General features: G+C 42.1%; 83 protein-coding genes and 1 tRNA gene. 25 read left to right on the forward strand and 59 right to left on the reverse strand.

Annotated elements, in window-relative coordinates; translation table 11 throughout:
• From Q5076_RS01935 to Q5076_RS01960, 6 genes are all read right to left on the reverse strand, one after another.
• Positions 1–503 (reverse strand): hypothetical protein (locus tag Q5076_RS01935; RefSeq protein ID WP_303010545.1); only part of this gene is annotated, 503 nt, incomplete at its 3' end.
• Positions 504–526: 23 nt separating this feature from the next.
• Complete coding sequence (locus Q5076_RS01940) at positions 527–820, reverse strand: helix-turn-helix domain-containing protein (protein WP_303010546.1); 294 nt, start codon at positions 818–820, stop codon at positions 527–529.
• A 17-nt stretch (positions 821–837) separates the two neighbouring features.
• On the reverse strand, positions 838–1,008 hold the full coding sequence (locus Q5076_RS01945; protein ID WP_303010547.1) for a hypothetical protein: 171 nt from the start codon (positions 1,006–1,008) through the stop codon (positions 838–840).
• A 21-nt stretch (positions 1,009–1,029) separates the two neighbouring features.
• The gene (locus Q5076_RS01950) at positions 1,030–1,410 is read right to left on the reverse strand and encodes a helix-turn-helix transcriptional regulator (protein WP_303010548.1); all 381 of its coding nucleotides are present in this window, start codon (positions 1,408–1,410) and stop codon (positions 1,030–1,032) included.
• Entirely contained in the window at positions 1,410–1,625 is a 216-nt protein-coding gene (locus tag Q5076_RS01955; protein WP_303010549.1) for a hypothetical protein, read from the reverse strand. The genes Q5076_RS01950 and Q5076_RS01955 overlap by 1 nt, the downstream gene beginning before the upstream one ends.
• A gap of 608 nt (positions 1,626–2,233) precedes the next feature.
• Entirely contained in the window at positions 2,234–2,500 is a 267-nt protein-coding gene (locus tag Q5076_RS01960) for a hypothetical protein (RefSeq protein WP_303010550.1), read from the reverse strand.
• Positions 2,501–3,232: 732 nt separating this feature from the next.
• On the opposite strand from Q5076_RS01960, the gene Q5076_RS01965 reads away from it, so the two are divergent.
• Positions 3,233–3,733 (forward strand): hypothetical protein, encoded by a 501-nt coding sequence (locus Q5076_RS01965; RefSeq protein ID WP_303010551.1) that lies wholly within the window; start codon positions 3,233–3,235, stop codon positions 3,731–3,733.
• A 296-nt stretch (positions 3,734–4,029) separates the two neighbouring features.
• Here the strand turns inward: Q5076_RS01965 and Q5076_RS01970 are convergent, their stop codons facing one another.
• From Q5076_RS01970 to Q5076_RS02035, 14 genes are all read right to left on the reverse strand, one after another.
• Entirely contained in the window at positions 4,030–4,245 is a 216-nt protein-coding gene (locus tag Q5076_RS01970; protein WP_303010552.1) for a hypothetical protein, read from the reverse strand.
• A 3-nt stretch (positions 4,246–4,248) separates the two neighbouring features.
• Positions 4,249–6,477, reverse strand: a complete 2,229-nt coding sequence (locus tag Q5076_RS01975; RefSeq protein ID WP_303010646.1) for a peptidase domain-containing ABC transporter — start codon at positions 6,475–6,477, stop codon at positions 4,249–4,251.
• Positions 6,470–7,357 (reverse strand): thiopeptide-type bacteriocin biosynthesis protein, encoded by an 888-nt coding sequence (locus Q5076_RS01980; RefSeq protein WP_303010553.1) that lies wholly within the window; start codon positions 7,355–7,357, stop codon positions 6,470–6,472. The genes Q5076_RS01975 and Q5076_RS01980 overlap by 8 nt, the downstream gene beginning before the upstream one ends.
• 2 nt (positions 7,358–7,359) lie before the next feature.
• On the reverse strand, positions 7,360–9,543 hold the full coding sequence (locus Q5076_RS01985) for a lantibiotic dehydratase family protein (RefSeq protein ID WP_303010554.1): 2,184 nt from the start codon (positions 9,541–9,543) through the stop codon (positions 7,360–7,362).
• 11 nt (positions 9,544–9,554) lie between these two features.
• Positions 9,555–10,580, reverse strand: a complete 1,026-nt coding sequence (locus Q5076_RS01990) for a TraB/GumN family protein (protein WP_303010555.1) — start codon at positions 10,578–10,580, stop codon at positions 9,555–9,557.
• Between the two features lie 13 nt (positions 10,581–10,593).
• Positions 10,594–11,769, reverse strand: a complete 1,176-nt coding sequence (locus tag Q5076_RS01995; protein WP_303010556.1) for a zinc-binding alcohol dehydrogenase family protein — start codon at positions 11,767–11,769, stop codon at positions 10,594–10,596.
• Complete coding sequence (locus Q5076_RS02000; protein WP_303010557.1) at positions 11,729–12,871, reverse strand: lanthionine synthetase LanC family protein; 1,143 nt, start codon at positions 12,869–12,871, stop codon at positions 11,729–11,731. Before Q5076_RS02000 ends, Q5076_RS01995 begins: the two co-directional genes overlap by 41 nt.
• A 210-nt stretch (positions 12,872–13,081) precedes the next feature.
• Positions 13,082–13,330 (reverse strand): class I lanthipeptide, encoded by a 249-nt coding sequence (locus Q5076_RS02005; RefSeq protein ID WP_303010558.1) that lies wholly within the window; start codon positions 13,328–13,330, stop codon positions 13,082–13,084.
• Positions 13,331–13,377: 47 nt separating this feature from the next.
• Positions 13,378–14,637 carry a TIGR04157 family glycosyltransferase gene (locus Q5076_RS02010; protein ID WP_303010559.1) on the reverse strand — a complete coding sequence of 420 codons (1,260 nt, stop codon included), beginning with the start codon at positions 14,635–14,637 and terminating at the stop codon, positions 13,378–13,380.
• Positions 14,634–15,275 carry a hypothetical protein gene (locus Q5076_RS02015; RefSeq protein ID WP_303010560.1) on the reverse strand — a complete coding sequence of 214 codons (642 nt, stop codon included), beginning with the start codon at positions 15,273–15,275 and terminating at the stop codon, positions 14,634–14,636. Before Q5076_RS02015 ends, Q5076_RS02010 begins: the two co-directional genes overlap by 4 nt.
• A 79-nt stretch (positions 15,276–15,354) precedes the next feature.
• The gene (locus tag Q5076_RS02020) at positions 15,355–16,128 is read right to left on the reverse strand and encodes a galactosyltransferase-related protein (RefSeq protein WP_303010561.1); all 774 of its coding nucleotides are present in this window, start codon (positions 16,126–16,128) and stop codon (positions 15,355–15,357) included.
• The gene (locus tag Q5076_RS02025; RefSeq protein WP_303010562.1) at positions 16,125–17,423 is read right to left on the reverse strand and encodes a sulfotransferase family 2 domain-containing protein; all 1,299 of its coding nucleotides are present in this window, start codon (positions 17,421–17,423) and stop codon (positions 16,125–16,127) included. Before Q5076_RS02025 ends, Q5076_RS02020 begins: the two co-directional genes overlap by 4 nt.
• Positions 17,424–17,783: 360 nt before the next feature.
• On the reverse strand, positions 17,784–18,302 hold the full coding sequence (locus Q5076_RS02030; RefSeq protein WP_303010563.1) for a hypothetical protein: 519 nt from the start codon (positions 18,300–18,302) through the stop codon (positions 17,784–17,786).
• A gap of 459 nt (positions 18,303–18,761) precedes the next feature.
• Positions 18,762–18,846: transfer RNA gene (locus tag Q5076_RS02035), tRNA-Ser, on the reverse strand.
• Positions 18,847–18,979: 133 nt separating this feature from the next.
• On the opposite strand from Q5076_RS02035, the gene Q5076_RS02040 reads away from it, so the two are divergent.
• The 3 genes from Q5076_RS02040 (at position 18,980) to Q5076_RS02050 (ending at position 23,848) form a co-directional block, all read left to right on the forward strand.
• Positions 18,980–21,478 carry an endonuclease MutS2 gene (locus Q5076_RS02040; RefSeq protein WP_303010564.1) on the forward strand — a complete coding sequence of 833 codons (2,499 nt, stop codon included), beginning with the start codon at positions 18,980–18,982 and terminating at the stop codon, positions 21,476–21,478.
• 87 nt (positions 21,479–21,565) lie between these two features.
• The gene (gene corA, locus Q5076_RS02045) at positions 21,566–22,615 is read left to right on the forward strand and encodes a magnesium/cobalt transporter CorA (RefSeq protein WP_303010565.1); all 1,050 of its coding nucleotides are present in this window, start codon (positions 21,566–21,568) and stop codon (positions 22,613–22,615) included.
• A 24-nt stretch (positions 22,616–22,639) separates the two neighbouring features.
• Entirely contained in the window at positions 22,640–23,848 is a 1,209-nt protein-coding gene (locus Q5076_RS02050; RefSeq protein WP_303010566.1) for an L-serine ammonia-lyase, read from the forward strand.
• Positions 23,849–24,086: 238 nt separating this feature from the next.
• Here Q5076_RS02050 and Q5076_RS02055 read toward each other — a convergent pair whose 3' ends face one another.
• The 3 genes from Q5076_RS02055 to Q5076_RS02065 all read right to left on the reverse strand — a co-directional run bounded on the left by Q5076_RS02055 (position 24,087) and on the right by Q5076_RS02065 (position 26,701).
• Entirely contained in the window at positions 24,087–24,563 is a 477-nt protein-coding gene (locus tag Q5076_RS02055; protein ID WP_303010647.1) for a PepSY-like domain-containing protein, read from the reverse strand.
• 277 nt (positions 24,564–24,840) lie between these two features.
• Positions 24,841–26,022, reverse strand: coding sequence for a heparin lyase I family protein (locus tag Q5076_RS02060; RefSeq protein WP_303010567.1), 1,182 nt, complete (start codon positions 26,020–26,022; stop codon positions 24,841–24,843).
• 124 nt (positions 26,023–26,146) lie between these two features.
• Complete coding sequence (locus Q5076_RS02065) at positions 26,147–26,701, reverse strand: DUF4738 domain-containing protein (RefSeq protein WP_303010568.1); 555 nt, start codon at positions 26,699–26,701, stop codon at positions 26,147–26,149.
• 144 nt (positions 26,702–26,845) lie between these two features.
• Here Q5076_RS02065 and Q5076_RS02070 point away from each other — a divergent pair, with 144 nt between their 5' ends.
• The 7 genes from Q5076_RS02070 to galB all read left to right on the forward strand — a co-directional run bounded on the left by Q5076_RS02070 (position 26,846) and on the right by galB (position 43,216).
• Positions 26,846–30,376, forward strand: coding sequence for a two-component regulator propeller domain-containing protein (locus Q5076_RS02070; protein ID WP_303010569.1), 3,531 nt, complete (start codon positions 26,846–26,848; stop codon positions 30,374–30,376).
• 115 nt (positions 30,377–30,491) lie between these two features.
• Complete coding sequence (locus tag Q5076_RS02075; protein ID WP_303010570.1) at positions 30,492–33,092, forward strand: hypothetical protein; 2,601 nt, start codon at positions 30,492–30,494, stop codon at positions 33,090–33,092.
• Positions 33,093–33,174: 82 nt separating this feature from the next.
• Positions 33,175–36,150 carry a TonB-dependent receptor gene (locus Q5076_RS02080; RefSeq protein ID WP_303010571.1) on the forward strand — a complete coding sequence of 992 codons (2,976 nt, stop codon included), beginning with the start codon at positions 33,175–33,177 and terminating at the stop codon, positions 36,148–36,150.
• An 18-nt stretch (positions 36,151–36,168) separates the two neighbouring features.
• Entirely contained in the window at positions 36,169–37,767 is a 1,599-nt protein-coding gene (locus Q5076_RS02085; protein WP_303010572.1) for a RagB/SusD family nutrient uptake outer membrane protein, read from the forward strand.
• A gap of 25 nt (positions 37,768–37,792) precedes the next feature.
• Entirely contained in the window at positions 37,793–39,520 is a 1,728-nt protein-coding gene (locus Q5076_RS02090) for a DUF5114 domain-containing protein (RefSeq protein WP_303010573.1), read from the forward strand.
• Between the two features lie 12 nt (positions 39,521–39,532).
• Positions 39,533–40,645 (forward strand): glycosyl hydrolase 53 family protein, encoded by a 1,113-nt coding sequence (locus Q5076_RS02095; RefSeq protein WP_303010574.1) that lies wholly within the window; start codon positions 39,533–39,535, stop codon positions 40,643–40,645.
• A gap of 105 nt (positions 40,646–40,750) precedes the next feature.
• A complete protein-coding gene (gene galB / locus Q5076_RS02100) occupies positions 40,751–43,216 on the forward strand; it encodes a beta-galactosidase GalB (RefSeq protein WP_303010575.1) in 2,466 nt (821 codons plus the stop codon).
• A 575-nt stretch (positions 43,217–43,791) separates the two neighbouring features.
• Here the strand turns inward: galB and Q5076_RS02105 are convergent.
• From Q5076_RS02105 to Q5076_RS02115, 3 genes are read right to left on the reverse strand one after another with little or no spacing between them, the layout of a single operon-like run.
• A complete protein-coding gene (locus Q5076_RS02105; protein ID WP_303010576.1) occupies positions 43,792–44,817 on the reverse strand; it encodes an endonuclease/exonuclease/phosphatase family protein in 1,026 nt (341 codons plus the stop codon).
• Between the two features lie 37 nt (positions 44,818–44,854).
• Positions 44,855–45,541 (reverse strand): TrkA family potassium uptake protein, encoded by a 687-nt coding sequence (locus Q5076_RS02110; RefSeq protein ID WP_303010577.1) that lies wholly within the window; start codon positions 45,539–45,541, stop codon positions 44,855–44,857.
• Between the two features lie 4 nt (positions 45,542–45,545).
• On the reverse strand, positions 45,546–47,375 hold the full coding sequence (locus Q5076_RS02115; RefSeq protein ID WP_303010578.1) for a TrkH family potassium uptake protein: 1,830 nt from the start codon (positions 47,373–47,375) through the stop codon (positions 45,546–45,548).
• A gap of 135 nt (positions 47,376–47,510) precedes the next feature.
• On the opposite strand from Q5076_RS02115, the gene Q5076_RS02120 reads away from it, so the two are divergent.
• The 14 genes from Q5076_RS02120 (at position 47,511) to Q5076_RS02185 (ending at position 77,339) form a co-directional block, all read left to right on the forward strand.
• Positions 47,511–48,881 (forward strand): TrpB-like pyridoxal phosphate-dependent enzyme, encoded by a 1,371-nt coding sequence (locus Q5076_RS02120; protein ID WP_303010579.1) that lies wholly within the window; start codon positions 47,511–47,513, stop codon positions 48,879–48,881.
• Positions 48,882–49,178: 297 nt separating this feature from the next.
• Positions 49,179–53,240 carry a two-component regulator propeller domain-containing protein gene (locus tag Q5076_RS02125; RefSeq protein WP_303010580.1) on the forward strand — a complete coding sequence of 1,354 codons (4,062 nt, stop codon included), beginning with the start codon at positions 49,179–49,181 and terminating at the stop codon, positions 53,238–53,240.
• 326 nt (positions 53,241–53,566) lie between these two features.
• Positions 53,567–55,837, forward strand: coding sequence for a glycoside hydrolase family 95-like protein (locus tag Q5076_RS02130; protein WP_303010581.1), 2,271 nt, complete (start codon positions 53,567–53,569; stop codon positions 55,835–55,837).
• 241 nt (positions 55,838–56,078) lie between these two features.
• Positions 56,079–58,208 (forward strand): heparin-sulfate lyase HepC, encoded by a 2,130-nt coding sequence (gene hepC, locus Q5076_RS02135; protein WP_303010582.1) that lies wholly within the window; start codon positions 56,079–56,081, stop codon positions 58,206–58,208.
• A gap of 22 nt (positions 58,209–58,230) precedes the next feature.
• Positions 58,231–60,390: a surface glycan-binding family protein gene (locus Q5076_RS02140; RefSeq protein WP_303010583.1), complete on the forward strand. Its 2,160-nt coding sequence runs from the start codon at positions 58,231–58,233 to the stop codon at positions 60,388–60,390.
• A gap of 20 nt (positions 60,391–60,410) precedes the next feature.
• A complete protein-coding gene (locus tag Q5076_RS02145; RefSeq protein ID WP_303010584.1) occupies positions 60,411–63,563 on the forward strand; it encodes a TonB-dependent receptor in 3,153 nt (1,050 codons plus the stop codon).
• Between the two features lie 12 nt (positions 63,564–63,575).
• Positions 63,576–65,270, forward strand: a complete 1,695-nt coding sequence (locus Q5076_RS02150) for a RagB/SusD family nutrient uptake outer membrane protein (RefSeq protein ID WP_303010585.1) — start codon at positions 63,576–63,578, stop codon at positions 65,268–65,270.
• 306 nt (positions 65,271–65,576) lie between these two features.
• Positions 65,577–66,863, forward strand: coding sequence for a DUF4995 domain-containing protein (locus tag Q5076_RS02155; protein WP_303010586.1), 1,287 nt, complete (start codon positions 65,577–65,579; stop codon positions 66,861–66,863).
• A 30-nt stretch (positions 66,864–66,893) separates the two neighbouring features.
• Positions 66,894–68,894 carry a heparin-sulfate lyase HepC gene (gene hepC / locus Q5076_RS02160; RefSeq protein ID WP_303010587.1) on the forward strand — a complete coding sequence of 667 codons (2,001 nt, stop codon included), beginning with the start codon at positions 66,894–66,896 and terminating at the stop codon, positions 68,892–68,894.
• Between the two features lie 126 nt (positions 68,895–69,020).
• Positions 69,021–70,631: a sulfatase gene (locus Q5076_RS02165; RefSeq protein WP_303010588.1), complete on the forward strand. Its 1,611-nt coding sequence runs from the start codon at positions 69,021–69,023 to the stop codon at positions 70,629–70,631.
• 96 nt (positions 70,632–70,727) lie between these two features.
• Complete coding sequence (locus Q5076_RS02170; RefSeq protein ID WP_303010589.1) at positions 70,728–72,356, forward strand: Tat pathway signal sequence; 1,629 nt, start codon at positions 70,728–70,730, stop codon at positions 72,354–72,356.
• A gap of 49 nt (positions 72,357–72,405) precedes the next feature.
• The gene (locus tag Q5076_RS02175; protein WP_303010590.1) at positions 72,406–73,347 is read left to right on the forward strand and encodes an ROK family protein; all 942 of its coding nucleotides are present in this window, start codon (positions 72,406–72,408) and stop codon (positions 73,345–73,347) included.
• Positions 73,348–73,393: 46 nt separating this feature from the next.
• A complete protein-coding gene (locus tag Q5076_RS02180) occupies positions 73,394–74,659 on the forward strand; it encodes a sugar MFS transporter (protein WP_303010591.1) in 1,266 nt (421 codons plus the stop codon).
• 58 nt (positions 74,660–74,717) lie between these two features.
• Positions 74,718–77,339 (forward strand): DUF4962 domain-containing protein, encoded by a 2,622-nt coding sequence (locus Q5076_RS02185; protein WP_303010592.1) that lies wholly within the window; start codon positions 74,718–74,720, stop codon positions 77,337–77,339.
• On the opposite strand, the gene Q5076_RS02190 is transcribed toward Q5076_RS02185, so the two are convergent.
• From Q5076_RS02190 to Q5076_RS02350, 33 genes are all read right to left on the reverse strand, one after another.
• Positions 77,319–78,902: an ABC transporter ATP-binding protein gene (locus tag Q5076_RS02190; RefSeq protein ID WP_368389369.1), complete on the reverse strand. Its 1,584-nt coding sequence runs from the start codon at positions 78,900–78,902 to the stop codon at positions 77,319–77,321. The genes Q5076_RS02185 and Q5076_RS02190 overlap by 21 nt on opposite strands.
• Before the next feature lie 90 nt (positions 78,903–78,992).
• Positions 78,993–79,454, reverse strand: a complete 462-nt coding sequence (locus Q5076_RS02195) for a S24/S26 family peptidase (RefSeq protein WP_303010594.1) — start codon at positions 79,452–79,454, stop codon at positions 78,993–78,995.
• 454 nt (positions 79,455–79,908) lie between these two features.
• The gene (locus tag Q5076_RS02200; protein WP_303010595.1) at positions 79,909–81,099 is read right to left on the reverse strand and encodes an OmpA family protein; all 1,191 of its coding nucleotides are present in this window, start codon (positions 81,097–81,099) and stop codon (positions 79,909–79,911) included.
• 29 nt (positions 81,100–81,128) lie between these two features.
• Positions 81,129–83,192, reverse strand: coding sequence for a hypothetical protein (locus Q5076_RS02205; protein ID WP_303010596.1), 2,064 nt, complete (start codon positions 83,190–83,192; stop codon positions 81,129–81,131).
• Between the two features lie 73 nt (positions 83,193–83,265).
• The gene (locus tag Q5076_RS02210; protein ID WP_303010597.1) at positions 83,266–85,512 is read right to left on the reverse strand and encodes a hypothetical protein; all 2,247 of its coding nucleotides are present in this window, start codon (positions 85,510–85,512) and stop codon (positions 83,266–83,268) included.
• 29 nt (positions 85,513–85,541) lie between these two features.
• Positions 85,542–85,745, reverse strand: coding sequence for a hypothetical protein (locus tag Q5076_RS02215; protein ID WP_303010598.1), 204 nt, complete (start codon positions 85,743–85,745; stop codon positions 85,542–85,544).
• A gap of 141 nt (positions 85,746–85,886) precedes the next feature.
• Positions 85,887–88,247 (reverse strand): tyrosine-protein kinase, encoded by a 2,361-nt coding sequence (locus tag Q5076_RS02220; RefSeq protein WP_303010599.1) that lies wholly within the window; start codon positions 88,245–88,247, stop codon positions 85,887–85,889.
• Between the two features lie 25 nt (positions 88,248–88,272).
• Positions 88,273–89,064: a polysaccharide biosynthesis/export family protein gene (locus tag Q5076_RS02225; RefSeq protein ID WP_303010600.1), complete on the reverse strand. Its 792-nt coding sequence runs from the start codon at positions 89,062–89,064 to the stop codon at positions 88,273–88,275.
• On the reverse strand, positions 89,057–89,965 hold the full coding sequence (locus tag Q5076_RS02230) for a phosphoenolpyruvate carboxykinase (protein WP_303010601.1): 909 nt from the start codon (positions 89,963–89,965) through the stop codon (positions 89,057–89,059). Before Q5076_RS02230 ends, Q5076_RS02225 begins: the two co-directional genes overlap by 8 nt.
• Positions 89,922–91,061 (reverse strand): nucleotidyltransferase family protein, encoded by a 1,140-nt coding sequence (locus Q5076_RS02235; RefSeq protein ID WP_303010602.1) that lies wholly within the window; start codon positions 91,059–91,061, stop codon positions 89,922–89,924. Before Q5076_RS02235 ends, Q5076_RS02230 begins: the two co-directional genes overlap by 44 nt.
• Positions 91,062–91,080: 19 nt before the next feature.
• Positions 91,081–91,365 carry a PqqD family protein gene (locus Q5076_RS02240; protein WP_303010603.1) on the reverse strand — a complete coding sequence of 95 codons (285 nt, stop codon included), beginning with the start codon at positions 91,363–91,365 and terminating at the stop codon, positions 91,081–91,083.
• A 17-nt stretch (positions 91,366–91,382) separates the two neighbouring features.
• On the reverse strand, positions 91,383–91,976 hold the full coding sequence (locus tag Q5076_RS02245) for a sugar transferase (protein WP_303010648.1): 594 nt from the start codon (positions 91,974–91,976) through the stop codon (positions 91,383–91,385).
• Between the two features lie 53 nt (positions 91,977–92,029).
• Positions 92,030–93,151 (reverse strand): glycosyltransferase, encoded by a 1,122-nt coding sequence (locus Q5076_RS02250; RefSeq protein WP_303010604.1) that lies wholly within the window; start codon positions 93,149–93,151, stop codon positions 92,030–92,032.
• Between the two features lie 206 nt (positions 93,152–93,357).
• Positions 93,358–94,446, reverse strand: a complete 1,089-nt coding sequence (locus tag Q5076_RS02255) for a glycosyltransferase family 4 protein (protein WP_368389370.1) — start codon at positions 94,444–94,446, stop codon at positions 93,358–93,360.
• Positions 94,443–95,225 carry a glycosyltransferase family 32 protein gene (locus tag Q5076_RS02260; protein ID WP_303010606.1) on the reverse strand — a complete coding sequence of 261 codons (783 nt, stop codon included), beginning with the start codon at positions 95,223–95,225 and terminating at the stop codon, positions 94,443–94,445. The genes Q5076_RS02255 and Q5076_RS02260 overlap by 4 nt, the downstream gene beginning before the upstream one ends.
• A gap of 29 nt (positions 95,226–95,254) precedes the next feature.
• A complete protein-coding gene (locus Q5076_RS02265; RefSeq protein ID WP_303010607.1) occupies positions 95,255–96,442 on the reverse strand; it encodes a hypothetical protein in 1,188 nt (395 codons plus the stop codon).
• Positions 96,443–96,540: 98 nt separating this feature from the next.
• The gene (locus Q5076_RS02270; RefSeq protein ID WP_303010608.1) at positions 96,541–97,362 is read right to left on the reverse strand and encodes a glycosyltransferase; all 822 of its coding nucleotides are present in this window, start codon (positions 97,360–97,362) and stop codon (positions 96,541–96,543) included.
• A gap of 333 nt (positions 97,363–97,695) precedes the next feature.
• A complete protein-coding gene (locus tag Q5076_RS02275) occupies positions 97,696–98,673 on the reverse strand; it encodes a glycosyltransferase family 2 protein (RefSeq protein ID WP_303010609.1) in 978 nt (325 codons plus the stop codon).
• A gap of 35 nt (positions 98,674–98,708) precedes the next feature.
• Positions 98,709–99,797 (reverse strand): glycosyltransferase family 2 protein, encoded by a 1,089-nt coding sequence (locus Q5076_RS02280; RefSeq protein WP_303010610.1) that lies wholly within the window; start codon positions 99,795–99,797, stop codon positions 98,709–98,711.
• A gap of 254 nt (positions 99,798–100,051) precedes the next feature.
• The gene (locus Q5076_RS02285) at positions 100,052–101,086 is read right to left on the reverse strand and encodes a hypothetical protein (RefSeq protein ID WP_303010611.1); all 1,035 of its coding nucleotides are present in this window, start codon (positions 101,084–101,086) and stop codon (positions 100,052–100,054) included.
• Positions 101,065–102,207: a UDP-galactopyranose mutase gene (gene glf, locus Q5076_RS02290; protein WP_303010612.1), complete on the reverse strand. Its 1,143-nt coding sequence runs from the start codon at positions 102,205–102,207 to the stop codon at positions 101,065–101,067. The genes Q5076_RS02285 and glf overlap by 22 nt, the downstream gene beginning before the upstream one ends.
• 26 nt (positions 102,208–102,233) lie before the next feature.
• Positions 102,234–102,971: a glycosyltransferase family 25 protein gene (locus Q5076_RS02295; RefSeq protein WP_303010613.1), complete on the reverse strand. Its 738-nt coding sequence runs from the start codon at positions 102,969–102,971 to the stop codon at positions 102,234–102,236.
• Between the two features lie 13 nt (positions 102,972–102,984).
• Positions 102,985–103,914: a glycosyltransferase gene (locus tag Q5076_RS02300; RefSeq protein WP_303010614.1), complete on the reverse strand. Its 930-nt coding sequence runs from the start codon at positions 103,912–103,914 to the stop codon at positions 102,985–102,987.
• A gap of 403 nt (positions 103,915–104,317) precedes the next feature.
• Positions 104,318–105,442 carry a polysaccharide pyruvyl transferase family protein gene (locus Q5076_RS02305; RefSeq protein ID WP_303010615.1) on the reverse strand — a complete coding sequence of 375 codons (1,125 nt, stop codon included), beginning with the start codon at positions 105,440–105,442 and terminating at the stop codon, positions 104,318–104,320.
• 35 nt (positions 105,443–105,477) lie between these two features.
• Positions 105,478–107,010: a lipopolysaccharide biosynthesis protein gene (locus tag Q5076_RS02310; protein WP_303010616.1), complete on the reverse strand. Its 1,533-nt coding sequence runs from the start codon at positions 107,008–107,010 to the stop codon at positions 105,478–105,480.
• A 13-nt stretch (positions 107,011–107,023) separates the two neighbouring features.
• Positions 107,024–107,929, reverse strand: a complete 906-nt coding sequence (locus Q5076_RS02315; protein ID WP_303010617.1) for an aldo/keto reductase — start codon at positions 107,927–107,929, stop codon at positions 107,024–107,026.
• Positions 107,929–108,933 (reverse strand): ketoacyl-ACP synthase III, encoded by a 1,005-nt coding sequence (locus tag Q5076_RS02320; RefSeq protein ID WP_303010618.1) that lies wholly within the window; start codon positions 108,931–108,933, stop codon positions 107,929–107,931. Before Q5076_RS02320 ends, Q5076_RS02315 begins: the two co-directional genes overlap by 1 nt.
• Before the next feature lie 15 nt (positions 108,934–108,948).
• A complete protein-coding gene (locus Q5076_RS02325) occupies positions 108,949–109,695 on the reverse strand; it encodes an SDR family NAD(P)-dependent oxidoreductase (RefSeq protein ID WP_303010619.1) in 747 nt (248 codons plus the stop codon).
• A 3-nt stretch (positions 109,696–109,698) separates the two neighbouring features.
• A complete protein-coding gene (locus Q5076_RS02330; protein ID WP_303010620.1) occupies positions 109,699–109,926 on the reverse strand; it encodes an acyl carrier protein in 228 nt (75 codons plus the stop codon).
• A 15-nt stretch (positions 109,927–109,941) separates the two neighbouring features.
• On the reverse strand, positions 109,942–111,741 hold the full coding sequence (locus Q5076_RS02335) for a Coenzyme F420 hydrogenase/dehydrogenase, beta subunit C-terminal domain (protein ID WP_303010621.1): 1,800 nt from the start codon (positions 111,739–111,741) through the stop codon (positions 109,942–109,944).
• A gap of 57 nt (positions 111,742–111,798) precedes the next feature.
• Positions 111,799–112,230, reverse strand: a complete 432-nt coding sequence (locus Q5076_RS02340; protein WP_303010622.1) for a BT0820 family HAD-type phosphatase — start codon at positions 112,228–112,230, stop codon at positions 111,799–111,801.
• Between the two features lie 22 nt (positions 112,231–112,252).
• Positions 112,253–113,308, reverse strand: coding sequence for a transcriptional regulator (locus Q5076_RS02345; RefSeq protein ID WP_303010623.1), 1,056 nt, complete (start codon positions 113,306–113,308; stop codon positions 112,253–112,255).
• Between the two features lie 389 nt (positions 113,309–113,697).
• Complete coding sequence (locus Q5076_RS02350; protein WP_303010624.1) at positions 113,698–114,906, reverse strand: site-specific integrase; 1,209 nt, start codon at positions 114,904–114,906, stop codon at positions 113,698–113,700.
• Between the last annotated feature and the right edge of the window lie 437 nt (positions 114,907–115,343).

The raw sequence follows: 115,343 nt of genomic DNA on the forward strand, positions 1-115,343 counted from the left end.
TTCCCGGTGTTCGTAGCGGCTGAATAGTCCCCGGTGTTCGTAGCGGCTGATTGGTTCCCGGTGTTCGTAGCGGCTGAATAGTCCCCGGTGTTCGTAGCGGCTGATTGGTCCCCGGTGTTCGTAGCGGCTGAACGGTTCCCGGTGTTAGATTCTTTATTATCTTTCCAATTTACTTTATCAAGAATAAATTTTACTCCTGCTTCCACAAGTCCTTTCAAACCGATTTCGGCAGAGATATGCAATTTGGAGCAAGCAACTTTGGACTCATCTCCATCTTTATCTATATTTCCGCATCCTTCCACTATACAATATCTACTCGAACCTTTTTCGCTAGATGGCGGATAATACCCTAATACGTCTAAAGGATTCTCACAAAAATGAAAACCATTTAAACAGGCTTCAATTTTTCCTTTTTCTTCGAACTCTTTTCCTACCTCATATTGGTAGTTTCTACATTTAAGGTCTTTATCAAACCCCTTAAATCCTGTGATTGTTTCAGACATGATTATATATTATATTAAAGTGGTTATTTGCGATTTAGAATTGCTTCTATGTCACTTTCACGATATAATCTTTTCCCTCCAACCTCTATTTTACGGAGATAACCTCTTTTATCCCAACTCCATAAAGTTGATGGGTCAACATGAAGTTTTTTAGCAACTTCTTTTATTGTTAAATATTTCTCTTCCGGTCTAATAAATGATTCTTTGACCCCTTTTATTGATTTTTCAATCAAATGCTCCGCAAAATCTTTTAAGTCTTTACTTTTAATTTTCAAAGTAACATCTGCGCCACTATCTAATATTTCTGTAATTCTCATAATTCCTCCTATTCTTTTTATTGAACTTCTTTATAACTTCTTTCTAGTAACATTACTATAGTAAGAACTACCATTATAACGGCTGATATAGTCTCTTTAGTAGTTATTTCCAATTGCGTCGCTAAATGCATAGACATCCCCAAAGCAATGACCGCAATTACATTTTGTATTTTATGAATTGTTTTCATAGAATATATTTTATATTAAATTTAGGCAGCAAACACCAAACTCCTGCCTCTTTCAGGGTTAATCGTCCGTATTGATATTCGAATACCAGAACGCATCCTCAACCTTCTCATATCTGTTTGGATATCAGGAAACAATGCGATGATTAAAAACCAAAGAGAGAAAAATAAAGAAAGACCATGTTTACGTATCTCTTTCAAATCAAAATTTCTTTTTGCTCTATCACAAAGTAGATATAGAGTAAGTTCAACATTATTGTTTATACCTAACTTTTTATGAATGTCTCTAATTTGCGCCTTAATAGTCCAAATAGACTTTTTAAGTAAATCGGCTATTTCATCTGGGGTTTGCCCTTTAGCTACTTCGTTTGCTACTTGATATTCACATTGTGTCAAGGTTCCCATTATGAGACACGTTTTATATTAAAAAACTTAACTTTCCCTTTAAAATATTTATCTCCGTCAGTTTCTATTTCAATACCCTTTCTTCTCAATCGGTAACGAGCAGAACTCATTACACGGTCATAACAATCGTCCGGGATTCTAGCTTTTTTCCCTATTTCCATTTTAGATATAGAATTTACCCAGTCACTCGTTATTGTTTTTATTCTTTCTCCCATAAGATTAATTTATTAGATTATTATTAGTGGACGGTAGAGGAATCGAACCTCTCTAAAACGTCTTTATGTCGTTTAGTTCCATGCAACCGCCCGTTTCCTGCACCAATAAGATGCAGGACTTGTCATTACTACTAATACCAAAAAGATGTACTATCTTCACAGACCGTACCCCAAAATCACAAAAACACTATAGAAACGTGCCCTACCCGATTCTCACTACCGGATGCCAGTTTTAAACTGTCAGTAGGGCTATATTTTAATTTAGCGTACGGACGCCTAATCCCGTTTTCTTACTGATAAAGACGATTTTTCGGACTATATAATACTCGTAAAGCTTTCTACCCAATCGTAGCATGCCCACCATAAAAACAGTGTTCCCTATTTTTTGTGCTTCGTTGCACGTTCATAGATACAGGTTATATTTTTAGCTGTATCTACGCTTCACAAACTTGTCAAAGAGCTAACCAATTGTACTTGCGTAGAATATTCTCTACGTCTACGCAAGCTTTAGACCAAATCCGCCCGACTGGTTTCCCTTACTATCAGCGCTGAACATTGTAGGAGCCTTATGTCGGATTATGAAGACCACCTTTTAGCGGATTTATATCTTATTTCCAAGAGCTATCGTAGTTAGTATATTTATCAGCAAAGAACGCCTTCAATACATTACCTTCTCTTTTGGGGAACTCCGGCTTATGAGACTTCTTTTCCTCTTCAACCTCTCTATATTCTTTCTGTTGCCTCTTTGCCAAGAACCAAGCCTGTTTCAATGCTTCACTCAAAGAGATATGACGATACGCCTTCAAGATGTGAGCGTGTTTCATTATCTCACTGTTATTGAATTTACCATCTTTTAAAAAACTGAATGCGTTCATCGTCTTACCTATTTTTAGTTATGTAAAAAATTTGTTTTTATCGCTCAATCTTTGCATCTTTGTGGTGTCGATTGATTGATTGACGATGCAAATATACAGAATAATTCTTTTAATCAATACAGAATATAAAGAAATATTCTGTATAAAACATTATTTAACGATTAGAATAGTTTGTACCTTATTATAGTATGAAGAAGGAAAGTTGGGCTTTAGTCTTGAGTGGCATTGCAATTGCTATAAGTATTGCTACCGCATGTTTCTGTATATTCAGAATAAACCGGACACAAGGACAGTGGAGAATTAATAGAGATATTGAATTCAATGAAAGAATAATCATGTTTGCAACAAGTAGATGACAAATAAGAAAAACGTTATAAGATATATAAACAATATTCCGGCTATCACTGACATTGTTTGCTGATTGAGGTTAAACATACAATAGATTAGTGCCGGAGATGTTATTGTAGCCTCTACTATAACTAATTTCTTGAAAGCGTAATTTACATCTTCTAATTTCATAGTAATAAAGTAAAGCGACCAATTCCAAAGTTGCGGTTGGAAAGGCCTAATAAAACAAAATACCGCAATACATAATTATTTGAAACAAAATATCCGCAATAGGTTGCAGCTACTACGGATACCATATATTAAACCTCTTATGAGGAAGTTTAACCACTTTGTCTCTGTAACATCTGCAACTTGTTACGATACAAATATACAGAATTATTCTTTATGGAAAAAGAAAAAGTCATTAAAATAATGGAGGAAATAATATCTTATCTTGGATTAAATCCTAAACAATTTGCTGAATCTTTGGGATTCGATAGACCACAAGCAATATACGACGTATTGAATCCTTCCAAAAAGGTTGGGATTAGTAAAAATATGGCGGAAAAGATAAGCTCTAAATATCCTTATATAAGCAAGGCATATCTTCTCACTGGAGAAGGCAACATGATAATCAAAGAAAACAAGGGTAATGTAGCCCAAGAAAATTCTGGAGTAATGAATTATCTAACTATGCCCGAATCCGGTACACAAAAAATTATTAAGCCCACCGGAGAAATTGAAATACAGCGATTAGACCCAAGCGACAAATCAAACCCAGGAGAGCTCGATAGGCTACAACAGCGTATTCAAGATTTAGAAAGAATTATATCTGAAAAAGACGCTACAATAAAGTCTAAAGATGATTTAATATGTGTCCTGAAAGATATGCTCAATAGGCAATAAGGTATTAGATTCTAGGTTTGGGGGCATGTGTAAAATAATACAACAGGCAAGTTAAGAAAAAATCAATAGAATCTACAGAAAAAAACTATGAATATAAAAAGAAACTGCATACTCCTTTTGATAAAAAAAGTAAATCCACTCTCCAATGTTTACTCTAGAAGCAAAACAAAAGGATATATTAGAGCACCGCATTGCAGTTTATTATTTACGAACGAAGTACTGGAAGAGTTATAAATATCACAGATGTTGTGCAATCGTTGTGCAATATATATAAACTAAAAATCGCAAACCATTAATTAATAACGGATTGCGATTTTCTTATGCAACCCGGTCAGGGTCACTGTGGAACTGATGATATCCGGATACTTAAACATAGCACTGCCTATTAGCAAAATTAGAACGACACAGGCTATCACCGAGATTCCCCAACGGATAATCCATGCCGGAACAGCACTCAATACTTCATTGAATTCCTCGCTTCTTAACTCTATTTCCTGTTTCTTGTCTCCCATACGCTATACTCCGAGTTCCAGTTGATTCTTCACCAATGTGTAATATGCCTCTTTCTTTGCCGTCAGCTCCTTATGGGTACCCGACTCAATTACTCTCCCAGCTTCCATCACGACGATATTATCCGCATTCTGTACCGTACTGAGCCGGTGTGCCACCACCACAACCGTCTTACCTTTATAAAACTGAGTCAGATTATCTAGGATAATCCTTTCATTATTGGCGTCCAGAGCATTAGTGGCTTCGTCAAAGAATAGAAACGTCGGGTTCTTATAGATAGCACGGGCTATTAACAACCGTTGCTTCTGCCCCTGGCTCACACCGTTTCCTTCCATACCAATCTTGCTGTTGTACTTTTGCGGGAGTGATTCGATGAATTCTTTGATATTAGCCATCTCCACAGCCTTCAACAGTCTCTTTGTATCTACCGACTCCTCACTGATAGTAATGTTTTTCGCGATAGAGTCAGAGAAAAGAAAACCATCCTGCATTACAGCACCGGTATTTTGTCTCCACAGATGGGGGTTGATGTCTTTAAACGAATAATTGCCCACTTTTATGTCTCCCTTTACCGGCTCATAAAATCCTAACAGAAGCTTGATTATAGTTGTCTTGCCGCTACCGCTAGCGCCTACAATAGCAGTCACTTTGTCGTGAGGAATGGTAAGATTCAGATTATCCAGCACATAATCCCTTTCCGCACCATCGTAACTGAAACAGACATTCTCCATCCTAATATCCCTATTTTCCGGCAGCACATTTATCTTATCATTCACCGATACGATTTCTTCCTCTTTGTTATTAATCTCATTGAGCCGTTCAAGACTAATTTTCGCATCCTGCAATGATTGACTGAAATTTATCACCTGACCGATAGGACCGGATAATTGTCCGATGATGTAACTGATGGACATCATCATGCCCAAGGTTATATCCCCGTCCACCACTGCTTTTGCCGATAAGAAAGAGATAAGAAGCGATGTCGTCTGGCTGAAAAATATGGAACCGACCTGTTGAGTTTGCCCCAATGCGGTACCTTTGATACTTATCTTGAACAGTTTCACTTGTATGGATTCCCATTTCCAGCGCTGTTGTTTCTCGCAGTTGTTCAGCTTGATTTCCTGCATACCTGTAATGAGTTGCACCATGTTACTTTGGTTGGCGGAGGCCTGGGCGAAACGGGCATTGTCCAGTTTACGGCGATAACGCATGAAAGACAGGATCCACAGTACGTACAAAGTATTTCCTAACAGAAAGACGATTAATATGGTCAGATTATAGTACGCCATGATACCGGCGAAAATAAAGAAGTTGAAGAAGGAGAAGAGGGTGGACAATGCCGTTCCGGTCATAAATGATTGGATACGCCCATGGTCACCAATCCGTTGCAGGATATCCCCAATGTTTTTCGCATCAAAAAAGCGGATAGGCAGTCTCATCAGTTTGGCGATAAAGTCGGAAATCAAGGTAATGCTTATCCGGGTATTCATGTGCAGGCTAATCCAACTTTGAATAAAGCTGACTCCCGTCTGGGTGACTGACAGAACCAGCTGTGATATCAGTATCAACGTGATAAAGTTCAGGTTATTGTTTCCGATACCCTGGTCGACCATGGCTTGTGTCAGAAAAGGAAGGATGAGGGAGAAAACACTGCCCAATAGCATACCAATCATCAGTTGGAATAATTGGGATTTGTACGGGAACAGATATCGCAGATAAAAAGAAAGGTTTTTCTTTTGCTGCTCCTGATCGTCTATATGTTCGTAAAATTCAGGGGTGGGGGTCAATAATAGAGCAAATCCAGCTTCCTGTCCTTTATCTCTGGTACTAATCCAGCACTTTTCAAATCCTGTTTTGCCAATGGAATACTTCCCTTTGTCGGGATCAGAGATGCTGAATGAGTACTCTTCTGCTATTTTAGAAAAAAAACTCCTCTTCTTCCTGATATCATACAACACTACAAAATGATTCAGGTTCCAATGAAGAATACAAGGCAGTGGTACATCCTCAACCAGTTGCTGAAGGCTGATACGCACTCCCTGCGTTCTCATGCCAATACTTTCGGCAGCATCACTGATACCGAGCATGGACACCCCCTGGCGAGTAATGAAACTCCTTTCCCTCAGATTTTGAAGGGAGTAACTGCGACCGTAGTATTTAGCGACCATACGCAGACATGATGGACCACAGTCCATCGAGTCTAGTTGCTGGTAGTGAGGAAAAGATTTAATCATTGACATGGGGCAAATATTTTATTCGAGCTATCCAACTCGAATAGAATCTACTCATAAAATTGTATACGATTAGTTCATACTGCCTATTTTTTGAACGAAACAATCGAATTAACATCATATGTATATAGCTGCTTAGCAGTATTTGCATTTCTCTACTATCATTCGCTCCAATAAGTTGCTGTACAACAGATTTAAGAGCATTTGAACGGAATTTTAATATGTCATACAATGCCTTATACCCTTCATCTACTTTTTTATCCCAGAGCACTTCTTCCAATTCATGAGAGTATTCCCGATACATCACATTAAATTGCTTGGCATTAAACTCATTAAATCCGAACTCCATTTTATAAGATTTATCCATTGATTCAAGAAATACTTTTCTCTGTTGTAAATCATAGGTAAAGTCTACAAGCAAGCTATCAATCATCTTCGCAGCTATTAACCATCTGGCAGATTGAGGCATACCTTCCAATATTCTCAACAATTTCAATGTATGAGTGCTATCTATGCAAAACAGGGTTTCTGTCAATTCCATCAAATGTCCTTTATATCTTTCTAATTCCCGATTATAGGTATCCAGTTGAATCTTCCATACCCTATCATTTTCCACAACTTTGTTGAATTGCTTATAAAACAATCGAAGTATTTCTCCAATAAATTTACAATCTTTTACTAGAATTCTTATGCGTAAATGAAAATCCGGATCTGAATATCGGATAAAGAACCATTTTTCCATATATTTTTTTCTTTCCAAAACCAAAATTATCTTAGTTAACTCATTCACTAAAATTTTATCTGCCGTATTACTGCCAGTATATACTTTGATATATATCCATTCGCTTCCTGGTATAAATGACCTTTGAATCTTACTCATCATTTTTACTCCTTATAAAATGCAACAATACATTCATTTAGATACTTTCCATCCGTTCCTTTAACAACTAACTCATCTTGGGCGAAAATAAATTCCAATAGCTGAAATACCGGACACTTTTTAACCACAGATAAAAAGGCACGGATGCTACAAGTACTATGAAAATCAATAAATAGTTCATTATCACCTTCTGCCAATAAAGCTGTTACTGGGATATTTCTTTTCATACGCCACACTGCAACGTTATCAACCAAATCAGCATCTGGCGACTGAAAAAAAGCAATGATTTCGTCTTGCCTGACCCTCCATGAAGCAAGAGACAAAATAGAGTTACCATACCTGATTCTGGGCTTATAATCTAAATGTTTTGCCAGTTCTCCCCAACCAATTCCAAAAGTCGTTCGCTTTCCTTGATGTTGCATATCGCATAAAAAACGGTAAACAGGTAATGTATCATTGTAATAATTATGAGCAGTCGTTAGGCGAGGAAATATCTTTTTATTCAGTCTTTTAGAACGAAGCACCAGCTTACCCCCTTTGCATGAAAGCATCAAATCGTCAACATAGATTTTATTTGCTTCGGGTAAATCCGAACTGGTCAGATAAATAATCTCATGCTCCCGGATATGCGGCCGAGACAATATATTTCCAACTCTTGAACCAGGCAAATGAACTATCTCCGCCAATATACCATCTGTCACCAGTTCATTCTCTTTTTTAGAAATATTTTTTACTAATTCCTCCATTTCGGAATCTAAATGGGCAAAACGCGATAATAGATTGGCTGCAGAATCACCCCCAATACTTTTTATAAACAAAAAAGGAGTTCCATTTTCCTCTTTGGTTACTTGAAACATTGTAAATAAGGTATCAGGAAATCCGTTCCAATTTTCCGGAACTGATTTAAATTCTTCCGAATGAAATACAATTTCATTCGCTCCCTCCTTCAATGCTTTCAATAATCTTTCCAACAACAATGTTTGTACATTTGTCATGGCTTTGGCAGTTTGTTGTTTTCGCACAGGCAATATCAAATTATCAACAATAGGAGAAATATCCCCTATTCCATGCCCTATCGGATAACCAATTCCCAATTCAGAATCCAATACCATCGCCAAAGGAACTTCACGTTCTTCATATCGTTCATAAAAAGCTGTTCTGAAACTGTCCAACGGCGATGTTCTCGCTTCTCCCATTTTACTAAAAAATGAAAGTATCGACTGTAATTCTGCGATTATGTTTTTCCCCAAAGTGGCAACCGCACTTTTCCGCACTGCATCCACCTGAAAAAGATAGTTCTCCGTATATGGAACCGGAAGTTCACTAACGATATCCACAATCCTATGATAATCAGTCAATGAATAAGACTTCCCCATATCTATCTTTTTCAGTAAATCATTGATGTTGCACAAAGAACCCAGTAACTGACGAGTACTATCTGCCAAATTCATCTTACTTAAAATCGTAATTATTTTATTCAAATAAGCTTCACCTGTAATGCTTACATCCAATTCGCTCACCAACAACTGCGATTGAACAAGACTTTCTATAAAAAGCTGAGCTTCCGATTCTTCTATTCCCTGCTCTTTTAAATAACTCTCTATTTCTTTTATCATGATTCCGGATGCCGCCTTCTTCAATATAACATCTAAATATTTAGAACGCTCAACAGACGAAATTGTGTGCATACGCCTTTTGTTTAAATACTTATATTCAATATAGCGCATACACTTACCTACTTTATAAAGCGTATTATTTGAATAATAGCGTACTTCTCTTCTTATATCCGGCAGATATCCAAGAAACTGCGCCAATGCACACAAATAATACATATCAAGCCGCGTGCATCTGTCGATTTCATCAGTAATGTCGAATTGAGTAGTTTCATCAATTTTACCTACCGAGCAAGTGGCAAATAATCCGAATGGAGTACAACGAGTGGACATTCGACTTAGATACTTCACAAGCGAGGTTTCAATTTTACGTTTTTTATCCTCTTCTTTGATTTCACCGTTAATCAGTTTCTGAAGTTCTTTATATAAATCGGGAGAACCCACGTAAACAGTTTCTCTAATTCGTTCGCCTGCAAGCAACTCTAAGAATTCTCCTTCCATATCAAAAATCTCCATCAGTCGATCCACAGAAAAAGCCGGTAAACGATAAACAAATTTCTCAAAAGGTTGAAACATACTATTCTTTTTTATTCCACCGGTTTTACGGTATATCCCATTTTTCTTAACTGATTGATAAGCCCTGTTTCTCCACAAAGATGTAAAGCTCCTACAGCAATAAAAGAAGGTTCTTTTATTATTAAATCAGGAATTTGTTGTATCCATAGCTGATTCCTTTCATGAAGAGTTATTTTCATTTGATTTTTCAAATAATCTATAGCCAAACTATCTGATTTATAGTTCCGAAAATCTATTTCATCTAATTCTTTTGCACACTCCTCCACCAACCATAGATCTTGTTTATTAAAATAGGCCAGTTTCATTGTTTGAATGATTTTCTCTCGTTGTCTTTGATAATCTTCTTCTGAAAATTGATTACTATCTTTCTTAAATTCCTTCAAAAGTTCTATTAGACGAGTCGTACTTTCCATGAGTGTTTTAGGAAGAGAATCGGTATTCCAATAAGTTCGAAATAATAGTTTTTCTCTTATTTCGCGTGTATCCAACCCCCTGACTATATATCCGTTTTCTGTAGCTTTATCACAGAGATATGAATCCAAAAAACTTCCTTCACTTTTCGTTGAATCGGTATGGTGTTCCTCCCTTATATGCTCTCTTTTGGATGTTATCGCACAAAACAAGTATAAATAATTGGGACTTAGCTTTACTTCGTCAGCTTTACCATTGAAATACTTTAAAGTAATAGAGTCTAATAGGTATAAATCTTCTTTATTTAACATTTTGGAATAAGTGGAATCTATAGGTAGAAAACGATCTCCATATGAATGCTGAAAAACGTCTTTAACTATCGATATATCAACTTCTGTAACAAACTGAGAAGTTGCATCAAAAGAACGATAAAAACCAGGAATCTGTTTCAGAAAAGTTTCAAAATTACGTTCTTCGATCGGATGGAATGTGCCAAAAAGAAAAGAGGATTTATCTAAACCATTACCGGAAATTTCCCATAATAGTCCGTTGCTTTTTTGTTGACATAAAGTGAATTGACAAAGTATGTAGAAATATACGAAAATATATACACTTGTTTTTATCATAGCATTCCATATTTTAATTATTATCATACTTATAAACTACTTTTCCAAAACGAGGTATCCCATGAAATGATTTCCTTAAGAATTCATTTACACTATTATGATTATGTATAGAGTCAATTATAATAGCGAAATTTCCATTCGTATAATCCAAAATTGCTTTTTGTAAATCCATGGTAACTCCAATACAATTCCCTATAATCGACACGTTTCTTGATATAGCTTCGGACAAACTAAACATGTAGTTTTGAGACTTCACCCAATTATCTTCTTTATATAAAGAATGCTGAGAATATAGTCCACACGTTATATACTTTCCATTATAGTTTATCCTTGGTATTAAATAACTTAAATGAATATCGAAAAAAGGATCAAAAATAACATCGAATAATGTCTCCCCAATAAAATCTTTTAGTTGTTTCTTGGATAGATATTGTTTGGGAATAAGAATCAGTTTTTCTCCCATAGGATGCTTTGCCGTAAACTCAACATCAGATGAAACAACCCATATACAAACATCATATTGTTGTAATGCATTAATTATAGCCAAAGATGTGTTGGAACTTCCTGCTGTTACTAATACGTTCATTCCTTTCTGGAGATTTGCTTTACGTATCATGCTATAAGCGGTCTGCGCAGCAACAGAAAAAGACGCAGCAATTTCATCCGTCAAATTATTAGGTATACTAATTAATTGATCCTCATTAAAAATTTGAAATCGTTGAGAAGCATAATTTGTTATAATACCACCATAACTCCCATCATTTCTATATGGATATGCATTATTAGGAATAACACGATCACCTATTTTTAAACTCTTTACTTTCTTACCAATATTCAAAACTGTGGCTACAAAATCGGAGCCAAATAGAGAATAAAAATATCGGCTATTTTTACTCAACATATTACATCTATCATTAAATTCCAGCATTATAGCTTTATCTCTATAGTTGCATGAAAAAGCATTGACTTGTACACTTACTGCATATTCAGTTAATCGTTCTTCATTCTTCACCTCAATATCTAATAGACCAATATTGATGTTTTCTCCACAAAGTATGAAGTTATAATATAAATTATTGGGGTAAATATCCCGAATAATAGGATTACATATTGCTAATGTTTCCATTGATTGATTTTCTATTTCTTGTTTATAATAATAGGCAACTAGTCCATTCTCTATTACTCTCACCCTCCGTTAATTTATGAATTAGGAAACCCGAAAATCCTAAAAACAAAGAAGGATCATGGAAAAAATGTACATAAAGTTTTTTCTGAAGGTATAAAGAATATTTTTCAAAAAAAACAGATTCTGCGACATCTGACCAAAAGTCTGAAGCATCTTTAAATCTCGAGTCTGCGGTTAGTGAGTAAATTTGAGCATAAATAATACTGCGTGAAATATGTCCATGACAAAGTGTTAGCTCTCCATTGAGAGAACCGCTTCTTTGAATAGTCTTTTGTAGAATCGGTAGAGCTATTTGTATATAATCACTATTTTTAAGTATAATACCTGCTTTCAGAATTGCATAGGCAGCAGATAAGTCTCCATAACACCAAGCAACAGAACTTTCTTTTTTCCTTTGCATCTTATTAATATTACTTATATCTACATATGAAGGGAAAGTATACATCGAGTCATGTTCTTTAAAACTAAATAAAAGATCAATTATTTTTTTTATCACAGGGGTAATATCATCATTAATTATATCTTTTTCCTTGATAATAAGTAAAAATAAAAGTAATCCTGTTATGCCATGTGGAACGCCCAAATTTATTCTTTGGTATCTATTCTTTTCATTTTGCCACTTTTGGCACCAATTACTACTCATACATTTTCTTTCCAATATTTCCACAAAAACATAAATCTGTTTTTTGAGTTCTACATCCATAGGCTCCGTTTGAATAAAATAAAAAAGCAAGCCTAAAGCTCCATCAAAAAAATCTAAATTCTTTTTACTTAATTGCAACTTTAACTCTCGAAAAAGTATTTTATTGGCGTCTTTTATCCACCTGACTAATTCATCATCTTGTCTACTCTGTAATATTATTTTTATTATCCAAGATATACCGCATAATCCATACCCAAAAGAGTAATTATCTTTAATATTATCAATTATTTCTATTAATCTATTTTTTGTCTCATCCCAATATTTGTTTTCACCTGTAATTTGATAAAATCTAAAAGATGCCAAAACAATTCCCGTTCCTCCCACTATAATACCAGCGGAATGTTTCTCATATTGCTTCTGCTTATTAATTTCTATTAACAAATGGTCAAATATTGTATTCAAATTTCCTATACTATTTATGTCGGTAATACACATAATTTTCCTTTCTAATTTGAGAAAGAAAGTGTGTCTTAAGTTTGTAACTCATTATCGTCATTTCAAGATTAAAGCAAGAGCCACCTCTTTGTATAAATAGAAAAAGAGGGGGGATATTCTAAATAACAGAAAAAATAAGTCTTTCAATCTTCGACACACTCTCTTTATTAATGCATTTTAAGGAGTAACATAAACTTCAGGCAATAAACATCCACCAGCATATACTTCTTGTGAGATGCCATCATTATTATTGTTTGTATCAAAATAACCATCTATTATTTCATATACAAGCGCAGTGTATTTAATCGATTTCGAGATAATTTGCGACCAACTACCTCCGCGTATTGCTCCCATTTCATAATCATTCAGATTCACAATTTCTTCCTTTTTGAGGACTAATTTTTTAAGCTTTTTCTTTTCTTCCATAATGTTACATTTTAAAGATTAATAATTATTTAAAAACCGGAATTCTTTTACTTTAAATAGACTTCCAATATCTTATTTTTCATTTTAATATCTTTATAGCGATTGCGATAAACTACCCGACTATTCGCACTCAGCTTTTGCCGCAATTCATCGTCTTGTAGAATTTCTAATGTGCGCTTTCCCAATTGCTCTATCTGTAAGTTTTGTTCGGAGGTAGCTGATAAAGGTTCCTGTTCACCACATACTTTATAGCCATTATAACCTGATTCTATCATTTCTCCAATTCCTGCCGAATCAATACCTACTAAAGGTATTCCATGCATCATCATCTCAATAGCTACATAACTACATTGTTCATTGAGCGAAGGATGAACACCCACATCAGCTATTTGATACAATTTATATAAAAAACCTTTATCTACTCTCCCTGTAAAGGTAACCCTTCCGTAAAACGATATGCACTCCTTTAGAAATCTGTCATAATTGCCACTTCCGGCAATTATCAAATGTACATCGGAAGAATGAACTACTATTCTTTCAAAAGCTTTCAAGAGTAGCAGAAGCCCTTTTTCCTCATCCAATCTACCTACAAAAAGAACTATTTTCTCATTTTCGTTAAAAGACAGTTCTTTTTTTATTGCTCGCTTTTGTCTTTCATCTACTATTACAGCTTCATCCTTTAAACCATTGGAAATAAAAGTTAGTTGTTCTTGATGGATTTCGTACTCTGTTTGCAATATATCAAAGGTGTAAAACGATAAACATACTATATTATCTACCGACTGACACATAGCTTTCGTCCTATAATAATCATCATAAACAGACTTCTCTGTGACATCCGTCCGCTCCATTTCTTCTTTTTGAATAATCTTTTTGAAGCAGGCTTTATCACCTTTTATCAAAGTAAGCCATCCCATATAATGAATTGTAAAAACAATCTTACATGAAGGATATAATTTACGCAGATATGGCACTAATGAGTCGTGCTGTAAGTAATTCAGATGAAATACATTGTCTTCATCTTTATCTATTTGCGACTTTAATAAACAACTGACAGCCAAATTATATAGTTCCATTTTCCCCGGTTGTAACTGCCAATATGGAACCAAACGAGGAGAGGGAATTTTAATCGTTCGTATTCCTTCCGACTCTACAATTGAGAACTCTTTTTCTATGGATTGTAATTCTACCAAAGACAAGCGTACATCTCGTTCTCCTTTGATACATTCTGTCAATTCACGGATATAAGTACCAATACCGTAATCCCCAGCACGACTGTCACTACTAAAAAGATAAATATGTTTCATCTGTATAATGTTTTTAAAGCTAGTCCGGCACAACCGCCGTCCAGCCCTAACGGTAATTTCAGAATATCAATAGTTTCATTCAATTGAGGTGGAGTAATTACATCTAAAGGCGAAACAGACTTCAAAGGTAGTCCGGCTTTTTGGACACTCTTCTCTAATGCATATATATACATATTATCGAATGGACGTGTAGTTTGTCTTTTTTCCGCAAATGAGAGTCTGGCTTGTACATAACACCGGACTCCCTCAAGACCTGTACGAAATGAAAAGTCAATCATTCGCATAGGATCTCGTTCCATGATTTTATAGTCAATATCATTTAGTACCTCGTCGGCATCACCATCCAAAAAGTCTTGTTCCAACAACGTACATATTCCCCATGCAATACCACAAAGTCCTTTATCTATAGTAATAGGCATATTATCATGGAGATTGTCACAAATTTCGTCCATTAAGTTTCCCGCCAATACCTCGTACAGAGAGTCTTTTTTATATCGGGCATAATGATAGAAAAAAAAGGCAATACCCATTTTCCCATTTAGTAGGCCTATATCATGCACAGTAATATTCTGTATGGTCAAATGATTCACAATACGTTGAAGTAAATCACATTCTTTGGTTTTATCTTTAATGTTCATTTCATTTTTTGATTTTAACTTAATATCATTTAGTTTGATAATAAAAAATTACAATATAAGTAATGATAAAAAATAGGGCTTACGTCCAGCTCTTCATATAAGAAAATACTCCTATATGTTTTTTTATTAATGATGTCAGTTCTTCTTTCGTCTTATTACATGTGTCCAAAAGTACTTTTTGATTCTGCATAGTTCTTTCTCCATGATTCACTCCCGTTTCCGCTACTCTTGGATGATAAAGGTGATAACAAGGTCCTTTAACTCTACCAACAAAATGTCCCAGTATCTCCATCCTTTTTACTCTTTCTATATCTTCAGGTCCCCAGCCATAAAAACCTTCGTTTTCTCCACCTGCTAATAAATATTTCTCTTTGTTCACCAGAAAAGCTCCACCTACTGATGGACGTCTCATTAATAAAACACCTGATGATAACGACAACACTTTACTTCCATTCCTTATTAAAGTACTTTCGTCCTTGTTTAACAGACGAAATTCACCATTATAGGGAAAACTCATAACATTACCATTTTCTATCATTTCGATTGCTTCCACCAATTGTTTTTGTTGTACTATAATGTCTGTATCCCAGACACCTACAATTGGATATTCTGCATTGATTAACAACTGATTCAAAAAATGAGTCCGATAGAAAACAGTCTCTACATCCTGAATAAACCGATAGCGTACCCTATTATGCAGTGGACAATGAAAACGCTGTTCACTATCCGCTTCGATAATATCTATATGGACAAAAGGTGATTGCAACAAATACCATAATACATATCGCAAATTTTCTTTGCGTTCTACCGAATCTATTCTTACCGGTATGACTATACTGACAGAATCAATCATTTCGTTAATTTTAAAGTTAATATTCCCATTACGGTATCTTGTAACTTTTCTACTTTGGCATTGAGTATATTCAATCTATGTAATAGAGTGAGTATAAAGTATGTTTCATAGAAGTTGGATTTGCGAGAACCATCCCGTATAGCTTCTTCTATCCAATCAATGAGGTAAATCACATGTTCTTTAAGAGTCAATACAATCCTTTCTTCGGATTCCGTTCTGTAGTGTAGTCGACAATACAAATAGTAAACCAATCCCAATATACCATCGTCAATGTTTAATCCTTGCAATGTACGTCTGTTTATTTCATTCAAGACAAGAGTATCTATATCCGATAACACCTCATCCGCTTCCCCTTCAACGATATGATTCTGCAATAGATATTCCAATCCGTATCCCACACCGCACAATCCTTCTCCGTATGATAAGGACGAATTCCGGTTACATTTGCCTAAAACGGTATTTAATAAACTTTCCGCCAGTGACTTCCATTTGGGTTCTTGTGTCTTCTGGTATAATGAAAAAAATGACATAACTTTTCCCATATTGCCATTCATTCCAATTGTATTTGAAAATGAACCGTCGATAACATGAGCTTCCGATACGCATAAAGATTCAAACGTGACAGCATTTACATGCTCTAGCAAAGAATAATCATCTTTATATAATTCTTTAATTCTATTTATCTGCTCGGGCGTAACTTCAATTTTACTTTTACGAGTTTGATTGTTTTGTTTTTTTAATGTTGGTATTCCACTTTGAATAAGAAAATGATTCAGTTCACTCATCCGAACAATACAATCAACATCCAAGGCTTTGTAATAATCCGCTTGTTTTCTTATGTGTTCGTCCTGCATCGTCGGATCGGATTTGCCAAGCTCAAACTCTACAAATTCTAGAAATCTTTCAAATGAATTATCTTCATACAAACTGAGCCAATTGAAATAAACTCTCCAATTCTCTTCTTGCAGGAACCACTTATAGTTTGAAACCAAACGTTCCACAGGATCTCTCCACACGGCAAACTTTAATAATTTCCCATACTTTTCTTCATAGTCAAGCATTTTTAAAACAGGAATCAGATAGCCGTTTCGAGGCGAATACCCCACTCGTGTATGAATCTCATTTTCAGATAAATCCTTGTCTCCTTCTTTAGCATATATAGCAATATTCTTCAAATATGTAGAAGCATTCTTTGAAATACAAACGAAAGCAGCTTTGTGTTTTTCTATCAAGCAAAAATAGTTCTGAAAAAAAGGACTATGATATGCTTTTTGAAAGTCAGTTCGTTGAGTCATATTACAAATTATTAATAAGGTTCATATTCTTTATATGACAAATTTATTTATCAGACTGATAATTGGATGTATCGTAAGTACGTCACGAGAAAATAATGATACATAGTTTGTTACTTTTGAGAATTATGTCCTCGTATATGTTAATTATAAAGCTTTACACAGTACTATAGCAGTTTCTTCAAATTTTGAATTGAATAAAATTATTTATCAATGCATTTCATATATTTGCGTATTTTTCATTAAGGAATTATTTTCTATCAGACAAATATAAGGTTCTTTTTTATGTTTTACAATCTTTTCAGGGTGACAAAATAAAAGAAGAAAAACATATTACTATTTTATTCACAATCTTCATTTTAGCTATTTATTATTCTGTCTGGAAAAGCGAGAAAGGTAGACAGAAAGTTGAGTATTCTCTTCTATTTTTAGCTTATTTCTTATTCTGTTTTTATATTTTTTGATTGTATTTACTTCGAGACTCAATATTTCAGACTGTTCTAAATTACGTAGTCTGATGTAAGTAAGATAGCAAACTTTCATTTCCTGAGATGTTAAACCAATAGGACTAAGCAGGTCACTAATATCACCATAAAGTATATTAATGGCAGCATACAAAAGCAACCAATGTGCCTCATTTCTGAGTTGATTATATCTACGCTTTTTTAATAACAACAAAAGTTCCAAGCCTATTATTAAAAATAATTCATCTTCTTCAAACTCACTTATTATCGCAAAATGCGAATTGAGTTTAGCTTTTAATTCACGATTACGGTTTACTAAATCTTGATTTAACACATCTCTATTATCCAAAAGTTTTATAAATTCAGATATTCTTTCTTCTAATTTGATATTTTTCTCCTCTAAATTTTCCGATAGCATAATATAAGTTTTTACAGGTATTGATATTGGTGTCTTTTATATAAATACACTGCAGAAGAAGCGTTCCCTTACATCGAATAGTTATAAAAATTTAAATATAGTGGTAGAAAACGAATGCATTCCTTATCATACTCATGAAATTCCTAAATTACAAGTCTGAGTCTCACCGGTAATGTTCGTTAATCCATAGACATTGTTTAGACAAACAGGACGTAAGTCCCCATTAAAATTCCACTCAGATGCTTAATATGACTTAAATTCTGACTAAAATGAATTTGAATTGCATTTATATTTTTCATAAAAATATTTTTTTGATAACAAAGGGATGGATTATAAAATAGGAAAGCTTGAATATGTTTTTTGAGGTTATTTCTTCTTTAATTAAAACACCTGATTTTACATCCAATAATGTAAAATTAGGTGTCATTTTCCCAAATCATTGATAATCAATGTTTATCGCGGAGAGACAGGGATTCGAACCCCGGGTACCTCGCAGTACAACGGTTTTCAAGACCGCCGCAATCGACCACTCTGCCACCTCTCCAAAACCTCCTTGTCAGAAGTACTTTCCGTTGAAAGCGATGCAAAGGTACGAATCATTTTTAAATCTGCAAACAATCTGGTATTTTTTTCATGAATTAATCGTATTTTTGTACCCCATTATAAGCAATAAAAGTATGATATACCCTCAAAATTTTGAGCAAAAGATAGGATTCGACCAGATAAGACAGTTGCTAAAAGATAAATGCCTTAGCACTTTAGGAAAAGAGCGAGTATCAGAGATGAGCTTTTCCGGAGAATATGAAGAAGTGGAGGAGAAACTAAATCAAGTCACAGAATTCGTCCGTATCATTCAAGAAGAAGACAGTTTTCCCGATCAGTTTTTCTTTGATGTCCGCCCCTCGTTAAAACGAGTGCGGATAGAAGGCATGTATCTGGATGAACAGGAGCTGTTCGACCTACGCCGTTCACTGGAAACCATCCGGGATATCGTCCGTTTCCTCCATCAAGACAAAGACGAAGAAAGCGGCACTCCCTACCCCTGCCTGAAACGATTGGCAGGAGATATTGCCGTATTTCCCCAATTGATTGGCAAAATAGACAATATCCTGAACAAATACGGGAAGATAAAAGACAATGCCTCTGCAGAACTGGCCCGCATCCGCCGGGAGCTGGCCAACACAATGGGAAGCATTTCCCGATCATTGAACAACATCCTGCGCAATGCACAATCCGAAGGATACGTAGATAAAGACGTAGCTCCCACCATGCGGGACGGGCGCCTGGTAATTCCGGTCGCACCGGGACTCAAACGAAAAATAAAAGGAATCGTCCATGATGAATCCGCAAGTGGAAAAACCGTATTCATCGAACCGGCAGAAGTCGTAGAAGCCAACAACCGCGTCCGCGAACTGGAAGGAGACGAAAAACGGGAAATCATTCGCATCCTTACCGAATTCTCCAATATCCTACGTCCCTCGATACCCGAAATACTCCAATCGTATGAATTTCTGGCGGAAATCGATTTTATCCGTGCGAAAAGCCATTTCGCCATACAGACCGACAGCCTGAAACCCACCGTCGAAAACACACAGATGTTAGACTGGACAATGGCCGTACACCCCCTGCTACAACTTTCACTGGCAAAACATGGAAAGAAAGTAGTCCCTTTGGATATCGAGCTGAACCAGAAACAACGTATCCTCATCATCTCCGGCCCGAATGCCGGCGGCAAATCAGTTTGCCTGAAAACAGTAGGCCTGCTACAATACATGTTGCAATGCGGCATGCCCGTACCTCTGCATGAACGCAGCCATGCAGGCATCTTTCATAGCATTTTTATAGATATCGGCGACGAACAGTCCATCGAAGACGATTTAAGCACCTACTCCTCACATCTGACTAACATGAAGATAATGATGAAAAACTGTAACGGACAAAGCCTTATTCTAATCGATGAATTCGGAGGAGGGACAGAGCCGCAAATCGGAGGCGCCATTGCGGAAGCCGTTCTGAAACGCTTCAACCAGAAAGGCACGTTCGGGGTGATAACCACCCATTACCAAAACCTGAAACACTTTGCAGAAGACCATGAAGGCATAGTCAACGGAGCAATGCTCTACGACCGCCATTTGATGCAAGCGCTTTTCCAATTGCAAATCGGGAATCCGGGAAGCTCATTCGCCGTAGAAATCGCCCGAAAAATCGGACTCCCCGAAGACGTGATTGCAGATGCCTCGGAAATCGTCGGAAGCGAATACATCAATGCCGACAAATACCTCCAAGACATCGTACGAGACAAACGCTACTGGGAAGGAAAACGCCAGACCATCCGCCAACGGGAAAAACACATGGAAGAAACGATAGCCCGCTACCAGGCAGAAATGGAAGAACTGCAGAAATCGCGAAAAGAGATTATCAAACAAGCGAAAGAAGAAGCCGAACGAATATTGCAGGAATCAAACGCACGCATCGAAAACACCATCCGAACGATAAAAGAAGCACAAGCGGAAAAAGAAAAAACCCGTTCGGCGCGCCAAGAACTGGCAGACTTCCGCACATCCCTGGAAACATTGACTTCCAAAGAACAAGAAGAAAAAATAGCGCGGAAAATGGAAAAGCTGAAAGAGAAACAAGAACGGAGAAAAAACAGGAAAAACGAACAGAAAATTACCGCACCTCAAACGGCGGGCATTTCTAAAACGGCTCCTGTCACAATCGGTGACAACGTGAAAATCAAAGGACAAACCAGCATCGGACAAGTTGTGGAAATCAACGGCAAAAATGCGACAGTCGTTTTCGGAAGCATCAAAACAACCGTCAAGTCAGACCGGCTCGAACGTACGAATGCAACCCCCAAAACGGAAAACATCGCCAAAAGCACCTTTGTCAGCAGCCAGACCCACGACCGGATGTACGAGAAGAAACTCAATTTCAAACAAGACCTCGATGTGCGCGGAATGCGTGGAGATGAAGCCCTGCAAGCAGTCACCTATTTCATCGACGACGCCATACTAGTGGGAATGGACCGCGTACGCATCCTTCACGGGACCGGTACGGGAATCCTCCGCACACTCATCCGCCAATACCTGTCTACCGTACCGAACATCCGCCACTATGCCGACGAACACGTCCAGCTCGGAGGCGCAGGAATCACGGTAATCGATTTTGACTGAACAGACAAACAAAATGTTGAAAAACCTTGTTCCCATCCAGGAAACCGCTACCTTTGCGGCAGCGGTTTCCCAAAATGAAAATAAAGCATGAAAAATAACCTGCTCACCGAAAAATTAACCTACACAGGAGACAGCCTCACTCCTACCCATATTCACCTCTGCACCTACAATGCTACCGAGATGCAGGAAAGTTCCGGCGACACCTTCCAATCCGTAAAAAACACCCTGGACAATACACGAATCAACTGGTTGCAAGTGCACGGATTGGAAAACACCGAAACAATCCGCGATATTTGCAGTCACTTTGAAATCGACTTCCTCGTATTGCAGGATATACTGAATGCCAATCATCCCACCAAAATAGAAGAACACGACAAATACATCGTCCTAATCCTAAAACTATTCCGTCCCGACCGTCAAGAAGAAGACGGACCGGACGAACTGCTCCAGCAACAAATCTGCCTCATTCTCGGTGGCAACTACGTGCTCACCTTCCTTGAAAAAGAAACCGGTTTCTTCAATGATGTCAGCATAGCCTTGCGCAATGACGTATTGAAAATACGCAGCCGGCAGACAGACTACCTTTTAAGCGTGCTATTAAACAGCATAATGGCGAATTACACATCAACCATATCATCCATTGACGATGCACTCGAAGATTTGGAAGAAGAGCTGCTCACTATCACCGATGAAAACGATATCGGCATACAAATCCAGTCCCTCCGGCGTCAATACATGCTGATGAAAAAATCAGTCCTGCCGTTAAAAGAACAATACATAAAACTGTTACGGGCTGAAAACCTGCTCATCCATAAAGTAAACCGGGCATTTTTCAATGATGTGAACGACCACCTGCAATTCGTGTTACAGACCATTGAAATATGCCGGGAAACCCTGTCTTCCCTAGTCGACCTTTACATATCCAACAACGATTTGCGCATGAATGACATCATGAAACGCCTGACCGTCGTATCAGCCATATTCATTCCCCTGACTTTTCTAGTCGGGGTATGGGGCATGAATTATAAATGGATGCCCGAACTCGACTGGCAATACGGTTACTTATTTGCATGGATTGTAATGGCAATTATCGGTATTATCGTATATTTGTACTTTAAAAAAAAGAAATGGTATTAATTTAGTCAACATAAGCCAGCAGTTATGAAATCAATTAAAGAACTTTATAGAATCGGTACCGGCCCTTCCAGCAGCCACACAATGGGTCCCCGCAAAGCAGCCGAAATGTTTTTGGAACGTCACCCGGATGCGGCCTCCTTCAAAGTGACACTTTACGGGAGCCTTGCCGCTACCGGAAAAGGCCACATGACAGACGTAGCCATCATAGATACGCTCCAGGCAGCGGCTCCGGTAGAAATAGTCTGGCAGCCCAAAGTATTCCTCCCTTTCCATCCGAACGGAATGACATTCGCCGCCTTTGATGCCAACAATAAAATCCGGGAGAACTGGACAGTCTACAGCATCGGAGGAGGAGCATTGGCCGAAAACAACGACAACCAGACCATCGAAAGCCCGGAAGTGTATGATATGAACAAGATGACCGAAATACTGGGATGGTGTGAGCATACGGGAAAAAGTTATTGGGAATATGTAAAAGAGTGCGAAGAAGAAGACATCTGGGACTACCTGGCAGAAGTATGGGAAACCATGAAAGATGCCATCCACCGCGGGCTGGAAGCGGAAGGCGTACTGCCGGGCCCGTTAAACCTGCGGCGAAAAGCCTCCACCTATTATATACGCGCCACCGGATACAAGCAATCCCTGCAATCAAGAGGGCTCGTCTTTGCCTACGCTTTGGCCGTAAGCGAAGAAAACGCTTCCGGCGGAAAAATCGTAACAGCCCCCACCTGCGGCTCCTGCGGCGTAATGCCGTCTGTCCTTTATCACTTGCAAAAAAGCCGTGAGTTCAGCGATATACGTATTTTACGTGCATTAGCCACCGCCGGCCTAATCGGCAACATCGTCAAATTCAACGCATCCATCTCCGGTGCGGAAGTAGGTTGCCAGGGAGAAGTGGGAGTTGCCTGCGCAATGGCGTCGGCAGCCGCCAGCCAATTATTCGGAGGCAGCCCGGCACAGATTGAATATGCGGCAGAAATGGGGCTGGAACACCACTTGGGAATGACCTGCGACCCCGTATGCGGACTCGTGCAGATTCCATGCATTGAACGAAACGCCTATGCTGCCGCCCGTGCATTAGATGCCAACCTGTATTCCGCCTTTACGGACGGAATGCACCGGGTCTCTTTCGACAAAGTAGTGCAAGTCATGAAACAGACAGGCCATGACCTTCCTTCACTCTATAAAGAAACAAGCGAAGGCGGACTGGCCAAGGACTACCAGCAAATGTAATCTTTCCCATAATATATTTCAACAAAAAAAAGTCCTCTGACGGCATATAAGGCGAACGCCCTGTTCCTTTTAAAGGAACAGGGCGTTTCTCGGTGTGCAACGGGTCGTTCCTTTAAAAGGAACGACCCGTTGGTTTTAAAGGAAAAACACGCCTCATTATACACTGATTATCAATCATTTACAAACACCAAGCCATTTATTGCCCAAATTCCGGAATTTATACATTCCGTCATAGAAACTATTCCGTAGGAGGCCAATTCGTATCATCGCCGTTACTGATATTTTTCTCATGCAACAACCCGCCTTCCTGTGAAAAATACAATGCATAACGCACGCCCCCCTGTTTCACCTGAATCACAGATTCGGTGGGATTCAGCGGATAAACAAGCACATAAACATCCGTTACCACCCACGAGCCATACTCCGAATTATTAAAAGCGGTATAAACAGCCGGCACTAAATCATCCACGCTATCCAACTCGTTTTCCGTCATCACCCAGTTTGCATTCTCATCAAACCAGACTTCCAATTCATCACCGCTCACCCAGCAATCGGCGACATAATATCCGCCCTTTACCTCCCACTCCACATTCTGCGCTCCCGGATACACCTGTTTCAGAGCCTCCACAATATTAGTCGGCGGCACATAAGTATCATCATCATCGTTGTCGTCGCTACAAGCGCCCAATACAAAGGCGGCCCATATCAACGCCATTATCCAGACACTTACCCCCCAATTCCCCGGAACCGCTTTCCGGTCCGGGCTCACTGATAAAATATTCCTCATGATTGTTAGTTTTAATATGGCTGTTACACATTAATTTTCCTATTGCAAATAACGATACAGCCTCAATAAAGATTTGACAATCATCCAAGAAATAGCATTTTTCACATTCTTTAATTCCCGGCAGCCAATCCGCAAAAAAATCCGGATGCCCATAAAAAAGACATCCGGACGCCACATTCTTTCTACCTTACCTCTGAAAACTATCCTATTTCTCTGAATATCCCGCTAAATTATAACATACGGGCGTAGTGCTGTTACCTACACGGTAAATACCAAATTTAAAATAATAGCCATCATCGTCATTACGTCCAATCAAGATTTCCTCATTATTTACGATATGCCTGCCAATCTCCTTCCCCTTCTCCGTATAGTCCATCCGGACATCCAACTTGCCCGGTTTCACCACCGTCTCAGCCTCTTTGCCATACACCGTCCAATCAATGCGGACCCGGAAAGTAACCCAGCAATCTTTCGGAAAATCGGCGAAAGGCATCTTGTATGCAATAGTCGACGCCTTATATTCGGACGTTACCGGCTTCATAACCGGCGTTTTTTCCACATTCGCGTTGCAACGATCATCCTTATCCGTCAACCACCTGCGGTCGGAATTCGCCTTAACATAAAACCATCCCCCGGAAAATCCGAACGCCAACGGAGGATATCCTCCCTGTTCAACCAGCCATCCGTTCGGTTTTCCAGCCTTATAAACAGGATTTCCCTGTTTATCTTTTACCGGATTTCCCGATTTGTCCAGTCTGGCAATTTTTTCATGCCCCACATTCTTTTTGAATACAGTCTTTTTCTCCAATTCGACAAACTCGTCTATCGACAACTTCTTCACTTCGCCCTGCGGAGTCTGCACCAAAGTACGGTCCGGCATCCCATGCCATTGGGCAAAAATAGTGGACACATTACGATCTAAAGAAGAAGGAATATAAACCGAGAACTGATAATCACGGGAGGCCCCCTGAGGACAAGCCCCCTTTCCATGATGATACACGGTTTTCGTAATCTGCGCTTTCCGGTACGCCTCAGCAGGCAACCCTTTGAAATCATCGGAAGTCGCGTAACAATACGAGAATTCGGCACGCCCCTTTGTCTCCCCCTTGGCATATCCCGACAACGTATTATCATCCTCCTTCAACTCAAAACGGTAAGAAGGTTTCCCGTCCAACAGGCAAGTATAGTCCCTCTGAATCGCGTGAGGCTTTTTAGTCCCTACAGCCACCCAACAACCATCTATAATCTGGTCTGTACGGGCAGAATCAGCCTGCACATTTACCCGTTCGGTCAACGGAACCAACGTTTGCGTATTCTCCGTCTGTGCCGCCAGTGTCATACATCCTGCCGCCAGCACATAAATAATAACCCAAATATTTTTCTTCATTCCAGTCCGGTATTAAATTATCAACTGCGCAAAAATACAAAAGGCAACCCTTGCGGCTGCCTTTTATTTGTTTCAAATACTTTCACATTTGTGCAATTTTACCGGAAAAATCCCCTTCACAAGCCTAATCGGAAGCTTCTTCCCCATATTCGTCTTCGAGCATGTCAACTTTCCGGACAGTCATTTTCCCGTTAGCAGTAATCGTAATGGAAAGCGGAATATACAAATCCGTTTGGGGATAACAGACACTCGCCGCATACACAATTCCCTGCGGCGTCGTCTTATCATACACAATCCCTTCCAAAACAGACTTGGATAAAAAAACGGCATCTACCACGGAAGAAAAATCATTTTTGGTGAATGTCTTGTCAAACACGGACTTACCGCCGCACGACAGACGCAACACAATCTTATTATCCACATACGTATCCCCCATTTCATTAGTGACATGAGGCAGGCTTTCGTCGGGAACACGAGAGACAAAAGAGCGGTAATTCTTTCCTTTAAACTTAATATCCATTTCACTTTTAGACACCTGCATCCGCTGTATTCCATGAACATCCACGCTATCCATTTTCACCAATACCGATTCATCGCCTTTTTTTTCCTTACTACCGCTACAAGAAGCGGCGAGAGCGGCAACCATCGGTAACAAGAGCAGATAAATGAGCTTTTTCATCCTGATTTTTCTGTTTTATAATAGACAGCAAAGGAACAAAAAGACGGTGAGATTTACAAGTGTAACCGACATTTTTCCTACATTTGCAAGACAAAGGAATATTTTTCACAACAAATACTGACAAAAAAACGTAACCCCGACACTATGCGCCGACGAATGATAACAACCCTTTTCCTCATCTGCATATTCTGCATCAACTGCAACATATACGGATACGGGCGAAAAATAAACTATCAACAATTCGACAACATGTATCTTGGGGCCGAAGCATCAGTCATCAGTTGTTTCCTGCAAGACAGCGAAGGCCTGATATGGATCGGTTCCAACAAAGGGTTGTTCAGTTACGACGGTTATTCCATGCAACAGCATTTTACTTACGGCGAGTATAGCAACACACGTATCTATTGCGGAATCATCATAGACAACACCTATTTATACCTGGGCACGGACGACGAGATGCTGGTTTATAATTACCGGACGGACAAATACGAACAGCCGGAAATAGAATTGCCGACAGACGTCCGCACAATGGCACTTCAAGGAGACACGCTATGGATAGGCTCGCTCAACGGATTATACACCTACGAGCTGAAAAGCAAAAAACTGGTTGCTTATAACAGTACAAACAGCGGGCTTTCCCACAACACGATATATTCCATCATACGTACCCGGAACAACCAAATATACATAGGCACATACAACGGCCTGTGCCGCTATACAAAAGAAAACGGGGATTTTGAAAAAATTCCCCTACCCGTTAACCATGACGCCAGTAATTTGTTTGTCAATTCCCTGCTGGAAGACACCACCCGGCAATGTATCTGGATCGGAATGGAAGGACACCTTTTCCGATACACCCCTCAGACAGGAAACATGCAACCGATAGAAGCCTTCCACAACAATTCCGTCAAGTCCCTGGCTCTGGACGGAGAAGGGAATCTGCTGGCAGGCACAGACAACGGGCTTTACATTTACCGGAACGCCGACGGGAGCCTGCAGCACATCGTACATGACTCCCGCAATATCCAGTCACTGACCAACAACATCATCTGGAACATATTCGCCGACCAGGAACATAACATCTGGCTAGGCACCGATTACGGCATCTCACTCTCACGCTACAACAGCGCAATGCAATTCATTCCCATCTCACAAATAACAGGCACGGGAGACGGGAACCAGTTTTACTCCCTGTTCCGGGATTCAAAAGGATTCTACTGGTTCGGAGGCACTAACGGAATCATCCGGTTCAACAATCCCACAGGCAACAGCCATGATGCCGTCTGGTACAGAATGGGAGACAAAAAATATCCGTTATCCCACAACCGTATCCGGCACATCTACGAAGACAAGGAGCAACACCTCTGGATAGCCACAGACGGCAGCATCAACCGTTACGATTACAAGACCCGGCAATTCGTGCATTACAATATCGTGGACAGCACAGGCACGAACAACGCCAACTGGGCTTATTACCTGTTTGAGGACACCGGCGGAAAACTATGGATTGCAACCTGCCTCGGAGGAATCTTCGTCGTCGACAAACACAAACTGATGCAATCCGCCGGCAAGCCGTACGTAGCCGAACAGAATTACTCCACCCGTAACGGCCTGTCCGGAATGTTCATCAACCAAATCGTTCCCGACACGGAAGGCAACGTATGGGTGCTGCTTTACAACAGCAAAGGAATAGACAAAATCAATCCCCGCACGCGACAAGTAACCAAGCTGTTCGCCGACGAATTGAGCGGAGAAAAAAGCCCGAACTATCTCCTACGCGATGAAGACGGCATGCTTTGGGTCGGATTCCACGGAGGGCTGATGCGCATCAACCCGAAAGATTCCAGCCGGCAGAGCGTCAGTTTCGGCAGTTTCAACAACAATGAAATCCTATCCATGACTTCCGTAAAAGAACACATCTGGATTTCCACGACAAACGGGATTTGGATTATCAACCGCAAAAACATGGACGTTTGCCAACAAAACATGACAGATAAACGTTTCACCTGCCTACTGTTCGATTCGAAAGACGAAAACATTTATCTGGGAGGCGCAGACGGTTTCGGCATCTCCCGCCCGGAAATACAAGCGATGGTTCCGCCGGAACGGCCGATTCTGCTGACAGCCATATACATCAACAACCTGCTGATGTCTCCCCGCACGGGAGCAGCCATTCCCAATATCCGCTATACCAGCTCTATCGAACTGGAATACAACCAGAACAACTTAGCCTTCGAACTTTCCGACCTTCCTTACTCGCTGGAAGAAAAACATGAATTCGTCTATCGCCTGGAAGGGATGGACAAGGAATGGAATTTCCTGAAATCCAATACGAACCGCATCACATACAGCAACCTTAACTATGGAAATTACCGGTTGCTCATCAGCAGGATAGAAAAAAACGGCTACCCTTCCGAACACCCCTACATCCTGGATATAAAGATTCTGCCCCCGTGGTACTACACGCTTTGGGCAAAAATAACCTACGTCCTGTTATTCTTCTGCCTCATCGCCTGGACCGTAAATTTCTTCCGGGTAAAAAACAGGCTGAAAACAGAACGAATCGAAAAAGAGAAAATTCTGGAACAGTCGCACCAGAAAATAGCTTTCTTCACCCACTTGTCCAATAAGCTGAAAACACCGCTCAGCCGGATTATCGCTCCCGTAAGCCAGCTACTTCCCGGCACGGAAGAAACGGATGAAAGGCAGACCTTGGAAGAAGTGCAACGCAATGCCATGAAAATAAATTCGCTGATTCATCAGATTCTCAATTTCAACCGGATTGAGGATAATGAAGATTCACTGCTCATCTTATCCCGCATCGAACTCGTTTCATTCTGCCACAGCCTTTTCTCCGTATATGAAGAAGACAAACATCTAAACTTTCATTTCGAAACCAACAAAGCAAAAATCTATGCAGACATGGACGCCATAAAACTGGGAGTGATAATAGACAGCCTGCTTTCAAATGCCGTTAAATTCACCCCGGAAGGCGGAAGCATCCGGTTGTCCCTCTTCTATCGCGAAGAGACCGGATTGTTGGATATCTGCGTATCGGATACGGGCATAGGAATTCCGCAACAAGACATTCCATATATCTTCCAACGTTTTTTCCAATCCCCTCATTCCGGCAACAGGGAAGGGACAGGTATCGGCCTTTACCTGGTAAAGACATATACGGAACTGCATGGAGGACATATCAACGGGATAACTTCGGAAGAAGGGAAAGGAACCTCAGTCGGGCTTTGCATCCCCATCATAGCGGTAGAAGAAAAAGAAATGCCGGCAACACAAGCCAAAAAACAACCGGAAGCATTGCCCGTGCTCAAACCGATTGAAGCGGAATCACAGGACGAGAAATTCTTATCGAACATCACCCGCCTCATTGAAGACCATCTCTCAGACTCGGAATTAAACGTAAACGCACTCTGCGAACTGTCGGGTATCGGCAATAAACAAATCTACCGGAAAGTCAAACAGCTAACCGGAATGTCGCCGGTAGAATATATCAAATCCATCCGGATGAAAAAAGCGGCCATGCTATTGCAGCAAAAAAAATTCACCGTTGCCGAAGTAATGTATATGGTCGGTTTCTCCAACCACTCCTATTTCTCCAAATGTTTCCAGGCAGAATTCGGAAAAACGCCGCGCCAATACCTGAATGACAGCCTGTAGGGGTATTTCAGGGCTTTTCGTCCTATTTTTATCCTTATATGTCCAATCTGTGCTTTTATCAATTTGACGAGTAATTTATCTTTGCCGGCATAAATAACCCGTTAAATTTGATAGCATGAAAAAACAGTTTATTTTTACCTTTATCGGCTTATTGTTTACCTTCGTCGGCATACAGGGAAACCCAACCGCCACACCTATATATATAGATAAAAACGGAGTGATGCGCTGGAGCGGCACTCACGAAGAAGCCTCTTTTTTCGGAGCGAACTATACCCTCCCCTTCGCCCATGCCTACCGGGCGCTCGGCTATCTGGGAAAAGACCGCAAAGCTGCCATAGACAAAGATGTATATCACCTCGCCCGCCTGGGGCTGAATGCCTACCGCATCCACTTATGGGACGTGGAACTGACAGACGGGCAAGGCAACCTGATAAACAACGAACATCTCGACCTGATGGATTATCTGATTGCCAAACTCAAAGAACGGGACATTCACATCGTTATCACCGCACAGACTAATTTCGGAAACGGATATCCCGAACAGAATGAACCGACTGGAGGTTTTGCCTATAACTACGATAAATGCAGCATGCACTCCGCTCCGGAAGCAATCGCCGCGCAGGAAACTTACCTTTACAACTTGGTCAGACACACCAACCCCTACACAGGACTGGCCTATAAGGATGACCCTTCTGTCATCGGGTTTGAAATCAACAATGAGCCCTGTCATTCCGGCACGAAAAAAGAGGTGAAAAACTACATCGGCCGGATGCTGAAAGCAATGGAAAAAGCCGGGAACCGGAAACCCGTATTCTATAACGTAAGCCACAACGAATCCGTTGTAGAGGCATACTACGAGACTGCCGTCCGGGGAACCACTTACCAGTGGTATCCTATCGGGCTAGTATCCGGACATACGCAACAGGGTAACTTTCTGCCTTATGTAGACCGATATGACATTCCGTTCTCCGAAGTAAAAGGATTCGACAAAAAGGCGCGGTTAGTGTATGAATTCGACCCGGCGGACATCTTGTATTCCTATATGTATCCGGCAATGGTGCGCAGTTTCCGTACGGCAGGTTTCCAATGGATAACCCAGTTCTCCTATGACCCGCTGGACATCGCCTATGCAAATACGGAATACCAGACCCACTTTCTGAACCTCGCCTATACTCCCAATAAGGCAATCAGCATGAAAATAGCTTCCGAAGCGGCACAGAGTTTGAAAAGAGGAGAATCTTACGGCAGTTATCCGCAAGACACTCTGTTCGGCGACGGATTCCGTGTCAGCTATACGGAAGACCTGAGTGAATTGAACAACGGTAAAAAATTCTATTATTCCAATACGACGGGCAGCCGGCCGAAAGACATATCGCAACTGATATCCATCGCCGGGTGCGGAAGTTCACCGGCAGTAAGTTACGAAGGTACGGGAGCCTATTTCATCGATTGCCTCGAACCCGGAGTATGGCGCCTGGAAGTGATGCCGGACGCAGTGGTAGTCAATGACCCGTTTGCAAAACCGGCACTCGACAAAGAAGTAGTCAGCATCATTTACGGGAATTGGGACATGACCCTGCAAATTCCAGACTTAGGCCGGACATTCACCCTCACCGCCCTGAACAAAGGAAATCAGCGAAAAGAAGAAACCGTTGCAAACGGAACCATCCGCAATCTCCAACCGGGTGTCTATCTGCTGAAACGCAAAGGCTGTACCCCCAAACAAAGCTGGAAAGCAGACTCTTCCTGGAATCACATCCGTATCGGAGAATTCGCAGCTCCCTCCCCCAGACAAACCGACTATAAGGTGACCCATACCCCGGCAACAGTAGCCGTAGCCGGCAAAGAGCTGACTATCAGCGCGCAGGTAGCGGGAAACGTCCTCCCCGACTCAGTCATCGTCTATACGGACAAGATTTCCTTTTGGAATGAGCATAATCCATATATAAAGATGAAACGCACAAGCGGTTACACATACCAGGCAACCATACCCGCCGAAGAAATGAAAGAAGGCTATTTCAGATATAACATCGTTGTCTGCCGGGACAACGGCACACGCACTTACCCCGGCGAATCTTCCACGGCCGGACAATCTTCCGGGACGAAAGGAAACCCGTTGGACTGGGACTATACGTCCGGTTCATACTGGAGTACCAGAGTGGTTGCTCCCGGAAGCACGATACAGTTGTTGGCGACGGCGGACGCACTCAGCCGGATAGAAGCATATACACTTCCCGAATGGAATGATTTGCAACGTTCCTTCCTCGATTTCTCTCCGGTGGAGAAGCCGCTGGTGCGGTTCAGCTTTACTCCTAAAGGAGAAAACCCGCACCATTTTCTTCGCGTGTCCGTAAAAGCCCCGATTAAAGAAAGAAAAGACAAAATAAAAGATTGCACGGTCCTTTGCATCCGGGTAAACCGTCAGGAAGAACTTCCGCAAGGACTTAGCGCAGGGTTTGTAACTTCAGACGGCTACACCTATAAGAGCCTCTGCCCCGCCCCGTCAACGGAAGGAATCATACGGCTTCCCCTAAAAGATTTGCGCCAGACCGACACGGCGCTGTTGCCCATAGCCTACCCGACCTTCCTGAAACAATATTTCCATCCGGAAACGGAAATCGCCTTCCGGCCGGAAAAGATAGAAAAGCTGGAACTGTCAATGCCGGGCAAAGGAACAACGGTAAAAATCGAGCTTGGAGACATCTGGCTTGAATAAACCTGCAGAGCCCTTATCAACAATACCATTGCAAAAACAAATAATCAATACAATAAATCTATTATCAATAACACAATTAATTATGAATAGGAATATCTTAAATCTACGCCATCTTGCTGTACTTTTCTTATGGTGTACAGCCCTTTTGGGAGGCCTCATTCCTGCCTTCGCCCAACAAGGAGGCAAGAAAATCACCGGACAAGTGATTGATGAAAACAAAGAACCGATGATTGGAGTAAGCATCCTCATTGTGGGTACTTCCATCGGTACGATTACCGACTTTGACGGCAATTACACGCTGAACGTGCCACAAGGCAATAAAGAGCTCCAATTCTCTTACGTAGGATATGAAACCCAAACCATTCCCGTCCCTTCCAACGGCACGGTATTGAATGTGCAGATGAAAAGCGACTCCCAAGTGCTAAGCGACGTGGTAGTCATCGGATACGGTACGCAACGTAAAAGCGACCTGACCGGTTCGGTGACAAATGTCAGCAGTAAAGACTTCAACATGGGATTGGTAAGTTCTCCCGAACAACTGATTAACGGAAAAATATCCGGCGTGCAGATTATGTCCAACAGCGGTTCGCCGACTTCCGGCAGTACGATTCGCGTACGCGGCGGCGCGTCTCTGAACGCCAGCAACGACCCGTTGATTGTGTTGGACGGCGTCCCCCTGGAACAGGGAGGTATCAGCGGTAACGACGGTAACTTTCTCAGCCTCATCAATCCGAACGATATCGAAAGCATGACTATCCTGAAAGATGCATCCTCAACTGCCATTTACGGTTCGCGCGCATCCAACGGCGTTATTCTCATCACGACTAAAAAAGGGACTTCCGATAAACTCAAGTTCACGTTCAGCACTACGAACTCCGTCCAGACACGTACCAAACTGGCAGACATGCTGAGTTACAACGAATTCGTCAATACAATCCAAAGTCACGGCACGGACGCCCAACAAGCGTTGCTCGGAACCGCACGTACAGACTGGAATGATGAAATTTATCAAAATGCCTTCGGCACGGACAACAGCCTGAGCGTCTCCGGAAAAATCACTGAGAACCTGCCGTTCCGGGCTTCCGTCGGTTACTATAACCAGAACGGACTGTTGCGTACCGACAATGCGGAACGCTATACGGGAAGCATCACGGTAAACCCCTCTTTCTTTGACGACCACCTGAAATTAAACATCAATGCCAAAGGCTCCGTCAATAAGAACAGGTTTGCCAACACAAGCGCCATCTGGGCAGCATCGACAATGAATCCGACCGTTCCGGTATATTCCGAGCTCGACACATTCGGCGGATATACGGAAGCTATCGACAACACCGGTTTACCGGTCAACGGGGCCGTCATGAATCCGGTCGGCCTGCTCCGAATGAACGACTCGCACAGTACGGTCAAACGTTTCATCGGAAACATCGACGCCGACTACCGTTTCCATTTCCTGCCGGAATTAAAACTGCACGCCACGCTGGGATACGATTACGCGCAAGGTAAAGGCAGCGTATATGTTCCGGCGGAAGCGGCACAGAACTACACGACTTCCGGACTGGATTATACGTACGGGCCGCAGAAAAAGGTGAACCGCCTGTTGACTTTGTATGCCAACTACAACAAAACGGTAGAATCCATCAAGAGCAGTTTCGACGTGACAGCGGGATACGATTACCAATATTGGAAATCAACCTCGCCGCTCTACAACCAGATGAACGCTCTCGGAGAGATTCAAAGCACTTCCAAAGCGTCCGACGAACGCCACGTATTGCTTTCCTACTACGGACGTCTGAATTACTCGTTCGATTCACGGTATATGCTGACGACTACCATACGCCGCGACGCAACTTCCCGTTTTGCAAAGAACGTGCGTTGGGGTACTTTCCCGTCAATAGCCCTGGGCTGGAGAGTGACGGAAGAATCTTTCCTGAAAGAGAATAAAATACTGAGCACGTTAAAGCTCCGCGCGAGCTATGGCGTCACGGGCCAGCAGGACGGCATCGGGAACTACAACTACCTGCCGATCTACACCATCAGCCAGAACGGTGCTTACTCTCTTATCGGAGGGACTCCGACAGCGACTTACCGTCCTTCCGCCTATGTTCCCAACCTGAAATGGGAAACAACCACTTCATGGAACGTAGGTTTCGATTTTGGTTTTCTTGAAGACCGCATTACCGGAAGCTTCGACTATTACACCCGCCGGACCAAAGACCTAATCGCCACTGTCCCCGCCGCTGCCGGCACTACGTTTGACCGTAACATTACGACCAATGTAGGAAACGTAGACAGCCAGGGAGTGGAATTCAGCATCAACGCGACACCAATCCAGACCGAAAATTGGAACTGGGATTTAAGTTTCAACATGACATGGCAGAAAATGAAAGTGAAAAACCTGTCGCTGACTCCCGGCACTCCGGCAACCAACACAGCCGTGGGCCCGTACATCGACAGTTATCAGGTACAAACTCTGAGCGAAGGATATGCTCCTTACATGTTCTACGTTTATCATCAATTATATGACGAGAAAACCGGTAAACCGATAGAAGGCGCTTATGTGGATATCGACGGAGACGGGCAAATCAACTCAAATGACTTGTACCGCTATCATTCTCCCGCCCCGGATTATATTTTAGGTTTCAGCACTTCACTGCGTTATAAGAATTGGACCCTAAGCACCAGCCTGCGCGCCAACATAGGCAACTATGTATATAATGCCATGGCAATGAATACCGGCGCCTGGGAAACGGTCAGCTATAATTCCTACCAACTGAACAACCTTTCCAGAAGCTATCTGGAAACAGGATTCGAATCACGGCAATATCTGTCCGACTATTATGTGGAGAATGCCTCTTTCCTGAAAATGGACAACCTGTCATTGGGTTATAATTTCGGTGAAATCTATAAGGGATGTAACCTGAACGTCAGCGCAATGGTCCAGAATGTGTTCTGCATTACCAAATACAGCGGTGTAGACCCGGAAGTGCCTAACGGAGTGGACAACTCATTCTATCCCCGCCCGCGCACTTTCTCTCTCAACATCGGTCTTAATTTCTAATTATAAAAAACATCGGTTATGAAAAAGATATTTTATACGGTCTTCTATTTTTGCAGCGCACTGCTGCTGTCATCCTGCATAGGCGACTTAGACCAATACCCGCACGAAGACGAAACATCTTCCAGCATATATACGAATGTAACTAACTACAGAGCCGTTTTAGGAAAAATATACGCCGCTATGGTAACCACCGGACAGGAAAAAGGCGGCAATCCCGATTTAAGCAGCAACAGCGGACAGGACTACATACGCTGTTTCTTCAACTTACAGGAATGCGGGACGGACGAAGTAGCCTCCACCTGGCTGTCCGGCGACAACGTGGCTGACTTGACGTACCTGAGCTGGGATGCCAACGACCCCTGGGTATCAGACATGTACTACCGCATTTACTACAATATCGCATTATGCAACGAATTCTTGCGCAATGCCACGGACGACAAGCTCAATGAATTTTCGGAAGAAGACCGGAAAACAATCCGTACCTATCGCGCAGAGGCCCGATTCATGCGCGCCTTATTCTACTATCATGCGCTCGACTTATTCCGCAACATCCCGTTCGTAACGGAAAACGACCCGTTGGTGGGTTACCTGCCTCCACGCTATACGGCTAAACAGGCTTTCGAATATATTGAAAGCGAACTGAACGCCATCGTCAACACAAACGATGCCGACAACTGCCTGTCACCCCAAGGAAGCGACATGTACGGACGCGCTACACTAGGAGCCGCTTACACGCTGCAAGCCAAACTATACCTGAATGCGGAGGTCTATATAGACATCCCGAAATATACGGAATGCATCACTGCTTGCAAGAATGTCATCGCACAGGGATACTCATTGGAAAACGACTATTACAAACTGTTCAATGCCGACAACCATCTGCGCACTAATGAGATTATCTTCACATTACCGGTAGATGCCACGACAACCGTGTCATGGGGTTCTTCCACTTACATTGTCTGCGGGGCGGTCAGCAATACCTCCGAAAAACAGAAACCGGAAGATTACGGAGTAAAAAGCGGATGGGGAATGTTCCGTGTACGGGGCGAAATACCGGCTTTGTTCACGAATGTGGAAAGCCTGGACAAACGGTATATGTTCTTCACTGAGGGACAGACTCAATACCTGGACCAGATAGACGACCAGTCCAACGGTTATTTCGTTACTAAATGGACCAATCTGACAGATGCCGGCGAAACAGCCTCCAACACGGCAGACGGCGGAGTAAATACGGACTATCCTCTTTTCCGTCTGGCAGACGTTTATTTAATGCTGGCAGAAGCGGTTGTGCGCGGAGGAACGGGAGCGACAATGGCGGAAGTAACGCCCTATATCAACGAACTGCAACAAAGGGCATACGGAAACAATGAACATGAGCTAACCGAGTATGACATCACCGAAGACTTTATTTTGAAAGAACGCGCCCGCGAGCTTTACTGGGAAGGACACCGCCGCACAGACTTAATCCGTTTCGGGCTGTTTACCACCGACACCTACAAATGGCAATGGAAAGGCGGAGTAAAGGAAGGCGCGAAAGTAGACGACAAATATAACATCTACCCCATTCCGTCTACGGAACTGACTGCCAATCCGAATTTATACAACGAAAATTATTAATTACGCACATATACGGAATAACGATATGAAAAATATAAGCAACCTGTTAATCCTTTTCGCTGTCCTCCTTTTATCGGGGGCATGCGAAAAAGACGGAGATAAGTTCTTCCTTTCAACCCCGGAAGAAAATGAACTGATAGCTTCTACAGAAGCCGTCGTATTAAAAGAGGAAGCAGCCAAACTCTACGCCATGTCACTCGCATGGACGGAACAAACCTTGCAAATAAGCGATGCGCGCTATGAACCGACTACAGGCGTGGAGACCTCCATACAAGTGTCTCTTACAGAAGATTTTTCCGGAGCGACGGAAGAAAGCGTGGAAAGCGGGCTTTCCAAAAGTTATACGGTGTCCGAACTGAATATCATCGTACACCGGCTGGGGGTAACCGATGCCGAACCTGTTTCGCTCTACTTCCGGTTAGCTACAAGAAACGGAAGCAATACGGATGCGGTTTACAGCAATGTGGTAAAAGTGACGGTAACCCCCTATTCAATTGACATGCATTACGCCGATATCGTAGGCGCCGGCGAGAAACCCGTAGAAAACACCCAGGTTTATTCGGCCAATGCCGACGGAGTTTACCAAGGTTTCGTCGAAGCTCCTCTGGGATGGGATAATTTCTATTTGGAAGAAGCGGACGGCACAATCTGGTACACGGTAGAGAATTCCCCGTTCCTGATTACGACTGAAGGAAACTGGAATTCCTGGTTCCCCGGAAAGCCCGGATGCTATTTCGTGAATGCCGATACGCAGAAAAAACAATGGACGGCATTGCTCCTGCCGGAGTTGAGTATCAGCGGCATTGAGAATCTGACAATGACGTATGACAAGAAAGACCATCAATGGAAAGGGACATTCACGGCAGACGCCGAAGAGACAATAAACATCCTGATAAACGGAACCGGCAAATTGTATGACAACACTTGTGTCAGCGGTTCTGAAAATGCCATTGACGACACCAAGGCCAAAGACACTCCGTTCGCATTTAACGGCCCGGCCACGAACCTGACATTCGTTACCGGCACGAACGCCACCGGCGGCAGCATATCCGTAAAAATACCCAAAGCCGGAGAATGCACGCTAATCGTCGATTTGAATACGGTCAATGCCTGGAAAGTAGAAATCATAGAAGGCGCCGAAGAACCGGAACCTGAGCCGGAAGAAGGAGAATATATCTATTTGCCGGGAATTTCCGCCGCCGATTGGAACGCCCCGTACACAGATAAAATAAAAAGATACGATGAGAGCAAGAAACAGTATGCCGGTATCATAAACGTCGATTCCGAAGGGGGATATGCCATCACGACAGTCGACTATTGGGATGAAACCCGGCTCTACAGATGGAGCGGTGAAGGGGATGCCGCCTCCGGAAAACTGGTTGCTGAAAATAATGATAACAACATTCCCGCCCCGGCAGCCGGACTTTATTTAATCAAGGTCTCATTGTCCGGACTGACCTATGAAACGATGGCAGTAGAAAAAATATCCTGTTATCTAGGTATCGAAGGCGACAACAGCTTAGTCAGCCTGGAAGCGACAAACACGACCGGCGTTTATTCCGGAACCATAACCCTGGACAAAGACACTGACTGGGGAATAAAATTCGTAATCAATGACTGGGACGGTTCTTTCGGCGGATATGACGGAGAATTGTACTACAATGCCCAAGATGGCATCAAACCTGTAGCTGCCGGGACATACGAGATTACGGCAGACCTTATCGGCGGTACTTACACTCTTAATAATAAATAACTTATAATGATTATGAAACAGTTTAAACATATGCTGATGGCTTCCGCACTATTGTGCGGAGCTTTCTTCACTGCCTGCGACGATAATGACAATCCGGTTTTTCCGGAAAAGACACAAACGGCTTACGACATGTCCGGATTTGTCCGCGGGGCAGATGTCAGTTGGCTAACTGAAATGGAAAACAGCGGTTACAAATTTTACAATGCCAAAGGACAAGAACAGGAATGCATGACATTGCTGAGGGAACTAGGCATGAATGCCATCCGGCTGCGCGTATGGGTGAACCCGGAAAATCCGACGGAAAAAGACAATGTTTACGGCTGGTGCGATAAGGAAGATGTCGTACTCAAAGCATGGAGGGCACACAATTTAGGATATCGCATCATGATAGATTTCCATTACAGCGATGCCTGGGCAGACCCCGGTAAACAGTATAAACCCAAAGCATGGGAAAATCATACGGTAGAACAGTTGTTGGGCGACATCGAGAATCATACCAAAGACGTTCTCAGCGCGTTAAAAGAAAAAGATATTGACGTGGAATGGGTGCAAGTAGGCAATGAAACGCATCACGGAATGCTGTTCCCCGAAGGAGATACAAACCAGGAAGGCGGAATGGAAAACTTCGCGCAAATGGTTAATGCCGGATATGATGCGGTGAAAGAGGTTTATCCCGATGCCAAAGTCATTGTCCACCTGGACCAGGGAAATGAAGCCTGGCTATACAATAAAATCTTTAAAGGACTGAAAGAGAATAATGCCAAATGGGATATTATCGGCATGTCTCTCTATCCTAAAATGGAAGCCGACGAACAGGGCGATGAAACATTCGAACCGGACGACTGGCGGCAGATGAACACTGACTGCATCACAAACATGAAAGCTCTTTACGAGGAGTTCAAGACGCCTGTCATGATGTGTGAAATCGGTATGACATGGAACAACGAAAATGCGGAATCTTTTTATACAGATTTCATAACCAAAGCTAAGGAACTGGGAACGAACATATGTCCCGGCGTTTTCGCGTGGGAACCGCAAAGTTACGGAGGCTGGAAAAGTTATCATAAGGGAATGTTTGATGACAGCGGTAAGCCTACCGCCTCATTTAATGCCTTCAAAAGATGAGATTTTTAAATCCTTTTTTATACCTTTATCCCGGCGTTGGCCATATGTCCGGCGCCGGGAACTGACTTTATTAATCTCAACATTATTATATACCTGAAAACCAATATGAATATGAAACACCCCAAAAAGTTATTGGCTGTATTACTGATGAGCACAGCCTGTACCCTATTGCAGGCGCAACGCAGCGAAACAGTGCTCGAAAAGAACTGGAAATTCAGTAAAGGAGATTTCAATGAAGCCAGCCGGCCCGAATTTAATGACAGTGAATGGGAATCAGTCGTTATCCCTCATGACTGGGCTATCTTCGGTCCCTTTGACGTAAACAACGACCTTCAGAATGTGGCTGTCACACAGAATTTCGAGAACAAAGCGTCTTTAAAGACAGGACGTACCGGAGGGCTCCCTTACGTAGGGACAGGATGGTATCGTACCAGTTTTGACGTTCCTTCCGGCAAGGAAGCGACTCTTCTTTTTGACGGCGCCATGAGCGAAGCCCGTGTCTACGTAAATGGTAAAGAGGCTTGTTTCTGGCCTTTCGGATACAATTCTTTCCATTGCAATGTCACTTCTTTATTGAACAAAGACGGTAAAAACAACATTTTGGCCGTGCGTTTGGAAAACAGGCCGCAATCTTCACGCTGGTATCCGGGAGCAGGCTTATACCGCAACGTACATTTAATCGTTACCGATAAAATACACGTACCCGTATGGGGCACAAACCTCACGACTCCGCACGTAAGCGAGGAATTTGCCGCCGTACGTCTCCAGACGAAGATAAACAATGCGGGTGAAAAGACACAAATCCGTATGGAAACGGAAATTCTTTCTCCGGACGGAACAGTCGTTGCCCGTAAAGAAAATACCGGCCGCATCAACCACGGACAACCGTTCGAACAAAACTTTATCGTGAATGCCCCGAAGCTCTGGTCGCCGGAAAGCCCGTCGCTTTATAAGGCTATTTCCAAAATCTATGCAGACAACAAACTGGTAGATACCTATACAACCCGCTTCGGTATCCGCAGTATTGAATACATAGCGGATAAAGGTTTCTACCTGAACGGGAAACACCGCAAATTCCAAGGGGTATGCAACCATCATGACTTAGGGCCATTGGGAGCGGCTATCAATGTTGCCGCACTCCGCCATCAGCTCACCCTTCTGAAAGATATGGGATGCGACGCCATTCGTACCGCCCACAACATGCCGACGCCCGAACTTGTCGCTTTATGTGACGAAATGGGATTCATGATGATGATTGAGCCGTTTGACGAATGGGACATCGCCAAATGTGAAAACGGATATCACCGTTATTTCAAAGAATGGGCGGAACGCGACATGGTGAACATGCTCCACAACTACCGGAACAATCCTTGCGTAGTGATGTGGAGTATCGGCAATGAAGTGCCGACCCAATGCAACCCGGAAGGATACAAGGTTGCCAAGTTCCTGCAAGACATTTGCCACCGTGAAGACCCGACCCGACCTGTCACTTGCGGAATGGACCAGGTTAGCTGCGTACTCGCCAACGGATTTGCCGCCATGATTGACATACCGGGGCTCAACTACCGTACCCACCGCTACAAAGAAGCTTACGAACAGCTTCCTCAAAATCTGATTCTAGGCAGCGAAACGGCTTCTACCGTCAGCTCAAGAGGCGTATATAAATTCCCGGTTGAGGATAAAAAAGGCGCCACATACGAAGACCACCAATGTTCGTCTTATGATGTGGAAGCGTGCCCCTGGTCGAATATCCCCGATGAAGATTTCGCGCTGGCCGACGACAACCACTGGACTATCGGACAATTCGTATGGACAGGATTCGACTATCTGGGCGAACCTTCGCCATACGACACAAACTCATGGCCCAACCATAGTTCCATGTTCGGTATCATCGACCTTGCAAGTTTGCCCAAGGACCGTTATTACCTCTACCGCAGTATATGGAACAAGAATGAGGAAACCTTGCATATCCTTCCCCATTGGACATGGCCGGGACGCGAAGGCAAAATCACCCCGGTATTCGTATATACCAGTTATCCTGCCGCCGAACTGTTTATCAATGGAAAGAGTTACGGTAAACAAAGCAAAAACAACAGTTCCCTGAAAAGCAGGTATCGGCTGATGTGGATGGATGCCGTATATGAACCGGGCGAAGTGAAGGTCGTGGCTTACAACAAGGACGGAAAAGCCGTAGCGGAAAAAGTGGTCCGCACGGCGGGAAAGCCCCACCACATCGAGCTGTCCGCCAACCGTAACGAACTGGCTGCCGACGGAAAAGACCTGGCTTACGTCACGGTAAAGGTCGTTGATAAAGACGGCAACCTCTGCCCTACCGACAGCCGGCTTGTCAAATTCTCCGTTAAGGGAAGCGGAAAGTTCCGTGCAACCGCCAATGGCGACCCTACGAACCTCGAACTGTTCCATCTCCCCCGAATGCATGCCTTCAACGGAATGCTGACAGCCATCATACAGGCCGGGGAGACCGCCGGGGAAATCACGCTGACCGCTAAAGCCGGCGGAGTGAAAGCCGGCAATATCAGTCTCCAGGCCATTCAAAAACAGAACCATTAAGAAAAGAACGGAACATCCACAAGAATGGATGCAGACGGAAAGAGGCTCAACATGGGAATCGGATATATCACAGATTGAGACTTAAAAAACGGGGCTGTCCGACCTTTGAAACGAATCCTAAAAGTCAGATATACCACTTTTGGAGTGCAGTTCGGCCGGACAGCCCTTTATTGTTTTCCAACTTGCCTGTTCTATAGGGATATTCATAAACTAAAAATGAAGGGAGTGTCAAAACTAAGATGAACACTCGGAACAGTTACAGATTCTGACTGATAAATATAAAAATAGCCGTATCAACTCTATTTTTGAAGTGCACCCCAAAAGTTTTGTGTCTAACTTTTGAGGTGCACTTCATTTTGAGTAATGATACGGCTATTTTTATTGCCGGTGAAGAGTGTCGGATTTCAGATGAAGAGTGCCAGGTTTCAGATGAAAAGTTCATTTCCTCTAAAATTGAATTTCGACACACCTCTTTCACCAAATTAAAAAAATGCGGAATCTACCGAATATCCTTTGTTATATATCAAGGTTACTTTTTCCTGAAACCGGATAACCTTCATTTTTTTACCGAGAAATCAGTCACAGGCAAATGTCACCAACAATCCTTTATGGTCTGTCGGCCATACGTCAAGCGGCAGTATAAACTTGTCTTCCGATGTTTCTTTGACACGCCGGGAACGGACAATGGATTCTTGCGGACCGAACAAAACGGCATCTCTCGCATTCAGTCCCGGTCCTTTATAGAAGATAAAGTCTATCCGGTCCCGTTCGTCCGCTTTAGGGGCCCATGTGATTTTTTCCGGAACTTTTGCCGGATTGTCCGAAGGGTATGTAAATCCCGGATGTGTCAAAGGATTGGGATGGATTTTGCGGTAGCTGTCAACAAAACCCGCTTCTTCCAATAAGGTGGTTACAGTCCAAGGAACGACAAACCCGTTATGGTCGTAGAGGTCTTTGTTCTCTTCTATCCAGTCACGATGGGAGGGTTCATTAAAATCTCCCCCTACAATCACCTGATAACCGTTTTTCAAATCTTTCTCAGCCTGGGCAATCAATATACGGATTGCATCATCCCGCTGGGAAGCCACATTCCGTTTCAGAATCTCGTCTACAGAACCGGGCAATGGAATTTCTTTCCACGTCGAGCCGTCATACCCGCGGGCATCATAATATGCACAGTCCAGATAATCCAGATGTGCCGTATATACCGCCACCTTGCATCCGTTAACCGTACTTGTCAACCGGTAAACGCTTCCGTGGTCATTCTTTTCCGGAAACACCGTCAAAGAATCCGTGATAGGGTGTTTGGAAAGCAAACCGGTATCATAACTGTAAAAAGAATAGTATTTTAATCCTTTTTCCTGGAGAGAGGTGCAGACACGCGCCGTAAAATTCGTTTTATTGTAATTTCTCACTTCACTGAAAGTCACAAAATCAGGTTTCAAACGGACAATCTCATTGATGATGGCTTCGTATCCACCCGGTATCATCGTACCTTCCTGCCATACGTTCCATTGCAACACTGTAAATTCATTCCCTTTCTGCCCTTTGGCGAAAAGGGAGACGCACAATAGTAAAACCGGTAACAGTAATCTTTTCATAGCATTTTTCATACGTTCATATTTATTTGGTTGAAAATCAAATCGCTTTCCAGAAAGCCTGAAAATCACGATAGGTGCCATAGCACACCAGTTCATCTCCTTCCCGTACTTTCTCGTTCTCCGGAAGTTCATTCTTCACATGAGCTTCCATCAGGGAAATTCCCAAACAGTTGGTTACCTTATCCGCCCGTTTCAGTCCTATCAATTTCAGGTTGAACTCTTCATCCAGATTCAGTTCATTTACAAAATATCCTATAAACTTTTTCGGGACCGTAAACTTCACGACATAATATTCCGAATCGACGGAAAAAGCTTCCATGTTTGTCCCGAAATCAAGAAGTTGCACCAGATTACGGGCCGCATCTTCTTCCGGTGTCAATATTTTATCCAGGTTAAACGCTTCAAGCACTGCTTTATGTACCCTGTCTATCGCACGGGCATAAATATGGGAGACCTTTTTCTGTTTCAGCAGGGCTACTACACGCACGGACGCGCCAAAATTCTCCCCGATAGCCACAATCACCACATCCACGCTATTCAGCGGAAGCACGGACAAGGCCTGTCCGTCCGTCGCATCAATCACGAATGCCGTGGCGACTTTATCTTTGATGCTATCTACGCGGCTTTCGCAAATATCCGCGCCAATGACTTCGTGTCCCAACGCCGACAATTCTTCAGCCAACACACGGCCGTAATTTCCCAAACCGATAATAATGTATTTCATATCTTTAATTTATAATAATGTCATCACTCGGATAACGGTATTTGGTATTCTTTTTCTGCTTGACAATTCCCAACATCAATGTTATCAACCCCACACGTCCGATGAACATCAACAATGCCACCAGCAATTTGCTCGTATCGCACAAACTCGGTGTCAGGTTCAGGCTTGAACCTACCGTGCTGAGCGCCGACACGCATTCAAAGGTCAATGCCATCAAGGAGGCTTCCGGTTCCAATATGCTCAATAGGAAGACAAAGAGAAACAAGACACCCAAGGACATGACGACTGTCGCATTAGAACGCCGGATGGAATCATGGGACAGTTCCCTGCCGAGCACTTCCACCCGTTCCGAACCGCGCAGCACAGCTACCAGGTTCAGCACCACTACCGCAAAAGCGTTTACCTTGACACCGCCTGCCGTTGACTGGGCGCCGCCGCCAATCCACATCAGCATCAGGTAAACCAATAAAGTCTGTACGCTCAAAGAGGTCAGGTCAACACTGGTGAAACCTGCCGTCCGCGGACAGCTCGCATTGAAAAAGGCCTGTGTCAGCTTATCCGCGACGGGCATACCGGCAAATGAAGCGTTCCACTCAAAAACGGCAATCGACAGCGTGCCGATTAGCAGAAGCAGAAAAGTCATAATCAGCACAATCTTCGTATTCAGATTATAAAGATGCTGTTTCTTATGCCTCTCCAGTTTACGGGTACAGGCAAATTTCCAGAAACGGCTCAAATGATACAATACAATGTCTTTAAAATTAACCAGAATCGGAAAACCGATGCCTCCCAGAATTATGAGTAAAGAAACGGAAATAAACAGCCAGTTATGATTAGACATCACCAACGGGTTTCCCAAATTGCCGGGAAGCGTGGAAAAACCGGCATTACAGAAAGCGGAAATCGAATGAAACACGGAAAATGCCAATTCTTCTTCTAAAGTCATCCCCAGTGTGCCGTGAATGCTGAACCAGATAGAGACCATGCCGATACCTTCAATAACCAAGGTAAACCCCAGAATATACAACAAGGTAGACAATAAAGAGCCCAATGAATTGGAACTTACCATATCACGCACCACCAACTGGTTATAGAGGGAGGTATTTCCCATAAAGAACATGGCAAAGAAACTGGTCAATGTCATTACTCCCAGCCCTCCTACCTGAATCAGCAGGATAATGACGACAAGCCCCCCGGTGGTAAACGTCGAGGAAACATCCACAGGCACCAGTCCCGTCACACACACCGCACTGGTAGCCGTAAACACAGAATCTACCCAGGTGATGCCATCCACAGTACATCTCGGCAACATCAGCAATCCGGAACCGATTAGAATAATGGCAAGAAAACTCACAGCCAGTATTAACGACGGATTGGTACGGCGCCCTAACAGACGAACCAGTCCGTTTGAGAGATTCAGCAAAGAAAAAAACAATAACAATACAAGATGATAAAATTTTCCATTCAGGAATTCCCAAAATTGCAGGACGGCTCCTTCTTCTTCCGGGCGATAGAATATGACCGGTATCAAAGTGAGATACAACAAACCGCTCAATATCCAGGCCAAACGCCGGTATCTTTTCTTGGTACTCCTGTATTCCAATAAAATATGAAGAGTCACGTCTATCAGAAAAATCACCCATACGGCTTTATACAGAACTTGTATCTTTGCTGTCTCATCCGCCGATAAAGGAAAGCCGTGTTCATAAATTACTCCGATAATTAATGCAAAAGACGCCAAATAAGTCAATGCTTCCAACAGGCCTAATATGATGCGTATATAGGGTTTCAGCAATTTGTTCTGATACAATAAAAACTTATGATAAATCTTCATATCATCTTTTTTAACAGGGTCGTGCAAACTTAGTGAAAATAACAATCAAATACGATTCTTTGTTGACAAAATTATCTGAATATTAAAAATTTTATCTACTTTTGGCAACAGAAAACTAAAAACCACAATAATATTATGAGTGACAAAAGAAAACGGTATATTTTACCGGAAGAAGAGATTCCACATTACTGGTACAACATCCAGGCCGATATGGTCAACAAACCGATGCCTCCATTGCATCCGGGCACCAAACAAGCGTTGAAAGCGGAAGATTTGTATCCGATTTTCGCAAAAGAATTATGCCATCAGGAATTAAACCAAACCGACGCATGGATTGAAATCCCGGAAGAAGTCCGGGAAATGTACAAATATTATCGCAGTACTCCTCTCGTACGCGCTTACGGACTGGAAAAAGCATTGGGTACTCCGGCCCATATTTATTTCAAGAATGAGAGCGTAAGCCCTATCGGGTCTCACAAGCTCAACTCCGCCCTGGCGCAGGCTTATTACTGCAAAAAGGAGGGTGTTACCAATGTCACCACCGAAACCGGCGCCGGCCAATGGGGAGCCGCTCTCGCTTATGCGGCAAAAGTTTTCGGACTGGAGGCTGCCGTTTACCAGGTGAAAATCAGTTATGAACAGAAACCTTACCGCCGCAGCATCATGCAGACTTTCGGCGCACAGGTTACTCCTTCCCCGTCTATGTCTACCCGTGCGGGAAAAGATATCCTGACCGCCCATCCTACCTATCAAGGCTCACTAGGTACGGCTATCTCGGAAGCCATCGAATTGGCTAAAATGACTCCGAACTGCAAATATACGCTTGGCTCCGTACTTAGCCATGTCACTCTTCATCAGACAATTATCGGTCTGGAAGCTGAAAAACAGATGGATATGGCGGGAGAATACCCGGATATGGTAATCGGCTGTTTCGGAGGCGGTTCCAACTTCGGCGGCATCTCTTTCCCATTCATGCGCCACAACATACTTGAAGGTAAGAAAACCCGCTTCATAGCTGCCGAACCGGCTTCTTGCCCGAAACTGACGCGCGGCAAATTCCAGTATGACTTCGGTGACGAAGCGGGATATACTCCGCTGCTTCCGATGTTTACCTTAGGACACAATTTCGCTCCGGCCCATATCCATGCAGGAGGCCTCCGTTATCACGGTGCAGGCGTTATCGTTTCGCAACTGCTTAAAGACAAACTGATGGAAGCGGTGGATATCCAGCAACTGGAATCGTTCGAGGCCGGCTGCCTGTTTGCCCAGGCGGAAGGTATTATTCCGGCGCCGGAATCCAGCCATGCCATTGCCGCCACTATCCGGGAGGCTAATATCTGTAAAGAAACCGGGAAGGAAAAGGTTATCCTGTTCAATCTTTCCGGACACGGATTGATTGATATGGCTTCTTATGACAAGTATTTGGCAGGTGATTTGGTTAATTACACGTTGACGGATAAAGACATTCAAAAGAATCTGGACGAAATCGGAGATTTATCGAAATAAGCTTTGATTGCAAATCAACCCAATAACCAAAGAGATGTGTCAGAAATGCGGCTAGCGGCCTGTTCCGTCATTTCCGGACGGAGAAGAAGCAAGTCTTGTTTTTGACACATTTCTTTGTTTTACCCCCTCTTTTCATCAGTATGTTTCTGTCTTATCCCGTTATTCCACTTTCCTGAATAACAACGAAATACCCTAACATATCCCTCCTGAAACAGTATAGTTTTTAAGACATTTTATGGGGCATATAAAAGATTTTACTATCTTTGATGCCGTTATTACCAATCTTACAACCTAATAATGAGCAACCTTAAAAATATAGTTATTTGCCTGTTTCTCCTTTCGATAGGAACTAATTCCGCTTTTTCCGAGGTTCCGGAACAAATTAATTTCTCTTACATCTCCATCAATGAAGGATTATCACAAAGCACCGTGTTTTCCATCGACCAGGACAAACAGGGCAATATGTGGTTCGCCACGTATGACGGGGTAAATAAATATGACGGGTATTCATTTACGGTTTATCAACACAATGAGGATGACCCCAACAGCATCGCCAACGATATTTCACGGATTGTAAAAACCGACAGCCAGGGAAGGGTGTGGATTGGTACACGGGACGGTTTGTCTTGTTACAATGAAGAAAAGGATAAGTTCTATAATTTCATTTACGAGAAGAAAGGCAAGAGGTTACAGGTCAACGGCATCGCGGAGATTTCTCCGGAACAGTTGCTCGTCAGCACGCAGGAAGGGTTGACGATGTTCGATATCAAGGCCTCTAAATTTGTGGATGACTTTTTTAGTACGGCCATGCACAACATTGTGGCTTCCACTCTTTACAGGCACGGAGATATTATTTATATCGGTACGCCGACAGACGGGCTTTACAGCTATTCCATCTCCCGGAAAAATCTAGAGAAAGTTTTTCCGATATTGGATACCAAACAAATACAGGCTATCTTACAGCAATCTCCAACCCGTATTTGGGTGGCGACGGAAGGTTCGGGTTTATTCCTGATTAACCCTAAAACCAAAGAAATAAAAACTTATCTTCATTCTCCTTCCAATCCCAAAAGTATCAGTTCCAACTACATCCGCTCACTGGCGCTGGATTCGCAAAACCGTTTATGGATAGGAACATTCAACGATTTGAACATTTACCACGAAGGAAGCGACTCTTTCATATCATACAGCAGCAGCCCGGTAGAAAGCGGCAGCCTGTCGCAGCGTTCGGTCCGCAGCATATTCATGGATTCGCAAGGGGGCATGTGGCTCGGTACTTACTTCGGGGGATTGAATTATTATCACCCGATACGAAACCGGTTTAAAAACATCAGACGTATCCCATACAAGAATTCTTTAAGTGACAATGTGGTAAGTTGTATCGTGGAGGACAAGAATAAAAACTTATGGATAGGGACGAATGACGGCGGTCTGAATTTATATAATCCTAACACGCAATTATTCACGCATTATGCGCTACATGAAAAGGAACGGGAGAAAGGGATTGGTTCCAACAATATTAAAGCGGTATATGTAGACGAACAAAAATCATTGGTGTACATAGGAACGCACGCCGGAGGACTGACTGTCCTCCACCGCAATAGCGGACGGATGGAGAGTTTCAATCAAAGCAACAGCCAATTGGTCAACGAAAACGTATATGCCATCCTCCCTAACGGGGAAGGTAATTTCTTACTAGGGACTTTGAGCGCTTTAGTCAACTTTAATCCGGAAAAACGCACGTTTACCACAATAGAGAAAGAAAAAGACGGTACTCCATTTACCTCCCAACGAATCACCACTTTATTCCGGGATTCCCGCAAACGTCTTTGGATTGGCGGCGAAGAAGGTGTATCCGTATTTCTGCAACAGGGATTGGAAATAGAGAAAGCGGCTATTCTCCCCTTGTCATCCGTCACAAAAATGTTTACCAACTGCATTTACGAAGCTGCGAACGGCATCATCTGGGTAGGGACACGCGAAGGCTTTTATTGTTTCAATGAAAAGGAGAAGTTAATCAAACGTTATACCACAAGTAACGGTTTACCTAATAATGTCGTCTACGGAATACTGGAAGATGCTTTCGGACGTCTTTGGCTGAGCACCAACCGAGGCATATCTTGCTTTAATCCTGAGACAGAGAAATTCCGTAATTTTACGGAATCGGACGGATTGCAGAGTAACCAGTTCAATACGGCTTCTTATTGCCGTACCTCTTCCGGGCAAATGTATTTTGGCGGTATTAACGGTATCACGACTTTCCGCCCGGAATTGTTGCTGGACAATCCTTATACGCCTCCGGTAGTCATCACGAAATTGCAGTTATTCAATAAGAATGTCCGCCCGGACGATGAAACCGGGATTCTGACTAAAAATATCAGCAAAACGGAAAGTATCGTCCTAAAGTCCTGGCAAACCGCATTCAGCCTTGAGTTTGTGGTATCCAATTACATTTCAGGACAACATAATACTTTCGCCTACAAACTGGAAGGGTATGATAAAGAATGGTATTACCTGACTGATAAACGTACTGTCTCTTATTCCAACCTGCCCCAGGGAGACTACCATTTTCTGGTAAAGGCTGCCAACAGTGACGGGAAATGGAATACGACTCCCACGATGCTCAAGATTACCGTATTGCCTGTATGGTATAAGACGTGGTGGGCAATCACTCTTTTCCTGGCGGCTTTCATCGGTTTTATCACTTTCGTTTTCCGCTTTTTCTGGATGCGGAAAAGCATGGAAGCCAAACTGGAAATGGAACGCCGGGATAAAGAGCATCAAGAAGAAATCAACCAGATGAAAATGCGTTTCTTCATCAATATATCTCACGAACTACGCACTCCATTGACATTAATCCTAGCTCCGTTGCAGGAAATCATCAATAAAATCAGTGACCGCTGGACACGCAACCAATTGGAATATATCCAACGTAACGCCAATCGCCTTTTACATTTGGTTAATCAATTGATGGATTATCGCCGGGCTGAACTCGGAGTCTTCGAACTGAAAGCCAAAAAGGGAAACGCACACCAACTGATACAGGACAATTTCTTATTCTACGACAAGCTGGCACGCCATAAAAAAATAACTTATACTCTTCACTCCGAACTGGAAGATAAAGAGGTGGTTTTCGACCCGAATTATCTGGAGCTGATTGTCAACAATCTCCTTTCAAACGCTTTTAAATATACGGAAAGCGGACAGAGTATCACTGTCACCCTGAAAATAGAGAACGACTGGCTATTACTGCAAGTGAGTGACACCGGGGTAGGAATTCCTCTCAACAAACAAGGAAAAATATTCGAACGCTTTTACCAGATAGAAAACGAACACGTAGGAAGCGGTATCGGCCTTTCATTGGTACAACGTCTGGTAGAGCTGCACCACGGGCGTATTGAGCTGGATAGCGAAGAGGGCAAAGGCAGCACGTTCTCTGTTTTTCTCCCGCAAGATATAAACACTTACAAATCTTCCGAACTGGCCTCTGCAGACAATAAAGACGAAGAGGAACAAGTATATTCCACAAATGCCAAAGAGATGTATTTCATCGATACGGAAAAGGTGGAAAATGAGGTCACGGAATCCGGAGACAAGAAACGGGGAACGATTCTCATTGTAGAAGACAACAATGAAATACGCAACTATCTGAGCCACGGACTGGCGGAACTCTTCAATACATTAGAGGCGGGAAACGGCGAGGAGGCTTTGGAGAAACTAAAAAATAATGAAGTGGATATCATCGTAACCGATATCATGATGCCGGTAATGGACGGTATCAAACTTTGTAAGAATGTAAAGCAGAATATCCGCACTTGCCACATCCCCGTAATTATCCTGTCTGCCAAAGGGGAAACGAAAGACCAGATGGAGGGTTTGCAAATGGGTGCGGATGATTATATCCCCAAACCATTTTCCCTTACCATTTTAACCGCAAAGATACAGAACATGATGCGCACGCGCAGGCGCATGCTCGAACGATATTCCAAATCATTGGAAGTGGAACCTGAAAAGATTACATTCAATGCTATGGATGAAGCTTTACTCAAACGTGCCGTAGCCATTGTGGAAAAAAATATGGATAACATTGAATTTTCTACGGATGAATTCGCAAGGGAGATGAATATGAGCCGCTCCAACCTGCATTTAAAACTGAAGGCTATCACAGGAGAATCCACAATCGACTTTATACGCAAAATCCGTTTTAACGAGGCGTCCAAACTATTGAAAGACGGCCGGTACACGGTAGCGGAAGTCAGTACGATGGTAGGATTTAACACTCCCTCTTATTTTGCTACAAGCTTTAAAAAATATTTCGGCTGTCTGCCTACGGAATATATCAAAAAATCGAAAGGGTAAATTCTAATTTCTGACACTTGTTCTTATTTTGCCGCCTTCCTGTAATTTCTCATTAAAATTACAGGAAGGCGGCAAGATTTATATTCGCACACAAATTTTATTTATATCCTGCCAATGCCGGGAGTATTCAACCGGCAATGGCGTTTCTACATAAATTCCAAGGAAAAATCACGGTTTCCCATCCTTGACGGACATAATCATTACACAAATTTGATATACTATTCAATAAAACTATTAGCAGCAAGGCTGCCTTCCTCCATATATTTGCACAGAGATAGTTTTCAATCAGAATGTAAATCAAAATCCATCAAAACTAAAGTTATACTATGAACCTCAAAAACAAAATTTACATCTACGTAATTTTATCTTTTATCGGCATTATAACCGTCAATGCCCATCCCGCAATTATGAAAGAAGACATAAACTGGCATGAGTTTATGAGCCGGCAAGACATGATTTGGGAGAAATTACCTGAATACTGGCATGAATCCGCTTATTTGGGAAACGAAAAGCTGGGATTAATGCTCTACAAGGAACCTGGGAAAAACTATTTACGCCTGGAAACAGGTAACTGCGATGTACATGACCACCGTGCCAAAAGGGATGTATTCGGCATTCCCCGGCTACTGACCGGACATTTTGCGCTACATCCCAAAGGAGAGATTATCAGCGGTAAAATGCGTCTCGACTTATGGAATGCGGAAGCATCGACAGACATCGTCACGACAAAAGGCAAAATTCATTTAAAGAGTTTTGTTCATGCCGACGATATGATAATTATAGTAAAAGCGACTACTGAAGGCGACGAACAGGATTTTCAATGGGAATGGATAGCCGCAGAAGCCAACAGCCCGCGTTACTTGCTTTTCAAACGGTTGGGAAAAACTAAAAAGATGCCCAAGAACTATGCGCTTAATCCCGCACCGGCAATCAGCAGCGAAGGAGAAGTGAACTTGTCTGTCCAGAAACTATTGGCTGGCGGCGAAACAACCGTAGGCTGGCAAGAGACCCGGCAAAATCCCCAAGAACGCATCCTGTGGATAAATCTTACGCACACATATCCGCAAAACACTTCAAGCGAAATCTGTAAAGAAGAAATCCAGAATGCTATCCATAAGGGATACAAGGCGCTCCGGCAAACCCATAGGAAGTGGTGGAATGAGTATTACCCCGCCAGTTTCATAACATTGCCCGATGCCCAGAAAGAAAATTTTTACTGGATTCAAATGTATAAATTAGCTTCCGCTACCCGCGGCGACCGCGCTTTAATCGACAATACCGGTCCATGGCTCACAGAAACCCCGTGGCCGAATGCTTGGTGGAACCTTAACGTACAACTCACCTACTGGGCATTAAACGCATCAGACCACCTGGACCTGGCGGCTTCTTTAGAGAATGCTCTCTACAATCATACCAACCAGTTACGTCTGAACGTACCTGCCGCATACCGCCACAACTCGTTAGGAATCGGAGTAGCCTCTAACCTGGAATGCATGACAACTGAAATTGGAATTCCAGGGAAAGGCAAAGCCCAGGTAGGACTCCTTCCGTGGGCTTGCCATAACTTATGGCTCATTTACCGGCACAAAATGGACGATGACATTTTACGGAATAAATTATTCCCGTTATTGAAAGAGTCTATAAACTATTACCTGCACTTCTTGGAAAAGGGAGAAGACGGCAAACTTCATCTTCCCGCAACTTATTCCCCCGAATACGATTGTACGGAGGATTGTAATTTCGACCTCGCTCTCCTACGCTGGGGATGTCAGACCTTGTTAGAATCCGCCCGGCGTCTGGATATCCGGGATTCATTAACAGGTACCTGGAAAAACGTTCTCGAAAACCTCACTCCTTATCCGATGGACGAGAACGGGTTACTTATCGGAAAAAATATGCCTTATGCTTTTTCACACAGACATTATTCCCATTTACTTGCTATCTATCCTCTATACCTGATTAACAAAGAACAGCCCGGCAGCCGGGAAATCATTGAAAAATCATTAGCATTCTGGCAAAGCAAACCCAAAGCGCTCCTGGGCTATTCATGTACGGGCGCATCGTCCATATCTTCAGCCATCGGCAACGGTAACGACGCATTAACCTACTTAAACAAACTGTTCGGGAAATTCCTTAGCCCTACTACCATGTATAAAGAAAGCGGTCCTGTCATCGAAACGCCCCTGTCTGCCGCCCAATGTATCCATGACATGTTATTACAAAGCTGGGGCGGGAAGATTCGCATTTTTCCCGCAGTTCCCGATATATGGAAAGATGTCGCATATTCAGGTCTTCGCACCGAAGGAGCTTTCAAAGTATCCGCCAGCCGAAAAGACGGCAAGACTCAATTCATACATATAAAAAGTTTAGCGGGAGAACCCTGCATAATAACAACAGACATTCCCAATCCGGTCTTTAAAGGAAAAAGAGATTTTAAGATACAATCAAGTGCCGACAACAGTTATCGGATTGATTTAAAAAAAGGAGAAGAGATATTCATATATTCCAAAGGAAGTTCTCCCGAATTTGTCATTTCTCCCATTACCCAATCTTCCCAAAACCTTTTTGGACTCAAAATTATCCAGCCCAATAACTAAAAATGTACAATATATTTCCAGAATTAATATCCGGAAATATATTGTAATAAGCCCTCAACAGGCTACAAGACAGTAAGAAAACCTTATTTTTAAACAAATATAATATCTGGCTCAACAATATTAATATCAAAAAAAGCATTTTTGAACAAAGCTTAAACAACACGAATCAGGAATCATAAATAAAGAATCTACATTTGCAAACGGTAAAATAAATCTTTTAATAATTAAAACCTAATAAAGTATGAAGAACATCTTCTTTTTATTTGTATTTCTATTGACACCTGCACTTATAGGATGTACTGACGATGAAGATATCCTAACTACAGGAGAAGGTATAGACATTGAATTACTGCCTGACAATAAAACTAATGATGTACTTAATTCCAGAGTCTTCGAAGTAATCAATCTTGATTATCCGGGACTAGAAAAAGTAAAGTCGTATTATGAAGCAAACGAATATTATTATGCAGCTTATGAGTTATTAAAGTACTACCGTAACAGATCTGAGGTTAATAATCCGAACATTAATTTAATTAATCCGACAATAACGGCCTCAGAACAAAACATTGCCGACCAAGCATTGGAATATCGTTTTTATGTACGCAATTTCAAAGAATCAACAGACGATAACGGCAATGAAATTTATTATTTATTTAAGAAAGACGATAAAATAGACTGGAGTTATATACCTGACGATATTACAGACCAGGAATTCAAATCACAACTCCACCGCCATCAATGGATGCTTCCGCAAGCTAAAGCGTACAGGGTGAAGCAAGATGAAAAATATGTTGAATCGTGGATAAGCGTTTATAATGACTGGTTAAATACATATCCTTGTCCCGAAGGTACTGTAAGCAAAGACGCGGTGCAATGGTACGGACTACAGCCTGCTGAAAGGGTATTGGACCAAATCGATATCATGCCCTACTTTATACAATCAACCAATTTCACTCCTGAATGGCTTACTACTTTCCTAACCTCATTTGCAGATGAAGTAGAATGCATACGCAATAATTATTTCACTGACGGAAGCAATATCTACGTTACACAGGTGCAAGCGGTTGTTACGGCAGGAATGTTAATGCCTGAATTTAAAAATGCGACCGAATGGTTAAATGAAGGAGCACAGAAAATCGGCGAACAAGTGACAGCCCAATTTTTGTCAGACGGAGTACAAGTCGAATTAGATCCCAGCTACCACATAGGTGTTGTCGACGACCTTTATAATATCTATAAATTAGCCCAACTTAATAATAAACTTAACCTGTTCCCGTCCAACTATACAGAATTACTGCAAAAAGCCGCACGTTTTGTAATGGACATTATCTATCCCAATTATACGATTGATAATTTTAATGATACACGTTCCAGCTCGTACACCAAAAACGTCATTTTGAAAAACCTTAAGAAATATATGGAAATGTTTCCTGAGGACAAAGAAATACAATGGATGGCTACGGAAGGAAAACAAGGGAGCAAACCCACAGGATTAATTCAAATTTATGATGCGGCCGGTTATTATATGTTACGCAACGGTTGGGAAAGCGACGCTACAATGATGATTCTGAAAAATAACAAGAATGCGGATAACAAATGGCATTGCCAACCTGATAACGGAACCTTCGGATTATACCGTAAAGGACGCAACTTCTGTCCCGACGCAGGCGTCTACTCCTACGGAGGAGAAAGTTCCAGCAATAAAGACCGTGCAGCATTTGCAGCAACGGCAATGCATAATACAATGACAAGAAACAAAGTAGATATAGCGGAGGGCTATATGAACGGGCGACTATTGTTGCAAGAAAGCAAAGACAATATTGACATACTTGTCACAGAAAACCAATCATATAGCGATTTAACACATCGTCGTGCCGTCTTTTTCATAGATAAAACATTCTTTGTGCTTGTAGACGAAGGTTACGGGACAGGTTCCACTCCTACAGTCAACCTGAACTTCAAATTATGTCCCGGTAAAAATGACGTTGTCATTGACGACGAAAGCGAAAACTACCAATACGGCGCCCATACCGTATTCACAGACAACAATAATATGTTGTTCAGAACATTTGTCGAAACGACAACCGGTTACAATGCAATAAACAATACGGCATATATCTCCGAAAAATTAGGAGAGAAAACTTATCAACGCAGATTTTACCAGGTAGATATCACCAAGCCGGTAAATGGAGCTGCGCGTTTCATCACTGTCATCTATCCGTTCGAAACAGAATCCCAGTTAGAAAGTTTAAACATAAATGCCAAATTCACTGATAATACCGAAGAAGAAGCAGGTACTTTCCACAAAAACGGCGCTTCTGTAGAAGTAAACATCAACGGGCAAAAGTACGAATTATCCTATACATTATAATTAACAAACATATCTAAAAACAATGAAATCTAAATTACAAAACCTGACTGCAAGATTCCTTGTAATCTTAATGGCAATAGGATTATGTGTTACAGATATCTCTTGTACGGATTCTGAAACCACAGATTCTACAGAATTTGCAATCTACTATGCCGGAGTGACCGACATAGGCCCTTCTATGAACTTCACATTAGACGGCCCTACCTATATAGGAGGGGCTCCATCTGATTTTTCTATCGTTAGCGTAACTCTTGACGGAGAGGCATACGATACCAATAGCTTCACAATAGATTCAAGTACCGGAGCTATATCGATTTCCAATACAAGCGAACTGCCTGTCGGACTCTACGCTTTAACGATCTCATGCTATTCCAATGGGAATTACTATGAGTTCAAAGATATTGTCACTGTTAATATGATGAAAAAAGTTCCTGACGGAATTTCCGTAGAGCCCAACCAGATAAGTGTAGACTATGGCGACATCATCGACACGGAAAGTACCGTAGAACTACCTACAGCACAAGTAACAACGGATGGAGAACATATTTCCATCAGCAAATACCTAATTGCCAACGTTCGTAAAGACGGCGTATTAGTTGAAGACAATGATTTCTTCGAGATATCCAACTCAGGAGAAATAACGATTGTCAGAGGAGAATCGAATATACAACCGGGTAAATATGTACTCGATTTAAAACTCACGACAGCCATCGTAGACGAAGAATCAGAAGAAGGCATTTTTGAAAATGCAATAGAGATTGACGTAACGTCAAAACCGTTATCATTAACTTACACGCCTAATTCCGTCAGAGTAGAAGAAAACACGGAATATGTATCTGCGACTCCGGTAATCGTAGGTTCTACCGAAGGACTGACTTACACTATCAAATCCGTAAGTCCGGAAAACTCTCCCATCAGCATTGATTCTTCTACAGGAATTCTCACATTGGCGGCGGATAATAACATGGAAATCGGCACCCAATGTACAGTTTCCATCAATGTCAGCAATGAATATGGGAATAAAGATTTCGAAAACGTATATACAATAACCATCGTAGACTTTATTGAGCCCATTACAGCATTTGAATATGAAAATACAGAAGCGATTATCCAAGGAGTAGCATTTGAGCATCCTGTAGCCAATATACAAGGAGATGAGGTTGCCTACTCTTTTGTTAACCTAGACTCTCAATTAAGCGATTTGAATATAGACCCGACCACAGGAACAATTTCCGCAAAACAGGGGAATAGCATTCCTGTAGGAGAACATACCGTTACAGTATTGGCAAAAAATACGAAAAGTGAGAAAACCGCTAATTTCATACTGACAATCAAAGAAAACCCCTACTATTTCACTTATGTGCATTGGGGAAACAACTTGAACTTGTCACCGGCCCAAAATTATGCAAGCCAATATCGAGTGACATCTAAAGACGAATTAGCAGCCCTGTCTATCCCTGTCGCAGAATCCGACATACCAGAAGGAATAGAAGTCACATGGAAAATAGAAAGAGGAAGCTTCGCAGCGGAAACAATATCAATCGACCAAAAAGGAACAATCTCTTTCACAGCAGATGCATGGACAGATTATAAAGTTCACATGGCTATTGTCAAAGTAACGGCAGGAAAAGGAGAAGCCGGCGAAACTACGGTCAAGATACCCGTATTCATAGACTGTTCAAAAGCTCAAAACGGGGTAACCGTAAGCTACACTCCGTTTGTCTTCCAGGTAAATCCCCGGACAGGCGGTTCATCAGCAGTTCCGACAGTAACAGGAGCAGAATCAGGCATTCTCATGGATTACCGCCGTACTTTCAACTATTACAATATTAACGGTCCGGAAGAACATAAAAACGGCCAGCCGAAAGTGGAAGACAGTTTCATGAACAGCGTATGGACAGCCTATTACACGGCAATCGGTTCAGCAACAGTCAATACAGGTGCTCGTGGTCCATTATCATATTATGATAATTCTTCCAGAATCTCCGTGCCATTAGGCTATGTAGACCCGTCCAACCTGTCCGTAAAGATTAATCCCAATAAATGGCAAAACGATTATGGTTACGCCAATGGAGTTATGATCGGGCAAATGACATTCGTAACTGACGGGAACTCTGAAAATATAGCGGGCTCAAGCAACCAAATATTCCCCATTGCCATTTGGTTTGATACAAAATTCTAACCGTAATAATATATAATATAATGAATACATATAAGAATATAACGAATACATTGAGCAAAAGAGGGTATCTGACCCTCTTAGCTCTCTTGATCGCAATTACCACATTCGGTCAGGAAATTACAGTTAACGGCGTTGTAATCGACGAAACAGACACCCCTTTAATCGGGGCAACAGTCCAAGTAAAAAACACTCAAAGAGGTGTTGTGACAGATTTTGACGGAAAATTTTCCATTAAAGCAAATACCAATGCGACATTGATTATCAGCTACATCGGCTACAAAAACCAGGAAATCAAAATCAAAGGACAGAAAAACCTGAATATCAAACTCATACCAGACAATGAGATGCTTGACGAAGTGGTTGTAGTCGGCTACGGAAGCATGAAAAAAAGCGACCTGACGGGTTCCGTTTCATCCGTAGCTGCTAAATCCATTGAAGGGTTCAAAACCGCCTCCGTAGTAGAAGCCCTCGGAGGCCAAATTGCCGGTGTGCAAATCACTCAATCGGACGGTACTCCAGGTTCAGGATTCGATATAAAAATTCGCGGTATCGGTACTGTAAACGGAGATTCCTCCCCGCTACTCATTGTCGACGGATTTGAAGTAAGTAGTATAGACCATATTGCAAACTCAGATATAGAATCAGTGGAAGTACTGAAAGACGCTTCCGCCTCTGCCATCTATGGTGCACGTGCAGCCAACGGAGTGGTATTGGTAACAACAAAATCCGGTAAAGAAGGAAAACCGGTAATTACCTATAACGGCTCGGCAAGTTACCGAAACATTTCTAAACAAATGGATATGTTGAGCACTTACGAATTCGTGCAACTACAGACAGAACTCAACCCGACCAAATACGGTACAGCTTACTATCAAGAAGGGAACGATTCTGACGGAGTACCCTATCGTCATCAAACACTGGAAGATTATCTGACAGACCCAGGTATTAACTGGCAGGATGAAGCTTTTAGACCTACCTGGTCACAGAATCATGATTTCAGCATCAGCGGCGGTACAAAAGAAACTAAATATGCAGCTTCATTTTCCCATTTCGATGAAAATGGAATTTTTACAAACAGCGGCTATAAAAAGAATACAGGTAAATTACGTATCAATCAAAAAATCAATAAGTTCATCACATTCGACGCTACAATCAACTATGCAAATACCGTAAAAGAAGGTATTGGAACTTCCGGAACAGGAGGTACATTGAATATCCTCTCCAATCTATTACGTGCACGTCCCACCGGTGGTAACAGTACTACTAATGAGGAGCTGCTAAACTCTGTTTTCGACCCGTTGGAATTGAGTGAGAATACCACTTATTCGCAAATCAACCCAATCAAACAGGCGGAAGCCGTGACAGACCGGAAACAAGGAGAATTATGGGGAGCCAATGCATCTTTGACTGTCCAATTAATGAAAGACCTTACTTTTAAAGCTGCGGCAACTTATAATACGACCAATACAAGAAGAGACATCTTCTACGGAGAAGACTCAAGCCAGGCATACCGTAGCGGAGGTGTTTACGGCTCCAGCCAAATCCAAAAAGACTTGCGTTGGCAAAGCAGTAATACCTTAACCTATAAACATAAAATCAATAAGAAAAACTCATTTGATATTATGTTGGGGCATGAATATGCATACAGAAGCACAGAACTCCTATATGGACAAGCCAAAGACTTCCCATTCGAGAATCTAGGAAACAATAACCTGGGAGTAGGTGCCACCCCCAGTAGCGTATCCACTTCAAAGAGCGACAAAGGAATGTTATCATTCTTCGCACGAGGAAACTACAATCTTGCTAACCGTTACCTGTTCACGGCGACAATCCGTGCCGACGGCTCCACTGTATTCTCCGCTAAAAACAAATGGGGATACTTCCCTTCATTCTCCGCTGCGTGGCGCATATCGGAAGAAAGTTTTATGAAAAATATAAAACCGATATCAAACTTAAAGCTTCGTCTAAGTTGGGGTACGGTAGGAAATGACCGTATTACAAACTTTCTATCCATGGACCTATATACAGCAAGTAAATATGGATTAGGGCAACAATTAGTAACCGTATTAAGACCCAAACAGTTAGCCAATAAGGATTTAAAATGGGAAGGTTCCACTACGACCAACTTAGGTATTGATTTAGGACTTTTCGACAACCGTCTGAACATTACGGCAGACTTCTTCCTAAAAAATACCAAAGACCTGTTACTCGAACAGAAACTTGCTTATGTAACAGGATTCAGTTCCCAGTGGCAGAATATAGGTAAGATACAGAATAAAGGCCTTGAATTAAATATCAATTCAACCAATATCCAGACCCGTAACTTCTTATGGCAAACGGATTTCAATATTTCATTCATTAAAAACACATTGAAGGCCCTGCAAGACGGGACATCATACATACAGTCCGCTACCAGCTTTAACAGCAATTTTTCCGGAAACGATTATATCTCAATTGTGGGTTCATCTTTAGGAAACATGTACGGATACGTATTCGACGGTGTTTACCAGACTTCAGATTTCAATATGTTGCCGGACGGAACGAGGCAATTAAAACCCGGAATAGCAGATATTAGCGAACATGCGGGAAAAACAGTAGAACCGGGTATGGTAAAATACAAAGACATGGACGGCGACGGGGTCATCACGACCAATGACCGTACAAGCATTGGAAACGGCCAGCCGGATTGGTACGGAGGTATTACCAATACATTCAGCTATAAAGACATCGACTTTAGCTTTATGTTCCAATTCAGCTACGGAAATGACATCTATAACGCCACACGCATGTTTAATACGCAATCACAAGACGAACGCAGTAATCAATTGGCGGAAGTCGCCGACCGTTGGACCCCGACACATGCATCCAACCGCGTACCGTCAGCAAAAGGATATGTCAAATATGAGCTATACTCACGCTTCATCGAAGACGGTTCCTTCCTACGCTTAAAAAATATAACATTAGGATATACATTGCCCAGCAAATGGACAAGAAAAGCATATATCAACCGTTTGCGTATATACGGTACTGCCCAGAATCTATTCTGCCTGACTAAATATAGCGGTTACGACCCGGAAGTAAACATGAAAAGCAGCCCGCTTATGCCGGGATTCGACTGGGGAGCTTATCCTAAAAGCAGAGTATTTACATTCGGTGTAGAAGTTCAATTCTAAACAAAAATGAAAATGAAAAACTTAAAATACTATTTAGGCACATTGGTTTGTGCAATTGCAGTTTCATCATGTTCATTAGATGAAACCACCTATACGGAAATTGAGAAACAAAACTATATGAACAATGCGGAGGAAGCCGAAAATGTACTGTTAGGCGTATATCGCGACATGGTTCAAGACGGCATATACGGTTTTCACCTGTCATTGTATTTCACGATTCCCAATGACCTCGCCAAGGTAACGGGAAACAGCACCGACGGTCTTCGTCTTATTCCGTCCAATGCCTATACCAGTTCCCAGACTGAAATAGCAACAACATGGGCTAATTTGTACAGCGCCATCTATGACGCGAACGATTTCATAGAGACATTGCAACAAAAGATAGGCAATTACGATGAAAGCAACTATAAAAAAGCGGCCGTTTATATGGCAGAAGCACGCTGCCTCCGGGCCCTATACTATTTTGAGCTGGTACGTTGGTACGGCAATATAGCATTAATCACCAGCACAGCCGAATCCAGCCAGCATCCGTCGACTTTTACCCAGGCAAATCCTGCTGATGTTTATAAATATATTGAAGAAGATTTGCTATACGCTATCGACAATTTGCCCTATGCGGCGGATGACAACATACGTTCCGACAACAGCTTCCGCCTTTCTAAAGGTGCAGCCCTCGGTTTGTTGACAAAAGTATATGCTACTTGGGCCGGATATCCCGTCCATGACACGAGCAAATGGGAAGAAGCAGCCAAAACCGCGAAAATCCTGGTAGAATCCGGCAAACACCATCTGCTCAACGACTATGAACAATTATGGAAAAATACCTGCAACGGCGTTTGGGATGAAGATGAGAGTTTAATTGAAGTAAGTTTCTATGCCCCCACAGTAACCGGAGTATCTTCCAATGACCCTTGCGGACGTATCGGAAAATGGAACGGAGTCCAGGCAAGCGGTATCAGAAGCGTACGCAATGCTGGTAACTGGCGTGTCATCCCTACTTTCTTGCGTGACTGGAAAGACCGCGAAAAAGACAAAAGATGGGAATTATCTTTCGCAGACTACAAATACGGTAAAGATAAAGCTACTGGCGATGATGGTGTAAAACTCGTAATCAGCACCAGCGGAACAATTGAGGATGCGATTAAAGAAGATGCAAAAGACGCATTGAAGAAATCTTACGTTGATAACGTATGTCCAAGAAAATGGGACACAGAAGAATATGTAGAAGACGCAAACTATTTAATCGATGCGAACTTGTCCAATATCAACTGGTATGTGCTACGCTATGCCGATGTACTGTTATTGTATGCGGAAGCTCTGAACGAATGGAAACAAGGCCCGACAGATGAAGCTTACGAAGCCATCAACATGGTCCGCAGGCGTGGTTTCGGCCTTCCCGTGGAAACAGCCAGCAGTACATCCGATTTATCGTCCGGCATGTCTTATGAAGAATTCCAGCAAGCCGTACGCGACGAACGCGCTTACGAACTAGCATTTGAAGGACACCGTCGTCAAGACTTGGTACGTTGGGGCATTTACTACGAAAGCATCAGACAGACAGCACAAGATTTAGTCAATTGGTACAGTAGCGGCGCGCAATATTATGTATGTGTCGATTACACAAAGAAGAACAAAAACGAGTTGCTTCCGATACCGCAACGCGATATGGACTTAATGACCCAATTCAAACAGAATCCGGGATGGTAACAACAGCAGTGTAATACTGAAATGAAAGCGTTACTAAGGAAAAAGCTCTTTAGCAACGCTTTCTCTATTTCCATTTCAGCATCCCTTAACTATATGCCATAAACAAAGAGCCTCTTCAAATGAAGAAAAGGATAAAGGCAGGAAATACCTGTAAAAGGACAGACTTGACAAATTTAATAGTTTTTTCAACAAAACTAATAATATAAAACCTGTTTCAAGGTCCTTTTCAACATTCGTATCATAAAAAACAAAATAGATAATCTACTTTTGCAACAGTTACAAAACTTCTAAAAACAATCACTTAAAATGAATAACATGAAAAAGAAACTTGTTCTCTTTGCATCGGTTACCATCGCACTAGCATCGTGCCAGACAACCCCAAAAGAAGACTACAGTTGGATAAAAAAAGGATTGGACGTAGCTACCGCCCAGCTACAACTTTCAGCAGAAGAAATTGACGGCACAGGCCAGCTTCCGCGTTCTATCCGCACAGGTTACGACATGGACTTTCTCTGCCGCCAGTTGGAAAGAGACTCACTGACTTTCAAAGACTCACTTCGCGCACAGCCGACTGCCGAACAATTAGGGAAACGCCGTCTTTGCGGTGTTCGCGACTGGACAAGCGGTTTCTTCCCCGGTTCATTGTGGTATGCCTACGAACTGACAGGAAACGACGCGCTTAAAACACATGCAATCAAATATACCAATCTTTTAAATCCGGTACGCTATTACAAAGGTACCCATGATTTGGGATTCATGATAAATTGCAGTTACGGCAATGCCGAACGCCTCTCCCCCAACGATACCATTGCCGCAGTGATGAAAGAAACCGCCGACAACCTATGCGGCCGTTTCAACGATTCCGTCGGCGCTATCCGCTCATGGGATTTCGGGACATGGAATTTCCCGGTCATCATCGACAATATGATGAACTTGGACCTTCTGTTCAACGTAGCTAAAATGACAGGTGACAGCAAATATAAAGATATTGCACAAAAACATGCCGTGACTACCATGCACAACCATTTCCGTCCGGACCATACCTGCTGGCACGTAGTAAGCTACAACAATGACGGCACGGTAGAACGCAAACAGACCCACCAGGGCAAAAATGACGATTCTTCATGGGCACGCGGACAGGCATGGGCCGTATATGGATATACCGCCTGTTTCCGTGAAACTAATGACAGTACGTTCCTGAACTTCGCCAAAGAAATAGCCGACATGATTATGAGCCGCGTGAAAACGGACGATGCCATCCCCTATTGGGATTATGACGCGCCGGTAACCCAAGAAACACCGCGTGACGCTTCCGCCGCATCCGTCACGGCCTCCGCAATGATTGAATTAAGCACAATGCTTCCCGACGGAAAGAAATACCTGGACTATGCAGAAAAAATCCTGAAAAGCCTGTCAAGCGACGCCTACCTCGCAAAAGCGGGAGAGAACCAGGGATTCATCCTGATGCATTCCGTAGGTTCCCTGCCCAACGGTTCTGAAATCGACACTCCGTTGAATTACGCTGACTACTATTATCTGGAAGCGCTGAAAAGATTCATGGACCTGAAAGGTATCAACTACAAAAATATCTAACGCAACAAATCCATAACTCCAAATTATATCATGAATAAAACTTTAAAATATATCGTTCTGCTGGCAATTGCATGCTTCATAGGCAGAGCTAATGCCCAAGAGTTGAAAAGCGAAGTATTTTCGCTTCTCAACCTCGATTATCCGGGACTGGAAAAAATAAAAGCATTGCATCAGGAAGGCAAAGACGAAGACGCAGCCAAAGCATTGCTGGACTATTACCGTGCACGCACCGACGTAAAAACGCCGGATATCAACTTGAAAAAGATTACCATCAACAAAGAAGAGCAGAAATGGGCGGACGATGCATTGGAACACACATTCTTCGTTCATAAAGGTTATCAGCCCTCCTACAACTACGGCGAAGACATCAACTGGCAATATTGGCCGGTAAAAGACAATGAACTCCGCTGGCAGCTCCACCGCCATAAATGGTTCACCCCGATGGGAAAAGCCTATCGCATATCCGGCGACGAGAAATATGCCAAAGAATGGGCCTATCAGTACATCGACTGGATTAAAAAGAACCCGTTGGTAAAGATGGACAAAAAAGAATATGAATTAGTCAGCAACGGAGAAATCAAAGGAGAGGCGGAAAACGTACGTTTCGCATGGCGTCCGTTGGAAGTAAGCAACCGGCTTCAAGACCAGACCTCACAATTCCAGTTGTTCCTTCCTTCCCCCTCTTTCACTCCGGATTTCCTGACTGAATTCCTGGTAAACTACCATAAACATGCCGTTCACATCCTTGCCAACTATTCCGACCAAGGCAACCATTTGCTATTCGAAGCGCAACGCATGATTTACGCAGGTGCTTTCTTCCCCGAATTCAAAGATGCGCCGGCGTGGAGAAAAAGCGGAATCGACATTCTGAATCGGGAAATCCACGTACAGGTTTATGAAGACGGCGGCCAGTTCGAGCTTGACCCGCACTACCACCTGGCAGCTATCAATATTTTCTGCAAAGCGCTGGGTATCGCAGACGTCAACGGTTTCCGCAACGAATTTCCGCAAGACTACCTGGATACAATTGAAAACATGATTATGTTCTATGCGAATATCTCTTTCCCGGATTACACCAACCCGTGTTTTAGCGATGCCAAACTGACTTCCAAGAAAGAAATGGTGAAAAACTATAAGTCATGGAGCAAACTCTTCCCCAAAAACAAGGCAATCAAATACTTTGCAACGGAAGGTAAAGAAGGTGCGTTGCCGGACTACCTGTCCAAAGGTTTCCTTAAATCAGGTTTCTTCGTATTCCGCAATTCATGGGGAACAGATGCCACGCAAATGGTAGTAAAAGCAGGTCCGAAAGCATTCTGGCATTGTCAACCGGACAACGGTACATTCGAATTATGGTTCAATGGCAAGAACTTGTTCCCGGATTCCGGCTCGTATGTATATGCCGGTGAAGGTGAAGTAATGGAACAACGCAACTGGCATCGCCAGACCTGTGTGCACAACACGGTTACCTTGAATAATAAAAACCTGGAGACAACCGAATCCGTCACCAAGCTTTGGCAACCGGAAGGCGACATTCAAATCCTGGTGACGGAAAATCCCGGCTATAAGAACCTGAAACACCGCCGTTCCGTATTTTTTGTCAACAATACGTACTTCGTCATTGCAGATGAAATCACAGGCAGCGCCAAAGGCTCCGTCAACCTTCACTACCAGATGCCGAAAGGAAAAATAGAAAACAGCCGCGAAGACATGACCTTCCTTACCCGGTTTGAAGATGAAAGCAATATGAAGCTGCAATGTTTCGGCCCTGACGGCATGACTATGAAGAAAGAGCCGGGATGGTGCTCAACAGCCTATCGCAAACGCTACAAACGCATGAACGTATCATTCAACGTTAAAAAAGACGGCGAAGAGGCAGTACGCTATATCACTGTAATCTATCCGGTCAAGAAAAGCGCAGATGCCCCTGAATTTGCCGCCAAGTTCAAAAACAAAGTGTTCGACGAGAACGGGCTGGAAATAGAAGTAAAAGTGAACGGCAAGAAACAGTCATTGAAATATAAACTCTGATAAAAAGGACATTAAAGAACAACTAATGCCATTCAGAGCGTAGCGAAGAATCTCCTCCCTGCGCACCTAAAGAGAAGAGATTCCTCGCTACCGTCTACTCCTGAACTACAAAACATTCCCTATAATATGAAAAGCAATCCCTCCACCTTGCTCCTTCCATTAGCCGCATTAAGCCTGTCTTCCTGCGGCAGCCAGAAAAAAGAAGAGCCCAAACGCCCGAATATCATCTTCATGATGACAGACGACCATACCACTCAAGCGATGTCCTGCTATGGCGGCAACCTGATTCAGACCCCCAATATGGACCGCATCGCCAATGAAGGCATCCGCTTTGACAACTGCTATGCGGTCAACGCCCTTTCCGGACCTTCACGCGCTTGTATCCTGACCGGCAAGTTCAGCCATGAAAACGGCTTTACCGACAATGCAAGTACATTCGACGGCAACCAGCAGACATTCCCCAAACTTCTCCAGCAAGCCGGATACCAGACCGCCATGATTGGCAAATGGCATCTTATCAGCGAACCGCAAGGTTTTGATTATTGGAGTATTCTCAGCGGCCAGCACGAACAAGGGGACTATTACGACCCGGATTTCTGGGAAAACGGCAAACACATCACAGAAGAAGGATATGCCACAGACATCATTACCGACAAAGCGATTAGATTCCTCGAAAACCGCGACAAGAACAAACCGTTCTGCATGATGTACCACCAGAAAGCCCCTCACCGTAACTGGATGCCTGCCCCGCGCCATCTGGGCATATTCAACAATACCACCTTTCCGGAACCAGCCAACCTGTTTGACGACTACGAAGGACGCGGAAGGGCGGCCCGCGAACAGGATATGTCAATCGAACATACTTTGACAAACGACTGGGACCTCAAGCTGTTGACCCGCGAAGAAATGCTGAAAGACACCACTAACCGCTTATACAGTGTGTACAAACGCATGCCACTTGAAGTCCGGGACAAATGGGACTCCGTATATGCCGGACGCATTGCGGAATACCGTAAAGGCGACCTGAAAGGCAAAGCACTGATTAGTTGGAAATACCAACAATACATGCGTGATTACCTGGCTACCGTCTTGGCTGTGGACGAGAACATCGGCCGTCTGCTGAATTATCTCGAAAAAAACGGAGAACTTGACAATACAATCATCGTCTACACCTCCGACCAAGGTTTTTTCCTCGGCGAGCACGGATGGTTCGACAAACGTTTCATGTATGAAGAATGCCAGCGCATGCCGCTCATTATCCGTTATCCGGAAGCGATTAAAGCAGGAAGCACCAGCAATGCAATCTGCATGAATGTGGACTTTGCACCGACCTTCCTCGATTTTGCCGGAGTGGAAATCCCGTCGGATATCCAAGGAAGCTCCCTGAAACCGATATTGGCAAATGAAGGCAAGACCCCTGCCGACTGGCGCAAGGCAGCCTATTACCATTATTACGAATATCCTGCCGAACACTCCGTAAAACGCCACTACGGCATTCGTACGCAAGACTTCAAGCTGATTCATTTCTACAACGACATCGATGAATGGGAAATGTATGACATGAAAACCGACCCGAAAGAAATGAACAACATATTCGGCAAGCCGGAATATGCAGAAATACAGAAAGAACTGATGCTACTGCTCCGGGACACTCAGAAACAATACAAAGACACCGACCCCGATGAAAAAGAAAAAGTCCTTTTCAAAGGTGACAGAAGGTTTATGAAAGACAGGTAGGACAAGACATGCCTTCCCTCCCGTCACGCCAATCAGGAACAACACTCTGCTAACAAGTTTTAAAACCAAAATTAACCGAATTAATATAGACAAACCATGGACAGAAGAAAATTTTTAAAAAACACAGGCTGGTCTTTTCTCGGACTGGCAGCTTCCGGCAGTTTGCTCGGTTCCTGTGCAGCAGGAAGCAAGGAAGCCCGGAAAATCATGCCGTCAGCAAGCAACCTCAAGATGTTTTGGGGAGACTTACACAATCACTGCAACATCACATACGGACACGGCGACATGCGTGATGCGTTTGAAGCGGCAAAAGAACAACTGGACTTTGTCAGTGTCACCCCTCATGCCATGTGGCCGGATATTCCCGGTGCGGACGACCCGCGCCTGAAATGGGTGATTGATTACCATACGGGAGCCTTCAAACGCCTGCGTGAAGGCGGCTATGAGAAATACGTGAAGATGACAAACGAATACAACGATGAAGGCAAGTTCCTGACTTTCATCGGATATGAAGCGCATAGTATGGAACACGGCGACCACGTGGCACTGAATTACGACCTGGACGCTCCGCTGGTAGAATGCACCTCCATCGAAGACTGGAAAGAAAAAGCGAAAGGCCACAAAGTGTTCGTTACTCCGCACCACATGGGTTATCAGGGCGGATACCGCGGCTACAACTGGAAATGCTTTACCGAAGGGGATATCACCCCGTTCGTTGAAATGTACTCCCGCCACGGTCTGGCGGAAAGCGACCAGGGCGACTATCCTTATCTGCACGACATGGGCCCGCGCCAATGGGAAGGAACCATCCAGTACGGCCTTGAACTGGGCAACAAATTCGGTATCATGGCTTCTACCGACCAGCATTCCGGTTATCCGGGAAGCTACGGCGACGGACGCATCGGCGTCATGGCTCCGTCATTGACCCGCGATGCCATTTGGGAGGCTCTCCGTACCCGCCACGTATGTGCTGCAACCGGCGACAAGATTCTGATAGACTTCCGTCTCAATGATGCTTTCATGGGCGACGTAGTCCGCGGAAATAGCCGCCGCATCTATTTGAACGTAACGGGCGAAAGCTGCATCGACTATGTAGACATTGTGAAAAACGGCCAGATTCTGGCACGCATGAACGGCCCGTTAACTCCGGTAGCACCGGAAGGTGACACGGTACGCTGTAAAGTGAAAGTCGATTTCGGTTGGAACCGTGAAGAAAAATACGTGCACTGGCAAGGTAAACTGTCTCTGGACAAAGGACAGCTTCACGGCGTCACTCCCTGTTTCCGCGGCGCTGCTTTCACCTCCCCGCAGGAGGGAGAAACCGAATTCCACACACACGTCAACCGCATCCTGTCCATGAACGGCAAAGAAACGGAACTGGACATGTACAGCAGTAAAAACCCGAATACGACCACTCCCGCCATGCAAGCCGTCATCCTCGACGTAGAAATGCCGAAAGACGGAAAAATCATCGCGGAATTCAACGGCAAGAAGTTCGGACACACACTTGGAGAGTTGCTTGAAGGGTCGCGTTCACATTTCATGATTGGCTGGTTGAGCGAAGCGATTCTCTTTAACCGCGCAATGCCGGAAAGCTGTTTCACTCTGGAGCACTATATGGAAGACAAGGAGCCTCAACGCGATACGGATTACTACTACGTACGTGTCCGCCAGCGTGACGGGCAATGGGCATGGAGCTCGCCAATCTGGGCGGAAAGAGTATGACCCCGAAGTAGACAATCCTCATAAAGTTCACAATTGATAAAAGCAAATAATGGAAAAAGAATACGCTATAGGAATTGACCTTGGCGGGACTTCTGTGAAATACGCCCTTATTGACAATGAAGGCGTATTTCACTTTCAAGGAAAGTTACCGTCGAAAGCCGACATCTCAGCGGAAGCGGTTATCGGACAACTGGTTGCCGCCATCAACGAGACGAAAAACTTCGCAAAAGAACATGGCTACAAAGTCAATGGTACAGGAATCGGCACACCGGGCATTGTAGACGGTACAAACCGCATTGTCCTGGGAGGTGCGGAAAATATCAAAGGATGGGAAAACCTGCACCTGGCAGACCGCATCGAATCTGAAACGGGAATCCCCGCTTTGCTGGGAAACGACGCCAACCTGATGGGACTGGGTGAAACAATGTACGGAGCCGGACGGGGAGCCACCCATGTCGTCTTCCTAACAGTGGGAACAGGTATCGGCGGTGCGGTAGTAATTGACGGAAAACTGTTCAACGGCTATGCCAACCGGGGGACCGAGCTGGGACACGTCCCTCTGATAGCAAACGGAGAAGCCTGCGCCTGCGGTTCGACCGGCTGTCTGGAACACTACGCATCGACTTCCGCTTTAGTGCGCCGTTTCAACAAACGGATTGCAGAAGCCGGAATCACCTATCCGGGAGAAGAAATCAACGGAGAACTAATCGTCCGCCTCTACAAGCAGGGAGACGAGATAGCAAGGGAATCATTGGAAGAACACTGGGATTTTCTGGGACGCGGAATAGCGGGATTCATCAATATATTCAGCCCGCAAAAGATTATAATCGGCGGAGGACTTTCCGAAGCCGGAGACTTTTACATCCGGGAATTAAGTGAGAAAGCTCACCGCTATGCCATTCCCGACTGCGCCGCAAATACCCGAATCATGGCCGCCACTCTCGGCAATAAGGCCGGAAGCATCGGAGCCGCCTCACTTTTTTTCAGTTGATAACTGAAAAACAACCGCTCATTTATCAACTTTATAAATTTAAATTATGAAAAGAAATTTAGGAATGCTGGCGCTGATAATGGCGTTCTGGTTCACCATCTCGTTTATTACCAATATCCTGGGACCGCTCATTCCGGACATTATCCGCAATTTCAATCTGAGCGACCTGGCTATGGCGGGATTTATCCCGACTTCCTTCTTCCTCGCCTACGCCATCATGTCTATTCCGGCAGGACTGCTCATCGACCGTTTCGGCGAGAAGCCGGTACTGTTCGGAGGGTTTCTGATGCCGTTCATAGGGACCATCCTGTTTGCCTGCATGCATACCTACCCGATGTTATTGGCCTCTTCCTTCATTATCGGACTGGGAATGGCAATGTTACAAACCGTATTAAACCCGCTCCAACGTACCGTAGGAGGAGAAGAAAACTACGCTTTCGTTGCCGAACTGGCGCAATTCATGTTCGGAACCGCTTCTTTCCTAAGCCCTCTGGTATATTCTCACCTGATTCACGAACTCGACCCGGCAATCTACACCGCTGGAAAGAGCTGTTTTATCGACCTGTTGGCGGATATTACTCCGCATGACATGCCTTGGGTTTCCCTTTATTGGGTATTCACCCTGTTACTGCTGGTTATGCTGATAGCCGTCAGTGTCTCCCGGTTTCCTAAAATCGAACTGAAAGAAGAGGAGAAAAGCGGTTCCAAAGATTCCTACCTGACCCTATTCAGGCAGAAATACGTATGGTTGTTCTTTCTGGGCATCTTCTGCTATGTCAGTACCGAACAGGGAACTTCCATCTTCATGAGCACATTTCTCGAACAATACCACGGAGTCAATCCGCAAACCGACGGCGCACAGGCAGTCAGCTACTTCTGGGGACTGATGACAAGCGGTTGCCTGGTAGGGATGATTCTGCTGAAACTGATTGACAGCAAACGCCTGTTGCAGGTATCGGGGATATTAACCGTTGTCCTGCTGCTATCCGCCCTGTTCGGAAGCAAGGAAATATCTCTCATAGCTTTCCCCGCAATCGGATTCAGCATTTCAATGATGTATTCCATCGTATTCTCACTGGCATTAAATTCCGCTTCGCAACACCACGGTTCATTTGCCGGCATCCTATGTTCGGCAATTGTCGGCGGAGCCGGCGGACCAATGATTGTAAGCACGATAGCAGACGCCACATCGCTCCGCACAGGCATGCTGTTCATCCTCGTTTTCGTAGGTTACATCACTTTCATCGGCTTTTGGGCGCGCCCGCTAATCAACAACAAGACCATCAGCCTGAAAGAGCTGTTCAAACGGTGACGGACGGAAAGCGGCAAACAATAAACGACGAATGACGAACAATAAAAACAAAAATAATATGATTAAACAGCAAACCCATATCTTCCTTCTGGCCGTCCTTCTGCTTTCCGCCAACGGATACGCCCAGAAAAGCATCATGCGCCTGACCCGGCAAACACTGATGCATGAAGTCCGTGAAACACCCTTTCCGCTGGACGGGCAACACATAGCGGTCAATCCGCCGCGTTTCATGTGGCCGGACAAGTTTCCCCACCTCGGCGCCGTACTTGACGGAGTAGAAGAAAAGGACTACAAACCGGAGGTAACCTACCGCATCCGTATCGCACGCGACCCGGAGTTCAAATCGGAAGTGATTACCGCTGAAAGGAAATGGGCTTTCTTCAATCCTTTCCAACTGTTTGAGAAAGGAAAATGGTATTGGCAACATGCTTATGTAGATAAAAACGGGAAAGAAGAATGGTCTCCCGTCTACCACTTCTTCGTAGACGGGCAGACCCGCATCTTCAACCCTCCTTCGTTGCAGGAAGTACTTGCCAAACTGCCGAAAAGCCATCCCCGAATTTTGCTCGACGCCAAGGATTGGGACAATATCATCGAACGTAACAAAGACAACGAAGAAGCGCAAGCCTACATCAGAAAAGCAGACAAATACCTGAACCGCCCGCTGAAACACCTGGAAGAAGAAATCGATACGACACAAGTCGTCAAGCTGACAAATATTGTCCAATACCGTTCCGCCCTGATTCGCGAAAGCCGTAAAATCGTTGACCGGGAAGAGGCGAACATCGAAGCGATGGTACGCGCATACCTGCTCACCAAGAACGAGAAATATTACAGGGAAGGAATCAAACGCCTGTCCGAAATCCTTTCATGGAAAGACAGCAAATATTTTGCAGGCGATTTCAACCGCTCCACCATCCTGTCTATGAGTACTTCGGCCTATGACGGATGGTATAACCTGCTGACTCCGAACGAAAAGAAAATGCTTCTAAGAAGTATCCGCGACAACGGCAAGAAGTTCTACCGCGAATATGTCAATCACCTGGAAAACCGCATTGCCGACAACCATGTATGGCAAATGACTTTCCGTATCCTGAACATGGCAGCCTTCGCTACTTACGGAGAACTTCCGATGGCCTCCACCTGGGTAGACTATTGTTACAACGAATGGGTGTCCCGCCTGCCGGGACTGAACACCGACGGAGGATGGCACAACGGTGATTCTTATTTCCACGTCAACCTGCGCACGCTAATCGAAGTCCCCGCCTTCTACTCACGCATCAGCGGATTCGATTTCTTTGCTGAGCCTTGGTACAACAACAACGCCCTATACGTCATCTACCAACAACCCCCGTTCTCGAAATCCGCCGGACATGGCAACTCGCACGAGACGAAAATGAAACCGAACGGCACGCGAGTAGGCTATGCAGACGCACTGGCACGCGAGTGCAACAATCCGTGGGCTGCCGCCTATGTGCGCACTATCCTGGAAAAAGAACCGGATATCATGAAAAAGACATTCCTGGGAAAATCCGGAGATTTGACATGGTACCGCTGCACAACCCAAAAGCCTTTCCCGAAAGAGGAACACACTCTTGCAGAGTTACCTGGGACAAAAGTGTTCAATGAAACGGGAATCGCCACGATGCATACTTCACTAGGAGACATCGGCAAGAACGCCATGCTTTCATTTCGTTCCAGTCCTTACGGCTCCACCTCTCATGCCCTTGCCAACCAGAATGCCTTCAACACTTTCTACGGAGGCAAAGCTATTTTTTACAGCAGCGGACACCGTACAGGCTTCACAGACGACCACTGCATGTATTCCTATCGCAACACGCGCGCCCATAACAGCATCCTGGTCAACGGAATGACTCAAAAGATAGGAACGGAAGGATACGGATGGATTCCGCGCTGGTATGAAGGGGAAAAGATTTCCTACCTAGTGGGAGACGCCTCCAATGCTTATGGCAAAGTGACCTCTCCCTTATGGCTGAAACGGGGAGAATTGTCCGGAACCCGATACACGCCCGACAAGGGATGGGATGAGAACAAATTGGATTTATTCCGCCGCCATGTCATTCAATTAGGGAATAGCGGAATATACGTAATCTACGATGAATTGGAAGGGAAAGAGGCTGTCACCTGGAGTTATCTCCTCCACACGGTAGAACTCCCCATGGAAGTGCAGGAGCTGGCGGATGAAATAAAAGTGACCGGCAAGAATAAAACGGGAGGCGTCTCCGTCGCCCATCTTTTCAGTTCGGCAAAGACCGGACAGGCAATCACGGACACCTTTTTCTGCGCCCCGACTAACTGGAAAAACGTAACGAACGCCCAAGGGAAAACGGTGAAATATCCGAACCACTGGCATTTTTCATCCACGACCGTCCCGTGCAAGACAGCCCGCTTCCTGACAATCATGGATATTCACGGCGATAATCGCCCGGACTTGGAAGTGGTCCGTAAAGGAAATACCGTGCAGGTAGGCAACTGGACCGTTACCTGCAACCTGACGGGAGAAGGAAAGGCTGCCGTGAATGTCACCAACAAGACCGAAAAAGTTTCTTTAAGCTATGATGCCGGTAAAAAAGAAGGGGTAACGGTTATTACCGACCAGGTGAAAGGTAAACAAGTAGATAAAATCCTGACGGACTATTTACCGGACTTCGAGATTTAATTCCGTATTTCTGCGTATCCGTACCGTAAACGGGCAAAGCCGGGCAATCAGTTCCCGATGAGTAATCAGAATCAGCGTCTTATTCTTTACTTGTCGGGAAAGACGCTCCAATAAAATCTTTTCAGTCTCTCCGTCCAATGATGAAGTAGGTTCGTCCAACAGGAGGACACTGCCGGGACGAAGCAAACCGCGGGCTATGGCGATGCGTTGCGCCTGACCTTCGCTAAGCCCCGCGCCTTGTTCCCCGCAAAGGGTATCCAGGCCGTCGGGCAGCGCATAGACAAAATCCGCCGCTGCCGTATGCAGTGCAAAATGCAGCTCCTGTTCCGTCGCATCGGGATTGCCCATCAACAGGTTCTCACGTATGGTCCCGCTAATGAGCGTATTGCCTTGCGGCACATAAGAAAGGTTGCACCGGGTGAGCGGAGAAGCTTCCGTTTCTCTCTCTTCATTATAAAACACGACCTTGCCGCTGTCAGGCAGAAGAAGGGCGAGTACCAGCCGCAAAAGAGTACTTTTCCCCGCACCCGTCTCCCCTATGACGGCAGTCAGGCTGCCCGGGACAAAATCATAGGTGAAGTTCTGGAAAATCTTACGCTTACTTCCGGGATAAGCAAATTCCAACTGTACCAGACGGACTCCCAAAGGTCCTGCCAGGCGTATCGGTTCTCCCTGCTGCTCCAACGGGCAAGAAGAAAGTTCTTCAAGACGCTCTATCGAAGTAAACGCGCGGACAAACGCCGGAATCTGGCGGCTAAGCTCCACTATGGGACGCTGTACCTGTGCCACCAATTGCAAAAAGGCGGTCATCATGCCAAAAGTTACGGTACCGTCACGCAATCCGAAAATTCCCCATAGAAAAGCGGTCATATACCCCATCGAAAAACCGAGCTGAACCATCAGGCGGGAAAAGAGTGAAAAATCTGTCCGCCGCATTACCAGACACTGCAAGTCCGATTGCAGAGAAGTCAACGAACCGACGGCACGCGCCGTATATTCCAATGTACGGACCAACGTGCGATGTTGCAGGTATTCCTGGATATGGCTCTGTACATGACTGTCCGCGGCACGTATCTCACGGGACAATCTACGCATCTTCCTCACGTAACTTTTACTAAGCAACAACGCCGCCGGCATAATAAAGAGTACGATTCCCGCCAGCCATTCATCCATGCAGAAAAGGAAGAAAAAGGCTCCCGCCAGTTGAACGGCCGTAACCATAACGGAAGGAATCCCCCTGGACAATATATCGGTAACCGTCAATACATCTTCCATCAGCCGGTTAAGCATATCACCGGTATGAAGTTCTTTCTGTCCCATCCACCGGCTTTCCATCAAACGTGCAAAAAGCTTGCCGCGCAACTCATTGCGGAGGCAGATTTCCTGACGGCTGCCCAGACGGCTACCGACGGCGGACAAGCATAACTGCATCAGCATGCAAAATACCATCCATCCGATATAAAAGTCGAGAGAACCGTCAGAACGGCGGGTTACTATATCAATCAGGCATTTGCACACCCATATAAAAGACAAGGATACCGCTACGCGCAGTATCCCAATCATGCCATTCCATAAAATTCGGAGACGGAATCTTTTTGAAACGCTCCACAGCCATTTGATGCAATCTTTCACCTGCATGTTTCCATCATATATTTAACCGGTCTTTTTTCTCCAATAACGGCATGCCGCCAGAATATACCGGCGGAAAGGCCGCAATGCCGACCAAACCCGTACCTTACGGCATTCGCCCGGAGAGTCGCAGTCCACATAGCGTCCGTTACGTACGATTTTCAGGACTTTTCCACAAATGTTTTCCTGCAGGCATGTCTCCGTGACAGATACATTCCCGTCTCCCATCAGGACAATACGTTTATCTTCGATTCGGTAAATCCGGTGCAGCACATACCCCTTTTCTCCGAGGTATGCCAGCACGATGTCACCGACCCGGATTTGTTTTTCTTTTTGAAGTACCACCTTATCGCGCCCTCCGACAATGAAGGGATACATGCTGTTTCCTTTCGCCCGTAACAGCACGCTCCGCCCTTCGGACAGCATGGCGGCCACATCGGACAACAACAATCCGTTAGGCAATATTATTTTTTCGGGTAATGTCATCTCTTCCGTTTTATCCGGACAGCGCATATTTTTTCCGGACAGTAATATATAATAAAAAATGATGCCTACCTTTCACAGGCAAGCATCATTTTTCCGCAGCCAATATTACCCTCCGGTAAAACCGACATGCATTTTCTAACATAAAATAAGGGGATAAAAGTATATTTATTTGAACTGGCATGTTCAAACACAAAGGTATTCCGGCCCATCCGTTTTTCAAGTAAAAACAAAACAAACCGTTATATAATATTCCAGGCAGGAAACAGATATCGGTGTCCGGACCTGATTGCCCGCCTGCATAAGCTTTCATAAGTATTCTCCTCCCGACCACTCTTGGCCGGGAAGAGAATTATAAACAAAACAAAACAAACGAATGGATTCAATGCGTACAGCCTATGATATCACATCATAAGTCTGTGGTAAAAATCCATATTGAGATATAAGGGTTTTTCGTTTATTCTCCACGGGTAATTACCGCACGGCTCAGACGCGGGTCATCATAGAACATGTTGTCCACACCGCCTTTGTAGTCGATACGGAGTTGCGACTCGGACACGCCGAATTCCTTAACCAGACAGTCGTAAACAGCCTGTGCACGTTCCTTGCTCAAGCGTTCGTTGATTTTCTTGCTGCCTGTGCCCTTATCGGCATAACCGGTAATCGTATAAACCGTATTAGCATCTGATTTCTTGATTACTTCCGCCATCAACTGCAGATTGGCGCGCGCCTCGTTGGAAAGCTTGGACTTGCCGATTCTGAAAGTAACCAGATTGGCAGCGGCAATCTTCCTGACAATGGTCTGCGCTTCCTGTTTGTTGTTTTCAGCAAGGGCTTTCTTCAGACGTGCATTCTCTTCGCTCATCTGGTTCAGCTTCTCGCGCATTTCATTGATAGCGGCATTATTATAACGTACCACTGTCTTGCTGCGGTCCCAACCGCGAGGCTGGAATTTGTAAGCCAGTCCGAGGGTAGCCGTAAACATGCCTTCACCGCCGCGTCCTCCTGATTCACCGTCGAAATGGTCGCTCACCAAAGAGCCGCGCAAGTCAAGATTCAGGTCGAGCGCCGAACAAAGACGGAAAGAGTTCAAAATACCGAAATGTCCGGAAATCTCCGTTGCTGTCGGCTCGTCCGTAGCTTTCATTACGCCTAAGCCGAAATAGGGGCTGCAATTATAAATACGTTTTTCATTGTAACCGCACAACAAGTTTGAGGCATTGAACATCACGTCGGCATGGAAGTTGAACATGTTGAATTTCTGTTTTTCCGTCCATCCCTTATCGTCACCGAGATACTCGCCTGTTCCGTGAACCGTATTGGGTCGTTGAGTAGCTCCTTTTATCTGGAGACCACTGTACATAAAACGCACTCCGATGCCCGGCGTAAACCATTTGCCAACAGACAAATCCAGAGCCGGGGCAAGCCGGCTGCCGAATGAGGCCTGTTTGTCATGGTCTCCGAAATAGATTTGCGCACCGCCGCCCACGCCAATGAACCAGTTGCTCCAGAAACGGTTGGTTTCTACTTTGTATTTATCCTTACTGTACTCCACCTGTTCATCTATAACGGCAGATTGTTCCGTCTGCGCATAAATCGAACTTGCAGCCACAAAAACAACGGCTGCAACAAACATTTTTTTAGTCATATTCTTATAATGTTTTGTTATAAATAAATTTATTCTCTCACACAACGAACAGCATAAGCATCACGCCGGCCGACGGATTCTACCACAGTCACCGTATTCCGCGAATTAGAACCTCCTGTCTTTGCATCGTACCGACCGAGATAAAGAGCAGACGAATAACCGCCATCCGTATTTATGACAGTAAAAGGCGCGCTCGACCAGTAATATGTGTAACAGCCCACTGTATTTTCAGGAGAAGCTCCGGCAGACATCATCGAACCGTCAGAACCGTAACGTAATCCCGTCATCGGATAAAAAGCTCCCTCGGTATCGTCTTCACTCTTCATAAAATAATAACCATTGTCATATTTCACATAATTGATATAGTCGAGTTTTGTCGGGTTAGACAGGCTTTCCGTCGTGCCGTCGCTCCGCTTGACAAAATAAGTCCATGTATATTTATTGGCTACACGATAACCTGCCGGCGACGGGTCGTAAATGGTTTTTCCATTTGTCCATCCTGCACCGGCATTGGAAATATCCGTTAAATTTCCCTTTGAACCTTTCGTGTCGCCCCACAAAGAAACATTGTCTTCGGCAAGCCAGTTACGATAACTGTTGTCAATGTACTTCTGCATTTCGGCAGGATGTTTAACCGATTCGGCTATTGTCCCTTCCGTTGAAATATACATGGGAAACGATTCTTCAATATTTTCATTCATGCCGTCTACGTAATAGACGGAGACATTCGGGAAAGGGTCTTTACGTCCCCATTGGTACAAAGTAGCATAAACGGAGGTTTTGGAATGCGCTCCCAATGTACGGTCCATCACTGTGAATTGAGCGCCCGCTTTATTGGTGTACATTTCGTCGGAAGGTATCTCATCGCCTACTCCCCAAATATGCCAGCTCCAAAGAATATCACCTGTACAATTTTCACCGTCATACACGGCAATCACAGCATTACCGGTATTTTTACGTGCCGTATAATAACACCGTCCGTCACGTAATCTGACAGAGGATTCGTCAATGAATCCCTCGGTATCCTGCCACAGCAGTTTTGCCGATACCGGTGTAAAATAGGCCGAAACAGCATGAAACCCCTGTCCGGGAATGATGCCTTTTTGTCCGTTCCCCATCACATTCGCTTGAAACGAATGTTCGCCCGGTCCGGTTATCATATAGCAGTTAGCTGTTTCTTCCTGTTCTGTCACATCGGCATGATTGTTCTCCAGGACTGTGGCATTCAACGGCATAATATAGTATTTTCCGGACTCGAAGTCGCACAAAGCGTCCGTAGTGAAATCGATACGGTGCTTATCGGTTATAAACGTACAATTCCATGTTTTTCCTGCTTGGCTACCCGGAGCTACAACGGCATAAGCTATCACCGGCTCGGAAAGTGAAGGACATTCGGCAAAGGTAAGGTTGAGTGTCGAACTCTGTTCACCGCCGGCCGGAAGCAGCCCGGCATCCAAATTTGTCAAATCATAGGAATAATTTCCTGTAACGTGGTCACCCGTATGCAATTCGGCCCTTATCAGTTTCTCATCGACCGAAAAACCGCCAGCATCTGCCAGATTTATTTCGAAACGTACCAATGCTGCCATTTGACGCATATTCAGCGTATAACTGCCATTTCCGGATGGAAGGATAATATCGGCCGCCTTCACGTCGTATTGGGCAATGGAACTTTCGTCAATATAAATCTGTTCAGCGGGAAGCGTTACCGAAATATTCTTCCGGTCGGTCATTCCTTCCTGATAAGGATAGTAGGCATACAACGGAGTGTCTCCCGAATCAATCGCTCCGGAAAATGTAACTTGTTCGGCAGGCTCTTCGTTATCACTCGTGAACAGGGCATTAGCCGTATTCGCACCGAAAACTCCGATACAGTCGCCCACCGACCATTTCATCATCAAAGCTCCTTCATCGGTCATGTTTCCAGTTTGTGTACGAGTAGCCGGCAAAGACGTAAAACCGCCAACTGTGCTGACGATACGCATATTTCCCGGCTTCATGCCGCTTGTGGACGTCTCCCTCTCATCCGAACAAGATACAAGTCCTGCACAACAGACAACAACTACCCAACAAAATATCTGTTTGTATTTCATTTTTATATAAAATAAGGTACAGAAGGATATTTTCTACTGTAAACAACTATCCTCCCGTACCATTATAAAATTATTATTCGATTATATTTCCACCGGATGTATAGGTAGAGTTGTAATTGTTTGTCTGTGCGGAAGAACCTTCCTTACGCAATTGAAATTTAAAATTATTGTCAATGACTGTCTGAATCAGCCCATCGGTACCGTATTTTTGGCCCGAATCAGATCGACTGTCTGCAAAATTAAAGAATATCAAACCCAAAGAAGCATTCTCCGTACGTTCCTGCAACTTGCTGATGACTAACGGATTCAACCACTCAGTCAGGCCAATAACTCCTTCGTTTGTCTCTGTACCCTCATAAAAAGTTCCACCGCAATCATTCATGTACCAAGTATCATGAGCATCATTCTGTTGGTAGGCTGCAACACTCTTGTCAAAGATTTCGTAAACATATTTTTCTTTATTAGCTTTTGTAATTTCTTGTCCCTCTCCAACATGAGTAGCTTCCTGATACATCCATTGAAGTGCTTTACGGGAAGAAGAAGAATTGGGTGTTCCCCAACGCAAAGGCACAGTATTTATTGTGCCATCCCACATTGAGAACAGAGCCGGTACGGAAGCATCGTCAGCAACATAATTTTCTTGGAAATTAGAATTATAGTTTACTTTTATAATAATCTTACCTTTGACATCTGCTATTTTAGTATCAGCCGTAATTTCTTCCGTATAGATTCTATTTGCTACATTTGCACCTAAAGTAGACAGTTTATCAGCAATGACCTCTATCCACACACGTTGTGCACCACCAGATATTAAACCAATATTAGGGCTATCTACGTGTACAGCTCCATCACCCGCATAAGTAACCATCAAAACTGCAAATTCATTACAAGCTGTTCCTAATGCTTCCTCTGCTGTTTCCAAGCTCTCCACAATAGATTGTAACGTATTCTCAAGAGACCTCCCCGCTGACCCTTCAACAGGTAATCCGCCACTCCCTTCGACATACTCATAGTTGCTAAACCAACCTCGTTTATAACTAGCATCAGTAACTCCTGTCTGCACAATAAAAGCACGCACACCATCTATGAACTGTTGTTCAATACCAGTACCTTGATAAACCGGTTTAGCATCGTTACCTGCTGTCAAATATGAGAACTTACTACCTGGAAGAGAAAGTTCGGAAAGATAGATATCAGGGTCAAGAGAACTTATCCAATAATTAGTTCCCAAATCCATCAAAGCCGGAAGTTTAACAATATTCACTTTATGTGCTTTGACTCCACCCACTGCACTCGCATCTCCTCCTAAAGTCCTTACAAGATTTTTACGATTTAAAGGAGATACACTTATTTGCAATGTCTGTGCATCAGTTATTCCCTCATCAACAGGAAGTAAAAAAGCTCTAACTATCATCTTATCATTAGGTCCTAACGTAATAAAATCATTCTTCTCCGCATTCCAGCCGGATATGGAAATTTTATTACGGACTAAGCCTGTAGTGTTTCCTACAGCTTCATAAGAAGGAGCAGCATTCGGATCATCCTCGACTTTGGTCATATCGCAGACAAAATCTCCGTTCAATAACGTTTGTCCTCCTATCGCATTAACGTTTATGTTCGAGATTTTCATTGTCCCGCTCTCCGGTCCATTGACTTCTATTTCGAGAATCGTTGTCCAAGGATGGAATGTCAATGCAACATCTTCCCCTTCCGTCATATTATTCTTGTCTATCGAACCGTAAGCCCACATATAAGCATAATCTGTATTGGCCTGACCATAATAAGTTGTACCACCAGCATCATTGCTCTCTACACGCCAACCTGTGGGATTTTGCAATTCCGGAATATGACCTTTAATCTTTCCATCTTCCGTACCTGTCACTGCACTCGCCGGATAAAAACCATAAAACCGGTGTGTACCATTCGGTCCGTCACCTTCTCCCCACTGTAAACCTGCGTCATCAGGATTTACTTTAGTAACAGCACTTGATGTGGTAGGATTATTTGTATCAGGTATTATTTTATAATTTACAAGTCTGTCAGGACTACCCGGTACATTTGCCTGAGGACAATAAATCGCAATCTCATCACTACCGTCTTCTTCCCAACTCACCCGATAATACTTTTGTCCGTCGGGTCCTACCGTCGGCGTATCATCGTAAATTGTACGAGTACTCATTCCTGTATCAGACAAGGAAGAACCGAAACTAATCTCGTCCCCTGTTTGCACAGGTACGCCCGGTTGTTCATCCACATCGTCCTGACAACCGCTTAGCAGCACAAAAGCAGTCGCAATCAAAGAATACGTTATCTTTTTCATACTTCTTTATGATTTAAAAAGTCTATAAATTAATTTCCAAAAGAACTGCCACCATCATTCTGGTCCCAACCGATATCCGTATAATCACCGGTATTTCCGATTTCATGTCCCTCGATGGAAACACCCTCATCACGATTTTCATCCGGCTCAAATATTGACGCCTTCATAAATCCGTTTTCCAGTTCCACTTCCGTATGCACCGTCGTTGGAACTTCATACTTTTTTTTCTTCATATAAACCTCACTTTCAGTTTTTAGTTATAAAATAAAAATCTTTTTCGAGAAAAGGAACGACCCATATCATTCCTTTTTTACCTTATTAATCTGCTTATTTTCCTCTTTTCCGGTTTAACATAAAAGCCTGTTTAATTTTGTTCAAGTTCTGTTTTTCCGCTTGTCTTTTACACCGTAGCCATAACCGTAGCCGTAGCCATATCCATAACTGTAGCCATAACCATGTCGTTTCGGATCTGTTCCATTCAATACCAAAGCCATATTATTCAGTTTCTTTTCCTCATACAGTTGTTCGATATCCGGCAGTTGGCGACGGTCCAATCGCCCGGCACGTACCACAAATATTGTCAAGTCCGCAATACGGTTGGCAATTGCAGCATCAGCTACAAGCCCTACCGGCACATTGTCGGCAATGATGTAATCATACCGGGTACGCAGTTCGGCAACCAGCTCATCCAGCCGCCCGTCCATCAATAGTTCAGCCGGATTGGGGGCTATTGTCCCGGAAGCGATAATATCAAAATATTCCGCCTGTTGTATAATATCGTCTACCGTGACTGCCGGGTCGGAAAGATAGTTCGTAACACCGTTCACATGTCTTCCGAAATGACGGCTCAACGTTCCTTTACGAATATCCAAATCTATCAATATGACCCGTTTCTTGGCGTAAACGAAACTCAATGCAAGGTTGTGCGAAATAAATGTTTTCCCTGCACCAGGATTGAAGGAAGTAAAGGTTATGACCTGCATCGCCTTGTTTTTTTTCATCATAAATGTCATGTTCGTGCGCAGGATACGGAACGCTTCGGACACCACATCGTCGCCCTGTTCATGTACCACCAGGGTTTCCTTCTTCCCTTGACGACGTCTCGACTTTTCCCGGTCTAATGGAATTTCTCCCAAAAAGGGCACGTTTAAGACTTTCTCGACATCTTTACGACTATGTACCCGTGTATCCACGAAGAGAATCATCAGGAAAGCGATACCCGGCAAAGCAATACCTATAAGCACACCCATCAGCAGGATACGGTTGCGGTTGGGGGAAATGGGGGCTTTGCTACCTTCCGCACTATCAATGACACGCGCATTATTGTCAGCCATTGCCTGTGAAAGGGCGTTTTCTTCCCGCCTGTTGAGAAGGAAGAGGTAAAGAGCTTCTTTTATTTTCTGCTGACGCTCGATGGAAAGCATCTGCCGTTGTTTGGCAGGAATAGAAGCAACCTGGCTCTGCGCCAATTTCTCCCGCTGCTGCGCATCATTGCGTTTCACATTAATACTCACAATCATATTGTCCACAGCCCGAATGATACTCTGCTTCATGGCCCGGAGCGAGTTGTTCAGCTCTTCCACTACCGGATTGCTATCACTGCTGTCGTCTACCAACCGGTCACGTTTTAATTTGGCTGTATTATAAAGCGTAATCTGGCTTTCGATGTTCATGTCGCTGATGCCTGTATTGGCAGGTATCAGGTCAGTTTCTTTCTTCGGGTCGGTCAAATAGTTCCTGATATATTCCGCCAGCCGGAGTTGTGTCTCTAATTCCAAAGCATCCGTACTGTATTTCTGCGTCTCGCTCATATACATGTTGGCGGAAGAGGATATATCCACCACCTGGTTTTCACGTTTGAAAGACTCCAGGTTAGACTCGACATCACCCAGTTCCTGCCCGATAATAATCAGACGCTCATTAATAAAATTAGCGGTATTCACTGCTACTTGGTTCTTATCCTTGACGGCTTCTTCATTATACACGGTGATAAGCATATTGAGCATATCTTCGGCACGTGCCGCAGAAAAGTCCTTTAACGATAAAGTCAGTATGGAGGATTCCTCTTCTTCCTGGCGGATACCTAAGCTACCCTGATAATAGGCGGTCGTTGCATCCAAAGGATTCTTTCGCACTCTTATCTTCACCCCGTTCCAGGCTTTGCTGTAAAAATTGGTCGGAGTAATGACGATGCGTCCTCCCCGCAAAGCGACGGTGTCATTCAGACTGACCGTATATTCCTCTTTTTCTTCTTTCCGGGTGAAATCGGAGAGCACTACCGTATGTTCGTCTTTCGGCATCACGGTGAAAGCAAATTGTTGTTCCGGCATGGCATCCGGAAAACTGACTGTCACAGGCGACTGTGTGTAAAGTTCATACGCACGAAGCCCTTCCTTTTTGGAATAGCTTATATCCGCACGGACCCGTTGCACGACTTCCCGCATCAGCTTCTTGGAACGGAACTGTAAAATTTCATTTGCCACATTCACCTTGTTGATGAAATTGTCATAACGGTCTAGCCCCGCAGAGGATGTCTTGTTCGAGGGGTCTTTGATTATCACAGTCGCCGAACGGAAGAAAACCAAAGGCGCACCCGCGTATTTGTACCAAGCTATCCCCCCGCATATCAGTACGGACAGCAGAAACCACTTCCACTTGGAAGCCATATATACGAGCAAGTCTACCAGATTAAGGCTTTGCCCGTCTTTGTTTACAGAAGAATTGTTTGTCTGCATTTTATTCCAATCAAAATATAACTCGTTATTTTGTCGCCCAGATTATAGAACAGATGGCTGTAACGACAGAAAGCAGAGTGGTACCGATTTGCCACCCGCGGTCTTCGGAATCTTTCTTCCGGTATTTCGGTTCGACATACACGATGTCATTCTGCTGCAAGTAAAAACAGGGAGATTCGAAGAGGTCTGTGCTCCGCAGGTCGTGCATGAACATCTGCCGCTCGCCTCCCGATTCCCGGATGACGGCCACCCGGTCAATCCTGGCTTTGGCAGTAAGGTCGCCGGCATTGGCTATGGCCTCCAGTAAAGTCACCCGGTCACCGTTCACATTAAACGTGCCGTTTCGCCCTACAGCTCCCAGCACGGTGTACTTGAAGTTGAGAAATTCGATGGATACCAACGGATCTTTGATATAGTTGCCTTCTTTTATCCGGTTTTCTATCAGGGTCTTTACCTGACTGACTTTCATGCCTTCCACATAGAGTTTTCCGAGAATGGGAAAGTCGATATTGCCGTCCGCATCTACCCGGTAACCTTTTTCCCGGCTTTCCGATATATCGGACGACTTCACATTGCCCCCTGCATCTACCCGGAAATTCCCGCCTTGGATATTGAAAGGAATGGCAAGCTCCTGATTCTTGCAGGTCACGCTAATCCCCAGACGGTCATCACTATGGACTACTGCCTCATGTTTGGTATCGAACGGATATTTTTCTCCCATCTGCATGTCTGAAAGGTAGACGAAGTTCTTGCGTGAGGCGCAAGAGGAAAACAGACATACGGCAAGTAAGCTTAGTAATACGAATTGTTTATTCATTTTTTATGTAGTGTTGATTAATCCGGTTTATCTCTTCCCTGCACAAAATTGCAGCCTGCCTGTCGGGAAGGCATTCCAACGTCCCCACAGGGAACAGACCGGCAAGATGTACCAATGTATCGCAAAGTTCTCTATACTGGTCGTTATTTTTATGTATCACCGAACAGCCGGGAAGTATCGTAATAAAGGCATCTACCTCTTTTTGCCAGGTGAAACGGTTTTCTACAGCTTGATAGAGCCGCACGATTCCGCCTATCGGGAAACAGAGGTTCTTGTAGCACCGGGTCTTTCCGCTCCAAGGAGTCCCATAGACCACCGCCTTACCGTTTACAATACGAATTACGGGATTGTCGTCGTTCAGTAACTCACAACCGGGAAAGCATTCTTGCCATAGGGCCGCATGGGTACTTTTACCCGTACCGCTCTTACCCATGAAAAGGTAGGCCATATTGTCCAATGCCACTGCAGCGGCATGGACGGACACTCCACCGTGATAGATTATGGCCTGTGAAAAAACGATGCGTAACATGGAAGACAGGATTTCACCCGCATACGGGTCATCCCAGTAAATGCCGGCTTTGGCAAAAGTAAAATAAGGGTCGGTGTGCAAGTAATGTATCGCCCCGTCGGCTGTAAACCGAATTTCTATCCGGTAACCGGTAGGCGTTTTCAACAACCGCGTGTATCCCATATCGTTCATGGACTCTTCTATCAGGACAGCCTCTTCCCGGAAAGTGTCCGCAACGGAAGTCTCCACGAAATAGAACAATACGTCTGCACGGCAGTTGCTATCGTGACGGAACGGACGGAAAGAGGGTAACAGACGTTCCATATCCTGTTCTCCCGCCAGACAGACATCAAAGAGGAAACCCGCTACCCGGAAATAATGTTCTTTTAGCATTAGCTTGTCCTATCGATAGATTTATAAATGTCCAGAATGCTTCTTTCGGGGCGTAGCCGTATGAGAAACAGGCATTACTCAGAAATGAGCGCGAGGTATGCAATTTGCGTTTCCACATGCTTTGAGACAGATTGCTCCGCCCGGCTGCATATTGCCCGAAATTGCCGCCACGCAGGATAATATCAAGTAAAGGCCGGGAAGGCAGATGTTCTTCTTCATACGGCAGGGAAGCAGGAGGAAGCCCTAAATAATCCTGCAGAAACGAATGAAGCAGGCGACTCCACTTTCCGATGCCGGTTTTATGATAAAGGGTTTTCACTTCAAGCGGGTTGACGGTGTCACGGAAACTATAACAGGCACGTGCCATGTCGCACAGTTGGCGTAAGCCGATTCCCCATCCGAAAGCATGTTTCATGATATGAGTGTTCAGCAGCAACAGATTCAGCAACGGAGAAGGTACTGTAATTTCCGTTCCGTCGGGTAACAGAGCTGTACGATATCCATGCACATGTTCCACTTTTTTCAAGCTGTCCTGGACGAAAGGGTTATTGATATCGAACAAACGGGGATGATGTTCTACTTGCACGCCGTTCCATTCGTAACAAGCACTGCCGTCGGCCTCATTTTTTATATGCCAACCGGATTTCCGCACCAGCGATGCGGCATATTGTCTCTCTTCTTTCTTCGGGAAATAGAGGTCTATGTCGCCGCATTCACGCAGCAGGGGATTCTCATACAAGGATGCCACGCCTTGCCCTTTTTGCAGGACAGGAGTCAGCCCGTTCTCCTCGAACATCCCGCAAAGCCGTGCCAATATGCCGTTCATCCTGCGGTTACTCCGTTCGATAGCATCTGCCCTGGCTACCCAACGCATCAACTGTGGTTCGGAGGGCAACAGCTTGTCCGGCAACAAACACATTCCTTGATAGACAAGGCCCGTTACCGTTTGCCGCTGCGCCAGACGATAGACTTCCGCCCAACTTTCATCGGAAAGGGGAAAGTGAGAGAGGTTGTCCGGCTCTTTCTCCCATAATCCGGCTTTGAGCAAAATCAATAAAACGGCTTCTTCCTTATTTGTCACTTCTCCTGCCACCATATCAGCCCGGTTGTATCTTTTATTTTATCAGTCCGAATTTTTTCCATTCTTCCAATTGTCTTTCTATATCTCTCAGAGCTGTGTCTTTGTCTGTGTCATATTCACCGCACAGCCAGTCTGCCAGTTCCTCTGAGGCGTACTTCCCTTCGTTTATCCGTTGCCACAACCGTGCAGCGGTCTCGTTAAGGCTGAAGACATCGGTCATATTCACATTTTCATTGCAAACTTCAACAATCATATACTTGTTGCCAATCTTTCTCAATTGTAAGCCTAGTTTGGGTTCTATCGCTTTTTTCACTGTCATAACCGTCTATTTTTCCGTTAGAATTTCTTTCCTGTGAGTATTGAAAAAGCTGTCAGGAAAATTATTTTCGTATCCAACCACAAGGAACGTGAAGCGAGGTAGTCTAAATCCATCCTGAGCCTTTGCAACATTTTTTCCATCGTATCCGTATAGCCGTTATAGAGCGTGGCCGGCGAAAACAGTCCGGGTCTCAACTGGTACAAAAGTTGGTAATCCGGATTGATGGCTATAATCTGTTTGACAAAGAAGCTGCGTTCCGGGCGTGGTCCCACAAAGCTCATCTCTCCTTTAAGTACATTTAAAAGTTGCGGCAGCTCGTCCAAATGATGTTCACGCAAGAAACGTCCCACGCGGGTCAGCCGTTTGTCGCCTTGCCGGCAGAGTGCCGGCTTGCCGTCCGCTTCCGCTGTCATCGTCATGGAACGGAACTTATACAATGTGAAAATCTTTCCCCGGTAACCGACCCGCTCCTGCTTGAAGATGGCTGGCCCACGATCTTCGCTTTTGATTGCCATATAGATAATCAAAAATACAGGTGAAAAAACAATTAACCCGAGTACACTTCCTATGATATCAAGGCATCGCTTGACATGACAAGTGGCAGGTGACATGGCGTCTTCATAATAGTTCCGTTCCTTTGCCGCATTTTTTGCCGATTTTGCAATTACTTCTGTTCTTTCCATAATTCATTATATATTTCCAACAAGTTTCCTATCATTTTCTCTTTGGTGAAGACATCGCGATAGCGTTGCTCCGCATGTACGGAATACTTTCTGTAATCTTCTTCTTTTCCCGCTATCGCCATGACGGCATCTGCCAGTTCCTTACCGTTCTCCGGAGCCACATTAAGTCCTGAATAGCCGTGAGCATTCACCCATGATACTCCCGAGTGGGGAATATTAGTGGCGACCACCGGTTTCCCGCAAGACATGGCTTCTATCTGTACTATTCCGAAAGCTTCCGTTTTTTGTACGCTGCTCAGGCAGAAGACTTTGCAAGCGCCATAATAAGCCGGAAGTTCTTCATCGGAAATCCGTCCGAGCAGCTTCACTTTTTCCTGTACTCCCAGTGTTTCTATTTCCGAGTTCAGTTCATCTTCCAAAGCGCCTGTGCCTCCTATCAGTATGACATAATCGTCACTCAAATACCGAGCGGCTTCTACAAGGAACTTATATCCTTTGTAAGCGACAAGGCGTCCCAGAGAAAAAACGATTTTCTTACCCGGATACCGGTTCCTGATATTTTCCACATCTTTCATACGCGGGCGCACCGGCTCCACACCGATAGGCAAACAACATGTTTTATGCTGCACGTGTTTCAAAAAGGGGGATTCCGCCAGATAAACCGGGGTTGTCCCGATAATCCGTTCAGCGCGTCGCAGTAACCAGTCCTGTAAAGGCTGGTAAAGGCGCAACAACATTTTCTGCTTTTGGATATCGCTGTGCCAATGCAGAATGACTTTTCCTTTATATCCCGAACAGAACAGGGCCAGGCAAGCCATCGGGTCGGGATGGTGTATGTGGATGATATCATAATTCCGGCATATTTTTTTCAGCGCGAAAATCATAGCCGGCGAAATCATCGTCGCCGCAACTTCCGACCACGAGGTGCAATACTTCAATCGGGCATGTTCATTGATGGAAACGGTATGACCGCTTCCTTTGCTTGCGGCACAGAGCATGTCACAGTCTATCCCCTGTTCAGACAGTCCGAGCATCAAGTCATACATCACCTTCTCTACACCGCCTTTGACTGGATAAAATTTTCCTAATTGCAATACTTTCAAAAGTTTCTTTTTAAGATTTTAAAATAAAGGAGAGGAAGGATGTAAATGGGGACGCTTTCCGTCAGTATCCGATGTTGCCACAGTACCGACTCATGTCAACGGCAACACAGATAAATGCCTACCCCATATGTGCTTACCTTCTATCTGTTTTATATGTAGGTTTATTCCCGATGGTCTGCTATTGGACCCCTAGTATGAATACATAACTAATGCTTGCAAGACCTGTTTTGTAATTCGATAATGGTTGCCGACAATATTCGGGCACTTCGATTCCAATCAAACTCTTTGCATCTGGCACGACCTTTTATACGCAATTTGTTTTGCAGTTCCTTGTCATTTATAATCAAAGAAATTTTTTTTGCAATATCCTTCTCGTCTAATGGATTTGCATATAAAGCTGCATCACCGCACACTTCTCTTATAGAAGGAATGTCCGATACAACAACAGGAACCCCGATAGACATGGCTTCGAGAGGAGGAATACCGAAACCTTCATACAATGAAGGGTACACAAAACACGATGTGTTCTTGTAATATTGTTTCAATTCGGTATCAGTGACTCTTCCAAGCCATTTTATTCTTTCAGACGATATATTTGCGCTTAGTTCCTCGACAGAGGTTGAATAGATACGGTTTTGTCCCCCTATTATATACAGTTTCATATCGGTGTCCTTCAATATGGAAAAGGCTTTCAGCAATGTCTCAAAATTTTTCCTTGGGTCAATGGAAGAAACAGCTAATATGTATTTTTCTCCTTTTGCCGAATTTTCATGGCTTGTATCCAGTTGCGTAAATGAAGATGATACAGCATTGTATATTACGGCTATCTTATCTTTTTCAACATGTAGTAAACGTATTATCTCATTCTTTGAAAATTCACTTACTGTTAAAACTTTTAATGATGTCGCGACGCTCAAAGGAGTCAATGTTTTATACAGAAATATGTACGAAACCGAATACCATTTCGGATTTATCATAAATCCAAGGTCATGTATAGTCATTATCTTACTTTTGATTGCGATGGGACCAATTCCCGTAAAATTAACAAGAAGGTTCTTTCCCTGTGTCATAAAAAAGAAAAAAGGCAGGAATAATTGTTCCCAGACATGTGATTTTCCCCATCCGCAACGCTTTATGGAAAATTCCGTGGTATCATAGCAGTTTTTTATATCACCGTACGGGCAAAGCAATACGAATACGATTCCTGATTTGCGGAGGGCTTTGCACAGTTCGTAGGCAAAACGGTTGACCCCAGTCTGTTCCTGCAGCAAAAATCGTCCGTTAATGTAAATCATACTTTTTCTGACCGGATTTTTGATTTCACAAGAAAAAGGAAAAATTTCCAATAATGTTTTATTTTTACAGGCAACGGGAGTTTTATCCAACTATTTTCACAATAATGTATAGCGTATGAAGCCGGAGTTACTTCACGTCTGTTTCCTGCAAATATTTCAGAACGATATATCATCATCCTGTCTTTCAACTTTTGATCTATATCTTTGTACCTAAAACCATAATTTTCCGCAATCCGGGCATATATTTGTGGAGCAATCACATCCAACCCCATACTACCATCCGGCTTGATAAAATGTTTGTCCTGATACCAATCCAATGCATGTTTGACAAATGGACATCCCTTTTCCGCTCCCATGACAGCAGCCTGTAATTCGATACCCGAAATATATTTGTCCGTAATCCGTAATCCGTTTTCACCTATGTCATTCAAAGAATTGTCCCGTTCTATCATGAAAGGATGATATTCCACACAGGAGAAAAAAGAATGATGCAGGAAATCATCGAAACGTTTCAAGACTTTTACGTCCGAATCCAAATAGATGCCTCCTTCTTCATAAAGTGCATAAAGGCGGATATAGTCAGCGACAAATGCCCATTTCCGATGGGCAAAAGCCTCTTTTACATAAGGAACACTCTTTTCTATATCGAAATTCTGCGTGTTCCACAATTTCCATTCATAATCTGGCATAATTTCTTTCCAAGACTGCATACACATCTGAATCTTTTCAGGAAACGGGTCATTGCTCAACCAGCAGTAATGTATAATTTTCGGTATCATAAAAATGAAATATCAATTAAAAACAGTGTCTATGTCAAATGCACCGATGGGTCAAGCAAACAATTATCCTGGACAGAAATTTGTCCGTCTGACAACAATAATAAGGCATAAAAACAAAATATATCTGTCGGAATTTTAACCCAGACAATAAGCTGTATGACAAACAGACAAAGAAAGAATAGGTTTAATTTTTTTTCCCGTTTACACAGTACATACGTACAACAAATAAAATAGGCAAGGAAAGTAGATAAGCCTATTATGCCACAGTAAAATATAAACCGTATATACCCCATATCTGTGCCCATATAAAACGTATCAGTATCATTAGGATCAGCAAAATATCCGTCACCGATAATCCATGTTTTCATATTGTCTGGAAGTATAAAGCCAATACTATTGACCAGCAAGTCTGAAGAATGAGTGGAAAATGTACCTTCTTTATAGAAATTGATAAACCCCTCAAACCCATAGTCAAAAGCTTGTCTGAATCCGACTGACGTGTTATACAAATGATTACCGGCATAAAAGAGCAACACTATCAAAAAACAAAAGCTTGTAACCCATAAAATATGTTTGAAAGTGATTCTTATTTTCATCCAAAAACTAGAAGATATCAATAAATATATACAAGCTATTACTAAACCTACTACTGTCGTACGGGAAACCATATTACCAATACTCCCAATAATAAACAGGAGCATCACATTAAAATTCCTTTGTGTTTCTGTAGAAGCATTTCTTATTAAATAAGCCGTACCCAACAATACACAGGAGAAACGGATACCAGCAGTATCGAATCCGACTCCTATACTGTACAAACGTGGATTCTTCTCAAAATATTCCATACTGGTTTGATCAAATACGGAATCAATGGCAACAGCCAATACTGGAAAATTATCTATAATCACAGCTAATATACAGTGTCCTGCACATATTAAAGTTAAATATTGAAATATGATTTTCAACGTAACCATGCCATAAGCTTTCTTCAGTACATATATCACAAAATATGCTCCCCCCAACCATACACACATTGAAACAAAATAAGTGGCAAAAACAAAATCATACGTATTATTATAAACAATGGAAAAATAGGAAGATAAAGAAAATAGAAGTCCTAATACCAAAATAGGAAATATTTCTTTCCGAATAGAAGGCACTCTATTTTTTATGTGTTCCCATACGAAAACTATTAATCCTAACGCTGCTACTACCATCTTAGAATTTAAAGACGGAAAAACTCTCAGAGCGACAGGAAAATAATAGCAACTGCAAATAATTAACAATATTATTATAGATACAATACGACACATTCTCAGTTCTCCAATACTTTCAAATAATTCATAAACTGCCTGTAAGCATCAATATAATATGGATTCTTTAAACACATCTTGAACATCCAGGCCCATTCTTTCAATGTTTTTTTCATCCAAGGTTTCGATTTACCGACGAAATGAATTACATATACAGGCTTTCTTTCCTCTTTTCCACTTAGGGAATATCCCAAATGTCGAATGTAATAAGTAAGGTGATCGGCAAACAAATTATACCCCTCATCAAGATGTAATGAAAACTGCTCTCCCCAATCGAAAAGGTATTGTTTGAGTACGTCTTGGTCACCTACCGGCACTTTTTGTTCTTTACTTTTTTTTACCACAAGACCGACTGTCTGTAATAGTTTCTGCTCTACATCTTTGTCCGGCTCTATCACCATGACACCAGAATTGAGTCCACCTTTCCAAATTTCATTGCCGGGATAAGAAGAGTCGGCACTCACAGCGGAGAAAGGCTTTCGCTCGAACAAAGTATCAATATTGCGCACGATTAACATATCGCAGTCTAAAAACACGATTTTACAAAAACGTGTCAGTCCCCAAATCAACAATTTGTCAAACGTATGATTCCAATGGGAGAAACTCTGTTCCGACGGATTTACGTTTCCCGCCAGAACAGCATGGGATAAACGAATACAAGGAATCCCCTCCTTCTCCAATTCCCGTTCTGTTCTCGCATCCACCGTTGTAGACAAAGCGCAATAAAGAGGATATTTTGCTCCTACGTGCTTCAACGAACGATGCAGAACCAACACTCCTTGGAAATAGGACTTATTGGAAAGTAGTGTAACGTAAACTTTCATATCGGTATTTTATTTATCCTTAGATGTCGTTTTTTCCACAATCTGATTTTACGTTTTAAACTGTTCCATTTCACTCATATAAAATGTAACGAAAACAAAACGGTTTATTATGAGCATACTTTTTCAAATAAATATAGTCAAGATGCAGCTTATATTATACAAACTTATTTAGAACAATCGCAAAATTATCAGTAACAGAAATTTCTACCTTCATATTCCATTTCTGAAAATGAACATACATTTCTCAGATTCTTTTCCACATTTTTCAACCAAAAGGTATTGGCAGCACTGAACTTTCCTCAATAAAGTATAATCAGGATAATTGAATACATATTATCTATAAATCAATCCATAAACCACTTTTTGCAAGAAAATGTAATGAAGCCAAACAACCCAGAACTGCCCTTTCCATGCACAATATTGTAGGAAACGGCTGCGAAAAGATACAGATTTGTTTTGCAAAATATAACGGTTGGCTTCGGGATACCATGTTTTCCATAAACGGTACTTTTCCGGACTAATACTGATAAGAAAAGGATATTTTACAGTCAGTTTCAGAAAAGCGATTTCTTTATCCAATGTATTTCCGAATTTTCTATGCAAATATTCAGATATACGCCGTACATTGTATTTTAGTTCTACAGAATGTTGTTCCGAATAGGTTTGTGTGAAAGAGCCTATATTCAATTTTACATAATGGTAAAAAGCCTTGGGCAAATATGATACCCTTTCAGCACAAGAAAAAAGCATCATTATGGTCATATCTTCCCCCATTCCATATCCCGTAGGAAATATAATTTCATTATCCGTATACAAGCGACGCTTTACTAATTTATTCCATACCGTAAACTTCATTGCCCCGTTCAGCATTCCTTTCAAAGCTTCTATGGGAGATGGATAATCCGGCTGGGGCATGTAACGTTCGTTATGTTCGAATGAAAGATACCAGTCGCACCATACTATATCTGCTTTTTTTTCAGTTGCTGTCCGATATAACATTTCCAACATATCCGGTTCGACAAAGTCATCGCTGTCACAGTGAAATATATATTCTCCCGAAGCAACTCCCAAACCAGTATTCCTCGAAGCTGGTAGCCCCTTATTCTCCTCATGTCTTAATATTTTTATCTGTTTTTTTCTTTCCGGATATTTGTCAATACAAGTCTGAAGCAAGTTTACACTCTTATCCGGTGAAGCGTCATCTACGAAAATGAACTCAATGTCCTGAAGAGTTTGTGCAAACAAAGAGTCGGCACATTTGACAATGAATCTCTCAACCTTGTACACAGGTATGATTACTGAAACTTTCATCTGAGTAAGTTGTGTGAAATGAAAAAGAGTATTATTTAGTCCGGCATAGGAATTGCCATTTCATCCGGTTTACGGGATAATTGTTTTATTTTGAGCAACAAAAGATATCCTTTACTTAACACACTTATTATTATAGGATTGACTCTTTTGTGATTCCTCCAGTAGCTGATATATTCAAATCCCATGAAAGAACTGATTTCCCGACTTCCTATAAGACTATATATTTCTTCACTCAAAATTTTCAGTTGTCCATCAAATTCATTCAATTGCTTTTTCATCTTTTCTCCGTAGTGTGTCAGTGAAAATACATACACATCCTTTACCATCGGTACAAGACGGGCATAAAGGTATTCTTGTACAGGCTTTCCTATTATTACATCTCTATGATTCTCATATTCTGTAACCATACTAGCAGCACATCGTTCCGTATGTACCATGCTCTTTAGTTTGACTTCCGGATTGATTGTCTGTCCTACTCTGCCAACCAAGTATTTATATACATAATGTTTAAAACAAGCAACAGTCTTGACCATAATCATGGGTATGAATATCCACTCTTGATCGGTGTATGATATCCCCTCTGTCTGCTTGTAACCTAACTTCAGCAAGTTTTCAAGGCGATAAGTCACAGCATGCATCTGCATATTCTTGAAAGTTCCTGTACGGCAAATATCATTGAATCTGAACAAGTTTCCGTTTCCAAAATCATATTTGATAATTTTTCTTATTTCTCTTTCCCGATTTACAACTGCAAAATCAGACAACACAAGATCCGCATCTGTTTCAATAAGGAAAGATATGAAATTTTCAAAACATTCAGTATCTACGCTGTCGTCCGCATCTAACACTTTCACATATTTACCAGTCGCGTTTTTTAATCCCGTATTTATACAAGAACCATAATTCCCATTTTCTTTGTCTATGACTTTGAATACATGAGGAAATCTGTCTTCAAATTCATGCGCTATAGCTGATGAGCAATCTTTACTCCCGTCATTGATGACGAGTATTTCCAAACGCCCTATATTTTTATCTACACATAAAGATGTAAGACAATATTCCAAATATTGTTCCATGTTATATGTCGGTACAATAACTGTAAGAATTTTATCCGTTATACTCATATTGTTGCAATAATGGATTTAACTTAAATTTAAAATATTTTTCCGATATGGATTACACAGGCAACACGGATTTTCAAGTTAGTTGTGCAATATTTTTTCTTTTTACCTATGGACGTACAATATCTCCCTTCTCGATAACGTAATACCCAACACGATGAAGCACTATGAAGGTCTGTCATTTAACACATCCACCATATTTATTTGAAAAATATGTTCGTTTTTCTACATTTTTATCTGAATCCCATACAGATTTATTATAGAATGAATCCCTCTTTTTTTCTATCAGCATGTACCATACGCAAAAAATTCAGCAATAAATCGGGCATATACTTTTTTATGCTATTACGTATCGTTCTATTATTTTGTACAAATTTGTAAGGAGATTTCATTTCAAGCAATTCTGTTTCATGTTTTTGTATATAAGTCATAATGTTTTGTACCATCCCATCAGCCTTTTTCGTCTGTTCGAACCTATTGAAATGTTCGTGGCATATTTTACCGTATTTCTCCAATATATGCCATTTGTCCAATTGTTCTCTCTGGGTGAAAAATGCAAAATGAGCAATTACGGCATCACCATTCCAAGCGTTGGATTTTCCTTGCAGAGTTGGATATATACATGACATGAATTCCTCGTCATCTCCAGGGACAATACCTGAGATTTTTTTCATTTCTTCTCCAAACCATAAAATTGCATTGATAGAGAAACGTGTCATTCCCATTTCCTTTTTCCCCATATACAGAGATTCCCATTCGTTTTTTTTCAAATGGCTATTTATAAACCATGAATGTAACTCTTGTGCGAAATATCCACTTTTCCACAGTCTAGGATGGCTTGCAGAGGCTTGATAATAATCATTTAAATTTAACTTACCTTCTATCTGTAACAAGTAAGTCGAAAGCGAATTGTTTATGACAAGCGGAGATACCAAAAAATAGTCAGGATTTTCCACCCTGAACCGCACCATCTTTTCTATCAACTCCGGCTCCATCCAAATAATATCATCGTCAAGTTTGAAATATATAGTATCCTGTTCTGTACAGTCTCGATAGAAAGCATTTATACTTGCATTTCCGTTTACTATACCGTCAGGTTGCCATACAAGATTTACAACCGGAAATTTTTCAGCTACTTGCTTAAAGAACTCTATATCTGCCCCATTATGCGTATTTATCCAAATGTCGTATCTATCAACAATATCAGAAGAAACAATATATGGAATAAGATACTGCATATAGCGACGGCGACCAGCAGCCGTATTTACTATTATCTTGAAATTTTTGTACATAATTTTAGAAAACATTTCATGGCGGCCTCTATCACCGGAGCCATATCATAATACTTATATTCTGCCAATCGGCCACCAAAAGATACATTAGAATCACTATCAGCCAGTTTCTTGTAACGGATATATAGTGAATTATTTTTTTCATCATTCACCGGATAATAGGGTTCCATTCCTTCTTTCCATTCAATGGAATATTCCTTACTGATGACCGTGTGCGGACAGTTGTACACTTCTTGACCGAACATTTCAAAATGCTTGTGTTCTATGATGCGAGTGTACGGGACTTCCTTTTCCGTATAATTAATTACGGCATTTCCTTGGTAGTTAGGCATATTAAGATGTTCTTCCTCAAATCTTACTGTACGGTATTCCAATTTCCCGTAACAGTAATCAAAATATTCATCAATCTTACCAGTAAAGATAATATGTTCAGCCACCTCTTTCCAATATTTCCGGTTCTTAAAAAAATCCGTACTTATCCTTGTCTCTATTCCATTGAGTAAACCGTCAATTAACCGGTTATAGCCACCGATGGGAATACCTTGATATTTATCACTAAAATAATTGTTATCATAAACTAAGCGTACCGGCAAACGACGAATGATGAAGGCTGGAAGTTCCGAACACTTTCGTCCCCATTGTTTTTCCGTGTATCCTTTAATTAATTTTTCATAAATATCCCTACCAACAAGGAGTAATGCCTGTTCCTCAAGATTGGCAGGTTCTCTACCTTTTAATATTTTAAGGGCATCATTTTTTTGTTCCTCAATTTTCACATTAGCTTCTTGAGGAGTAATAACTCCCCACATCTGGCGGAAAGTGTTCATATTGAAGGGTAAATTATAAAGTGTACCTCGATAATGGGCTATAGGTGAGTTAGTATAACGATTAAATTCGACAATAGAGTTAACAAAATCCCAAACCGGCTTACTAGAAGTGTGGAAAATGTGTGCACCGTATTTATGCACATTTATCCCATCCATATTCTCACAGTACACATTACCGCCAAGCTGCGGACGCTTGTCTATTACTAAACATTTTTTTCCTGCTTTATTGGCGAAACAGGCAAATGTAGCTCCGAATAATCCGGAACCGACAATTAAATAGTCATATTTTTTCATGCTATTATCTCTATATTTCGTAAATATTAAATCCTTTTCTCAAAATGTCCATTTCTACCAAGTACTTGTCGAATAATAGCCCGCCAATACGAATGCAACATCCGTGGAAAAGATAAATTTTTACGTATAGTTCCAGCATAACCGTCGCCAGAAATTGTCGTACCCAATGCACTTGTGTCAACTACATGGGAATATAAGGCATATAATGTTATTCCTTTTTTCTTCAAGTTATACCAATCATCCGCAAGATATCTTTTTTCAGCACTCATCATAATTTTTGCCGCACTCCGGTTCATCAAATATGCAATTGCCCCCATAGCTTCACGCACAGTTACAAGTTGTAAACCGTTAACAACCATTTGTTTTCTAATATACCAATAATCTCCAGATAATAAAACGATAATCGGCTTTTCTATTTTCAAAATTTTACTTACTGAAAAAATAATATTTTCCATATCCACATCTTGGAATGATACGTCATCTTCTAATATCAGTGCCACATCATCGTGATTATTCCAAATTTCTTCATAACACTTTCTATGAGACAATGCACAGCCGATTTCTCCCCCCTTCATATAACGCCCGTAGGTTTTGTAGGCCTTATCTTGATTCCAGATCTTCATTAACTGTTTTTTAGAAAGATTTCTCCCATCCACGGCTTCAACAAAACAAACATCCAAAAAACCTTCATACGGACTTAATAATTTCTTCATATATTCCTTCCGGTCCAAGGAGGTTTTCAAATTAATTATATACGTCTTCATATTTCTTTTATAATTACCGGACAAGATTCCATACGTGGGATAGGAATGGTATCGACAATAACCGGTATTTAAATTTATACTCAAAAGATAATTCTTTTTTTATCCTGTTGAACAGATATTTTACAAAAGGATTGGTATACCATGCTACAGGATTGCTGTAAATATCTTGTTGGCAAAACGCCTTGTAATCCAAAAACATTTCTTTTTCAAAAAATGATGATTCCACTCCTACCTGCCGATAGGTTTTAATAATGTTTGATAGTATATAAAGAGAATCGTCAATACTAATTTGGTATTTACCCCATAAATGAATGGGGGCTTTGTTGTATATATAAAATGGAACATTCACCATACGACAGGAACATATTCGAACCAAATACTCCAATACAAACAAATGGTCTTCACCGATTATGATACGCTCGTCAAAACGCAAATTCCCAATTACACTTTTTTTAAACAGTTTGCTCCATACGGTTTTGAGTATACCTTTGTCCAGATAGCGGGACAGTACCTGCTTAGTTTCTTCAGGTGATGCCGTAGCCACTTCCTCCAAAGGAATAAGCTCCATAATGTTTGAATCTTTTATATTATAGGAAAATAGAATCAAATCTTCATCGAAAGTTACAGTCTTACCGGACAAAGCATTGTCGGTAAGCCGGTCGTCGGCATCAAGAAAGGCTATCCATTCTCCTTTTGCATGAGCCAATCCCACATTTCGTGCCGAACTAACCCCACCATTCGTCTTGTGAAATACCTTTATCCTGTCATCCTGTACGGCATACCACTCACAGATATTCCCTGATTGATCATTCGAACCGTCATCGACCAAAAGTAATTCAAAATCTGAAAAAGATTGCGATAATACACTGTTAATGCACATAGGTAAATAACTTTCCACATTGTATACAGGAACTATAATCGAAACCGCAATATTTTCTATCATTTCATCAACGATTTATTTTACCAGTCAATTACAACCTTTAAATATTATCTTAAATCATCATAACAAATATTTTCAGGTATTGCGACTTTATTATTCAACTCCTCATCATGGATTTTAACATTCAGTCTCCTCCATTCCACAAAAAGTAGATGTATATTGTCAAATAAGAAAGATAAAAATTTACTCTTTTTAGCCCCATTCTTCAATATACGTTTGATTCCCATTTTTAATTTATAGCCCTTAATCATCTAATCTTCCACTTTGGTATAAAACTACCGGATATTAACGTACAAAAGGAATTATACTTTAAAGAAAGTGCGTCACACACTATCATATATATATATTTCCTGAGCAATCACATCTTTCTCCCGCGTAAAATTTGTATTATAAAATACTTTTTAAATTATTCATTAAGTGCTTGCCTTAAAAATACAATAGATTTCTCCCGACACATTTGTATTTTTGAATCAACTGGAAGATAATCGATTGGCTTTAGCAATTCTTCTTTACATTTTTGATATTCCTCCCATGAATGTATCAAACGATTCTCTAAACCCAATAACTGTAACAACGAAATAAAACGCGCCATTCCTCGTTCTGTATTACCGATAACGATAAAGTTTTTCTTGAAAATAATTGAAAATACACAGCCATGGAAAGAATCTGTCACTACCATCTTGGCCTCTTGAAAACCACGCAACCATTGTTCAACCGGTATTTTAATGCGTTCTTCTAATGGAACTTCCATTTCTTCCGCTTTGGAATTTACCCAAAAGGGTTTGAATCGTCCACTTGTCGCCACGGATTCTATCACTTTTTCTTTCTCTTTCGTTTCATCTAATATATAAGCCAATAAATCGCCGCCCCATGGCTTTGTTTCTGCTTGATGGATTAATTGAATGTAATCTCCAGCCTGTAACAACAATGTCGGATCTATCATCTGGCACGCTTCCACACCTAAATACTGGCGACAAATATTGATTCCCGAAAATTCTCGAACAGAAACAGCATCAAATTGCTGTAAAAGTAGGGCGCATTTTACCATTTGTTCCGGAGAATAAAAACATCGGTCCATCCCAAAAGAAGCGGCATAAGCTATACGTTTTATAGAACAACCCTGGGTAAAATTCAAAAATGTGTCTTCTAAAGGAGTAAAATACCTACAATATTCAGCACGCCATATTTGATCACTTCCTACAACTACTGCATCAAATCTCTGTACCGTTTTAGCTGTCCAATTTCTTCGTATATATTGATGAATATATTTGCGTATAAATCTATCTGTATGTTGACGAATAAGTTCATGTGAAGTTTTCCAAATTGTAATTTTTCTTCCTAACAAATATCGCTTCAAAAGACGCTTACAAACAGCTAACGGATAAATCCAATAATACGAACGCTTATATACAGGTTTGGTCAAAACCTGTACTTTATGTCCCATCCGGTTTAAAACTGTTTGCAGAGCATAACATTGCAAAATACCACCATAATTTACATGTAGGGGCAATGTCAATATCGCTATATTCATTGTATATTATTTTATTATTCCTAAAAATTGAGAACCTAACAAAAATTTCTTATTTTTTTCATAGCAAAAGCTATTATTTTTTTTCTACTGTCAAAATCCATCCCAATATATAAAATTGTAATTCCAATAATTATTACACAATATAACCCAGTAATAATAAAATGAGGATAAAATGGTAAATGCAAATGGTTTATACCTTTATTTATAAAATAGACAACCGGCACTGTTATTATAACGACTTTTCCACATGAAATAAAAAGTTTGCCTATTTCCCTTATCGGATAATTTACAAGTCTGTTTATAAGAACTGGTTTAATAACCAAACCAAGCACGGCATAACTTATAATTCCCGCCCACGACAAAACAATAGGGGAACAACCTTTTTCAAACATGAAGTAGACAACAGGAAATCTAATAAATCCTACCAAAGGAGAAATTAACGCATTTTCTTTTAATTGTCCTTTAGCATAAAGGGCCACATATAAAGAAGAATCAAAAATAGAGAATAGACTTTCTATTATTATTAGCTGAAGAAAAATAACAGAAAATTCCGGTACTTGTCCAAGCCATATTCGCAATAATGGTTCCGCTAACAGAATAATCGGTATAGCTATAATAAACATCAAAAAAAATGAATACTTTGTAGAATTAAGCAACAATTTTCTGGAACCAGCCTCATCACCAGCAGCATATCTTTTTACAATTTGGGGATTAACTGCAGTTCTGAAATTCTCAATCAATTGCATAACAGCCATATTTACTTGCAATGCAATTGCTCTTGCAGCCACAACAGCAGGATTAAAAAACATATTGGTTATTATCGTGGTTCCTTGCCCATTTAACGCTATAGATAAATTAGCAAATAAACTCCACCCGGAAAATTCTGATATTTCTTTCAGTATATTCTTATCGTAAACAAATCTATATTTTGATTCTTTGAAATTTTTTATACAATAAAATCTATAAAACAGCGTAATACCTATCTGGATACAACATAACATAGATGCATAAAATATCAGTTTATCCCATTTTGCAATTGATAAAAGATATACTACAATCAATTTTAAAACCACATCCACAATTGCCATATAAGCATATATCCCAAATCTCTCACGAGCTATAATTACTGCACTATATGGAACTTGCGTTATTGATATTAATGATGTTAAAATAGACAAATGAAATGCAACTGATGCAGCAAATAATCTTTCTACTGGTATTTCCAATTTATGATAGAAAAACCAAAGGCCTATAGTTTCTGCTAAAAAAACAATTATACAAGCAAATACTATATGTATTGACAGCGTGGTAGAAAATGTTTTTGAAAGTTTTTCCTCATCATTTTTTCCTAAAGTGAAAATCAAAAACCTTGAAGTTCCCGTACTTAATGCCCCATTTAAAAAAGAGAGCATACCAACTACACCGCCTACCACTTGATATATACCATAATCTTCCACCCCTAACTTTGCGAGTACAACTCTTGAAGTGTACAAAGAAACCAACATGGTAATTATCATGCGGACATATAATAAAACTGTATTTTTTATTATTATTTTATTTGAAGACATTTTTATATTGCAACTACAATATAGAAAAATCACAATTATCAGGATCGTACCTCAACCTTGAGTTAATATTAATTCCATCAATCGCTTTCATCTCTTCTTTTGTTAATTGAAAATCAAAAATATTGATATTCTCTTGCTGTCTTTTAAAATTCAATGAACGCACTAAAGGTATTACTCCAGTTTGTATATGCCAACGCAAAATAATTTGAACTATGGTTTTGTTGTATTTATCAGCAATATTTTTAAGCAATGGCAAGCGCATTAATCTGTCATCAAACCTTGCAATAGCCGTATATGCTTCAACTGCGATATTATTATTCCAACAGAATCTAATTAATTCCTTTTGAGTAAATAGTGGATGCACTTCGATCTGATTCACAGCAGGAATAATATCCGATACGCTAAACAGCTTTTCAAGATGATGCTTATGGCAATTAGCAACACCAACAACTTTACAGTATCCTTCCTGATATAATTTCACCATTTCTTTCCATGCAGCTTCATAATATCCGGTTACAGGCCAATGAAACATCAATAAATCAACATAATCTGTTCCAAATCCCTTTAGTTGCTTAAAAAACGTATCTCTTATAGTAGCATTTACTTGATCGTAATTGGTGATTCTTGTTGTCAAAAACAGTTTATCCCGCTCCACTCCACTACGTTTTATAGCTTCTCCAATTAAATGTCCGTCTCCATAAGAAGCAGAATAATCTAACAGATAAAAACCTATCTTAAAAGAATGTGCTACCGCATTAACATATTGATTTTCTTGATGTTTCCTATAATAGAATTTGTTATAAATCCGTTTTATCAAAGAAAGACTTTCAGGATTATATTGGGGATTATATCCCACTCCCGCAGGACCATTGCCAATCGCAGGAATTTTTATCCCATTGTTTAATTCAAGATACTCCATTAATCAAAACTCAAGATACATCCCCCCCAACTTAATCCTACTCCAAAACCTGTTACCATTACTTTTGTAGGACTATTTATTATTTGATTATCTATACATTTTTTCATACTTATCAACACTGTTGACGATACAGTATTTCCTGTATCTTCTAAGTTTATATAAAATTTATCTTTAGGTATAGAACATACCTTTCTTATAGTATCAAGCATGAATTTGTTTGCTTGATGAAAAATATAATAACCTATATCATCTTTAGTTATACCATTTCGTTCCATAACCTGCTCTGCCAACTTAGGAACAGTTTCTAATGTAAAATTAAAAATTGCACTACCATTCATATATAGATAATCATCATATTTCACATGCCCCTCTTCATCTTTTTCTGAACAAGCAGTTGTTTTTTTATATCGTGCACCTCCCGTTTTTACAATTAAATTGTTTGCACCGCTCCCATCTGTACCGAAAACAAACTCGCCGATTTCGGCAAAACCTTCTGTTGAAACCAAACAAGCAGCCGCACCATCTCCAAATATGGATTGATTACTTTTATCTGCAGGATAAATATATTTATTATAAGTTTCGGCAGTTATCAACAATACATTTTTTACAGCTTTTGACAAAATCAAACCTTTTGCCATTGCCAATCCATAAATACATCCTGAACATCCTAAATTAAAATCTAAGGCTCCACTATTTACCGGAATTCCCAATCTATCTTGCAAGATACATGCTGTAGAAGGTAGAAAATAATCAGGACTTTGTGTACAAAGCAGCAAAAAGTCAATTTCTGAAGGTGAAATATTATATTCCCGAAACAGCTTTAAAACGGCTTTCTCACCTAAATCTCCAGCCGTTTCATTCTCTCCTGCTAAATGTCTTTGGTTTACCCCAACTTTTGAAGCAACTTTTTCAACACTCCATTCAGGAAATCTTTTTATCAAATCAGCATTGGTAACAATTCTTTCCGGCAAATAATATGATACTCCTTTTATATATGCTTTCATACTTTCATTACTATACTAAAGTTTGCTCTCCCCTCCTGTTATATCCAAGACACTTCCTGTCATCCAACCACTTACATCAGACAATAAATATATTGAAAGATAAGCAATATCTTCAGGTTGTCCGTATCGTTTGAGAGGATATTTTAATTGGGCTTCCTCAAGCTCTTCCTTTGATATACCTTCCTGCATAATAAGATCAGTCCAAACCATAGCCGGACATATACAGTTAACCCTTATTTGACGTGGTGCAAGTTCAAGACCCAAACATTTGGCGTATGATATAATTGCACCTTTAGAGGCACTATATATAGCATTTCCTATACTAGGAGAAATCGCTGCTCGTGAAGCAACAAAAACAATAGAAGCCCCTTTATTTATTTTTTTGGCTGATAGAATAGAAGACTGCAACAACACTGCTGATGAAAAATTTACGTTCATCACTGAATTTATATCATTTTTATCTATCATTTTACACAATTTCCTATTTCCAATACCAGCATTATAAACAATGCCGTCAAGCATAGGTAATTGTTCTACCAATTCGTTTATATCGTTCTCATCTGTCAAATCAGCTCGTAATATCAAATGATTACCAACTTCCATTTGAGATAATGTAAAATCCAATTTAACCGCATTGCGGCCTGTCAATACGACATTAGCTTTCATCTTAGAACAAGCTATAGCTATAGCTTGCCCTATTCCAGACGAAGCTCCCGTCACTAATACAGTTTTATTATGAAGTGAAAAAGGATTAAAATTCATTTCTTATTTAGATTGTATTAACCTAAATAGTTCTTCTATAGTTTCGCAAGAACGAATTTCTTTACCTGTTATAGCTTTATTATATCTGGTTCTTACGAAAGCTATAATAGACATGGCAGAGAGAGAACTCCATTCGTTAAGTTCCTGATAATAAGTATTTGCATAGATTTCTGATGAATCCGTTTCATCAAATTGTTCTGCAAATCCTTTAATAAAATCATTTAATTCCATATACAATTTTTATTATTAATATTTCCATAATACATCCTCATCTACTACAACTGCGGGATTACCTGATACAACAGCATGAGCTGGTACATTTTGGGTGACAAAGGCGTGTGCTCCAATAATAGCACCATCACCTATTTTGACTCCCGGCATAATAGTACATCCTTCACACAACCAAACTTTATCCCCAATAATTACAGGTCTTGAATTCTTATAACCTGCTCTATTGATATAATGATTACCATTATTATCTCTAATAGTCACATTACGGCCTAACATAACATCTTTCCCAATTTCTATTTTTTCAGCGCATATTAAAGTGGCATTAATATTTGTAGAACTTCCACCTTTAAATGTCAATTTTCCACCAGAAAAGACTTCAATATCCGAACCATATCCAATAACCGTATTTCCGAGTATCTCCAATGTAGCACCATCGTTAACCAACAATCTTGTTTCTAATTTAGATTTTGGAATTTTTTTCCATCCTAAAATTAAATTACCTTCTTTTATAATCCTTGCACCTTTTCCTATTTGTATACAGCAATAAGGAGTAGGTATAATTGCTTTGTTTCTTACAATTTCCTCAAATTTGTTTAAGGCAAATAGTTTCAATACTGCAGAAGGTGAATATTGCACAATTCGTAACCTAGAACGTAATCCTATAACATGATTTTTGATTTTTCTTTTTAATGAAAATGAAGAAGTTGAATTTGCAATATATTTCTCAGAAATTTCAACAAAACTCATTTTATCCAAATCCTTAAAAAATTGAGTTCTATCTACTCTAGGAAGATCAAGTGAAAGATTTAATGACCTATTTCCCGCTTCAATAGAATCAAAAGGTACTTGAATATAATTTATTCTCTGCTTTACTTTCTCAAAATATTTTTCACCTTTCTGAGAATTCACCATCACCAATGAAGTCCCTAAATCCTTCTCTAATAATTTATTTATATTTTCAATTCCCCAGAAATCAGCTAATGTAATATCACTGATACGAGGATATCCTTTAAATTTACAATCATAGCAAGAAGGCCTGCAATATACTCCGGTACTTAAATAACCTTGTGTAAATTTACTCTGGTCTTTAGTTTCGTAATATGCCTTTCCATTTGACAGTATAACTTTCTGTGTAAGATTTCTCCAACCATATTCCTTGGATTTGGCCTTACAATAAACAACTTTATAACCATACCTTTCTTCGAAAGAATCCAAATATTTTTTCCATACTTTTGGAGAATTTATCCCCCTACATATGTAATCCACTATAATAAGATTATCAAAATTCTTACCAAGGAAAATTCTCAAAGCAGCCATTTGGCATGGACTTCCACAAACTAAAACACTTTCTCCGGATTTTACTAAATCCCGTATTTGTTTAAAAAATCCTTCAAAATTACTTTGGAGATATTTGGAACTTCTTAACTTAGGCAAATCAGCCTTGTTATTCGAAAGATATTGTTTAACGGAGAAATCTTCATTAAAAATCGCTCCTCCCACATAGCCTCCATTATGATACATAATATCTGCCAAAGCAGAAAATAGACCACCAGAAGTACTATCAAAAATTACCTCAATGTTTTTATGCTCTGCGGCATAACAGACAGACTGAGGTAAATCATTTTTCTTTAGTTCTTTTATATTAATAATAGGACATGTTTTATCACACAAGTCACAACCTATACACTTTTCTGTATCTATTATTGGATACCAGAAACCTTCAATATCCGTTTTAAATGTTATTGCATTTTTAGGGCATATATCTCCACAAGCGTTACATCCACAGCATTCAACTTTATCGGTAATATTAATCATATCGAAAATTTATATCTTATATGCGCCTATGATTTAAAGCAATCTTTATAACTACTTTCATTTACCCATTAACCGTTTCCAAAAAGAATCCCTCCTCGGTTTTTCCCAATATTGTATTTCTTGCAGATACCGTTCATAACTCCACCGATTATGTATCATTTCATAAATTCCTCCCCAATCACACATACCGCCCACATTCCGGTCGTCGATAAACATATCCGCTCTTAATTTACGGCAAGGACTGTTCTCCCTTTCTTTCACCTGTTCATCCGGATGATTGGCATTGACCGCATAAAATTCCAAGCCGCGTTCCCGGCAAAATTCTACCGCCTCCTCCAAAAGTTCCCCTTCGCGTACACTCCATAAAATCAACAGATGTTTTTCCTCTTGTAATCTTTTCAATGTAGCAATGGCAAAAGGTCTTTCCTTTCCTATATATGGATACTTATGTTCCACGATTGTCCCGTCAAAATCTACTGCAATGACCATACCAGTTTCTATTTGTTACCTATCAAACCTTTATCGGCAAAAAAGGGAAACGAACGGCAAGCGATTGTCTTTTCAAAACGATCCCCTCTTTCACATCCGTACCGACCTCACTATCTTCCGCTATTAATGTCAAAATTTCATCAGCATCGTGACATACGGCAACTATATCCCTGAAATTACCGATTCGAGGGTCATTATATACAAGTTGAAAACGCATTCCCATTTCTTCAAGAATGAAAAAAACAATTTCTATCGCATCATTAAATCTTCTCTCCCGAACAAAAGAACGAGCCTTCATAATCCATCTATTAAGACTTCCGGCTATCGCCATCAAATCCAATTGATTATGAGGATGAAAGAAGCATTTATCTATTTCAGCTTGATTATCAGAGAACAAGCCGTCAGCAGAACACTCCTTTCTTTGCTGTCCCTCTCTCCGATACCGGACATACTCTTCCACATTCTCAAAACTTTCTTTATGTATCCCGCCTATGGCAATAGTCATACCGCCCATAGAAGTCACCAGACATTTATCACGGGAAATACGTATTTGATAACCTTCAAGACCAGCAAGTACGCCGGACGTAATCCGGACCAACGTATGCCCCTTAGCATAATAATCGAACGGATGAGACATAAAACGAATACGGTTCGGCTCTATTTGAGCCACCTGCATGAATGACTGCATTATGCAATCAGGTATTACCGCTGTCCTTCCGGTACTACAATCATTAACAAGATACAGTCCGAAAAAATTATCAGAAAGATAGTTCTGTATCTCCCGACTTTCTCCTTGCACAAAGACGAGACCGGAAATCGTAGGCTGCTCATTTTTTACAACACGCTTTTCCCCACGCTTATACACCACGCTCTTATGAATAAAGGTATTAAATCTCTCTCGAAGCTTATCATTTATGATATTCACTTTCGCATGATGAATAAAGAGATAACACCAAGAAGATGCATTTTTATTTTTAGACAAACCCTCTACTTCCGAAACAGATTCCATAGCATCTGATTCAGTATTAATTTTGCCCTCATTGGCGTTAGAAAGAGCATCTGTACTATACAGTGGCATCGACCCCCTATCTAAATTATGTTCCGGTTTACATTGTCACAAAACGACAACTGTTTTACATTCTCTTTACAAATCAAGAGATATAATACCCCATTCATAATCTTGCGTTTTTAGACTTGTATTCGGTATTTCCCCATACCTTCAAGCCTGTGTGTAATTGTTTGTTTTGAACCATCTCTTTTCAAGAGACGAATGTAGAAACCTCCTGTCTGGGAATCAAAACATTACACATACGCACATTTATTTTTTGCTAAACATCAATCTATTTCTTACAAAAAAAATAAGAGTTTTGAAAAGAAAAATTTCATTCATATCGTTTCTTTTTGTACTTTTGTCGCAGTGAATTCGTCTCTTGAAAAGAGATATTGTGTTCTACTAAACATTATCTTTTATAGATTTTTCAATATTAATTTATTAGCTTTGTCAATTACCGAATGGTCTAATGATGCCAAATAAATCTGGGTAGTATTCTCCGAATCGTGTCCCATGCCTTCACTTATCACCGATATCGGGATATTTTTGCTTCTGGCAATACTCGCCCATGAATGGCGGGCTACATACATCGTCAGGTGTATTGGCAAATTCAACATGGAGGAAATCTCTTTTAACCTGTGGTTGACAAGATGGAGTGCATTTTCATATTGCTTTCTCTCATTGCCAGGTTGCCTGATTATCGGCAATAGATAAATAGTGCCCGTATCAGGGTATTTATCAATAATTTCCTGCATGCACTTCTCCCACTTAACAAAAAGTTGCTGCCCGGTTTTTCGCCTGCGATAAACCAAAATACCATTTTTCAAGTCCCTCTTCTTCAGATAAGCCATATCAACAAACGACATTCCGCGGGTATAAAAACTAAATAGAAATATGTCCCTTGCCAATTCTAATGACGGCTTCCAACTCAAATCCAACCCTTTTATCCGTTTGATAATATTAAAAGGGATTGCCCTTTTGACAGTCTTTTCCACACCTGTATAGACATTCTTAAAAGGATAACGTTGCCTGGTTAATTCTTTTTCGACAGCCCGGTTATAAGTAGCCCGGAGTATGCGCATATAAAAAGAAATCGTATTCATCGAAACACTCCGCTCTTTCAGCCAAGCCTCATAAAGCATCATCAAATCCGAATCCATCTCATCCAACATGATATCCTTTTCTTCCCTGAAACACATAAAACTTTTGAGAGCAGCCGCATACGTTTCGGAAGTGCGCACCTTACCCAGCTTTTTCAACTGGACTATGACAGACTGCATGAAATTAAAGAAAGATTGTACCTGCGCCTGTTCATAAAACAGGCTCACTACATCATCCGTCGTATATCTGATACCTTGACTATCCAATGATTCCACAATTTTATTCAACCTCACCTTATCCCATCGTACCCGTTCTTGTATAGCACAGACAAGGGCTGCCCGTTCCGTATCGGAATTGTACGGATACAATACGATTATCCCTGAACGGTTATCCCACTCCGAAGCGAGTAACTTATATTCCGTGCTAATCTGCCTGATAACCCGATTATGAATTATCTGATAATATAAACAGCCTTCTTTACCGGCTACCGTAGAAGCCCTGAATTTAATTTTTATTGATGTCATTTGCTCTGTTTTTATTAATCCCTATATCATTTTTATAATCACATAAAAAATACTGCCACCATAAACGAGTGTATTCGGAACATTTATCATGTTATTATTTTTATTCGTCGTTCCCACTCCATGACGTCTTCCCCGTTCCACCTTTACAACTTGATTTGTATATAGATACGGTAAGGCTAAAACAAAAATACGAGTTTGAAGTTCAATTTTATATGTACAGTTAACCGTAAACATGCCATCCCGATTGAAAAGAACAAAGATTTCCGCCGTTCACCGCATCCTGCTCTTTTACTGAAAAAGATATCCGTTCCGGGAACAGAAGAAAAGCCGGAAGAAAATACAAAAAGACAAATCGTTTTTGACGAAAAACAACTTTACTTCCAAACCATCCGAACAAACATTAAATCCCACAAATATGTTATATTTGCAAATCGGAA

The sequence above is a fragment of the uncultured Bacteroides sp. genome (genome assembly GCF_958445495.1).
GTDB lineage: Bacteria > Bacteroidota > Bacteroidia > Bacteroidales > Bacteroidaceae > Bacteroides.

What these genes read in the sequence shown, in the direction of transcription:
- Q5076_RS01940 (WP_303010546.1), bottom strand. Translation starts at nt 820, where the DNA reads ATGAGAATTACAGAAATATTAGATAGTGGCGCAGATGTTACTTTGAAA.
- Q5076_RS01945 (WP_303010547.1), bottom strand. Translation starts at nt 1,008, where the DNA reads ATGAAAACAATTCATAAAATACAAAATGTAATTGCGGTCATTGCTTTG.
- Q5076_RS01950 (WP_303010548.1), bottom strand. Translation starts at nt 1,410, where the DNA reads ATGGGAACCTTGACACAATGTGAATATCAAGTAGCAAACGAAGTAGCT.
- Q5076_RS01955 (WP_303010549.1), bottom strand. Translation starts at nt 1,625, where the DNA reads ATGGGAGAAAGAATAAAAACAATAACGAGTGACTGGGTAAATTCTATA.
- Q5076_RS01960 (WP_303010550.1), bottom strand. Translation starts at nt 2,500, where the DNA reads ATGAACGCATTCAGTTTTTTAAAAGATGGTAAATTCAATAACAGTGAG.
- Q5076_RS01965 (WP_303010551.1), top strand. Translation starts at nt 3,233, where the DNA reads ATGGAAAAAGAAAAAGTCATTAAAATAATGGAGGAAATAATATCTTAT.
- Q5076_RS01970 (WP_303010552.1), bottom strand. Translation starts at nt 4,245, where the DNA reads ATGGGAGACAAGAAACAGGAAATAGAGTTAAGAAGCGAGGAATTCAAT.
- Q5076_RS01975 (WP_303010646.1), bottom strand. Translation starts at nt 6,477, where the DNA reads ATGATTAAATCTTTTCCTCACTACCAGCAACTAGACTCGATGGACTGT.
- Q5076_RS01980 (WP_303010553.1), bottom strand. Translation starts at nt 7,357, where the DNA reads ATGATGAGTAAGATTCAAAGGTCATTTATACCAGGAAGCGAATGGATA.
- Q5076_RS01985 (WP_303010554.1), bottom strand. Translation starts at nt 9,543, where the DNA reads ATGTTTCAACCTTTTGAGAAATTTGTTTATCGTTTACCGGCTTTTTCT.
- Q5076_RS01990 (WP_303010555.1), bottom strand. Translation starts at nt 10,580, where the DNA reads ATGATAAAAACAAGTGTATATATTTTCGTATATTTCTACATACTTTGT.
- Q5076_RS02005 (WP_303010558.1), bottom strand. Translation starts at nt 13,330, where the DNA reads ATGGAAGAAAAGAAAAAGCTTAAAAAATTAGTCCTCAAAAAGGAAGAA.
- Q5076_RS02010 (WP_303010559.1), bottom strand. Translation starts at nt 14,637, where the DNA reads ATGAAACATATTTATCTTTTTAGTAGTGACAGTCGTGCTGGGGATTAC.
- Q5076_RS02015 (WP_303010560.1), bottom strand. Translation starts at nt 15,275, where the DNA reads ATGAACATTAAAGATAAAACCAAAGAATGTGATTTACTTCAACGTATT.
- Q5076_RS02020 (WP_303010561.1), bottom strand. Translation starts at nt 16,128, where the DNA reads ATGATTGATTCTGTCAGTATAGTCATACCGGTAAGAATAGATTCGGTA.
- Q5076_RS02025 (WP_303010562.1), bottom strand. Translation starts at nt 17,423, where the DNA reads ATGACTCAACGAACTGACTTTCAAAAAGCATATCATAGTCCTTTTTTT.
- Q5076_RS02030 (WP_303010563.1), bottom strand. Translation starts at nt 18,302, where the DNA reads ATGCTATCGGAAAATTTAGAGGAGAAAAATATCAAATTAGAAGAAAGA.
- Q5076_RS02040 (WP_303010564.1), top strand. Translation starts at nt 18,980, where the DNA reads ATGATATACCCTCAAAATTTTGAGCAAAAGATAGGATTCGACCAGATA.
- corA (WP_303010565.1), top strand. Translation starts at nt 21,566, where the DNA reads ATGAAAAATAACCTGCTCACCGAAAAATTAACCTACACAGGAGACAGC.
- Q5076_RS02050 (WP_303010566.1), top strand. Translation starts at nt 22,640, where the DNA reads ATGAAATCAATTAAAGAACTTTATAGAATCGGTACCGGCCCTTCCAGC.
- Q5076_RS02055 (WP_303010647.1), bottom strand. Translation starts at nt 24,563, where the DNA reads ATGGCGTTGATATGGGCCGCCTTTGTATTGGGCGCTTGTAGCGACGAC.
- Q5076_RS02060 (WP_303010567.1), bottom strand. Translation starts at nt 26,022, where the DNA reads ATGAAGAAAAATATTTGGGTTATTATTTATGTGCTGGCGGCAGGATGT.
- Q5076_RS02065 (WP_303010568.1), bottom strand. Translation starts at nt 26,701, where the DNA reads ATGAAAAAGCTCATTTATCTGCTCTTGTTACCGATGGTTGCCGCTCTC.
- Q5076_RS02070 (WP_303010569.1), top strand. Translation starts at nt 26,846, where the DNA reads ATGCGCCGACGAATGATAACAACCCTTTTCCTCATCTGCATATTCTGC.
- Q5076_RS02075 (WP_303010570.1), top strand. Translation starts at nt 30,492, where the DNA reads ATGAAAAAACAGTTTATTTTTACCTTTATCGGCTTATTGTTTACCTTC.
- Q5076_RS02080 (WP_303010571.1), top strand. Translation starts at nt 33,175, where the DNA reads ATGAATAGGAATATCTTAAATCTACGCCATCTTGCTGTACTTTTCTTA.
- Q5076_RS02085 (WP_303010572.1), top strand. Translation starts at nt 36,169, where the DNA reads ATGAAAAAGATATTTTATACGGTCTTCTATTTTTGCAGCGCACTGCTG.
- Q5076_RS02090 (WP_303010573.1), top strand. Translation starts at nt 37,793, where the DNA reads ATGAAAAATATAAGCAACCTGTTAATCCTTTTCGCTGTCCTCCTTTTA.
- Q5076_RS02095 (WP_303010574.1), top strand. Translation starts at nt 39,533, where the DNA reads ATGAAACAGTTTAAACATATGCTGATGGCTTCCGCACTATTGTGCGGA.
- galB (WP_303010575.1), top strand. Translation starts at nt 40,751, where the DNA reads ATGAATATGAAACACCCCAAAAAGTTATTGGCTGTATTACTGATGAGC.
- Q5076_RS02105 (WP_303010576.1), bottom strand. Translation starts at nt 44,817, where the DNA reads ATGAAAAGATTACTGTTACCGGTTTTACTATTGTGCGTCTCCCTTTTC.
- Q5076_RS02110 (WP_303010577.1), bottom strand. Translation starts at nt 45,541, where the DNA reads ATGAAATACATTATTATCGGTTTGGGAAATTACGGCCGTGTGTTGGCT.
- Q5076_RS02115 (WP_303010578.1), bottom strand. Translation starts at nt 47,375, where the DNA reads ATGAAGATTTATCATAAGTTTTTATTGTATCAGAACAAATTGCTGAAA.
- Q5076_RS02120 (WP_303010579.1), top strand. Translation starts at nt 47,511, where the DNA reads ATGAGTGACAAAAGAAAACGGTATATTTTACCGGAAGAAGAGATTCCA.
- Q5076_RS02125 (WP_303010580.1), top strand. Translation starts at nt 49,179, where the DNA reads ATGAGCAACCTTAAAAATATAGTTATTTGCCTGTTTCTCCTTTCGATA.
- Q5076_RS02130 (WP_303010581.1), top strand. Translation starts at nt 53,567, where the DNA reads ATGAACCTCAAAAACAAAATTTACATCTACGTAATTTTATCTTTTATC.
- hepC (WP_303010582.1), top strand. Translation starts at nt 56,079, where the DNA reads ATGAAGAACATCTTCTTTTTATTTGTATTTCTATTGACACCTGCACTT.
- Q5076_RS02140 (WP_303010583.1), top strand. Translation starts at nt 58,231, where the DNA reads ATGAAATCTAAATTACAAAACCTGACTGCAAGATTCCTTGTAATCTTA.
- Q5076_RS02145 (WP_303010584.1), top strand. Translation starts at nt 60,411, where the DNA reads ATGAATACATATAAGAATATAACGAATACATTGAGCAAAAGAGGGTAT.
- Q5076_RS02150 (WP_303010585.1), top strand. Translation starts at nt 63,576, where the DNA reads ATGAAAAACTTAAAATACTATTTAGGCACATTGGTTTGTGCAATTGCA.
- Q5076_RS02155 (WP_303010586.1), top strand. Translation starts at nt 65,577, where the DNA reads ATGAATAACATGAAAAAGAAACTTGTTCTCTTTGCATCGGTTACCATC.
- hepC (WP_303010587.1), top strand. Translation starts at nt 66,894, where the DNA reads ATGAATAAAACTTTAAAATATATCGTTCTGCTGGCAATTGCATGCTTC.
- Q5076_RS02165 (WP_303010588.1), top strand. Translation starts at nt 69,021, where the DNA reads ATGAAAAGCAATCCCTCCACCTTGCTCCTTCCATTAGCCGCATTAAGC.
- Q5076_RS02170 (WP_303010589.1), top strand. Translation starts at nt 70,728, where the DNA reads ATGGACAGAAGAAAATTTTTAAAAAACACAGGCTGGTCTTTTCTCGGA.
- Q5076_RS02175 (WP_303010590.1), top strand. Translation starts at nt 72,406, where the DNA reads ATGGAAAAAGAATACGCTATAGGAATTGACCTTGGCGGGACTTCTGTG.
- Q5076_RS02180 (WP_303010591.1), top strand. Translation starts at nt 73,394, where the DNA reads ATGAAAAGAAATTTAGGAATGCTGGCGCTGATAATGGCGTTCTGGTTC.
- Q5076_RS02185 (WP_303010592.1), top strand. Translation starts at nt 74,718, where the DNA reads ATGATTAAACAGCAAACCCATATCTTCCTTCTGGCCGTCCTTCTGCTT.
- Q5076_RS02190 (WP_368389369.1), bottom strand. Translation starts at nt 78,902, where the DNA reads ATGATTGGGATACTGCGCGTAGCGGTATCCTTGTCTTTTATATGGGTG.
- Q5076_RS02195 (WP_303010594.1), bottom strand. Translation starts at nt 79,454, where the DNA reads ATGACATTACCCGAAAAAATAATATTGCCTAACGGATTGTTGTTGTCC.
- Q5076_RS02200 (WP_303010595.1), bottom strand. Translation starts at nt 81,099, where the DNA reads ATGACTAAAAAAATGTTTGTTGCAGCCGTTGTTTTTGTGGCTGCAAGT.
- Q5076_RS02205 (WP_303010596.1), bottom strand. Translation starts at nt 83,192, where the DNA reads ATGAAATACAAACAGATATTTTGTTGGGTAGTTGTTGTCTGTTGTGCA.
- Q5076_RS02210 (WP_303010597.1), bottom strand. Translation starts at nt 85,512, where the DNA reads ATGAAAAAGATAACGTATTCTTTGATTGCGACTGCTTTTGTGCTGCTA.
- Q5076_RS02215 (WP_303010598.1), bottom strand. Translation starts at nt 85,745, where the DNA reads ATGAAGAAAAAAAAGTATGAAGTTCCAACGACGGTGCATACGGAAGTG.
- Q5076_RS02220 (WP_303010599.1), bottom strand. Translation starts at nt 88,247, where the DNA reads ATGCAGACAAACAATTCTTCTGTAAACAAAGACGGGCAAAGCCTTAAT.
- Q5076_RS02225 (WP_303010600.1), bottom strand. Translation starts at nt 89,064, where the DNA reads ATGAATAAACAATTCGTATTACTAAGCTTACTTGCCGTATGTCTGTTT.
- Q5076_RS02230 (WP_303010601.1), bottom strand. Translation starts at nt 89,965, where the DNA reads ATGCTAAAAGAACATTATTTCCGGGTAGCGGGTTTCCTCTTTGATGTC.
- Q5076_RS02235 (WP_303010602.1), bottom strand. Translation starts at nt 91,061, where the DNA reads ATGGTGGCAGGAGAAGTGACAAATAAGGAAGAAGCCGTTTTATTGATT.
- Q5076_RS02240 (WP_303010603.1), bottom strand. Translation starts at nt 91,365, where the DNA reads ATGACAGTGAAAAAAGCGATAGAACCCAAACTAGGCTTACAATTGAGA.
- Q5076_RS02245 (WP_303010648.1), bottom strand. Translation starts at nt 91,976, where the DNA reads ATGTCACCTGCCACTTGTCATGTCAAGCGATGCCTTGATATCATAGGA.
- Q5076_RS02255 (WP_368389370.1), bottom strand. Translation starts at nt 94,446, where the DNA reads ATGATTTACATTAACGGACGATTTTTGCTGCAGGAACAGACTGGGGTC.
- Q5076_RS02260 (WP_303010606.1), bottom strand. Translation starts at nt 95,225, where the DNA reads ATGATACCGAAAATTATACATTACTGCTGGTTGAGCAATGACCCGTTT.
- Q5076_RS02265 (WP_303010607.1), bottom strand. Translation starts at nt 96,442, where the DNA reads ATGGTAGTAGCAGCGTTAGGATTAATAGTTTTCGTATGGGAACACATA.
- Q5076_RS02270 (WP_303010608.1), bottom strand. Translation starts at nt 97,362, where the DNA reads ATGAAAGTTTACGTTACACTACTTTCCAATAAGTCCTATTTCCAAGGA.
- Q5076_RS02275 (WP_303010609.1), bottom strand. Translation starts at nt 98,673, where the DNA reads ATGAAAGTTTCAGTAATCATACCTGTGTACAAGGTTGAGAGATTCATT.
- Q5076_RS02280 (WP_303010610.1), bottom strand. Translation starts at nt 99,797, where the DNA reads ATGAGTATAACGGATAAAATTCTTACAGTTATTGTACCGACATATAAC.
- Q5076_RS02285 (WP_303010611.1), bottom strand. Translation starts at nt 101,086, where the DNA reads ATGTACAAAAATTTCAAGATAATAGTAAATACGGCTGCTGGTCGCCGT.
- glf (WP_303010612.1), bottom strand. Translation starts at nt 102,207, where the DNA reads ATGAAAAAATATGACTATTTAATTGTCGGTTCCGGATTATTCGGAGCT.
- Q5076_RS02295 (WP_303010613.1), bottom strand. Translation starts at nt 102,971, where the DNA reads ATGAAGACGTATATAATTAATTTGAAAACCTCCTTGGACCGGAAGGAA.
- Q5076_RS02300 (WP_303010614.1), bottom strand. Translation starts at nt 103,914, where the DNA reads ATGATAGAAAATATTGCGGTTTCGATTATAGTTCCTGTATACAATGTG.
- Q5076_RS02305 (WP_303010615.1), bottom strand. Translation starts at nt 105,442, where the DNA reads ATGAATATAGCGATATTGACATTGCCCCTACATGTAAATTATGGTGGT.
- Q5076_RS02310 (WP_303010616.1), bottom strand. Translation starts at nt 107,010, where the DNA reads ATGTCTTCAAATAAAATAATAATAAAAAATACAGTTTTATTATATGTC.
- Q5076_RS02315 (WP_303010617.1), bottom strand. Translation starts at nt 107,929, where the DNA reads ATGGAGTATCTTGAATTAAACAATGGGATAAAAATTCCTGCGATTGGC.
- Q5076_RS02320 (WP_303010618.1), bottom strand. Translation starts at nt 108,933, where the DNA reads ATGAAAGCATATATAAAAGGAGTATCATATTATTTGCCGGAAAGAATT.
- Q5076_RS02325 (WP_303010619.1), bottom strand. Translation starts at nt 109,695, where the DNA reads ATGAATTTTAATCCTTTTTCACTTCATAATAAAACTGTATTAGTGACG.
- Q5076_RS02330 (WP_303010620.1), bottom strand. Translation starts at nt 109,926, where the DNA reads ATGGAATTAAATGATTTTATTAAAGGATTTGCAGAACAATTTGATGAA.
- Q5076_RS02335 (WP_303010621.1), bottom strand. Translation starts at nt 111,741, where the DNA reads ATGATTAATATTACCGATAAAGTTGAATGCTGTGGATGTAACGCTTGT.
- Q5076_RS02340 (WP_303010622.1), bottom strand. Translation starts at nt 112,230, where the DNA reads ATGGTCATTGCAGTAGATTTTGACGGGACAATCGTGGAACATAAGTAT.
- Q5076_RS02345 (WP_303010623.1), bottom strand. Translation starts at nt 113,308, where the DNA reads ATGCCACTGTATAGTACAGATGCTCTTTCTAACGCCAATGAGGGCAAA.
- Q5076_RS02350 (WP_303010624.1), bottom strand. Translation starts at nt 114,906, where the DNA reads ATGACATCAATAAAAATTAAATTCAGGGCTTCTACGGTAGCCGGTAAA.